84 protein-coding genes, 1 tRNA gene and 1 pseudogene (1 of these 86 running past the window's edge) are annotated in these 115,343 nt (G+C 65.3%); 43 read left to right on the top strand and 43 right to left on the bottom strand.

The window, feature by feature from the left end; all coding sequences use genetic code 11:
• The 3 genes from VM621_RS12965 to VM621_RS12975 all read left to right on the top strand — a co-directional run.
• On the top strand, window positions 1-15,679 hold a 15,679-nt coding region (locus VM621_RS12965; protein ID WP_325469385.1), incomplete at its 5' end, for a non-ribosomal peptide synthetase.
• A gap of 23 nt (window positions 15,680-15,702) precedes the next feature.
• A complete protein-coding gene (locus tag VM621_RS12970) occupies window positions 15,703-17,139 on the top strand; it encodes a cytochrome P450 (RefSeq protein WP_325469386.1) in 1,437 nt (478 codons plus the stop codon).
• Window positions 17,140-17,141: 2 nt separating this feature from the next.
• On the top strand, window positions 17,142-18,533 hold the full coding sequence (locus VM621_RS12975; protein ID WP_325469387.1) for an MATE family efflux transporter: 1,392 nt from the start codon (window positions 17,142-17,144) through the stop codon (window positions 18,531-18,533).
• 12 nt (window positions 18,534-18,545) lie between these two features.
• On the opposite strand, the gene VM621_RS12980 is transcribed toward VM621_RS12975, so the two are convergent.
• On the bottom strand, window positions 18,546-19,451 hold the full coding sequence (locus VM621_RS12980; RefSeq protein ID WP_325469388.1) for a 4'-phosphopantetheinyl transferase family protein: 906 nt from the start codon (window positions 19,449-19,451) through the stop codon (window positions 18,546-18,548).
• 61 nt (window positions 19,452-19,512) lie between these two features.
• A complete protein-coding gene (locus VM621_RS12985; protein ID WP_325469389.1) occupies window positions 19,513-21,378 on the bottom strand; it encodes a hypothetical protein in 1,866 nt (621 codons plus the stop codon).
• A 146-nt stretch (window positions 21,379-21,524) separates the two neighbouring features.
• Here VM621_RS12985 and VM621_RS12990 point away from each other — a divergent pair, with 146 nt between their 5' ends.
• A complete protein-coding gene (locus VM621_RS12990) occupies window positions 21,525-21,908 on the top strand; it encodes a nuclear transport factor 2 family protein (RefSeq protein WP_325469390.1) in 384 nt (127 codons plus the stop codon).
• Window positions 21,909-21,914: 6 nt separating this feature from the next.
• Here the strand turns inward: VM621_RS12990 and VM621_RS12995 are convergent, their stop codons facing one another.
• Window positions 21,915-22,979, bottom strand: a complete 1,065-nt coding sequence (locus tag VM621_RS12995) for a permease (RefSeq protein WP_325469391.1) — start codon at window positions 22,977-22,979, stop codon at window positions 21,915-21,917.
• An 81-nt stretch (window positions 22,980-23,060) separates the two neighbouring features.
• Between VM621_RS12995 and selD the strand changes: the two genes are divergently transcribed.
• The gene (selD, locus tag VM621_RS13000) at window positions 23,061-24,101 is read left to right on the top strand and encodes a selenide, water dikinase SelD (protein WP_325469392.1); all 1,041 of its coding nucleotides are present in this window, start codon (window positions 23,061-23,063) and stop codon (window positions 24,099-24,101) included.
• Window positions 24,102-24,103: 2 nt separating this feature from the next.
• Here the strand turns inward: selD and VM621_RS13005 are convergent.
• The 10 genes from VM621_RS13005 to VM621_RS13050 form a co-directional block, all read right to left on the bottom strand.
• A tRNA-Sec gene (locus VM621_RS13005) sits at window positions 24,104-24,199 on the bottom strand.
• A gap of 13 nt (window positions 24,200-24,212) precedes the next feature.
• Complete coding sequence (selB, locus tag VM621_RS13010; RefSeq protein WP_325469393.1) at window positions 24,213-26,144, bottom strand: selenocysteine-specific translation elongation factor; 1,932 nt, start codon at window positions 26,142-26,144, stop codon at window positions 24,213-24,215.
• Window positions 26,141-27,580 carry an L-seryl-tRNA(Sec) selenium transferase gene (gene selA, locus VM621_RS13015; RefSeq protein ID WP_325469394.1) on the bottom strand — a complete coding sequence of 480 codons (1,440 nt, stop codon included), beginning with the start codon at window positions 27,578-27,580 and terminating at the stop codon, window positions 26,141-26,143. The genes selB and selA overlap by 4 nt, the downstream gene beginning before the upstream one ends.
• A gap of 11 nt (window positions 27,581-27,591) precedes the next feature.
• Complete coding sequence (locus tag VM621_RS13020) at window positions 27,592-28,641, bottom strand: formate dehydrogenase accessory protein FdhE (protein ID WP_325469395.1); 1,050 nt, start codon at window positions 28,639-28,641, stop codon at window positions 27,592-27,594.
• Window positions 28,638-29,300, bottom strand: a complete 663-nt coding sequence (locus VM621_RS13025) for a formate dehydrogenase subunit gamma (RefSeq protein WP_325469396.1) — start codon at window positions 29,298-29,300, stop codon at window positions 28,638-28,640. The genes VM621_RS13020 and VM621_RS13025 overlap by 4 nt, the downstream gene beginning before the upstream one ends.
• Window positions 29,297-30,214, bottom strand: coding sequence for a formate dehydrogenase subunit beta (fdxH, locus tag VM621_RS13030; protein WP_325469397.1), 918 nt, complete (start codon window positions 30,212-30,214; stop codon window positions 29,297-29,299). Before fdxH ends, VM621_RS13025 begins: the two co-directional genes overlap by 4 nt.
• A 10-nt stretch (window positions 30,215-30,224) precedes the next feature.
• Window positions 30,225-33,296 carry a formate dehydrogenase-N subunit alpha gene (gene fdnG, locus VM621_RS13035; protein ID WP_325469398.1) on the bottom strand — a complete coding sequence of 1,024 codons (3,072 nt, stop codon included), beginning with the start codon at window positions 33,294-33,296 and terminating at the stop codon, window positions 30,225-30,227.
• A gap of 269 nt (window positions 33,297-33,565) precedes the next feature.
• Complete coding sequence (locus VM621_RS13040) at window positions 33,566-33,994, bottom strand: universal stress protein (protein ID WP_325469399.1); 429 nt, start codon at window positions 33,992-33,994, stop codon at window positions 33,566-33,568.
• Window positions 33,995-34,005: 11 nt separating this feature from the next.
• Window positions 34,006-34,443 (bottom strand): universal stress protein, encoded by a 438-nt coding sequence (locus VM621_RS13045; RefSeq protein WP_325469400.1) that lies wholly within the window; start codon window positions 34,441-34,443, stop codon window positions 34,006-34,008.
• A 14-nt stretch (window positions 34,444-34,457) separates the two neighbouring features.
• Window positions 34,458-34,895, bottom strand: coding sequence for a CBS domain-containing protein (locus VM621_RS13050; RefSeq protein ID WP_325469401.1), 438 nt, complete (start codon window positions 34,893-34,895; stop codon window positions 34,458-34,460).
• 52 nt (window positions 34,896-34,947) lie between these two features.
• Between VM621_RS13050 and VM621_RS13055 the strand changes: the two genes are divergently transcribed.
• Genes VM621_RS13055 through VM621_RS13065 form a run of 3 tightly spaced genes read left to right on the top strand, consistent with a single transcriptional unit; the run spans window position 34,948 to window position 37,945 of the window.
• Complete coding sequence (locus VM621_RS13055) at window positions 34,948-35,964, top strand: universal stress protein (RefSeq protein WP_325469402.1); 1,017 nt, start codon at window positions 34,948-34,950, stop codon at window positions 35,962-35,964.
• A gap of 9 nt (window positions 35,965-35,973) precedes the next feature.
• Window positions 35,974-36,543 carry a GNAT family N-acetyltransferase gene (locus VM621_RS13060; protein ID WP_325469403.1) on the top strand — a complete coding sequence of 190 codons (570 nt, stop codon included), beginning with the start codon at window positions 35,974-35,976 and terminating at the stop codon, window positions 36,541-36,543.
• 19 nt (window positions 36,544-36,562) lie between these two features.
• Window positions 36,563-37,945, top strand: a complete 1,383-nt coding sequence (locus VM621_RS13065) for an MBL fold metallo-hydrolase (RefSeq protein ID WP_325469404.1) — start codon at window positions 36,563-36,565, stop codon at window positions 37,943-37,945.
• A gap of 1 nt (window position 37,946) precedes the next feature.
• Here the strand turns inward: VM621_RS13065 and VM621_RS13070 are convergent, their stop codons facing one another.
• Complete coding sequence (locus VM621_RS13070; protein WP_325469405.1) at window positions 37,947-38,831, bottom strand: universal stress protein; 885 nt, start codon at window positions 38,829-38,831, stop codon at window positions 37,947-37,949.
• A gap of 152 nt (window positions 38,832-38,983) precedes the next feature.
• Between VM621_RS13070 and VM621_RS13075 the strand changes: the two genes are divergently transcribed.
• Both VM621_RS13075 and VM621_RS13080 read left to right on the top strand, forming a co-directional pair.
• Complete coding sequence (locus VM621_RS13075; RefSeq protein WP_325469406.1) at window positions 38,984-39,595, top strand: universal stress protein; 612 nt, start codon at window positions 38,984-38,986, stop codon at window positions 39,593-39,595.
• A gap of 42 nt (window positions 39,596-39,637) precedes the next feature.
• Window positions 39,638-40,534, top strand: a complete 897-nt coding sequence (locus tag VM621_RS13080) for a universal stress protein (RefSeq protein ID WP_325469407.1) — start codon at window positions 39,638-39,640, stop codon at window positions 40,532-40,534.
• Between the two features lie 48 nt (window positions 40,535-40,582).
• Here the strand turns inward: VM621_RS13080 and VM621_RS13085 are convergent, their stop codons facing one another.
• The gene (locus tag VM621_RS13085) at window positions 40,583-40,912 is read right to left on the bottom strand and encodes a universal stress protein (RefSeq protein ID WP_325469408.1); all 330 of its coding nucleotides are present in this window, start codon (window positions 40,910-40,912) and stop codon (window positions 40,583-40,585) included.
• A 197-nt stretch (window positions 40,913-41,109) separates the two neighbouring features.
• Here VM621_RS13085 and VM621_RS13090 point away from each other — a divergent pair, with 197 nt between their 5' ends.
• A complete protein-coding gene (locus tag VM621_RS13090; protein ID WP_325469409.1) occupies window positions 41,110-41,829 on the top strand; it encodes a Crp/Fnr family transcriptional regulator in 720 nt (239 codons plus the stop codon).
• Here VM621_RS13090 and VM621_RS13095 read toward each other — a convergent pair whose 3' ends face one another.
• The 3 genes from VM621_RS13095 to VM621_RS13105 form a co-directional block, all read right to left on the bottom strand.
• Window positions 41,830-43,821: a PAS domain S-box protein gene (locus VM621_RS13095; protein ID WP_325469410.1), complete on the bottom strand. Its 1,992-nt coding sequence runs from the start codon at window positions 43,819-43,821 to the stop codon at window positions 41,830-41,832.
• The gene (locus VM621_RS13100; RefSeq protein WP_325469411.1) at window positions 43,818-44,546 is read right to left on the bottom strand and encodes a response regulator; all 729 of its coding nucleotides are present in this window, start codon (window positions 44,544-44,546) and stop codon (window positions 43,818-43,820) included. Before VM621_RS13100 ends, VM621_RS13095 begins: the two co-directional genes overlap by 4 nt.
• 93 nt (window positions 44,547-44,639) lie before the next feature.
• Window positions 44,640-45,914 carry a divalent metal cation transporter gene (locus VM621_RS13105; protein ID WP_325469412.1) on the bottom strand — a complete coding sequence of 425 codons (1,275 nt, stop codon included), beginning with the start codon at window positions 45,912-45,914 and terminating at the stop codon, window positions 44,640-44,642.
• A 123-nt stretch (window positions 45,915-46,037) separates the two neighbouring features.
• Here VM621_RS13105 and VM621_RS13110 point away from each other — a divergent pair, with 123 nt between their 5' ends.
• The 7 genes from VM621_RS13110 (at window position 46,038) to VM621_RS13140 (ending at window position 53,397) form a co-directional block, all read left to right on the top strand.
• Entirely contained in the window at window positions 46,038-47,021 is a 984-nt protein-coding gene (locus tag VM621_RS13110) for a zinc-dependent alcohol dehydrogenase family protein (RefSeq protein ID WP_325469413.1), read from the top strand.
• A 95-nt stretch (window positions 47,022-47,116) separates the two neighbouring features.
• Window positions 47,117-48,013, top strand: a complete 897-nt coding sequence (locus VM621_RS13115; protein WP_325469414.1) for a universal stress protein — start codon at window positions 47,117-47,119, stop codon at window positions 48,011-48,013.
• Window positions 48,014-48,141: 128 nt separating this feature from the next.
• The gene (gene kaiC / locus VM621_RS13120; RefSeq protein ID WP_325469415.1) at window positions 48,142-49,845 is read left to right on the top strand and encodes a circadian clock protein KaiC; all 1,704 of its coding nucleotides are present in this window, start codon (window positions 48,142-48,144) and stop codon (window positions 49,843-49,845) included.
• Window positions 49,842-50,171: a circadian clock KaiB family protein gene (locus tag VM621_RS13125; protein ID WP_325469416.1), complete on the top strand. Its 330-nt coding sequence runs from the start codon at window positions 49,842-49,844 to the stop codon at window positions 50,169-50,171. Before kaiC ends, VM621_RS13125 begins: the two co-directional genes overlap by 4 nt.
• Window positions 50,168-50,500 (top strand): circadian clock KaiB family protein, encoded by a 333-nt coding sequence (locus VM621_RS13130; protein ID WP_325469417.1) that lies wholly within the window; start codon window positions 50,168-50,170, stop codon window positions 50,498-50,500. Before VM621_RS13125 ends, VM621_RS13130 begins: the two co-directional genes overlap by 4 nt.
• A complete protein-coding gene (locus tag VM621_RS13135; RefSeq protein ID WP_325469418.1) occupies window positions 50,500-52,596 on the top strand; it encodes an ATP-binding protein in 2,097 nt (698 codons plus the stop codon). The genes VM621_RS13130 and VM621_RS13135 overlap by 1 nt, the downstream gene beginning before the upstream one ends.
• Before the next feature lie 159 nt (window positions 52,597-52,755).
• Window positions 52,756-53,397 carry a DsbA family oxidoreductase gene (locus VM621_RS13140; RefSeq protein WP_325469419.1) on the top strand — a complete coding sequence of 214 codons (642 nt, stop codon included), beginning with the start codon at window positions 52,756-52,758 and terminating at the stop codon, window positions 53,395-53,397.
• 23 nt (window positions 53,398-53,420) lie between these two features.
• Here the strand turns inward: VM621_RS13140 and VM621_RS13145 are convergent, their stop codons facing one another.
• The gene (locus tag VM621_RS13145; RefSeq protein WP_325469420.1) at window positions 53,421-54,629 is read right to left on the bottom strand and encodes a glycoside hydrolase family 27 protein; all 1,209 of its coding nucleotides are present in this window, start codon (window positions 54,627-54,629) and stop codon (window positions 53,421-53,423) included.
• 126 nt (window positions 54,630-54,755) lie between these two features.
• Between VM621_RS13145 and VM621_RS13150 the strand changes: the two genes are divergently transcribed.
• Window positions 54,756-55,238: a GNAT family N-acetyltransferase gene (locus VM621_RS13150; RefSeq protein WP_325469421.1), complete on the top strand. Its 483-nt coding sequence runs from the start codon at window positions 54,756-54,758 to the stop codon at window positions 55,236-55,238.
• A gap of 50 nt (window positions 55,239-55,288) precedes the next feature.
• Window positions 55,289-55,672, top strand: a complete 384-nt coding sequence (locus tag VM621_RS13155; RefSeq protein WP_325469422.1) for a VOC family protein — start codon at window positions 55,289-55,291, stop codon at window positions 55,670-55,672.
• Between the two features lie 43 nt (window positions 55,673-55,715).
• Here VM621_RS13155 and VM621_RS13160 read toward each other — a convergent pair whose 3' ends face one another.
• The 4 genes from VM621_RS13160 to VM621_RS13175 all read right to left on the bottom strand — a co-directional run bounded on the left by VM621_RS13160 (window position 55,716) and on the right by VM621_RS13175 (window position 61,022).
• Window positions 55,716-57,665, bottom strand: a complete 1,950-nt coding sequence (locus VM621_RS13160; protein WP_325469423.1) for a cytochrome c/FTR1 family iron permease — start codon at window positions 57,663-57,665, stop codon at window positions 55,716-55,718.
• Window positions 57,666-57,726: 61 nt separating this feature from the next.
• A complete protein-coding gene (locus VM621_RS13165; protein ID WP_325469424.1) occupies window positions 57,727-58,677 on the bottom strand; it encodes a bifunctional enoyl-CoA hydratase/phosphate acetyltransferase in 951 nt (316 codons plus the stop codon).
• Between the two features lie 137 nt (window positions 58,678-58,814).
• Window positions 58,815-59,000, bottom strand: coding sequence for a hypothetical protein (locus VM621_RS13170; RefSeq protein WP_325469425.1), 186 nt, complete (start codon window positions 58,998-59,000; stop codon window positions 58,815-58,817).
• A gap of 105 nt (window positions 59,001-59,105) precedes the next feature.
• Window positions 59,106-61,022 carry a glycoside hydrolase family 76 protein gene (locus tag VM621_RS13175; protein ID WP_325469426.1) on the bottom strand — a complete coding sequence of 639 codons (1,917 nt, stop codon included), beginning with the start codon at window positions 61,020-61,022 and terminating at the stop codon, window positions 59,106-59,108.
• A 380-nt stretch (window positions 61,023-61,402) separates the two neighbouring features.
• Between VM621_RS13175 and VM621_RS13180 the strand changes: the two genes are divergently transcribed.
• The 3 genes from VM621_RS13180 (at window position 61,403) to VM621_RS13190 (ending at window position 65,768) form a co-directional block, all read left to right on the top strand.
• Entirely contained in the window at window positions 61,403-63,580 is a 2,178-nt protein-coding gene (locus VM621_RS13180) for an alpha-galactosidase D (protein ID WP_325469427.1), read from the top strand.
• A 158-nt stretch (window positions 63,581-63,738) separates the two neighbouring features.
• Entirely contained in the window at window positions 63,739-64,479 is a 741-nt protein-coding gene (locus VM621_RS13185) for a hypothetical protein (RefSeq protein ID WP_325469428.1), read from the top strand.
• A gap of 125 nt (window positions 64,480-64,604) precedes the next feature.
• A complete protein-coding gene (locus tag VM621_RS13190; RefSeq protein WP_325469429.1) occupies window positions 64,605-65,768 on the top strand; it encodes a YncE family protein in 1,164 nt (387 codons plus the stop codon).
• A gap of 10 nt (window positions 65,769-65,778) precedes the next feature.
• On the opposite strand, the gene VM621_RS13195 is transcribed toward VM621_RS13190, so the two are convergent.
• The 7 genes from VM621_RS13195 to VM621_RS13225 form a co-directional block, all read right to left on the bottom strand.
• The gene (locus VM621_RS13195) at window positions 65,779-66,108 is read right to left on the bottom strand and encodes a hypothetical protein (protein ID WP_325469430.1); all 330 of its coding nucleotides are present in this window, start codon (window positions 66,106-66,108) and stop codon (window positions 65,779-65,781) included.
• Window positions 66,109-66,146: 38 nt separating this feature from the next.
• Complete coding sequence (locus tag VM621_RS13200; protein ID WP_325469431.1) at window positions 66,147-66,956, bottom strand: SDR family oxidoreductase; 810 nt, start codon at window positions 66,954-66,956, stop codon at window positions 66,147-66,149.
• Window positions 66,953-67,618: an iron-containing redox enzyme family protein gene (locus VM621_RS13205; RefSeq protein WP_325469432.1), complete on the bottom strand. Its 666-nt coding sequence runs from the start codon at window positions 67,616-67,618 to the stop codon at window positions 66,953-66,955. Before VM621_RS13205 ends, VM621_RS13200 begins: the two co-directional genes overlap by 4 nt.
• Window positions 67,605-69,095 (bottom strand): AMP-binding protein, encoded by a 1,491-nt coding sequence (locus VM621_RS13210; protein ID WP_325469433.1) that lies wholly within the window; start codon window positions 69,093-69,095, stop codon window positions 67,605-67,607. The genes VM621_RS13205 and VM621_RS13210 overlap by 14 nt, the downstream gene beginning before the upstream one ends.
• Entirely contained in the window at window positions 69,095-69,835 is a 741-nt protein-coding gene (locus VM621_RS13215; RefSeq protein WP_325469434.1) for a thermostable hemolysin, read from the bottom strand. The genes VM621_RS13210 and VM621_RS13215 overlap by 1 nt, the downstream gene beginning before the upstream one ends.
• A gap of 161 nt (window positions 69,836-69,996) precedes the next feature.
• Window positions 69,997-70,488 carry a hypothetical protein gene (locus VM621_RS13220; protein ID WP_325469435.1) on the bottom strand — a complete coding sequence of 164 codons (492 nt, stop codon included), beginning with the start codon at window positions 70,486-70,488 and terminating at the stop codon, window positions 69,997-69,999.
• A 3-nt stretch (window positions 70,489-70,491) separates the two neighbouring features.
• Window positions 70,492-71,592, bottom strand: coding sequence for a porin (locus VM621_RS13225; protein ID WP_325469436.1), 1,101 nt, complete (start codon window positions 71,590-71,592; stop codon window positions 70,492-70,494).
• A 141-nt stretch (window positions 71,593-71,733) separates the two neighbouring features.
• Here VM621_RS13225 and VM621_RS13230 point away from each other — a divergent pair, with 141 nt between their 5' ends.
• Window positions 71,734-73,464 (top strand): sensor histidine kinase, encoded by a 1,731-nt coding sequence (locus tag VM621_RS13230; RefSeq protein ID WP_325469437.1) that lies wholly within the window; start codon window positions 71,734-71,736, stop codon window positions 73,462-73,464.
• A gap of 2 nt (window positions 73,465-73,466) precedes the next feature.
• On the top strand, window positions 73,467-74,840 hold the full coding sequence (locus VM621_RS13235; RefSeq protein ID WP_325469438.1) for a sigma-54 dependent transcriptional regulator: 1,374 nt from the start codon (window positions 73,467-73,469) through the stop codon (window positions 74,838-74,840).
• Window positions 74,841-74,851: 11 nt separating this feature from the next.
• On the opposite strand, the gene glgX is transcribed toward VM621_RS13235, so the two are convergent.
• Window positions 74,852-76,942, bottom strand: coding sequence for a glycogen debranching protein GlgX (gene glgX, locus VM621_RS13240; protein WP_325469439.1), 2,091 nt, complete (start codon window positions 76,940-76,942; stop codon window positions 74,852-74,854).
• A gap of 135 nt (window positions 76,943-77,077) precedes the next feature.
• On the opposite strand from glgX, the pseudogene glgP reads away from it, so the two are divergent.
• Window positions 77,078-79,558: pseudogene (gene glgP, locus VM621_RS13245) on the top strand (alpha-glucan family phosphorylase).
• A gap of 41 nt (window positions 79,559-79,599) precedes the next feature.
• A complete protein-coding gene (locus VM621_RS13250; protein WP_325469440.1) occupies window positions 79,600-80,871 on the top strand; it encodes an MgtC/SapB family protein in 1,272 nt (423 codons plus the stop codon).
• Window positions 80,872-80,918: 47 nt separating this feature from the next.
• Here VM621_RS13250 and VM621_RS13255 read toward each other — a convergent pair whose 3' ends face one another.
• On the bottom strand, window positions 80,919-83,378 hold the full coding sequence (locus VM621_RS13255) for a TonB-dependent receptor (RefSeq protein ID WP_325469441.1): 2,460 nt from the start codon (window positions 83,376-83,378) through the stop codon (window positions 80,919-80,921).
• A gap of 183 nt (window positions 83,379-83,561) precedes the next feature.
• Here VM621_RS13255 and VM621_RS13260 point away from each other — a divergent pair, with 183 nt between their 5' ends.
• Entirely contained in the window at window positions 83,562-84,353 is a 792-nt protein-coding gene (locus VM621_RS13260; protein ID WP_325469442.1) for a TOBE domain-containing protein, read from the top strand.
• A 62-nt stretch (window positions 84,354-84,415) separates the two neighbouring features.
• Window positions 84,416-86,053 carry an NAD(P)/FAD-dependent oxidoreductase gene (locus VM621_RS13265; RefSeq protein ID WP_325469443.1) on the top strand — a complete coding sequence of 546 codons (1,638 nt, stop codon included), beginning with the start codon at window positions 84,416-84,418 and terminating at the stop codon, window positions 86,051-86,053.
• A 34-nt stretch (window positions 86,054-86,087) separates the two neighbouring features.
• Here VM621_RS13265 and VM621_RS13270 read toward each other — a convergent pair whose 3' ends face one another.
• Complete coding sequence (locus VM621_RS13270; RefSeq protein ID WP_325469444.1) at window positions 86,088-86,708, bottom strand: response regulator transcription factor; 621 nt, start codon at window positions 86,706-86,708, stop codon at window positions 86,088-86,090.
• Window positions 86,705-87,013: a GNAT family N-acetyltransferase gene (locus VM621_RS13275; protein ID WP_325469445.1), complete on the bottom strand. Its 309-nt coding sequence runs from the start codon at window positions 87,011-87,013 to the stop codon at window positions 86,705-86,707. Before VM621_RS13275 ends, VM621_RS13270 begins: the two co-directional genes overlap by 4 nt.
• Window positions 87,014-87,204: 191 nt before the next feature.
• On the opposite strand from VM621_RS13275, the gene VM621_RS13280 reads away from it, so the two are divergent.
• From VM621_RS13280 to VM621_RS13290, 3 genes are read left to right on the top strand one after another with little or no spacing between them, the layout of a single operon-like run.
• Window positions 87,205-88,449: a cytochrome c gene (locus tag VM621_RS13280; RefSeq protein ID WP_325469446.1), complete on the top strand. Its 1,245-nt coding sequence runs from the start codon at window positions 87,205-87,207 to the stop codon at window positions 88,447-88,449.
• Complete coding sequence (locus VM621_RS13285; protein WP_325469447.1) at window positions 88,446-88,937, top strand: (2Fe-2S)-binding protein; 492 nt, start codon at window positions 88,446-88,448, stop codon at window positions 88,935-88,937. The genes VM621_RS13280 and VM621_RS13285 overlap by 4 nt, the downstream gene beginning before the upstream one ends.
• On the top strand, window positions 88,934-91,216 hold the full coding sequence (locus VM621_RS13290; RefSeq protein WP_325469448.1) for a xanthine dehydrogenase family protein molybdopterin-binding subunit: 2,283 nt from the start codon (window positions 88,934-88,936) through the stop codon (window positions 91,214-91,216). Before VM621_RS13285 ends, VM621_RS13290 begins: the two co-directional genes overlap by 4 nt.
• Before the next feature lie 8 nt (window positions 91,217-91,224).
• Here the strand turns inward: VM621_RS13290 and VM621_RS13295 are convergent, their stop codons facing one another.
• Window positions 91,225-91,842 carry a response regulator transcription factor gene (locus VM621_RS13295; RefSeq protein ID WP_325469449.1) on the bottom strand — a complete coding sequence of 206 codons (618 nt, stop codon included), beginning with the start codon at window positions 91,840-91,842 and terminating at the stop codon, window positions 91,225-91,227.
• 183 nt (window positions 91,843-92,025) lie between these two features.
• Between VM621_RS13295 and VM621_RS13300 the strand changes: the two genes are divergently transcribed.
• Together VM621_RS13300 and VM621_RS13305 are read left to right on the top strand one after the other, a co-directional pair.
• Window positions 92,026-95,073 (top strand): sensor histidine kinase, encoded by a 3,048-nt coding sequence (locus VM621_RS13300; protein ID WP_325469450.1) that lies wholly within the window; start codon window positions 92,026-92,028, stop codon window positions 95,071-95,073.
• Window positions 95,074-95,130: 57 nt separating this feature from the next.
• On the top strand, window positions 95,131-95,661 hold the full coding sequence (locus VM621_RS13305) for an AraC family transcriptional regulator (protein WP_325469451.1): 531 nt from the start codon (window positions 95,131-95,133) through the stop codon (window positions 95,659-95,661).
• Window positions 95,662-95,668: 7 nt separating this feature from the next.
• Here the strand turns inward: VM621_RS13305 and VM621_RS13310 are convergent, their stop codons facing one another.
• Both VM621_RS13310 and VM621_RS13315 read right to left on the bottom strand, forming a co-directional pair.
• Complete coding sequence (locus VM621_RS13310; protein ID WP_325469452.1) at window positions 95,669-98,251, bottom strand: hypothetical protein; 2,583 nt, start codon at window positions 98,249-98,251, stop codon at window positions 95,669-95,671.
• Window positions 98,252-98,442: 191 nt separating this feature from the next.
• Window positions 98,443-100,080: a cyclic peptide export ABC transporter gene (locus VM621_RS13315; protein ID WP_325469453.1), complete on the bottom strand. Its 1,638-nt coding sequence runs from the start codon at window positions 100,078-100,080 to the stop codon at window positions 98,443-98,445.
• Between the two features lie 289 nt (window positions 100,081-100,369).
• Here VM621_RS13315 and VM621_RS13320 point away from each other — a divergent pair, with 289 nt between their 5' ends.
• Together VM621_RS13320 and VM621_RS13325 are read left to right on the top strand one after the other, a co-directional pair.
• Window positions 100,370-100,558, top strand: coding sequence for a DUF6229 family protein (locus tag VM621_RS13320; RefSeq protein WP_325469454.1), 189 nt, complete (start codon window positions 100,370-100,372; stop codon window positions 100,556-100,558).
• Between the two features lie 68 nt (window positions 100,559-100,626).
• Complete coding sequence (locus VM621_RS13325; RefSeq protein ID WP_325469455.1) at window positions 100,627-103,542, top strand: type 2 lanthipeptide synthetase LanM family protein; 2,916 nt, start codon at window positions 100,627-100,629, stop codon at window positions 103,540-103,542.
• 32 nt (window positions 103,543-103,574) lie between these two features.
• Here VM621_RS13325 and VM621_RS13330 read toward each other — a convergent pair whose 3' ends face one another.
• Both VM621_RS13330 and VM621_RS13335 read right to left on the bottom strand, forming a co-directional pair.
• Window positions 103,575-104,159: a fasciclin domain-containing protein gene (locus VM621_RS13330; protein ID WP_325469456.1), complete on the bottom strand. Its 585-nt coding sequence runs from the start codon at window positions 104,157-104,159 to the stop codon at window positions 103,575-103,577.
• 87 nt (window positions 104,160-104,246) lie between these two features.
• Complete coding sequence (locus VM621_RS13335) at window positions 104,247-105,899, bottom strand: hypothetical protein (RefSeq protein ID WP_325469457.1); 1,653 nt, start codon at window positions 105,897-105,899, stop codon at window positions 104,247-104,249.
• Window positions 105,900-106,054: 155 nt separating this feature from the next.
• Between VM621_RS13335 and VM621_RS13340 the strand changes: the two genes are divergently transcribed.
• The 4 genes from VM621_RS13340 (at window position 106,055) to VM621_RS13355 (ending at window position 109,065) form a co-directional block, all read left to right on the top strand.
• Window positions 106,055-106,219, top strand: coding sequence for a hypothetical protein (locus tag VM621_RS13340; protein WP_325469458.1), 165 nt, complete (start codon window positions 106,055-106,057; stop codon window positions 106,217-106,219).
• A 564-nt stretch (window positions 106,220-106,783) separates the two neighbouring features.
• The gene (locus VM621_RS13345; RefSeq protein ID WP_325469459.1) at window positions 106,784-107,881 is read left to right on the top strand and encodes an asparagine synthase-related protein; all 1,098 of its coding nucleotides are present in this window, start codon (window positions 106,784-106,786) and stop codon (window positions 107,879-107,881) included.
• A 47-nt stretch (window positions 107,882-107,928) separates the two neighbouring features.
• The gene (locus VM621_RS13350) at window positions 107,929-108,351 is read left to right on the top strand and encodes a hypothetical protein (protein WP_325469460.1); all 423 of its coding nucleotides are present in this window, start codon (window positions 107,929-107,931) and stop codon (window positions 108,349-108,351) included.
• Between the two features lie 90 nt (window positions 108,352-108,441).
• The gene (locus tag VM621_RS13355; protein WP_325469461.1) at window positions 108,442-109,065 is read left to right on the top strand and encodes a hypothetical protein; all 624 of its coding nucleotides are present in this window, start codon (window positions 108,442-108,444) and stop codon (window positions 109,063-109,065) included.
• A gap of 358 nt (window positions 109,066-109,423) precedes the next feature.
• Here the strand turns inward: VM621_RS13355 and VM621_RS13360 are convergent, their stop codons facing one another.
• Window positions 109,424-110,218, bottom strand: coding sequence for an SDR family NAD(P)-dependent oxidoreductase (locus VM621_RS13360; RefSeq protein ID WP_325469462.1), 795 nt, complete (start codon window positions 110,216-110,218; stop codon window positions 109,424-109,426).
• A 120-nt stretch (window positions 110,219-110,338) separates the two neighbouring features.
• On the opposite strand from VM621_RS13360, the gene VM621_RS13365 reads away from it, so the two are divergent.
• Entirely contained in the window at window positions 110,339-111,211 is an 873-nt protein-coding gene (locus VM621_RS13365; RefSeq protein ID WP_325469463.1) for a LysR family transcriptional regulator, read from the top strand.
• Between the two features lie 155 nt (window positions 111,212-111,366).
• Here the strand turns inward: VM621_RS13365 and VM621_RS13370 are convergent, their stop codons facing one another.
• Both VM621_RS13370 and VM621_RS13375 read right to left on the bottom strand, forming a co-directional pair.
• On the bottom strand, window positions 111,367-112,113 hold the full coding sequence (locus VM621_RS13370; protein WP_325469464.1) for an SDR family oxidoreductase: 747 nt from the start codon (window positions 112,111-112,113) through the stop codon (window positions 111,367-111,369).
• 138 nt (window positions 112,114-112,251) lie between these two features.
• The gene (locus VM621_RS13375) at window positions 112,252-113,259 is read right to left on the bottom strand and encodes an SDR family NAD(P)-dependent oxidoreductase (protein WP_325469465.1); all 1,008 of its coding nucleotides are present in this window, start codon (window positions 113,257-113,259) and stop codon (window positions 112,252-112,254) included.
• A gap of 123 nt (window positions 113,260-113,382) precedes the next feature.
• Here VM621_RS13375 and VM621_RS13380 point away from each other — a divergent pair, with 123 nt between their 5' ends.
• Entirely contained in the window at window positions 113,383-114,015 is a 633-nt protein-coding gene (locus VM621_RS13380; RefSeq protein WP_325469466.1) for a TetR/AcrR family transcriptional regulator, read from the top strand.
• A gap of 54 nt (window positions 114,016-114,069) precedes the next feature.
• Here the strand turns inward: VM621_RS13380 and VM621_RS13385 are convergent, their stop codons facing one another.
• Window positions 114,070-114,840 (bottom strand): hypothetical protein, encoded by a 771-nt coding sequence (locus VM621_RS13385; RefSeq protein WP_325469467.1) that lies wholly within the window; start codon window positions 114,838-114,840, stop codon window positions 114,070-114,072.
• Window positions 114,841-115,085: 245 nt separating this feature from the next.
• Here VM621_RS13385 and VM621_RS13390 point away from each other — a divergent pair, with 245 nt between their 5' ends.
• Window positions 115,086-115,343: the 5' portion of a hypothetical protein gene (locus tag VM621_RS13390; protein ID WP_325469468.1), read on the top strand. 87 nt of this gene lie beyond the right edge of the window; only the first 258 of its 345 coding nucleotides appear in the window; its start codon is at window positions 115,086-115,088; the stop codon falls past the right edge of the window.

Genomic DNA, 115,343 nt, shown 5'->3' on the forward strand with positions numbered 1-115,343 from the left:
CGAGGAATTCTGGGCGAACCTCAGCCAGGGCAAGGACAGCATCACGGAGATTCCGTCCGAGCGCTGGGACCACACCCTCTACTTCGACGAAGACCGCAGCAAGGCGGGCAAGACCTACGGCAAGTGGGGCGGCTTCATCGACGGCGTGGACCTGTTCGATCCGCTGTTCTTCAATATCTCCCCGCGCGAAGCGGAGCTGATGGACCCGCAGGAGCGCTTGTTCCTCGAATGCGTGCACGCGACGCTGGAAGACGCCGGCTACACGCGCGACAACGTGGCCGACGAGGGTGACGTCGGCGTGTTCGTTGGCGTGATGTATGAGGAATATCAGCTTTATGGCGCGCAGGAGCAGGCGCGCGGTCGGTTCATCGCCATGCCCGGCAGCCCGGCGTCCATCGCCAACCGCATCTCCTATGTGTTCGATTTCAACGGCCCGAGCATGGCGCTGGACACCATGTGCTCGTCGTCGCTCACGGCGATTCACCTGGCCTGCCAGAGCCTGCAGCGCGGCGATTGCGCCGTGGCGATCGCCGGCGGCGTGAACGTGTCGGTCCATCCGAACAAGTACCTCATGCTCGCCCAGGGCAAGTTCATTTCCGGCAAGGGTCGCTGCGAGAGCTTCGGCGAGGGCGGCGAAGGCTACGTACCGGGCGAGGGCGTGGGTTCGGTGCTGTTGAAGCCGCTGGCCCAGGCGATCGACGATGGCGACCACGTCTACGGTGTGATCAAGGCCACGGCGGTGAACCACGGGGGAAAGACCAACGGCTATACCGTGCCCAATCCGAACGCGCAGGCCAGGGTGGTCGAGCGGGCGCTGCGCAAGAGTGGCATCGACGCGCGGGCGGTGAGCTACATCGAAGCCCACGGCACGGGCACCAGCCTGGGCGATCCGATCGAGATCGCCGGCCTGTCGAAGGCGTTTCGCCACTGGACCCAGGACACGAGGTTCTGCGCGATCGGTTCGGCCAAGTCGAACATCGGCCACTGCGAAAGCGCGGCCGGTATCGCCGGCGTGACCAAGGTCCTGCTGCAGATGAAGCACGGGCAACTGGTGCCGAGCCTGCATTCGCGTGTGCTCAATCCCAACATCGATTTCGACCAGACGCCTTTCGTGGTGCAGCAGGAGCTGGCCCCGTGGCCGAAGCCCGCGGTCGGGTCGCGTATAGCCGGTATTTCCTCGTTCGGTGCGGGTGGGGCGAATGCCCACGTGGTGATCGAGGAGTACCTTGCGCCGGTAGCGACGTTCGTCGCATCGGGTCCGGCGTTGATCGTGCTCTCCGCTCGCAGCGAAGAGCGCCTTCACGAGCAGGTGCGACAGCTCCTCTCGGCACTCGCCGAGGCCGGGGACATGGCACTCGCCGATCTCGCCTACACGCTACAGGTAGGACGCGACGCGATGGACGAACGTCTCGCCGTGCAGGTGGACTCGCTGGACGAACTGCGCGAGGCGCTGACAGGTTATCTGGCCGGCGGTGCAACCCGCGTCAGCCTCTACCGGGGCCAGGCGAAACGCAGCAGGGAAGCGCTGGCGGTCTTCGCCGGCGACGACGATGTCGCCGCCATCGTCGAGGCGTGGGTGACGAAGGGCAAGTTCGGCAAGTTGCTCGACGGCTGGGTGAAGGGGCTGGCGGTTGACTGGAACGGCCTGTACGGCGCCGAGCGTCCTCGCCGTATCAGCCTGCCGACCTATCCGTTTGCCCGCGAGCGCTACTGGGTACCGGTCGGCACGGAGGTCGTGATGCCTCCGGTTGCGCGAGTGGCCGAACCGACAGGGCCGATAGCGACGCTGTCATGGCAACCGGTGTGGACGTCGCAACGTCCGCCGGCGCCGACCCATGCGACGGGCGGTCCGGAGGGGCATGTCGTGCTCGTCGCCGGCGGCGAGGACATCGATTCAAAACGCATCGCGGCCATGTTCCCCGACGCGCGGTGCATCGTCATGGCATGGGGTGCCGACGTCACAACGCAGTACGCATCCATCGCTGCCACCTTGCTCGACCAGTTGCGCTCGCTGGCGGGTGCGCCTGGCAAGCATCGGGTCCAGGTGGTCGTCCCGCGTGACGGAGCGGCCGGCGTGCTGGCCGGACTGGGCGGCATGCTGCGTACCGCCGCGCAGGAGAGCTCGCGCATCGTCGGCCAGGTCCTTGCCGTCGAAACGGGGCAGGACATCGTGCAGGCGCTGCGCGAGAACCTCGCAGGCGACGACGCGCACGTCCGTTATGTCGGCGGCGAGCGGCAGGTAGCGCAGTGGGTGGAATGCGCGGACGCCGCCGCCGGGGCATTGCCGTGGAAGGCCCACGGCGTTTACCTGATCACCGGCGGTGTCGGCGGCCTGGGGATGATCGTCGCCCGCGATATCGCACGACAGGCTGAGCATCCCGTGCTCATCCTGACCGGGCGCTCGCCAATGGATGAAGCGATCAGGGCGCGCATCCGCCCGCTCGAAGCCCTGGGTGCCACGGTTCGTTACCACGCGGTCGACGTGGCCGACGAAGCCGCCATCACCGAACTGGTCCGCGGGATTCCGGAAGAATTCGAGAGCCTCGACGGCATCATCCATAGTGCGGGCGTCATCCGCGATAGCTTCCTGGTCGCGAAGACCCATGAGGAACTGCTGGAGGTACTCGCCGCCAAGGTCGACGGCACCGTTCATCTCGACGAGGCGAGCCGCGACATCCGGCTCGACTGCTTCGTCTGCTTCTCGTCCATCGCATCGGTGATGGGAAGCGTGGGGCAGGCCGACTATGCCGCTGCGAACGGCTTCATGGACGCGTTCGCCCACCATCGCGCGGAACAGGTGAAGCTGGGTCGTCGCCACGGGCGCACGCTGTCGATCAACTGGCCCTTGTGGGACGAAGGCGGCATGCAGGTGGATGCCGCGACGCGCGCCATGATGGTGCAGCAAATGGGCATGCATGCGATGGCCACCGAAGAAGGCATCCTCGCGCTGCACCAGGCGTTGGCTAACGCGTCGAACCAGGTCCTTGTGGTCGCCGGTGACGCGGTGCGACTTCGCCAGGCGATCGCGGCCGGCCCCGCGCCTGCGGCGTCGCGGCACGTCGCGGCGGCTCAGCCGTCTTCCGCGATCTCCCAGGCCACGCTCGAGGAATCGCTCAGGAACGACCTCGTGACCCTGGTGTCGTCCCTGATCAAGGTCAGGCCCGCCGACCTCGATGGCGGCACGACGTTCAGTGAGTACGGTTTCGACTCGGTCTCGCTGACCGAGTTGAGCAACGCATTGAACCAGCGATACCAGCTGCGCCTCGCACCGACGTTGTTCTTCGAGTACCCGACGCTGGACGGGCTTGCCGACCACCTGCTCCGTGACCACCGCGACGCGCTTGCCGATCGGTTTGCCGACGCGATGCAGGCGACGGCGGAAACGGCCCAGCCTCGATCCGGGGCTGCTCCCGCTCCGGCATCGCGGCCGAACGACGCCCACGAACCGATCGCCATCATCGGCATGAGCGGCCACTTTCCGCAGGCGCGCGACATCGCGGCGTTCTGGGAAAACCTGCGCGAGGGCAGGGACTGCATCGGCGAAATACCCGCGGACCGCTGGGACCGAAACCTGACCCGGATCGGCTGGGGCGGTTTCATCGACGGCATCGACGAGTTCGACCCCCTGTTCTTCGGTATTTCACCGAAAGAAGCCGAACTCATGGATCCCCAGCAGCGGCTGATGATGATCCACGTGTGGAAGGCGCTCGAAGACGCCGGCTACGCCGGCCCGGCGCTGTCGGGTAGCGACACGGCGATCTATGTCGGCACCGGCGCGACCGGCTACGGCACCCTGGTGAACCGCGCCGGTCGCGGCGGCGAAGCACATGCCTCGACCGGTGGCGTTCCGTCGGTCGGACCCAATCGGATCAGCTATCTGCTGGACTGGCACGGACCGAGCGAACCGGTGGAGACCGCATGCTCCAGCTCGCTGGTCGCCCTGCGGCGCGGCGTCATGGCGATCCGCAACGGTGACGCGACAGTCGCCGTCGTCGGCGGTGTGAACACGATCGTGACCCCGGAGCCGCACATCAGCTTCAACCAGGCCGGCATGCTCAGCGAGGACGGTCGTTGCAAGACCTTCTCCCGCACAGCGAACGGGTATGTCCGCGGCGAAGGCGTCGCGATGCTGGTCCTGAAGCGACTGGCCGATGCCGAGCGCGACGGCGACCACATCCATGGTGTCGTCCGCGGCGTCGCGGAGAACCACGGTGGCCATGCGAATTCGCTCACCGCGCCGAATCCGACGGCACAGGCTGCGGTGGTCAGGAAGGCGCATGAACAGGCCGGGATCGACCCACGCACCGTGACGTACATCGAGGCGCACGGTACGGGGACGCCACTGGGCGATCCGGTCGAGATCAACGGGTTGAAGGCGGCGTTCCAGGCGATGTACGCCAGCACGGACGGCGCTGCCGTCGCCTCGTCGCATTGTGGCCTCGGTTCGGTGAAGACCAACATCGGTCATCTGGAACTCGCCGCCGGCGTCGCGGGCGTGATCAAGGTCCTGCTGCAGATGCGCCACCGGACCCTGGTCAAGAGCCTGCACAGCGAGGAACTCAACCCGTATATCGACCTCGTCGGCAGTCCCTTCTACGTGGTTCAGCAGACACGGGACTGGACCGCCATGCACGATGACGATGGCAGGCCGCTGCCACGTCGTGCCGGCGTGAGTTCGTTCGGCTTCGGTGGTGTCAACGCGCATGTGGTCCTCGAGGAATACCTGCCCGCCACCGCCGTGGCTCCGGTGATCGATGGCCCGGCTATCGTGCTTCTGTCCGCGCGCAACGAACATCGCCTGCGCGAACAGGTGAGTTCGCTGCTCGCGTTCCTCGCGTCGCCGCAGGCAGCCGGCATCGCCTTGCACGACCTCGCGTATACGTTGCAGGTAGGGCGCGAAGCGATGGAAGCGAGGCTCGGCGTGATCGTCGGGTCGCTCGACGAACTGCGCCAGCAGCTGTCCGCGATCGTCGCGGGTGAGCCCGTAGCGGCCCGCCCCGAACCGGACGAGCGACGCCGAATGCTCGATGCCTGGCTCGCGGGCGGGACCTTCGACGGGCAGACGCTCTACGTCGGCGCACGCCCCCGTCGCATCAGCCTGCCGACGTATCCCTTCGCACGCGACCGCTACTGGGTCCATGCCGAGGCCTCGGTGCCTGGCACCGACGAGCACGCCACCTACCTCACGCCCATCTGGGACGTCGTCACCCCGTCGCTCGACGCAGCCGTCTCGCGTCCGGCGGAACGTCTCGTCATTCTCGGCGGCACGGTGCAAGAGCAAACGGCGTGGCAAGCCATCTTCCCCGCCGCCGCGTTGCTGCCGCTGCCCGCGAGTGCCGGCATCGCGGACATCGAAGCCGGTCTACGCGCGCTTGGCCCGATCGATCATGTGGTGTGGATGCCGCCGACGCCGGAAACAGGCAGCGACGATGAAGGCCTGATCTCGGGTCAGCAGGAAGGCGTGGTGCTGGGCTTCCGCCTGCTCAAGGCCTTGCTCGCGCTCGGCTACGACGAACGCCCGCTGCACTGGACCGTCCTCACCCGGCAGACCCAGGCCGTCCATCGTGGCGATGCCTTGCTGCCGACCCACGCCGCCGTACACGGCTTCCTGGGCGTGGTAGCCAAGGAATTCCCTCGCTGGTCCTGGCGAGTGCTCGACATGCCTTCGGCGGCATCCTGGCCGATGGAACAGCTGCTGCGGCTGCCTTTCGATCGACGCGCCGACGCACTCGCATGGCGCGCCGGCCAGTGGTTCCGGCAGACGTTGCTGCCGGTGGTCACGGCGATGGAGCCGCCGGCCGCACCCGTGTACCGACAGGGCGGTGTGTACGTCGTCGTCGGCGGTGCGGGCGGTATCGGCCAGGCGTGGAGCGAACACATGATCCGCACCCACCGGGCGCAGATGGTCTGGATCGGCCGACGCGAGCGCGATGAGGCGATCGAGCGTGCGCAGGCACGCCTGGGCACATTCGGCCCGATGCCGATGTACATCGTTGCCGACGCGACGGACAGGACGGCGCTGGAACGCGCGCGAGACCAGGTGCTTGCGTGTTTTCCGGCCATCCACGGTGTGGTGCACGCAGCGATCGCCTTGCTGGACAAGAGCCTTGTCCAGATGGACGAGGCGCGCCTGCGCGCCGGACTGGCCGCCAAGGTGGACGTCAGCGTGAGGTTGTCGCAGGTGTTCGGCGCGTTGCCGCTGGACTTCCTGTTGTTCTTCTCCTCCATGCTCAGCTTCACCAGGGCGGCGGGGCAGGGCAACTACGCGGCCGGCTGCGCGTTCAAGGACGCCTACGGCTTGCAGCTCGCCTCTCGGTTGCCGTATCCGGTGAAGGTCATGAACTGGGGTTACTGGGGCGATGTCGGCGCCGTCGCTTCGCCCGGATACCGCGACCGCATGGCCCGGCAAGGCATCGGCTCGATCGGGGCGGCCGACGGCATGCGCGCCATCGAGCAGCTGCTCCGCTCGCCCTTGCCGCAGCTGGGCTTCCTCAAGACGGTGACCGGCGTTGCGCAAGGCGAGTTCGGTGCATCGATCGGCACGACGCAGGTGAGCCACGCGCCGCCTGCGTACGAGTCACTGGCCAAGGCACTGGCTGCCGAGCCTTCCTCCACGACGTTGTCGCTCGATGTCGCGCGACTGGCCGACGACAAGCGGCAGATCGACCGCCTGGCGTTGGCGATCCTGCGCGGTGAACTCGAGGCATCGGGCTTCACCGATGTTAACGACACATCGGGTCTGCAGCCTGCCTATGCCCGGTGGCTCGCGCATAGCCTTCACTGGATCGCGCAGGCGGACGCCGAGGGCGCAGGTCGTGGCGGACGGGCGCTGGATGCTGCCTGGGCCGAATGGGAGCAGGGCAAGGTTGCCTGGACGACACCTGGCCACGTGCGTCGCGCACAGGTGAATCTGGTCGACAACATGTTGCATGCGTTGCCGGCCGTTCTTCGCGGCAGCGTGCCGGCGACGAGCGTGATGTTTCCGGACTCGTCGATGCATCTGGTCGAGGGGATCTACCAGGGCAATGCCGTCGCCGATCACTTCAACGATGTGCTGTGCGACCAGGTGGTGGCGTTCGTGGCCGCGCGCCTGCGACAGGATCCCGAAGCACGTGTGCGGATTCTCGAGATCGGCGCGGGCACCGGTGGGACCAGCGCACGGATCATGGCGCGGCTGGCACCGTATGCGGCGCATGTGGCCGAGTACTGCTACACCGACCTGTCGCGTGCGTTCCTGCTCCATGCCGAGCGGAAGTATGGACCGCTGTATCCCTACCTCACCTATCAGCTGCTGGATATCGCACGTGCGCCGGATGGCCAGGGCGTGGAGGCAGGCAGCTACGACCTGGTCATCGCGACCAACGTGCTGCATGCGACGCGCGATATCCGCGAAAGCCTCCGCCATGCCAAGGCGATCCTGCGCACGCACGGCCTGCTCATGCTCAACGAACTGAGCAGCTGCGAGCTTTGGGCGCACCTGACCTTCGGCCTGCTGGATGGCTGGTGGCTGTACGAGGATGAGGCGCTGCGCATACCGGGGTGCCCGAGCCTTGCACCTTCGCGCTGGGAATCCGTGTTGCGCGAGGAAGGCTACCGGCATGTGTCGTTCCCCGCGGCATCGGCCCATGCCCTGGGGCAGCAGGTGATCGTGGCGGAGAGTGATGGGGTGGTGTGGCAGGCGGTGGAGGAGGGGCTATCGCCGCTGAAGCGGCTCCCACAGGAGCGGGTGCAGGAGCTATCGCCGCTGAAGCGGCTCCCACAGGGGCAGCTGCCACAGGAGCAGCTGCCACAGGAGCGGGGGGCACAGGAGCGGGGGGCAGAGGACGATCGGGGCGCTGGCATGGCGGACTCGTCGGAGGGCGTGTTGCTGGAAAAGTGCCGTCTGCGGATCAAGGGCTTGATCGGGCGGGCACTGAAGATGCCGCTGGCGGATATCGATACTAGGGCCGGCCTCGATCGCTACGGGGTGGATTCCATCCTCGTTTTGGAGCTCACCAACCAGCTGCGCGAGGCCTTCGCGGAGATCGGGCTGGAGGACGCGGTCACCACCACCTTGTTCTTCGAGTATCCGAGCATCGATGCGCTGGCGACGCATTTCGTCGCGACCCAAGCACAGGCGATGATGCGTTGGGTAGGCATGGCGAGGGGCATCGTGGCGGCGACGGCAGATGCCCGCCATCCGCTGCTACAGCACGACAGGTCCGATGCTACGGGCGTGCGCTTCAGCAGCCGCTTCGACGGCGAAGAGTTCTTCTTCGCCGACCACCGGGTGGGAGGTATGCGCGTCCTGCCCGGCGTGGCGCAGCTGGAGATGGCGCTTGCCGCCGCGCGTGAAGCGCTGCCGCAGGTGCCGGTCCTGTCGTTGAGCGACGTGGTCTGGGCCCGACCGGTGGTGGCGGGCGCGGCCGGCGTAGAGCTTCACGTGGGTCTGCGAGCCGGGGCCGACGAGGCGATGCACTATGAGATCGCCGATGCCGCCGCCGGCCACTCGGCCGTGTGTGGCCGGGGAACGGTGGTGGTCTCGGCGCACGCGGCGCGCGAGGGCGTGCCGGTTCCCCGCCATGACCTTGCCGCCACCCGCGCGCAGTGCGCCGTGGTGCATTTGGACGCGGCGCAGTGCTACGCCGTGTTCGACAGCAAGGGCCTGGACTATGGCCCGGCTTTCCGTGGCCTGGCCGAGCTCTTCGTGGGGCAGGGCCAGGTGCTGGCAAGGATCGAACTCCCTCGCTCGGTCGCTGGCTCTCTCGAGCAGTACACCTTGCACCCCAGCCTCATGGACGCGGCCCTGCAAGCGACCTTGGGACTGCAGATCGCCACCACCGGCGCGGAAGACATCGCGCTGGCCCTGCCGTTTGCCCTGAAGACGCTTGACGTGTTGTCGCCGTGCACGGAGCACATGTGGGCGATCGTCCGGTACAGCCCTGGCTCGTCGCCTGGCGATGCCGTACAGAAACTCGATATCGACCTTTGCGACGAGACCGGTGCGGTCTGCGTTCGCTTCGGGCAATTCAGCTTGCGCGTTTTTCATCCCAAACCGACCCACGGACTGACCACTGAGCGGACGACTCCAGCTATGAGCGATCTCACGGGCATCACCTCGAACAAGCCGTTGCGTGAAAAGAGCATCCTGCAGTTCCGAAAAATGGTAAGCCGCGCGTTGTCGCTTCCGTTGGATGCCGTGCAGGCAAACATCGGCTTCGACGAGTACGGCATCGATTCCCTCCTCGTGATGGAGCTGACGAACGGCCTGCGCGAGGTATTTGGCGAGGACAAGGTCAGTACGACCGTGTTCTTCGAGCACAGGGATATCGATGGCCTGGTCGACCACTTCATCGGCAGCGATGCCGATGCCTTGATGCGCTGGACGGGCATGCTGCCCACGGTCGCCGCACTGGCAGCCACGCGCGAGGCCCCCGCGCTCGCCACGGCGCGCGGGGAAGACCCTGCCGTGGTCCGCGCGACAGCCACGGTGGCCAGCGCGCCGGCGGTCCAGGCGGGGTTCGACGTCGCGATCGTCGGCCTGTCCGGGCGCTACCCCGGTGCGGCGAACGTCGACCAGTTCTGGGCGAACCTGGTCGAAGGCCGGAACATGGTCGTCGAAGTGCCGTCGGACCGGTGGGATCACGACCGCTACTTCGACGCCGAGAAGAACCAACCCGGCAAGACGTATACGAAGTGGGCAGGGCTGCTCGACGACATCGACACCTTCGACCGGCTGTTCTTCAACATCACGCCGCGCGAGGCGCAGCTGATGAGTCCACAGGAACGCCTGTTCATGCAGGAAGTTCATGCGACCATCGAAGACGCCGGGTACACGGCGGCGAACCTGAGCGCGAGCCGCAAGGTCGGCCTGTTCGTCGGCATCACCAACGAGCACTACGCCACCGGCGCGCGGTTCTGGTCGGTCGCCAACCGCGTTTCCCATCTCTACAACTTCCAGGGGCCGAGCCTGGCGGTGGATACCGCGTGCTCGTCGTCGTTGACGGCGGTGCACCTGGCGATCGAGAGTCTGCGCAGCGGCGATAGCGACGTCGCCGTGGCGGGCGGCGTGAACCTGATCGTCGCGCCGACCCAGCTGATCGACCTGGCCTCGATGAACATGCTCGCCAGCGACGACCGCTGCAAATCCTTCGCCGCGGATGGCGACGGGTTCGTCGATGCCGAAGCGGTCGGCGCGATGCTGCTCAAGCCCTTGCACCGGGCCGTGGCGGATGGCGACCACATCTACGGCGTGATCAAGGGCAGCGCGATCAACTCGGGGGGCAAGACCAACAGCTACATGGTTCCCAGCCCGCAGCTGCAAGCCAGTCTGGTCACCGACGCGCTGCGCAAGGCAGGCGTGGACGCACGTTCGGTCAGCTACGTGGAAGCACAAGGCACGGGGAGCAGCCTGGGCGATCCGATCGAGATCGCCGGGCTGTCCCGCGCGTTCCGCCACTGGACCTCGGACAGGCAGTTCTGCGCCATCGGCTCGGCAAAATCCAATATCGGCCACAGCGAGAGCGCGAGCGGTTTCGTCGGGGTGAGCAAGGTGCTCATGCAGATGAAGCACCACACCCTGGTTGCCAGCCTGCACGCGGGTGCGACCAATCCCAACATCCGCTTTGCCGACACGCCGTTCTTCGTGCAACAGACCTCGACGCCGTGGCAGCGTCCCATGCTGGAGATCGACGGCCAACGGCGCGAGTTGCCGAGGATCGCCGGCGTCTCCTCGTTTGGTGCCGGTGGCGCGAATGCGCACGTGGTGATCGAGGAATACATTGCGCCGGCGCATGCCGGCGTGGCGGAGGGGCAGGGCAGCCAGGGGCCGGTCATGATCGTGCTGTCCGCGCGCACGCCGGATCGCCTGCAGTCGCGGGTGGAACAGCTTCTGGCCGCGATCGCCCCGGCCGGCCTCGGTGGGGACATGACGCTGGCGAACGTCGCCTATACCCTGCAGGTGGGGCGCGAAGCGATGGAGGAGAGGCTCGCGCTGGTGGTCGAGTCCCTCGATGAACTCCGGCAGAAGCTGGCCTCGCTCGCGAACGGTACGACGGACATCGAGGACGTCTACCGTGGCCAGGCAAAGCGCAATGCGTTCTCGATGCTGTCCGACGATGAAGACATGCAGGCGGCCGTGCAGGCCTGGGTCGGCAAGGGCAAGTTCGGCAAGCTGCTCGACCTGTGGGTCAAGGGCTTCGCGTTCGACTGGCAGGTGTTGTACGGCGCCGGACACCTGGCGACCTCCGGCAGGGTCCAGCCCCGGCGGGTCAGCCTGCCGACCTATCCGTTCGCCGGTGAGCGTTACTGGACGGACGTCCGCTATCCGGCGCCGACGTCGCCCGCGCTCCTGGCGGCGGCTGGGGCGGACGCTATCGCTCCGGCGCCGGCGGACGTCGCGCCCGCGGACCGGATCGCGATCGTGGCCAGGATCTGGCAGGACCTGCTCGGCCGCCCCTCGGTCGCCGCCGACGACGATTTCTTCGAGCTCGGTGGCCATTCCCTGCTGGCCACGCAACTCGTCGCCCGACTTCGCGCGACGTTCGGCGTCGACCTGCCGGTGAGTGCCGTGTTTGAAGCACCGACGGTGACGGCGCTGGTCGAACGCATGAGGTCGATCGCACCGGAGCCGAACCTTTCGCCCGAGCAGGCCCGTCCCGCAGCGGTCGACAGGCACGCACAGGACGCGGTGTATCCGCTGTCCTTCGCCCAGCAGCGTCTGTGGTTCCTGGACCAGTTGGAAGGCCACAGCCCGACCTATAACATTCCGGCCGCCGTGCGGCTGAAGGGTAAGCTCGATGTCGACGCGCTGCAGGGCGCGTTGAACGATGTCGTCGGCCGTCACGACGCCTTGCGCGCGACCTTCGAAAGCGTGGACGGCACGCCCGCACAGCGGATCGCCGAGCGTCTCGACCTGGCCCTGCTCCTGCACGACCTGCGCGCGCTGTCGCAGACGGAGCGCGATGTCAAAACGCGCTGGCTGATGCTCGACGAGGCACGCACGCCGTTCGATCTCCAGCGGGGTCCGCTTGTCCGCGGAAGCCTGCTGCAACTGGCCGAGGGAGAACACCTGCTGCTGCTCACCATGCATCACATCGTCTCCGACGGCTGGTCCATGGGCATCTTCGTGAAGGAACTGGGCACGCTCTACGCCACGCGTGCACTCGGCGCGCCACCCTCCTTGTCCGAGCTGCCGATGCGCTACGTGGACTTCGCCAGCTGGCAACGGCAGTGGCTCAGCGGCGATGTGCTCGATCGCCAGCTCGACTACTGGAAGCGGCAACTGGCCGGCAGTCCCACCCTGTTGACCCTGCCCACGGACCGCCCGCGGCCGCCGATGCAGACGCAGGATGGCGCCGCGCTGACCTACGCCATCCCCGCCGAACTCGCCGCCCGGCTCCAGCAGCTGAGCCGGAAGACCCAGGCCACCCTGTTCATGACGTTGTGCGCGGCGTTCAACATCCTGCTCGCGCGTTATTCGGGACAGAGCGACATCTGTGTCGGTACGCCCATCGCCAATCGCAATCGCAGCGACATCGAGGAGCTGATCGGCCTGTTCGTGAACACCCTGGTGCTGCGTACCCAGGTCGACCTCGGTCGCGGTTTCACCGATCTGCTCAGGCAAGTGCGGGCGAACACGCTGGATGCCTACACGCACCAGGACGTGCAGTTCGAGCAGCTGGTCGGCGCGGTGCAGCCCGAGCGCCATACCAGTTACTCGCCCCTGTTCCAGGTCATGCTGGTGCTGCAGAACGCGCCGATGAACCTCGCCTTGCCCGGTCTGCAGCTGGAGCTGGTGCCGCACGAATGCGTGTCGGCCAAGTTCGATATCACGCTGACCCTCACCGAGGACAAGCAGGGCCTGCACGGCTCGTTCGAATACAACACCGACCTGTTCGACGCCAGCACGATCAAGCGCATGGCCGGTCACTTCACCCATCTGCTGCAGTCGATCGTCGATGAGCCGGAACGTGCCGTGGGCGAGCTGTCCATGCTGGGTGTCGCCGAGCGGCGGCAGCTGCTATACGCCTTCAACGATACCGCCAGGGTCTACCCGAACGTCGGCACGGCGACGCAGACGTTGCACCAGCTCTTCGAGGTGCAGGTGGCGCGCGATCCCGGCCGCGTCGCGGTGACGTATGAAGGCACTTCGCTGACGTATGCGGAGCTGAATGCGCGGTCCAACCGCCTCGCACGCCACCTGCGTTCGCTCGGCGTGGGTCCGGACGTGCTGGTCGGGCTGTGCACCGAACGTTCGCTGGAGATGATCGTCGGCTTGTACGGCATTCTCAAGGCGGGCGGTGCGTACGTGCCGCTCGATCCGACCTATCCGTCGGACCGCCTGGCCACCATCGTTGCGGACGCACGGCCCGCCGCGATCCTGACACAGCAGCATCTTCGCGACCTGGTGCCCATGGTCGCAGGTCTGCCCGTGTTCGCGCTGGACAGCGAGGCCGGCTCCCTGGCCGGCTACGAAGCAGGCAACCCGATCAACGCGACGCAACCGTCGAACCTTGCCTACGTGATCTACACGTCGGGTTCGACCGGCAAGCCCAAGGGCGTCGGCATCGACCAGCAAGGCATCGTGAACCGGCTGCAGTGGATGCAGGAGGCCTATCCGTTGACGCCGGTCGACCGCGTCCTGCAGAAAACGCCTTTCAGCTTCGATGTATCGGTCTGGGAGTTCTTCTGGCCGTTGATCGAAGGCGCGACGCTGGTGGTCGCCAAACCCGGCGGCCACCAGGACGTCGCCTATCTGGCCGGCCTCATCGATGCCGAGCGCATCACCACCGCGCATTTCGTGCCGCCCATGCTCGAGGTCTTCCTCAACGAACTGGAAGCCGGTAGCGGCGCTTCCTTGCGCCAGGTCATGTGCAGCGGGCAGGCGCTGCCGCTCGAACTGCAACAGCGTTTCTTCGCCACCTGGGACCATGTGGCCTTGCATAACCTGTACGGACCCACCGAGGCCTCGGTCGATGTCACCTATTGGCCGTGCAGCAAGGACAGCACGCTGGGCAGCGTACCGATCGGCATGCCGATCGCGAACATCCAGATCCACATCCTGGACGAGTCGCTCAACCCCGTGCCGGTCGGCGTGGTCGGGCATCTTTACATCGCCGGTATCGGTCTGGCGCGCGGCTACATCAATCGTCCGGAGCTCACCGCGCAGACCTTCATCCCGAATCCGTTCAGCGCCACGCCAGGCGCCCGGATGTACCTGTCGGGCGACCTCGCGCGTTACCTGCCGGACGGCACCATCGAATACCTCGGACGCAGCGACCATCAGGTCAAGATCCGTGGCCTGCGCATCGAGCTGGGCGAGATCGAATCGACCCTCGCGGCCATGGACCCGGTACGTGACGTGGTGGTGCTGGCACGGCCGGACGAACGCGGCGTGGCCCGCCTGGTGGCCTATCTGGTCGCCCACGACGGCCGGGCGATTCCACAAGCGACCGCCCTGCGTATCGGCTTGTTGCAAACCCTGCCGGACTACATGGTGCCGGAGTATTTCGTCGTACTGGACGCGATGCCGTTGACGAGCAACGGCAAGGTGGATCGCAAGGCCTTGCCGGCGCCGGAGATGGCCCAGGGCGAAGCAGGCTACGTCGCCCCGCGCTCGGCCACGGAGAAGGCGCTCGCGGCGGTCTGGGCCGAGGTGCTGAAAGTCGACCGGGTCGGCGTCACCGACGACTTCTTCGAACTCGGCGGGCACTCGCTTCTGGCCACGCAACTGGTCTCGCAGCTGCGCAAGCGAAAGGTCACCGACCTGGAGCTGCGCGACCTCTTCTCCTACCCGACGCTTGGCGCGCTGGCCAGCTTCGTCGATTCGAGCAAGACCTCGGAGCTTCACCCCAACCTGGTGCCCATCCGCCGGAGCGGAACATCCAATCCACTGTTCCTCATCCACGCGATCGGCGGTGGCGTGCAGTTCGCCTTCGACCTGGCCCAGCATCTGGACGCCGACCAGCCGGTTTACGGCCTTGCCGCAAGCGGGCTCGACGTCGGCGAGACACCGCGGGCAAGCATGGACGAACTGGCGACGGCCTACCTCGACGCCATACGCCAGGTACAGCCGTCAGGGCCGTACTTCCTCGCGGGCTGGTCGCTGGGCGGCATGATCGCGTACGAGATAGCCCATCGCCTGCTGACCGCCGGCAAGGCCGTCCATTTCGTCGGCATGATCGATACCGGCAGCCCCTCGATGCGCGCGCGTCAGCTGGCCGAGCATCCCGTCAAGTCCGACGCATGCAGGGCGCTGTTGACGTGGATCATCGACGTCAATCACGTCGCCGATGCGCGCCTGCATCCCGCGTTCGACGAGCTGATGGCCATCGCAGGCCGCGGCGACCTCGAGGCGATGCTCGCCGTGTGCCAGCGCGAGGCGTTGATCCCGAACCACCTCGAGCCGGACCAGGTCAGGCGCACGCTGGCGCTCTATCGGGCCAGCGCAAAAGCGGCGGACGATTATCGGGCGCCACCGGCGAAAGCCGCGGTGACGTTCTTCGCTGCCGATCGCGCCGAGGGCGAGGACCTGACGCTGGGCTGGAACGACATACTCGGCAAGCATCTGCGCGTGGCACGCATCGGAGGAAGCCATCTGTCCATCGTGAGGCCGCCTTACATCGAGAAACTGGCCCGGGATATCGCCGGCAGGCTGCAAGGCCACGCACGGAAGATCGAATGGTCCGTCAACCAATGACCGCCCCGACCCAGGAAACGATCATGGACATGAATACGCTCGGTTACTCTCGGAGAATCGAAGATCTTCCGGGACCGGCCGGCCATGCCTTCGTCGGCAACGCGCTGCAGCTGAGCGGGCGGCAGATGCATCTGAAACTGACGGGATGGGTGCGCGAGTTCGGGCCGATGTTTCGCCTGCAGGTGTTCGGCAACCCCATGGTGATCGTCTCGGATGCGACGACGGTCAACAACGTGCTGCGTGAGCGTCCGGAGGGCTTCCGGCGTAGCGGAGGCCTGCGCACGATCATGAACGACCTTAACATCGGCGGCGTGTTCACCGCCGAAGGCGAGACGTGGCGCAAGCAGCGCAAGCTGGTCATGGCGGGCCTGAACGTCGAGGTGATCCGGAATTTCTTTCCGACCATGGTGATGATGACCGAGCGCATGCTGGAGCGGTGGAAGGCATTGCTGGCCGAAGGCAAGCCGGTCGACCTGAAGCGCGATCTCAAGGCCATGGCGCTGGACACCATTGTCGGTATCGCGATGGGCCACGACATCGATGCGGTCAACGATGACGACAACGCCCTGCAGAACCATATCGACGCCATGTTCCAGCGGCTCGGGCAGCGCACCACCGCCTCGTTCCATTACTGGAAGTACTTCAAGCTGCCGGTGGACCGGCAGGCGGAGAAGTCGTCGGCGGAGATCGAGCAGGCCGTCGCCGGCTTCATCGCCGGCACGCGCGAACGCATGCGCCAACAGGCGCAGCTCCAGGCCAAGCCGGGCAACATGCTGGAGGCGATGATCGCCGCCAGCGAGGACCCCGAATCCGGCTTCACCGACGAGGAACTGGTCAGCAACGCGATCCTCAGCGTGATCGGTGGTGAAGACACCACGGCCAACTCCATCGCCTGGATGCTGATCCTGCTTGCGCGGAATCCGGCGGCGGCCCATGCGCTCGCCGCCGAAGTCGACGCCGTGCTCGGTGAGGCCTCCCTGGCCCGGGACTGGGAGATGATGAAGCAGTTCCCCTATCTCGAGGCCGCGCACAGCGAGGCACAGCGGCTACGAGCCGTCGCGCCGTATATCGGCCTGGTGAGCAATGCCGACTGCGTCGTCGGTGACACCTTCATCCCGAAGAACACCGCGGTGGTCGTTTCGACGGCGGGCGAAGGGCTCGACGAAGCCCAGTTTCCCGAGGCCGAACAGTATCGGCCGGAGCGCTGGATCTTCGAGCATCGTCCTCCCAAGGAAGAAGACCCCGCACGCAAGCTCTTTCCGTTCGGTGGCGGCGCCCGTCTGTGCCCGGGGCGATTCCTCGCCCTCACCGAGATCAAGATCGTGGTCTCGATGATCATGCGTCACTTCGAACTCGAACCGGACCCGAAAGCGCCGCCGCCGAAGCAGTTGCTGAATTTCTTCATGGCGCCCAGCGCGGTGCCCGTGCGTCTGAAGCTGCGCACGGACGCCGGGACATGAACGTGCCATCGCAAACTCCGGCGTCCAACCTGCGTATCGCCCGGCGCGTCCTCTCCGTGTCCATCCCGCTCATGGGTTCGATGATCGGCAACCTCGTCATGATGCTGGTGGATCGCATCTGCCTGGCGAGGTATTCGAGCGATACGCTCGCCGCATCGGGACCGGCCATCTACACGGCCATGGCCATCATCGGTTTCTTCGCTGCGGTGGTCGGCTTTTCCCGGTCGTGCGTCGCCCAGGCGTACGGCCGGTCCGGGCATGGCGACGCCGCCTGGCAGGCCGCCATCGGGATACTGGTCGGCGTCGTGTTCTCGGTGGTCCTGTTGTTCATGGCGCCGGTGATCGAGCGCATTCCCTTCCTGAGCAACCGGCCGCCCACGATCACGGCCCTGGAGTCTCAGTTCCTGTACTGGTCCGCCTTCTTCGGCGCGGTCATGACGATGAACATGGCGCTTACGTCGTACTTCAACGGCATCGGCAAGACGCGTATCACCCTGATCGTCGGGCTCATCGGGCAGGCGGTGGGCATCGTCATGACGATCGGCCTGGTGTTCGGCACGTTCGGCCTGCCCGAACTCGGCATACGCGGGTCGGCGATCGGTACGCTGTTCGGCACGCTGGCGATGCTGTTGCTGTACCTGATCTACATGCCCGCCGATGTGTGGAAGGACGTCAGGAAGCTCGTGGCGACGCGTGGCGTCCACCTGGGCGACCTCCTTCCGCGCATCAGGAAGGGCTTCGCGCTCGGCGTCACGGCGGGCATCGGCAACTTCGGCAATGCCGCCTTCATCTGGATCATCGCCGGGCTCGGCGCCATTGCGCTTGCCGCCAACAACGTCAACCTGACCGTGAGCTACATGGGCGTGATTCCCCTGCTGGGGCTCGGCATCGGATGCAGCGTCCTGTGTGGCAATGCGCTTGGCGAGGGGGACTACGCCCAGATACCGCGGATCATCCTGGTCACGCTGACGATCGAGGCGATCTACATCGCGGTCATCTCGTTCTTCCAGATCGTCACGCCCGATCTGCTGCTGAATCCCTTCGGCCTCGACGGCAAGCCCGAGGAGATTCGCCGGGCCTCGTTCGCCACGTCCAAGGTACTCTGGACTTACTCCGTGGCTTTCGCCTTTTCCATGACAGGCTCGGCGGTACTGGAGGCCTTTGGCCTGACCAGGTTCCTGTTCGTCACCCGCTTCGTCCTGATGTGGGTGCTGAGCATTCCCACCGTTTATCTCATCACCGCAGGGCACGTCGGCGATCCCGAGTTCCTGCCGACCGCCTGGGTGGTCGGCTCGACCTTCGAGGGCGCCATCGGCGTGCTGTACTTCTGGCGGATATGGTTCGCGGTGCGGAACCGGCAGAACGAGATCGTGTTGACGCATGCGCGGGCCTGACGGGCCACGCATTCACCAAACGTAACTGGTCAGTACGGTGTCGGCGTCGATGGGACGATGGCGCAACATGACGCGCCGTCCCCGGGGCAGGGCGGCCGCCAGGTCTCGCGCGAGGGTGAGCTCGAGCGTACCGCCGGCGACATCCAGCGCGGTGAGCTCCACGGCGTCGAAGTCGAAGTAGCTGCCTACGGTGGCGAAACTGGCCTTGAAGAAGCTCTCCTTCGCCGAGAACGCGATGGTCAGCAAGGTCTCGTAGGACCGCTCATCGGGAAGATCGCCGGCAAGCGCGTGCAGCAAGGCTTGTTCCGCCGCGTTGAGCACGGTCCCTTCGACGGATTGGCGCGTCTGCGCGGCAATCCTCTGTTCGATATCGATACCGATGCCGCCGACGTCGGCGACACGAGCGGCGCCAGTGACACCGGTGAGGTCAGTTGCGCCAGTGACGCCACTGACGCCACGAGCGTCCGCCGCGACCGCGGCCGCGTAACGCCCCGCGTGGGTAATGCTGCCGACGATACCGTCAGGCCAGACCGGCTGCCGCGAAGCCCCGATCGGAACGTGCCGTCCCGAAGCATCCTCAGCCCCCTGTGGGAGCCGCTTCAGCGGCGAAGGCCGCTCGCGACCACCCGCCCAAAGCGCCGCGAGCGCATCCCCCGCCGCCAGCCGCCCCATGAAGAACTCGGCTTGCCGTTTCTTTACGCTGCGCGCGATGCTCGCCGGCATGTCGACGCCGTGCCGCGCGAATGCCTCTACGTCGAAGGTATCGATGTCGTAGGTGACCAGTACCGCCGGCGGTATGGCGGTGCCGCTCCAGCCCAGTTCCACGGTCCGCACGTCGACGATTCCCGACGCCTGCCGGTCCGCGGACAGCGGATGGCCGGGTGTCGAAAAGAAGGAGCCCGGCTCGATACGACTCATGGGCAACGTCCTCAACCCTCGATCATGCATGCGGCACGGTCAATCGATGATGTGTGAAATCCTAATCGAGCCCGATCCAGCGATGCTTCTCGGCCATCGCCAGGGCCAGCTTCGGCCCACGACGCGCCGCACGCTCACGCTTCTCGCGCTCGCTGCGGATGGTCGGCCACGCCGCGAGATAAGCCGCCAGCGTGTCCGCATCGCATTGATAACGGGCGAACGCGTCGGCGGTTGCCGAGCGCAGTGCCACCGCACCGTTATAGCCGCCGAAGCCCTGGGTAGCGCAGATCGCGCCGCCATCGGCATTGCCGGGCGAGGGCTCGGCTTGCAGGTGAAAGTGACTGGCGATCTCGGCAAGGTCCGGGTCGAGTCGACGCAGGGTCGGCACGCCAGGTGCCGTGCGACCGAGCACGAACTGCACGGCCTGCGACATGGCCTTCAGACCCGTCTCGCCCATGGTGTGGCCATCGCCCACCGCCTTCGGCGTACCGACCAGCAGCTTCGGCAGCTCATCGGCATGGCCTTGCCGTTGTGCGGCACCGCGCAGGCCGGCCAGTGCCGTGCCCAGGTCCGTCTTTGAATTGGTCCGCGTGCCGGTGGCATGCGCGGCCAGGTAGTGGAAATCGCCGACGCCGTAGCCGTGGCCTTCGAAGGCCATGTCCAGCGCCTGCACCAGCGCGTTCTCGCCGCCGAAGCCGACGCCGGCGAAATGCGCCTTGCCCCCGGCTTCGCCGCTCTGGCCCCAGCCGACGATGATCGACGTGATATCCAACTGGTTGCGCAGGGCGAACTCGAGTGTCGTCACCAGCAGGCCCGAGCCGCCGTGACCGACCACGGTGCCGTCGGCATCGATGTCGAATGGCGCGAGCGAGTCGTGCACGGTCCGTACATTGCCGTCGGCATGCGCGGCGTTCTTGGTGGCCAGCTTGTCGCCGGTCATCAGCGCGCCACCGCCGAAGGCTTCGAGGATGCCGTAGCGCGGCTGCAGGGCCGCATCGGCCGCGGTGAGCAGGACCATCTGCGGCTTGTGGAAGCCGGGGTAGTCGAACAGCATCTGCGGGGCGACATCGGCCAGCGCGATGAGGCTCGAGGCGCAGGCGCCCACGGCGGTCATCGGGGCCTGCGGCACGCGGGTGTAGCCGATGTCTTCCGAGCGCAGCGATTCGCGCAGTTCCGGATTCTTCAGCACGCGGCTGATGCTGTAGCTCGGCGCGAGCATCGTCGAAACCAGCGCCGGCCCATGCGAGCCCAGCGAGTGGGCGAGACGCACGGCGAAGGTGTCCTTGGGGATGCCGCCTTCGGGCAGCGGCGCGTCGGGCCGCAACCACTGACCCAGCGCATCCATGCCACCGAAGGCGGTCGCCGAGGCGACGCGGAAGTCGAACGGGTTCGGCACCAGCTCGGAGAGCGGACGCGGCAGGCCGGCGAGCGCGCCCAGCGCACCGTAGGCAAAGAGCTGCGCCTGCAACGACGGGCTCAGGAGCGGATCGTCCTGGAAGAGGCCGTGCATGTCCTTGAGCCTGGAGCCACGGATGTCTTCGTAGCGAAGTCCCGCCAGGCGGCGAAGACCGACGGTTTCCAGATCGTGCGGCAGCGGTGCGGCGATGTCGGTGACCACGCGTGGTGCCAACTCGCGCACACCGGGCACATGCCGGATGCCGCTGTTGGCGCGAAGCGAGTCGCCATGCAGGCGCTTCAGTTCGTCCAGCGATACCGGCTCGCCGGCGTGGTCGCCCGTGGCCCAGCGCATGCCATCGGCGGCGCTGGCCGCTTCGGGGTCGATGTCCACCAGGCCGGCATCGAACGCCGCGAGGGGAAGGAATTCGTCCGACCGGGCCACCAGGGCCTGGTAGGTTTCCGTCGAGCCGACCGCCGAAAGGGTGCAGGCGGTGCCGACGGTGACGAGAACTTGGTCGCTTCTCAACATGTTTTTGGGTACGTAGTGAAACAAACGAGTCACATAGTATATGCGTCGGGGGCCCCGACCGGCGCTCGGGCATACCTAGGGCTGATGTCGGCCCACAAGGCGAAGTGCTAGCGTCCCCTGGCAGGATCATCCACGGGAGGCACGCGATGGACGAGCAGAGCATTCGGTCGGCGATCGACCGGCACTGGGCCGCCTCGGCCGCAGGCGATCAGGTTGCCGAGCACCAGATCTATCACGACGATGCCCTATGCGAGTACCCGCAGTCGGGCGAGATCATCCACGGCCGGCATAACCTGCAGGCCCTGCGCAGTCACCACCCCGGCAAACCGTCCGGTTTCAAGGTGCGCCGCATCGTCGGCCAGGATCATCTGTGGGTGACCGAATACATCATCACCTACGAGGGCAAGCGCGCCTTTACGGTGAGCATCATGGAATTCAGGGACGGCAAGGTTGCGCACGAAACGCAATATTTCGCGGATCCGTTCGACGCGCCGGCGTGGCGCAGTCAGTGGGTTGAAGTACGGCCGTAACCCGCGTCAACGCATGTCCAGGCCAGAGGCGATCGCCCCGGCCAGGATGCCGAAGACAACCACGGCCGCGGCCAGCGTCAGGAGCAACCGCCAGGGCAGGGAGCGTCCCAGCATGGCCATCGAAGGCAGGCTCACCGGCGGCAACGTGAGCAACAGCGCAGCCGCCGGCCCAACACCCATGCCGAGGGCGAGCATGGCCTGCACGATCGGCACTTCGCCCGCGGTGGGGATGACGAACAGCATGCCTGCCACGGCCAGGGCGACGATCCAGAACCATTGCTCGCCGATGTCCGGGCCGATGTGCGGAAACATCCAGGCACGCGCGGCGCCGAGCAGCAGGACGATCACGATGTACTCGGGAATCAGTCGCAGGGTCATCCGCAGGAAGACCGTGAGCCACCGCCGACCGACGTCCGCCAGCGACGGGTCTTCGATGTCGGGTTCGGGCTCCGCGCGACGCCTGCCGACAGGCAACGGGCCTTGCGCCGGCGCGAACCGGTTGGCGAGATAGCCCAGCCCGAAAACCATCGGCACGCTCAATACCACGCGCAACAAGGTCCAGTTCCAGCCGAGCACGAATCCGGTAAACACCAGCGTCGCCGGATTCAGCATGGTGTTCGCAAGCCAGAAGGCGACGGACGGCCCGGCTGCAGCCTGCTGCCTGCGCAGGCCGACGACGACGGGCGCGGCGCAACAGGTACACATCATTCCCGGTATGCCCATCAGACCGCCGGCCACGGTGCCGGCGAAGCTCGCGCTGCCCATGGCCCGCCTTACCCAGCTGGCCGGTATCAGAGCCTGGACGCCCGAGCCCAGCAACAGGCCAAGCACCATGGCCTTCCATATCGCCTTGCCGTACGCCAGCGCGTAGCCGAGGGCGGCGGCCAACGAGGGATCGGGGGCGCTGGAGGCATCGCCCATCAGGATGGATTTGCCGATGGAGTGCTGCGCGGCGGCGTCGAAGGCGCGTCCGTAATACGGGAACCACTTGACGTAGAAGAGTCCGGCGACCGCCAACAGCAGGAAGACGGACCAGCGCAGGGTTCGGGCACTACGCAGAGCGGCAGGCATGGCATCCCCCCGGAATTCGACTAGGGTTATGCTGCCGCAGAATCCCTCCGTCGTGCCAGCGCGACTTTGGTGGAGCTTTCCATGACTTGTACGCGTTTGACCGAACTTGCGCACGGCGGTGGCTGTGGCTGCAAACTCGCCCCGTCGGTGCTCCAGCAGTTGCTCGCCGACAAGCCTGCGGCCATGCCGTTCGCACAGCTGCTGGTGGGCAACGAATCCAGCGACGACGCGGCGGTGTGGCAGGTGGACGAAAACACCTGCGTGATCGCCACGACGGACTTCTTCATGCCCGTGGTCGACGATCCCCACGACTTCGGTCGCATCGCCGCGGCCAACGCGCTTTCCGACGTGTACGCCATGGGTGGCAAGCCGATCATGGCACTGGCCATCCTCGGCATGCCGCTGGGCAAGATCGACATCGGCACCGTGCGGGCCATTCTCGCCGGTGGCGAGGCGATCTGCGCCCAGGCCGGTATCCCGGTGGCCGGCGGTCACTCGATCGATTCGGCCGAGCCGATCTACGGGCTTGCGGCAATCGGCCTCTGTGCGCCGTCGAACGTACGCAGGAACACCGGCGCGAAACCGGGCGACGTGCTCATCCTCACCAAGGCGATCGGTGTCGGCGTCTACTCGGCCGCCTTCAAGAAACAGGCCTTGCCGCCGGAGGCCTACGACGAACTGATCGCCTCGACCACGTTGCTCAACCACATCGGGCACGAGTTGGGCAAGGACGACGACGTGCATGCGATCACCGACGTCACCGGGTTCGGACTGCTCGGTCATGCGATGGAAATGGCTCGCGGCAGCGGCGTACGCATCGCGCTCGACGAAGCGCGTATTCCCTTCTTCGGCCAGGCGAAAGCGTTGGCCGAGGCGGGCTATATCACCGGCGCATCGAAGCGGAACTGGCACAGCTATGGCGAAGGCGTCACGCTCGCCGGGAACCTGCCTGCATGGCGCCGCGACCTGCTCACCGATCCGCAGACCTCCGGTGGCCTGCTTGTCGCCTGCAAGGCGGAGCGCGCCGCGGCCCTACGGACGATGATCGAGGAAGCCGGCTATCCGCGTGCCAGCATCGTGGGTACGGTGGTGGAGGGCAGCCCAGGCATCGAGGTCGGCTGAACTGGCGGAAGAGCATGGGAGTCGAACCCACCCGAGACAGACTGGCTGCCTCACCCGGATTTGAAGTCCGGACGCCCCACCGGGGACGATGCTCTTCCATGACGGCGAACGCTACGTGGTCGGCGCGAAAAGGTCCAGATAGCGCGGTTGAATCCGGCGAAGCGTACCGCGCTTCAACATGACGCCGTGCCGGTCGAAGAATTCCAGTACCAGGATCGCCACCTTGCGCCCGCAGTCGAGTCGGTCGCGGAACGGCGCGGCGGTCAGCCAGCCATCCTCGGCATGGCTCTGGATATCGGCGGCAATTTGCAGCATCTCGTGCACCGTGGCGCGTAGGAAGAAATGATCGTGGCTGACCTCGTCGACGAGGCCCATCCGTGCGACGAGCTTCAACAGTTGGCGGATATCCCCTTCGGGAGCGGAAAGAACACCGGCGATATCGCGTACGCGCGGTGGGCGGAAGCGCGCCTCGCCGCCGAGAAGCGGCGCAACGGCAGTCCAGCGCGACTGCTGCCCAGGACTCATCTGCATGGTGTGAGCGGCAAGGCGAACGAAGGCACCATCGCGCACGATGCGGCCGCTCAGGTCGGCGTGCTGCAGAGCCAACGCGAACGCGGCGGCTGGCAATACCGGCTTCAATGCCTTGCGCAGTTTTTCACGCGCCATGCCTTGCACGTCCGGATAGAACGCGTGGAAGTTCCCGAGGCGCTCGAGCACGGCGGCGACGAAGCGTTGCCATTCGGCAAGGCTGATCGCGACGCGTTGTTCGCCCGCATCGAAGACCAAGGGGGCGAGCGCGCCGACTAATTCGTCCAGCGCCGCCGACGACAGCGCGCGATCGCGTGCGAAGGCATCCAGATCGCGTGCCGATGGCGAGGCGTCGAGCAGGGCGGCAAGACTCCTCAGTGGATCGTCGATCCGTAGCGCGGCACGTTCGGCCTCCCGCGCCGGCGTGCGTCGGTGGCGCTCGGGTGCGCGCAGATCGATGAACTGCCCACCGCCCATGGTCCGCCGGGCCGATACATCGCGCAGGACGAAGCGGTCCCCGACGGCAGCGGCGACAGGCCGGTCCAGCACCAGCTGCACGTCGGCCGTCTTGCCTGGGCGTAGCTGCTGTCCTTCGAGCGGGATGACGCGGGCGCCGACTTCCGCCGAGCCGTGATGCAGCCGCACGGCAAGCCACGGCTCGACAGCCCGCGGTTCGGAAGGCAGCAGATGCAACCGCGCATCGATGCGATCGGCCGGCGCGTGGAGGAAAGGATCGACCAGCATGTCGCCGCGATGGATCGCTTCCCGGGTCACGCCGTCGCCAGCCAGGTTGAGGGCGCAGCGGTCGCCTGCGCGTCCGATTTCCACCGGTCGGTTCTGTGCATGGAGCGAGCGGACACGCGCCGGCAGACCCGACGGGCTGAGGCGCACGGCGTCGCGTACGCGCACCACGCCCGACAGCACGGTGCCGGTCACTACGACACCGATGCCGGCAAGGGTGAACACGCGATCGATCGCGAGGCGGAAGCGTCCTGCGTCGCTGCGCTCGTCCAGTGCGCGCGCTTCGGCGACAAGCCGCTCCCTGAGTGCGTCGATACCCTGGCCGGTCGTCGACGAAACGGCCAGGATCGCGGCATCGGCCAGGGCGGTGCCCTTCGTCGTGTCGCGAATCTGCTGCCGAACCTCGTCGAGGCGTTTCGCCGTTGCCAGGTCGGCCTTGGTCAGCGCGATCAGCGCCCGTCGGGTACCGAGCAGATCCAGAATGGCCAGGTGCTCCCGCGTCTGCGGCATGACGCCATCGTCGGCGGCGACGACAAGCAGCGCGATGTCGATGCCCGCGGCTCCGGCGACCATGGTGTGGACGAAGCGCTCATGGCCGGGCACGTCGATGAAGCCGAGTGGCGGTGCGTCCGCCAGCGGCAGGTAGGCAAAGCCGAGGTCGATGGTGATACCTCGTGCCTTTTCCTCTTTCAGGCGGTCGCCATCGACGCCGGTCAACGCCCTGACCAGGGCCGTCTTGCCGTGGTCGATATGCCCGGCGGTACCGACGATCACGGACGTTGCGCGGTCAGGCTGGCCGCGTCGAGTTCGCCCAGCGCGTCGATAAAGGCATCCTCGTCTGTTTCGTCCAGGCAGCGCAGGTCGAGCAGCAAGGCGCCTTCGGACACCCGGCCGATGACGGGAGCGGCGAGCGAGCGCAGCGCCGTCGCCAGTTGTTCCAGGGCGTCCTGACTACCTCGCGCACGGATCCGCAGCGCCGCGCTTGCGAGGGTGTTCAGCGGTAGCGCTCCGGAACCGATCTGACTCTCGCAGGGAGCGACGTCGACCGCGAAGGCTTCGCCCATGACCTGTGCCGTGGCCAGGCGCAGGCGATTCGCCTGCGCCTCGATGTCCGCAAGAGGCCGGGCGAGATAGCGCAGCGTCGGCAGGCGTTCGGCGAGTCGGTCCGGGTCCCGATACAGGGCGAGCGTGGCCTCGATCGCTGCCAGGCGAACCTTGTCGACGCGAAGCGCACGCTTGAACGGATTGCGATTGATCTCGGCGATCAGCGCGCGGTCGCCGACGATGAAGCCAGCCTGCGGGCCGCCGAGTAGCTTGTCGCCGGAGAAAGTGACCAGTCGCGCGCCGTCGTCGACGGCTTCGCGGACCGTCGGTTCCCTGGCCAGGCCATGGCGCGACAGGTCGACGAGACTGCCCGAGCCCAGATCGTTCAGGAGCGGCACGCCGGCGGCGTCCGCAATCGCTGCCAGCTCGCGCGCGGCGACTTCCGCGACAAAACCCTGGATGCGAAAGTTCGACGTATGGACCTTGAGCACGATGCCGGTTCGTTCGCCGATCGCACGGCGGTAGTCCGCGGCGTGGGTACGGTTGGTCGTGCCGACTTCGACCATATCCGCGCCGGCGCGCAGCATGATGTCCGGCATGCGGAACGCGCCGCCGATCTCGATGAGCTCGCCGCGCGAGACGATCGCTTCGCGGCGCAGCGCGAAGGTGTTGAGGCAGAGCAGCACGGCTGCCGCATTGTTGTTGACGACGGTGGCGTCTTCGGCGCCGGTGAGTTCCCGCAGCAGGTCGCGGACGTGGTCGTCGCGTTCGCCACGGGAACCGCTGTCGAGGTCGTATTCGAGCGCCACCGGATGGCGCATCGCCGCCACGGCGGCGTCCACGGCGGCCTCGGCGAGCACGGCGCGACCGAGGTTGGTATGCAGGACGGTGCCGGTCAGGTTGAACAGCGGGCGCAGTCCCGGCCTCCGGGCGTCGAGAAGCGTGCCGGCATGTCGTGCAAGCTCGTCGGCGTCGGGTACCGGCGTGATCGTTGGGGCGGCCTGGGCATCTCGAAGCGCCGCGCGAGCCGAGTCGATCGCCTGGCGGATCGCGTCGGTGGTCGCGACGCGCCCATGACGCTCCAGCAGCACGGCGGCCGTGGTGGTCGCCAACACGGTGGCGACGGCGGGAAGGCGGCGAAGGGCATTCGGTTCGGAATCGGCCATGCACCGATTATCTACCCGATATCTTCCTCGCTGTCTCCCGTCAGCAGCCACGGGTTGGGCGCGTGCCGGGCGAAACCTTCCTCGCTCACCATCAGGTCGAGGCCGAACGAGGCGAGATCGTCGGCGTAGGGATCTACCTGCGTGTCGCGCAACTGGTACAGCAGCTTGCTGTACGTGTGGCAGTCGGCGCAGGTTTCCGCCTTGACCAGGCCGGGGTCGCCTTCGATGCCCTGCAGGGAGAGATGCCGGGTGCCCCCGCAGGTGACGCATACGGCCCGCGTATGATTCCACGCGGTCGAGCACATCGAGCAATACAGGTAACGGGTGCCGGGGATGATGCCGCTCGCGGTGATGACGCCGGCGACGGACGGCGATCCACAGCAGGGGCACAGCGACCGTTCTTCGAGGAGGCGGAGGTCGTCGGCGACCAGTCGCGCGGCGGAGGCGGTGAAGTACACCTGCAAGGCGGCGACAACGAACACCGTGGCGCCGGTATCGGCCGCGGGGATGTGGCCGCGGAGGAAGTTGTCGGCGAGGGATTCGAGGGCGGCGTCGCTGCTGTGGCGGAGGTAGTCGATGGCGGCGAGGGTGGCTGGGGGGAGGTCGGCGTCGGGCGCGGTTATCGCCGATGAATCGGCTCCCACAGGTGAGGCGGGTGAAGGCGGTCGAGTCGAGTGGGGCGAATGGGGCGAGTGGGGCGGGGCATGTTGCTGCAGGTGGTCGAGGAGATGCGTCAAACCGTCACGCCACGCGGTGGCGCGACGATGGCCGTCGGCGGCGAGTGGGGGCAGGCGTGCCTGCGTGGCGCGGGCGATGTCGCCGGCTTCGAGCGATGCGGCGGGTGCGAGCGTGCTCGCCACGGCGTGCTGCGCACGAGCGAGTCGGGCGACGAAGCGCAGCCAGGGCTCCATGGGGTGGCCGGCGGCGAGCCGGTCGAGCCGGGCCGCGGTGACGGCGAACCGCCGCGCGAGATCCGGCATCACGATCGGCGCAGGCGATTTGACGCCGGCGTGGGTCGGGCCGCTCCACGCGGCGTCGGGTGGTGCCTCTGCTTGCTTCACGGATTCTTCCTGGGCGTGGTCTTGCCGACGCGACGGCTCGCCGCCAGCTGATAGAACCACTTGCGATGATGGTGCCACGCCCAGCCGGGCGTCACATATCCCTGGGTCATGCTGCGCACGGAGTCGCGGATCCAGATCGCCGCATAGACATGGACGACCCAGACGAGAATGGCGCAGATCGCCGCGCAACTGTGGATCAACACCGCCGCGCGCTGCACCGGGATGGACGTGGCCTCGCCGAAGTAGACCTCCCAGATCAGCAGCCCGGTGACGAACAGCACCGGGATCAGCAGCGTCATCGACCAGAACACCAGCTTCTGGCCGCTGTTGTTGCGGCCGATCGGCGGCACGTGCTCGTCGTCGTTGACGACGACGTGGGCGATGGCTTTCGACCAGGCGATATCGTCCTTCGATGGCAGGTTGGACCGCCAGAACTGGATGATCATTCCGATCCAGCTGAGCGTCAGGAGCACGCCGAACCAGGGATGCGCCGCACGCGCCCACTGGCCTCCGCCGAACAGTCCCGAAAGGAAGAACAGGATCGGATGGAACATCGACAGGCCGGATAACACCAGCAGCATGAACAGCCCGGCATTGATCCAGTGATTGACCCGATTCAGTGTGGTGTAGCGGGTGATCGCACGCTCCGGGCGGGTCATGTCGATTCCTCCTCTTCTTCCTCGCGCAGCACGCGGTCGGCCTCGAGTTCGTCCTTTTCCGTGACCTCGTTGGGACCGACCGTGACCCAGTGGAAGAAGGCGCCGATGGCCGCCAGTGCGATGCCGATGACAGCCAGCGGCTTGATCACGCCCTTCCACAATTCGACCACCGGACTGATGCGCGGCTTGTCCGGCAGGCCCGAATAGAGCGAGGGCTTGTCGGCATGATGCAGCACGTACATCACATGCGTGCCTCCGACTTCGGGCGGGTCGTACAGGCCGGCCTGCTCGAAGCCGCGGGACTTGAGGTCCTCGATGCGCTCGCCCGCCCAGTGGGTCATGTCGGTCTTGGAGCCGAACATGATCGCGCCGGTGGGGCAGGCTTTCACGCAGGCCGGTTCCAGCCCGACGGCGACACGGTCCGAGCACAGGGTGCACTTGTACGACTTGTGGTCCGTCTTGCTCACGCGCGGGATGTTGAACGGGCAGCCCTTGATGCAGTAGCCGCAACCGATGCACTTGTCGCTGATGAAGTCGACGATACCGTTCGCGTACTGGACGATCGCGCCGGGGGCGGGGCAGGCCTTGAGACAGCCGGGATCCTCGCAATGCATGCAGCCGTCCTTGCGGATCAGCCACTCGAGGTTGCCCTGTTCGTTCTCGTACTCGGCGAACTTCATCAGCGTCCACACGCTCGGCCCCAGGTCCATCGGGTTCTCGTACGAGCCCTCGAAGTGGCCGATCTCCGGGCGCAGGTTGTTCCACTCCATGCACGCGGACTGGCAGGCCTTGCAGCCGATGCAGCGGCTCACGTCGATGAGCTTGGCCACCTGGTCCTCATGACTGCGCGCCGCGGGCGGCGTCATCGTCGTGGCGGAGCGACGTACGTAGTCTTGCGATTGCATATCGGACATGACGTTCGCCTCAGATCGCCGGAGCGGTGGTGCGTTCGATGTTGACCAGGAACGCCTTGAACTCGGGCGTCTGCGTGTTGGCGTCGCCCACCGAAGGCGTCAGCGTGTTGGCGCCGTAGCCCTTTCTGGCCTGCCCGGTGAAGCCCCAGTGCAAGGGCACGCCGATCACGTGCGTGGCCCTGCCGTCGACGGTCATCGGCTTGATGCGCTTGGTGACATAGGCTTTGCAGATCACCTCGCCTCGTTTGGACGAGACCTTCACCCAGCCGCCCTGCGCGATGCCTTTCTCCTTCGCCAGTACCTCGCCGATCTCGATGAATTCCTCGGGCTGGAGGATCGCGTTGATCAGCGCGTGCTTGGTCCAGAAGTGGAAGTGCTCGGTGAGGCGGTAAGTAGTCGCGACATACGGGAAGTCCTTCCGATTGCCGAACGAAGCGCGATCGTCGGCGAACACGCGAGCGGCCGGGTTGTTGTTCACCTTCGGATGAAGCACGTTGTCCGACGGCGATTCGAACGGCTCGTAATGCTCGGGGAAGGGACCTTCGGCCATGAGGTTGAGCGCGAACAGGCGGCCAAGGCCCTCGGCGTTCATGATGAACGGCCCGACGTTGTCGGACGGCTTGGTGGTGGGTATGTAGTCGGGCACGTCGATGCCCGCCCAGCGCGTGCCGTTCCATTCGATGATCGGCTTCTTCGGATTCCAGGCCTTGCCTTCCAGGTCGGCGCTGGCGCGGTTGTAGAGAATCCGCCGGTTGGCCGGCCATGCCCAGGCCCAGTTCGGGGCGATGCCCTGCTCACGTGGGTCGGTGGCGTCGCGCCGGGCCATCTGGTTGCCCTTCTCGGTGAACGAGCCGGCGAAGATCCAGCAGCCCGAAGCGGTGCTGCCGTCATCGCGGAGCTGTCCGAAGCCGTCGAGCAGGGTGCCGGCCTTGGTCGTCGTGTTGGCCACGGGGTCGACCAGGTCGACCAGCGCACGCCCGTTCATCTCCTTGGCCAGTTCCTCGGGATCGGGCGCGGTCGGATTGGTGTACTTCCAGGTGACGTTGAGGATCGGGTCGGGGAAGGCGCCGCCTTCCTTGCGGTACATCTCGCGCAGGCGATGGAAGATCCCGCTCATGATCCAGATATCGGACATGGCCTTGCCCGGGGCCTCCGCCGCCTTCCAGTGCCACTGCAGCCAGCGCGCCGAATTGACCAGCGAGCCGTTCTCCTCGGCGAAGCAGGTGGTCGGCAACTGGAAGACTTCGGTCTGGATATCGGTGGACTTGGCCGGGTTTTGCGGGCCGAAGTCCTGCCAGAAGCGGGAGGTCTCGGTATCCAGCGGGTCCATCGTGACGAGGAACTTCAGCTTGCTCAGGCCGCGGCGGATCTTGCCGCGATCCGGGAAGGCCTGCAGCGGGTTGAAGCCCTGGCAGATGTAGCCGGTCATCTGGCCGTTGTTCATCATCTCGAAGGCCCGGATGATGTCGTACAACGGCACGTCGAGTTTCGGCAGCCAGTCGTAGCCCCAGTTGTTTTCCGCCGTCGCGGCGTCGCCCCACAGCGCCTTCTGCAGGCTGACCACGAACTTGCCGTAGTTCTGGTAGTAGCTGGTCTGGCCGGGACGCAAGGGTTTGAAATGCTTCGTCTTCATGTACTCGTCGAAGCTGGTGTCCTTGTCCGTCGGCAGGCTCAGGTAGCCGGGCATCTGGTTCGACAGCAGGCCGATGTCGGTCAGGCCCTGGATGTTGGAGTGACCGCGCAAGGCGTTCATGCCGCCGCCGGCCACGCCGATGTTGCCCAGCAGCAGTTGGACCATCGCCATGGCGCGGATGTTCTGCGCGCCGACCGAATGCTGCGTCCAGCCCAGCGCGAACAGGCTGGTCATCGCCTTGTCCGGCGCCGCGGTGCTGGCGATCAGTTCGCAGACGTGGAGGAACTTGTCCTGCGGCGTACCGGTGATACGCGAGACCATCTCCGGGGTGTAGCGCGACACGTGCTGCTTGAGCAGGTTGATCACGCAGCGCGGGTTCTGCCAGGTGTCGTCGGCCTTGGCGAAGCCTTGCTCGTCGAACTCATAGTCCCAGGTGGACTTGTCGTAGGTATTGGTTTCCGCGTTGAAGCCGCTGAAGTGACCGTCCTCGAACGCAAAGCCTTCCTTCACCAGCAGGCTGGCGTTCGTATAGGCACGCACGTAGGCATGCTGGATGGTGTCTTTCTCCAGCAGATAGCGCATCACGCCACTGAGGAACGCGATGTCCGTGCCCGGGCGGATCGGGGCGTAGTAGTCGGCGACCGACGCCGTGCGCGTGAAGCGCGGGTCGACGACGACGAGCTTGGCGCCGTTCTCGATCTTCGCCTCGATCACCCACTTGAACCCGCACGGATGCGCTTCGGCGGCGTTGCCACCCATGACGATAACGACGTTGGCGTTACGGATATCCTGCCAGGTGTTGGTCATCGCACCGCGACCGAATGATGGGGCCAGACTGGCCACCGTCGGTCCGTGTCAGACGCGCGCCTGGTTGTCGAACACCACCATGCCGAGTGAGCGGGCTACCTTCCAGGTGAGGAAGGCCGTTTCGCTGGACGACGCCGAGGCGGCCAGCATGCCGGTACTGATCCAGCGGTTGACGGTGGTGCCGGCCGCGTTCTGCGTGATGAAGTGCTTGTCGCGGTCCTCCTTCATCAGCCGGGCGATGCGGTCCAGGGCGAAATCCCAGGACACCTCCTCGAACTCGGTGCCGCCGGGCTTTCGGTATCGGGGCGCTTTGAGCCGGGTCGGGGCGTGGACGATGTCGAGCAGCGCCGAGCCCTTCGGGCACAGCGTGCCGCGATTCACCGGATGATCGGGATCGCCTTCGATGTGGATGATGTTGGAGAGGGCGTTCTTGGCCCGGTCACCCATGCTGTAGATGAGGATGCCGCAGGCGACCGAGCAGTACGTACACGTATTGCGTGTCTCGGTGGCGTGGGCCAGCTTGAACGGCCGGACCGCGGCGGCCTGGGCGACGCCCGAAGCACCGAAGCCGAGCATGCCGAGACTGCCGGCAGCGAGCCCCATTCCGGTGACCTTGAGAAACTCACGGCGAGTGAGTGGCATGACTTGAGCTCCCTCGAAACCTGGCTGGAACAAACCGGCCGATGGACGGACGGCGAACGTGGCTCGGAATCACTTCGGGGCGGCGATGGGATGCCTTCCTTGAGGAAAAACGTAGCACGTTCATGAGGCCGAGGTCGATGACGTTTGTGCGCTTCCTGACGCCGGGAAGCGGCAAGGCCATCGCCAGGGCTTCTGTCTCGAGTTTACGTAAGAAGTATTTCTTAAGCCTATGATATTAACAAATATATGAGCTTTGTCGTCACCAAAAATCAGGGGCAGATCAGCACCGGAGTCTCGCCGTTCAGAAGCACCTGCTGGGCGACATCCTGCAGAAACCCGCGTGCGTTGCCGCGTTCGCGTCCGGGCATGACGACCAGATCGCACTTGCGCGCGTGGGCCCGCGCGACCACGACGGTGTCCGGACGGCGGTCGAACGTGTATTCGGTCGACACCTTCACGCCGGCGGCTTCGCCCTCGCGCTTGGCTTCGTCGAGCAGGGCCTGGGCGTGCGACGTGACCCGCTTGAAGCAGACGTCGCCTTCGATGTAGTCGGCAAGCAGGTTCACCGTGGGCAGCGGGGAGATCACGCTCACCGCATAGACATGACTGCCCAGGGTCGCCGCCGCGTCCATGCACACATGCACGGCCCGGCTGGATGCCTCTGAGCCGTCGACGAGAATCAGGATACGTTCGAACATGGCGAAGCCTCCTAGGGACATACCAGAACGGGAAGGTGGCCGGTGAGCAGGACGTTCTGCGTCTGACTGCCCAGGATCAGTCGCTTCAGGCCATGCTTGCCGTGCGTGCCCATGACGATGAGATCGCAGCCGTTCCGATTTGCGAATTCGACGATCGCGTGGGACGGCACGGCATCGGTGATTTCCGCCGACGCACAGGGTACGCCGACTGCCCGGGCGAGCTCCTCGACGTGGCTGAGATACAGCGCGGTTGCTTGCTGCGTTGCCACGATCCGGTCGATCTCCGTCGCCGTGGCAACGCCACCGTGATGGGACCGCACGGGAAGCGGCTCGACGACATGCAGGGCCGAGACCTGCGCGCCGCAACGACGGGCGAACTCCACGGCGATCCGCGCGGCTTTCGACGAGGCGGCGGTGCCGTCCGTGGGAATCAGGATGTGCTTGAACATGGTGCCTCCGCTGTTTATCCGTAGGGCCGGTCGGTCAGTGCATCCGACGCGAGTGCGCGGGCCAGCTGGCCGAGCAGTTCGGTCACCGCCGCCGTCACGTCCGTCGCGGAGACGATGCCGACCAGGCGGTGGCGATCGTCGACGAGGGGAAGGTGCGCCACGGCACCGCCCGCCATGGCCTGGACGATATCGGCCAGCGTGGCGTCCGCGTGGCAGACGACCGCGGGCGTCGACATGATCGCGGCCGCCGTCAGGTGACCCAGATCCGCGCCGGCGGCCATCGCCCGCAGCACGATGTCCCTTTCGGAGATGATCCCTTCGGGACGCAGGCTGGCTTCCGCGACGACGACGCAGGACACCTCGTGCAGGCGCATGATGCGCGCCACCTCGGTCACCAGCGTGGCGCCGGTGACGACCTGCACATGCCGCCTTCCTATGTCGATGGCTTTCATGGCTCGGCACTCCTGGTCAGTGAGATCAGCGTGCTTCACCTGCCGATGCGCCGTGTTGATCTGCATCAAGGCTCGACACGTACGTCCGCCTTACAACGTGATCTCCGACAACGACAAGCGGGTGGCGATCATGAACGAGAACATGCTCCGGCAGGATCCGGCCGATGCGCTTAGCTGGCACGAGATCGACAAGGAAAAGTCCGATGCCGAACACACATCCATGGCGTCCCTTTGCGATATCGCTGCTGTCGTCACGCAGCTGTCGGGAGACAACCTCGCGGTGACCGTTGCGGGCCTGTTGGCGCGGCGTGCGGGCGCGCGGCTCACCGTGCTGCAAATGCTCGCGATGCCGGCCGAGGTCGCCGACACCTGGGCGTTGATTCCCGATCCGGCGCTCATCGAGCGTTACGCCGAAATCCGTGCGGAAGCCGCGCACCAGGCGCGCGACCTCCAGCATCGTCTGGCGGCCATGCGTGTCGAGGGCGAGGTACGCACTCTGGAAGCCTTGTACTCGGCGCCGCCTTCGCTGGCCGCGGCGGCCGCACGTCGGGCAGATCTTGTCGTGATCGCCCGGCCTGCCGGCTCGGCGTCGGATGCGGCAACGGCACATGCTTACTTTGCCGGCTTGCTACTGGAGTCCGGGCGCCCCGTGGTCATGGTGCCGGAAGGCACGAAGGCCCAGCTTCCGCCGCGACATGCCGTCGTGGCCTGGGCCGACACCGCCGAATCCGCACGTGCCATCCACGACGCCTTGCCCTTGCTCGAAGCGGCCGAGACGGTCGACGTCGTCGTGGTCGACGCGCCGTCCCACGCGCCTGAATCCGCCGCGCACTCGGTCGAAAGCGTGCTGGCGCACCTGCGCAGCCATGGCGTGCAAACCCACCTGATCCATTGTTCCTCCCGGCAATCGTCGGTCGGTCACGCCTTGCTGGACCAGGCCAGTCGCCGACATGCCCAGTTGATCGTGGCAGGCGGCTATGGGCACAGCCGGCTGCGCGAGTGGGCGATCGGGGGGACCACCCGCGAGTTGTTTCTCGATTCGCCGATTCCCGTCCTTTTCTCCCACTAGGAGCGCGTCATGGTCACTACCCCCTCTACACCGGCGACTGTCGACAGCCACGGCTTTGCCGCGATCGAAGGCGATCACTGGATCGAGTTGCTCGAAGACGGCACGCACGTGCTTATTCGCCCGTTACGGCCCGAAGACCGCGAGCGGGAGAGGGCGTTCATCCAGCGCTTGTCGCCCGAGTCGCGGCGCAACCGTTTCCTGGGTGAGGTCAGGGAGGTATCGCCCACGCTGCTCGACCAGCTCATGCAGGTGGACCATCACAACACGATGGCCTTCGTTGCCCTGGTGCACGACAACGGCGAGCTGCGCGAAGTCGGCATCAGCCGCTACGGTGCCGACGAGGACGGCCAGCGCTGCGAATGCGCGGTGACGGTCGCCGAGGACTGGCGCCACCGTGGCCTGGCCGTCGCACTGATGCGCCATCTGATCGAAGTGGCGCGGCGCGAGGGCTTCAAGGCGTTGTACTCGATCGACTCGGCCGACAACGGGCAGATGCGCGAGCTGGCCAGCTACCTGGGCTTCACCCGGTCCCCGGACGCGGACGACTCGACCCTCGTGATCCACACATTGCGGCTGTGACGCCGACCAGGGAGCTATCGTGATCGTCTACACCTGCCACGGTGCCGCGCGCGGCGTCACCGGTTCGTGCCATCTCGTGCAATGTGGCGACAGCCGCATCCTGATCGACTGCGGCATGTATCAGGGTGGCCACGAAGCCAATGCGGCGAACGCGCGCGGGTTTCTCTTCGACCCGCACGCGATCGACGCGGTCCTGCTCACGCATGCGCACCTGGATCACTGTGGTCGCCTGCCCAAGCTGGTGCGCGATGGCTTTCGCGGATCCATTCTCGCCACCGCGGCGACGCGAGACCTCGCGCGTATCGTGCTCATGGACGCCGCGTCGCTGCAGGAAGACGAAACGCGGCGTGCGGCCGCCCGCGGCGACCATCATGCGACGCCGCTATCGACGGTCTCCGATGCGTTCCGTGCCATGGACGCCTTCGATCGGGTCGTCGGCTACGGCGAAGCCTGTGACGTCGCTCCCGGCATCCGCGCCACGTTTCTCGATGCCGGCCATATTCTCGGATCGGCCAGTATCCTTCTGGAACTCGACGATGGCGCGACCCGGCGGCGCATGGTTTTCTCGGGCGACCTGGGGCATCACGGCAGCGGCATGCTGCGCGCGCTCGCCCCGGCGCCCGAGGCGGATGTCGTGGTGATGGAGACCACCTACGGCGATCGCGAACACCGCGACTTCGCCGCGACCCAGGCCGAATTCCTCACCGCGGTGTCCAGCACCTTGCGCGATCGCGGCAACGTGATCATTCCCACGTTCGCGCTCGAGCGCGCGCAGGAAATCCTGTTCTGCCTGCACCAGGGCGTGCGTGGCGGGACGATTCCAGCCGGCACTCCGGTGTTCCTGGACTCACCGATGGCGATCTCGGCGACAGATGTCTTCAGGCGACATCCGGAAGGACTGAGCGACAGCTTCCGCGAGCTTCTCCAACGTGAGGATCCCTTCGCCACGCCGCGTGTGCGCTTCACCCGCAGTGTCGACGAGTCGATGGCGATCAACACCATCGAAGGCGGTGCGATCATCCTCGCCGGCTCCGGCATGTGCACCGGCGGGCGGGTCATGCATCACCTGCTGCACAATCTCGATCGCGGCCGCGCCAGCGTGATCTTCGTCGGCTACGCGGCCGAGGGCAGCCTTGCCAGGAAGATCATCGACGGCTACAAGCGCGTGCGCATCGACCACCACGATGTGGCCGTGCGTTCGCATATCTGGACGATCAACGGCTTTTCCGCCCATGCAGGGCAGTCCGAACTGCTTGCCTGGCTGGGCACTTCGCCGCGCCGGCAGGTCCTGCTCGTGCACGGCGAAGAGCATGGCGGCATGGAAGTGATGGAGCAGGTATTGCGCGCGCGGGGCGTGGCGGTGGCTTGTCCGACCCTGGAATCGCCGTGTCGCCTCGGCTGAGCTAACGATAGAGCCAGGTCACCAGGTCGCCATGGGTCAGGATGTGGCGCGTGGCGCCACCGAACAGCCGTTCGCGCAGCGGCGAGTGACCGAAGGCTCCCATCACCAGCAGGTCGGCCTTGAGCTGGTGCGCCTTCTTCAAAATCGCTGCGCCGGCGTCCGTGGGCGTCGTATGCAGATGGCGAAGGGTCGCCCGCACGCCGTGCCGGGCGAGGAAACTCATCGGGTCGAACGCCGGCTCTTCGGCCGCGCCGTGCGAGGGACGGCCATCCAGCACGACCACATCGTGTGCCGCGACGATCAGCGGTAGCGCGGCGCGCATCGCCCGCGTGGCCGGGCGGCTGCCGTCCCAGGCCAGTACGACGCTATCGAAGACGCCGGTGGGTGCGCACTGGGTCGGCAGGACGAGGCAAGGCAGGCCCGTATTCGTCAGCAGGTGCTGAAGTCCGTCCAGCGGATCGGCATGAGGGTCGCCAGGGCGTTGAACCACGATCAAGTCGTGCCAGGCGCTCAGCTTTGCCAGGTCGTGCGAGGGATCGTTGCCGATGACCGCCCACTGTGGCTGCAAGACTCCCGCCGTCGTCGCCAGGCGCAGGAACTCATCGCCATCGTGGCCCCGACGAAGATCGTCGTGCCGCTGGATCGGCGGTGGTGTTTCCAGCAGCGAGATCACCGAGGCCTCGACCCGAAACGGGCGGCCGCCCATGAACGCGGGTGCGAGCGAACAGCCGGTGACCGAGCCGCCGTCGCGCGCGGCGAGGCGGCTGGCGACATACGCCGCGCTGCTCCTGGGCGAGTCGACGATGGCCAGCACGTCACCGATCGCCGAAAGGCAGGTGCGCATCGACGGGGCCGTGCGTGTCGGGGGTGTCGTGGTCGTGTCCATGGGCTGTCCTGGGGCGGGAGGGAGGCTTGATGACCGATGGTTCTTTTCTACGCGCGCGAATCGCGGTCGGACTTGACGTCGGTCAATTGGGACGCAGGGCAATCGCGCGATGGTCGTGTCCACTCTGCACATGCACGCCCCGGAGATGCCCGATGGCCGCCGCGCCCGCTGTTCCTTACCATTCCCTGCTGCGCCCCGGCGTTCCCGATACCGAGGTGCCCGAGGAACTCGTTCCCGCGCACGAGGCGAGCCGTCCGCTCTGTCGGATTTGCGCGCGAACGTTACCCCGCGGCGACCTGCCGATCGAGGGCAAGCCGCCGTTCTCGCGAATTCTGATCGCGACCGATGGCTCGGCGCTGGGTACCGAAGCGGTGAACCTGGGTGTGTCCCTGGCGCGCCTCGCGGTCGCTCCGGTGGTTTTCCTGCACGCCGCGATGCCGTGGAAAGGGGGCACGTGGCTGGCGCGTATCCTCGCCGCCGCGGATGTCACCGTGGATCCCGACTGCGCCGCGTTCGCCGAGCGAAGCCTCGACTACGCCCGCGCCCTGGCCATGAACGCGAGCGTCCGCTTCGAGACACGGCTGGCCTTCGATCCGCATCCGGACCGCGCGATCCGGGATGCGGTCCGGGAAACCGGTTGCGATCTCGTCGTCATGGGTTCGCGCAGCGGCCGCCTGGCCCGTCGGGTCGGTGCGCATGTCTCCGTACCGTTACTTACCTGCCGCGACGCCAAACCGGAGCGCGCCCCCACGGGCGCCGCTTGATCCGCGTTCGCGTCCGTTCGATCACCTGACCAGGAGTTCGTCATGTCCGTTATCGCCGCCATGCCATCCCTTGAAAAGACGGAAGACCTGTCATCGCCATGGCGCGACATCGCCGTCGCGCTGACCCAGACCGGCGGCGACGCCGTCGCCGTGGAGGTGGCCGGCGGCATCGCCCGTGAGTATGGGGCAAGGCTGGATGTGCTTCAGCTCGTCGTGATGCCGGCGCCGATGATCGACGCATGGGCCATGGTGCCCGATGCCGGCTTCGCCCAGGTTTACACGGATCTTTGCGACGCCGCGGAAGTGAAGGCCGAGGCGCTGCGCAAGACGATAGCGACGCTGGGCGTGCCGGGCGACGTGCGCACGCTCGAAGCGCTGTTCGTCGAACCGGGCCGACTGGCCGCGAGCGCGGCTCGCGCCTCGGACCTGATCGTCATGGCGCGTCCGTTCGACGCGCCGGCGGATACGGCGATCGTCCACGCCTACTTCGCCACACTTCTCCATGAAACAGGGCGGCCGATCCTGGTCGTTCCCTCGTCCGGCCTCCCGCTGTTTCCGCCGCACCATGCCGTGCTTGCCTGGGCGGATACCGCGGAGTCGGCGCGTGCCCTGCACGATGCCTTACCGTTCCTGCAGCGCTGCGAGAGCGTGGACGTGATCCTTGTCGATCCCGTGGCGACGGCCCTGGAGGCACGGGAGGCCAGGGGCAACGCCGTGGTCCGCCACCTCGTCGAGCACGGCGTCGCCGCACGGGTGGTGAGTTGCAAATCACGCGGCAAGCCGGTCGGTGCCGTCCTGCTCGATCACGCACGGCATAGCGGCGCTCAGCTGATCGTCGCAGGTGGGTATGGTCACAGCAAGCTGCGTGAGTGGGTCATCGGCGGAACCACCCGTGACTTGTTCCTCGATGCACCCGTGCCCGTGCTCTTCTCACACTGACACGCCGGCGTCACACGCCATCGTCCTAGCCGCCGCGCGCGCCGTCGCTCATGGCCCACCGAGCACGATCAGGTCGCAGCGGTGCGTGGCGGCGGCCTCGCTGACGAGCGTCTGCGCGTCACGTCCGAACGCATAGCGGCAGACGCAGGGAACCCCGGCGATCGCCGCCATGCGCCGCACGCGTCGGAACAGGCGCTCGCCGGCATCGACGGCGTCGTGAGACCTCGCCTGGTCGCCGGACGACATCGGTGACGGCTGAGTCACGACGAACAAGACCGTGACGCGCGCACCACAGCACCAGGCAAGGCGCAGACCAAGCGCTGCCGACCGAAAAGAGCCGGCGCGTCGATCGATGGCAAGGAGCAGGTGCTGGATCAAGGCGAGGGTCCTACGACGGGGGCGCGACTATCGAACCGCAACCGATGGCCTGCCACCTTGACGCGCGTCAAGGCCAGCTCCCCCATCGTCGATCGTTACCTTCTGTTACAGACCGTTGCCGTCGTGACCATCCCCGGTGACCGGCGAGGGCTAGGTTGAGGCCCATCGAAGCCAATACCTGGCAGGGGAACACCGCCATGATCGCGACCAGCACGCAAGGGTTCACCGGATCGCTGCCGTGGATGGCCTGGCCGTCGGGCCCGTCGGTCGGCGAGCCGCTCGACATGGAAGCACTGCAGCGGCATTTGACGGTCATCCGCCACAAGCACGCGGCCGGCCAGTTCATGTTTCGTGCCGGGCAGCCGTTTCGTGCATTGCATCTCATCCACGTCGGGTCCTACAAGACCTGCGAAGTGTCCGACGACGGGCGCGAGAAAGTGAGCGCATTCAAGATGCGTGGCGAACTGGTCGGTGCCGATTCGATCGGCCTGGGCTCGTACGCCTGCGACGCCGTCGCGCTCGAAGACAGTGAGACCTGGGAACTGCCGTATCCGGCGGTGATGAAGGCCGCGACACAGATCCCGGGCCTTCAGGAACAGATTCATGCGGCCATGGCTGCCGAGATCCGTTGCGACCGCAGTTGGATGCTGCTCCTGTCGACCCTGGCCGCAGAGCCACGGGTCGCCGCTTTCCTGATCGATATCGCCGCCCGGCAGGCGCGCATGGGCTATAGCGCCAAGCATTTCATCCTGCGGATGAGCCGCCTGGATATCGCCAGTTTCCTGGCGATCAAGCATGAAACGGTGAGCCGCGCGTTGTCTCACCTGGCCGATCTGAATTACATCAGCGTGCAGCGCCGGGAAGTCCGTGTGCTGGATGCGGACGCGCTGCGTGACATGGCGTGTGCCGCAGCCTGATCAACGCTGGTGCAGGACCCGATGCAGGGCGACGATCAGTTCTTCGCGTCGATACGGCTTGCGGAGCAACTCGAAGGCCGTGTCGTCACCGGCCCCCGCGTCCAGGGAGCCGAATTCGTAGCCGGAAGTGAGTAGTACCCTCAGCGCAGGGCGCTCCGCTTGCAGTTCGCTCGCCAGTTCGATCCCCGAATCGCCCGCGCCGAGAACGACATCGGTGAACAGCAGGGCGATCTCCGGATGCGCGGCGAAGGCGGCGCGGGCCGATTCGGCGTTCGCGGCTTCGACAGGCGTGTAACCGGCCTTGCGAAGGAAGGACGCCGCGATGCGACGGACCTCATCCTCGTCTTCGACGACCAGGACCGTGGCATTTCCCATCGCGGTGGGCGGGGGAGGGACGATCGCCACCGTGCCATGAGCTGCCGGCAAGGCCATATCGATGCGGGTGCCGAGGCCGACCTCGCTTTCCAGCGTGAGCCGCCCGCGGGACTGCTTCACGAAACCGTAGACCATGCTGAGCCCCAGGCCGCTGCCCTTGGCCGCGTCCTTGGTGGTGAAGAAGGGTTCGATGGCGCGGGCACGCACGTCGGGGGACATGCCGGTGCCGGAATCTGCCACCGAGAACACCACGTAGGTTCCGGGTGCCAGTTCGTCGTCACCGATGCTGTCGAAGGTGCGAGCGGAGATGATTAGTTTTCCGCCCTCCGGCATGGCATCGCGAGCGTTGATCGCCAGGTTGATCAGGGCCGCTTCGAGTTCGCCCGCATCGGCGAACACCGCCGGCAGATCGTCGGCGCAACCGGCTATCACTAGCACATGCTCGCCGAGCGTGCGGCCGAGCATGTCGCTCAGGTCGGCCAGCAACAGTTCCGGCCTTACGGCTCGCGGCGACAGGCGTTGGCGGCGGGAGAACCCCAGCAGTTTACGCGTGAGTGCCGATCCGCGAGCCACCGCACGCGAGGCGCTGGCGACCGTCTCCAGGGTGGCGGCATCGGCCGGACTCTCCATTTCGAGCAGTTGCAGGTTGCCCGAGATGATCGTGAGCAGGTTGTTGAAGTCGTGCGCGATGCCGCCGGTGAGCTGGCCCAGCGCGTCGAGTCGCTGAGCATGCGCCAGCTGTTCGTCCGCATGGCCGCGCTGGATCGCTCCCGATAGCACGTTGGCCACGGCACCGATGCAGTGGCGGCGGTCGCGATCGCTGCTGTTCTCCGTGGGTAGCCACGCCACCAGATAACCCGCCGGGCCACGCCGGTCGGGAAGCAGCGCCACGACGGCGTTCGCCGTGGGCGCGCCGTCCAGTGGCGGAAACGGTGTGACGCGCCCGGCATCCATGTCGCGCCGCCGCGGCGCCTCGAGCTGGTCGATCCATGTCGCGCGTGTCAGTTGTTCCTCCAGGTGCCGCTCCACCCCGGTCGATGCCGCGAGACGCAAGCTGGGCCGGTGCGCATCGGTCAGCAGGATGGCGACGGCCGACGCATCCAGGACCGAAGCGAGAAGCACGGGAATCGTGGCGAGCGCGGCATCGTGGTTCGGGGCGACGAGGATGCGGCGGCTGATATCGGCCAGGGCAGCGTCGTAACGGCTACGCGTGAGTGCCTGGCGCGCGCGCTGCGTTTCCGAGATGTCGCGGATCGAGGCGGCGAACAGCGGTGTCGGCGTCGCGGCGATGGGACTCAGGCCGATCTCGACGGGGAAGGGCGAGCCGTCCGCGCGCACGCCGGTGAGTTCGTAGCCGGCGCCCATCGGGCGGACGCGAGGGTTGTCCATGTACCGCGTGCGATGACCGACGTGCAAGGCGCGGAACGAGTCGGGCAGGAGAACTTCGATGGGGTGGCCGACAAGCGCTCCGGGCGCGTAGCCGAACAACGCTTCGGCACCCGGATTGACCAGCACGATGCTGCCGCTCCGGTCCACCACGACCATGGCGTCGGGCGCCGTTTCGAACAGGGCGCGGAAGAGCGCCGCATCGGCAATGGCATCCTCGGCGTGCGTCACGCGGGGCGTACCGTGGGAGTGAACAGGTAGCCCGTGCCGCGCACGGCCTTGATCAGTTGGGGGTCGGCCGCGTCCTCTTCGATCTTGCGACGCAGCCGGCCGATCTGCACGTCGATGGCGCGATCGAACGGCCCGGCTTCCCGACCATGCACGTGGGTCATCAACTGGTCGCGCGTGAGGACCTGGTTTGGATGCTCCACCAGCACACGGAGCAAGGCGAACTCGCCGGAGGTCACGTCGATCGGGTGACCGTCGCGCGTGAGCGTGTGCGTGCGTATGTCGAGCACGAAGCGACCGAAAGCGAAGCTCCCCGGCGGCGACACCGCGGCGAGCTCGGCCACTGCGACCCGGCTCCGCCGAAGCACACTGCGAACGCGCGCGAGCAGTTCACGCAGATCGAAGGGCTTGGTGACATAGTCGTCGGCGCCAAGCTCCAGGCCGACGATGCGATCGACGGCCTCGCCGCGGCCGGTCACGATCACTACCGGGCCTCGCCACTGCTCGCGCAGATAGCGGGTGATCGCGAAGCCGTCTTCGCCCGGGAGGCCGAGGTCGAGCAGGACGAGATCCACGTTCTGTCCCGCCAGCTCGCGACGCATCTGCACGCCATCGTTGGCGGTCGCGACCTGGAAACCCTGCGCGGTGAAATAACGCGCGAGCATGGCGACCATGTCGACTTCGTCGTCGACGATCAGCAGCCTGTCACCGGTGTCCTGAAACGCCATTGCGCCTGCCTGTCGGTGATTGGCACCGGAAATGCTTCCGGCGACCATATCCCGTCATTAGAAGGCACGCAGGCCCGAGCGGCAAGCGACGGCTTACCAGAGCATGCCGAGGGCGACCAGGCCCATGATCGCCGTGGCGCTCCAGCCCATCCCGCGCAGCCATCCGGTCAGGGCGAACTGGCCCATGAGGCGCCTGCTGCATGCCACCCACATGATCCCGGCCATCAGCGGCACGGCGATTACCCCATTGATGACCGCGGACCAGAACAGCAGGCGGAGCGGCGAGATCGGCAGGAAGGTGAGCAGCGTGCCCAGGACGGTGGCCGCCGCCAGCACGCCATAGAACGTCCTGGCCTGGCTGAGGGGACGCTCCAGGCCCCCTTCCTTGCCCAGCACTTCGGTCAGTGCATAGGCGGCCGAGCCGGCGAGCACGGGCACGGCCAGCATGCCGGTGCCGACGATGCCAAGGGTGAACAAGACCGAGGCGAAACGTCCGGCCAGCGGTTGCAACGCGCGGGCGGCGTCGGCGGAGGTGTCCACCGAGGTCACGCCTGCGCCATGCAGGACGACGGCCGCGGTCAGGATGATGAAGAAGGCGACGACATTGGAGTAGGTCATGCCCAGATCGGTGTCGATGCCGATGCGGCGGAACTCGGCCGATGCCCGTTCCGGTGCGATAAGCAGGGGAAGCGCGTTGGGATCGGCACGTTCTTCCTCGACTTCCTCGGCGGCCTGCCAGAAGAACAGATACGGACTCACCGAGGTACCGAACACGGCAACCACGGCAACGAGCATCGCGTGATCCACATGCTCGGGCATCCAATGCCGCACGATCTCCATCCACGGAATGCCGACCACGCAGGCCGTGAGCACGTAAGCGAACAGGCTCAGGGTCAGCACTTTCAGGATCGGCGCGTAGTGGCGGAAGGGTATGAAGATCTCCAGTACCAGGGACACCGAGGCGCAAAGCAGGGCGAAGTACCGCGCGTGACCGCCGGCGAGCAAGGCGACGGCGTCGCCCATGGCACCGATGTCCGCGGCGAGATTGACCACGTTGTTCACCACGAGCAGCCCGACCAGGCCGAACACCAACGCGCGCGGCAGGATGGCCGCGAGGTTCGTGGCAAGGCCGACGCCCGTCACCCTCGCCACATGGGCGCAGATCGTCTGGATGGCGATCATCAGGGGGACCGTGGCCACGGTCGTCCAGAGCATGCTGTAGCCGAACTGGGCGCCCACCTGCGAATACGTGGCGATCCCGCTCGGGTCGTCGTCCGCCGCACCGGTGATCACGCCCGCGCCGAGGCGACGCCAGGCGGGAGGGGTGGCGCGAACGGTCGGGGCGATGGCGAAAGGAGGTTCTGACATGGCCAGCGTAGTGAAGCAGGCCAACGCCGGAGCCGGTTGATCCAGGTCAACCGCGGCACCCATCGGTGGCGTACAAGGGGAAACCGTTCTGGTTACCGAACCGTTGTCGAAAGGACGAGCCGCATGCGTGCGATGGTATTGGAAGCGGTGGGCAGGCCACTGGTGCTGAAGGAGTTGCCGACCCCGGAGCCGGGTCCGGGCGAGGTGCGCTTGCGCGTCGAAGCCTGTGGCGTCTGCCGCACGGACCTGCACGTCGTCGATGGCGAATTGCCCGACGTCCGAACGCCGGTGATTCCGGGGCACGAAGTGATCGGCGTGGTCGAGCGGATCGGCGACCAGGTCGAAGGGCTGAAGATCGGGCAACGGGTCGGGGTCTGCTGGCTCGGTGGAACCTGCGGGCATTGCCGTTACTGTCTCGCCGGGGCGGAGAATCTCTGCGACGCGGCGGAATTCACCGGCTACACGCGGCCCGGCGGCTTCGCCAGTCATATCGTGGCGCGCGCCGCCTTCTGCTTCCCGATCTCCACGCAGGGCGGGCCCGTCGCCACGGCGCCGCTGATGTGCGCGGGTTTGATCGGCTGGCGCTCGCTGGCGAAAGCCGGCGACGCACACGCGCTAGGGCTGTACGGCTTCGGTGCCGCCGCGCACATCCTCGTCCAGGTCGCGGTGAGCCAGGGTCGGAGGGTGTATGCGTTCACACGCCCGGGAGACACCGAGCACCAGGCGTTCGCCATCGAGCAGGGCGCTTGTTGGGCCGGGAGCTCGGATGCCCTTCCGCCCGACCCGCTTGATGCGGCGATCCTGTTCGCACCCGCCGGCGAGCTGGTTCCGCTGGCGTTGCGAGCGGTGAGGAAGGGCGGCCGTGTCGTCTGTGGAGGTATCCATATGTCCGACATCCCTTCATTTCCCTACAGCGTCCTGTGGGAGGAACGACAGCTCTCCTCGGTCGCCAACCTGACCCGCGACGACGCGAAAACGTTCTTCGCGCACGTTCGGGGCGCGCCGGTGCACACCATCACCGCGGCCTATGCACTCGACGATGCGAACGCCGCGCTGGATGCGCTACGGCAAGGCCGCATATATGGAGCCGCCGTGCTCGTACCCTGAAACGCCGTGCGGCCTGCCGGATTGACCTGCATCAAAGCCCTTTCCCGGTCGCCGGCGTAGAACGAAGGCAGCCAAACCGTCGGGAGACCAGGCCCATGTCCGTCGTTACCAGTGATTCGTCCGCGCGCGTTACCCAGGCCGAGCGTAAGATCCTTCGCAACATCGCCCTGCTGCTGCCCGATGCCTCGCCGGATACGGTCGCGCTGGAGGTCGCCGCCGACCTTGCCCGGCAGTTCGGGGCCAGCCTCGCCGTGCTCCAGATGCTGATCATGCCGGAACCGATGATCCGGGCATTGGCGCTGGCGCCGGACGAGGCCTTTCTGGAAATCCACGCGAACATCCGGGCCGACGCGAGAGCCGCCGCCACCGCGCTGGGCAAACGCCTCACCGATGCCGGCGTCTGCGCATCGGTACAGCCGATCGAAGCGCACGGTGACGAACCCGAAGCGCTTGCGGCGCTCGCCACGCGGCCGTACGACCTCACGGTGATGGAACGTCCTCACGGAGCGCCGGCGGTCAAGTCCATCGCCCACGACTTTTTTGCCGCCATCCTGCTCGAATCGGGCCGGCCGGTCCTGGTCGTCCCTTCGATCGGCAGGACGACATGGCAGCCGATGCATGCCGTGGTCGCGTGGGCGGACACCCCCGAATGCGGCCGGGCGGTTCACGATGCATTGCCGATGCTGCGGCAGTGCCAGCGCGTCGACGTGCTGGTCGTCGACCCGATCGGAAGCTTGCTCGAGTCCGCGTCCGACAGCGCGTCCGCCATCGTGCGTCACCTCGTGCGGCACGGTGTGCACGCCGCCCTGAAGTCGCTCCGTTCCGACGGAAGGACGACCGCCGAGGCGATTCTCGCCGAGGTCGACAGGACCGGTGCGCAGCTTGTCGTCGCAGGCGGTTACGGCCATGGCAGGCGCCGTGAGTGGGTGTTCGGCGGGACCACGCGCGCGCTGTTCCTCGACGCTGGCGTGCCCGTGCTGTTCTCTCACTAACTGACCGATTCGTTCAGAAAGAGCGCGACGCTCGGTACGCGCTCACCGCTGCTTCACGCGTTCTCGATAGGCTTATTCGGTGCAGCCTGTGCTGCTTCCCCGATGATCGAGAACAGGAAACAGACCGAATGATCGACCAGGCGTCCGCCGAGGCACGACAGACCGCGCAGCCCCTCGAAAAGACGCCGACCGGCATCGAGGGTCTGGACGCGCTCACCTTCGGAGGCATTCCCCAGGGCAGGCCGACCCTGCTGTGCGGCGCCGCAGGCTGCGGCAAGACGCTGATGGCCATCACCTTCCTGGTCAAGGGGAGTCAGGAGTACGGCGAGACCGGCGTGTTCATGAGTTTCGAGGAACGCGAAAGCGAACTCGCCACCAACGTCGCTTCCCTGGGTTTCGACCTGAACCAGCTCGTCGCCGATGGACAGTTGGTGATCGACCATGTTCGCATCGAGCGGGCGGAAATCGAGCAGGCGGGTGATTACGATCTCGAAGGCCTGTTCGTGCGGCTCGGTCACGCGATCGATACTATCGGTGCCAAGCGCGTGGTGCTCGACACCGTGGAAGCGCTGTTCGCAGGGCTGGATGATTCCGCGACGTTGCGTTCGGAGCTTCGCCGCCTGTTCGCCTTCCTGAAAGACAAGGGCGTCACCGCTATCGTGACGGCGGAGCGCGGCGAAGGTCAGCTCACCCGTTACGGCATCGAAGAATACGTATCCGACTGCGTGATCCTGCTGGATAACCGTGTCATCGATCAGGTGACGACGCGGCGGTTGCGAGTGATCAAGTATCGCGGCTCCTCGCACGGCACGAACGAATACCCGTTCCTGATCGACGAGCAAGGCGTCACCGTTCTGCCGATCACCTCGGCCGGCCTGGCGCACGAGGTCTCCACGGAAGTGATCTCATCCGGCGTGCCCGGACTCGACGCGATGCTGGGGCGCCATGGCTATTACCGAGGCTCGAGCGTCCTGGTCTCGGGATCGGCCGGTACGGGCAAGTCGACGCTGGCCGCCTCGTTCGTCGATGCGGCGTGCACGCGCGGCGAACGCGCGCTGTTCTTCGCTTTCGAGGAATCCGCCGCCCAGGTCACCCGCAACATGGCGTCGGTCGGTATCGACCTGAAGCGCCATCGGGACAGCGGACTGCTGAAATTCGAAGCAGCGCGTCCGAGTCTCTATGGCTTCGAAATGCATTTGGCGCGGATGCATCGCGACATCGATACCTTCCAGCCGTCGGTCATCGTGGTCGACCCGATCTCGGCCTTCCGCGGACCGCAGGTCGAGGTCAACGCGACCCTGCTGCGCCTTGCGGATATCTGCAAGAGTCGCGGTATCACCGCGTTGTTCACCTCCCTGGCATCGGCGGGCGCGTCCATGACGGATAGCGAGCGCAACGTGTCCTCGCTGATGGACATCTGGGTCGCCCTCGACGACGTCGAATCCAATGGCGAGCGCAATCGCGTCCTGTCGCTGCTCAAGGCGCGTGGCATGAACCACTCCAAGCAGCTGCGCGAGTACCGTTTGACCGACCAGGGCATCGAGATGGTGCCCGTATACGTCGGCCCGGACGGCGTGCTGACCGGCACCGCCCGCGTGGCTCAGGAAGCCCGTGAGCGCGAGGCCGAACAGGCGCGACAGGACGCGATCGCGACCCGGCGTCGGGTCCTGGAGCGTCGCCGTATCTCCGTCGAACGTCAGATCGCCGAATTGCAGGCCGAGTTGGAGAGCGAAGAGGCCGAAGTGGGGCGTATCGCCGAGCAGGATGCCGTGCACGCGAGCAACCGGGATGCCGACCGCTCGGTCATGTCGACCCTTCGAGGTGACATGTGAGCGCCGCGCGCGAGATGCCACCGTCCGCATCTGCCGACGACGGCCAGGTGCACCTGCGCCTCTACGTCGCCGGGCAGACGCCGAAGTCGCTTGCCGCCATCGCCAACCTGAAGCGCCTTTGCGAGGAGCATCTCGCCGGCCGCTACACGATCGAAGTCGTCGATCTCCAGGTCACGCCGCAACTGGCGGCGGGCGACCAGATCGTCGCGGTGCCCACGTTGATCCGCCGGCTTCCGCCTCCGCTTCGCAGGGTCATCGGCGACCTGTCCAACGCCGAACGCGTGCTCGTCGGCCTGGACATGCTTCCACGGCCGTCCACGCCATGACCTCGATACCGACCAAAACCGATGCGAGCCCTACGGCGTTGCCTCATTACCAACTGCGGCTTTTCATCACCGGGTCCACGCCGCGATCCACGCGCGCCATCGAGAACCTGCGCCGCATCTGCGCGGAGAATCTCGACGGCCGCTACGAGCTGGAGGTGATCGACGTGTACGAGCGCCCTGAGACCACCCGCGAACTGCAGATCGTCGCCACGCCGACCCTGGTCAAGGTATTGCCCGAACCGTTGCGCCGGATCATCGGCGATCTCTCCGACGAGCTCAAAGTCCTGGCCGGACTCGACCTCGCTTCGCGGCCCGCGCAGCGGGGTTGATGGTGCGCGTGGAGGCGTTCCAGGACGACGATCGGCCCAGCCGCGAGCGGCTCGAAGAACGGCTGCGCGAGGCGGAGGAAACCCTGGATGCGATTCGCCGCGGCGAAGTGGACGCCGTCGTGGTCCATCATCCGGAAGGCGAGCGCGTCTACACCCTCGAGAGCGCCGATCGCCCGTATCGCGTGCTTGTCGAGCACATGCAGGAAGGTGCCGTCACCCTCACCGGTGAGGGCGTGATCCTGTACTGCAACCACCGCTTCGCCACCTTGTTGGGTTCCACGCGAGAATCGATGATCGGTCGCTCGGTCGTGCCCTATCTGGAGCGCGCCGACGCGGTGGTGATGGCCCAGATGCTCTCGCCCGGCGCCGATGCGGGCAGGGCGGCGGAGGTGAGTCTTCGCCGGACCGATGGCCGCGTCGTTCCGGTAACCCTCTCTGCCGTGGACCTGCCGTTCGAGCCGGGGATGCCGCGGGTGATCTGCGTGATCGCGACCGACCTGACCCATGCCCGCCAGCGCAGCCACGAGCTGGCGGCGGCGAACGCGCAGCTCGCCGGCGAGATGGCCGAACGACGCAGCGCCGAAGATCGCCTGGCCGTGGCGCTCGATGCCGCCGGCATGGGCAGTTGGGACATCGACCTCCAACAGGGGACGGTGACGATTTCCCGGCAGGCCGAAGCCATTCTCGGCCTGCCGGACATCGGTGCCGAGGCACGCACGCTGGAGTCGCTGTCGCAGCCGTTTCTGTTGCACGAGCAGGGTGAGGTGAGGGCCGCCTTCGACCAGGCGATGGTCACCGGCGTTCTCGAGTTCGAGCGACGCGTCCGTCCCACGACGGAAGCCAGTACCCATCGCTGGGTGCACCTCAAAGGTCGCACCTACCATCGCGACGGCGTGCCGGCACGACTGGTCGGCGTCGTCGGCGACATCACCGAGAGACGCCTGATGGAAGTCCAGCTGCGTCAGGCCCAGAAGATGGAGGCCGTCGGTCAGCTCACCGGTGGGATCGCCCACGACTTCAACAACCTGCTCATGGTCATCGGCGGCAGCCTGGACGTACTGGAAAGCGCGGTCCCGCAGGACAACCCCAAGGCGCAGCGCTTCTTCTCGGCGGCGAAAGCCGGCGTCGAGCGGGGCGCCAGCCTCAACCAGCAACTGCTGGCTTTTTCCCGCCGGCAGGATCTGCAAGCCCAGCCCGTATGTGTCGACGATCTGCTGCGCGGCTTCGCCACACTGCTGAGCCGCGCCCTGGGCGAAACGGTCGCGCTGGAGCTTCCGCATCCGCCACAGCGCTGGTATTGCCGAAGCGATCCGCACCAACTGGAAACCGCGATTCTCAATCTTGCGATCAACGCGCGCGACGCCATGCCACACGGCGGCCGCCTCACGATCACGACGGCGCTCACCACACTGACGCCGCGCGAGGCCCTCGCCATGGCTGCGGAACCGGGTAGCTACGTGGTCGTGCGCGTGCGCGACAGTGGCACCGGCATGACCCCCGAGACCGCGGCGCGGATCTTCGATCCGTTCTTCACCACCAAGGCGATGGGCAAGGGCACCGGCCTGGGCCTCAGCCAGGTCTACGGGTTCGTTCGCCAATCGGGTGGCTTCGTCAGCGTCACCAGCGAAGTGGGGCAGGGCACGACGATCGACCTGTGCCTGCCGTTTACCGACGAGGTAGGGACCGCGACGCCCGACGCAGCGGCCGCGCCGTCTGCCGGCGATGGCCGCGTGCTCGTCGTCGACGACGATATCAACGTACGCGAGGTCTCGGTGGCCATGCTCGGTGCGCTGGGCTACGCGACCGTGGAGGCGGGCGACGCCGTGCAGGCACTTGCCATCCTCGCCCAGCGCAGCGACATCGACATTGTGTTCAGCGACGTCATCATGCCCGGCGAGATCAACGGTCTCGATCTCGCACGTCGCGTGCGGGAGACGTACCCAACCGTCGCCGTCGTCCTTGCCTCCGGCTACACCGCGCAATTGCAAGGCGACAAGAGCGGCCCGGCCGAGGTCGAAGTCCTGCGCAAACCCTATTCGCGAGGCGCCCTTGCCGCCGCCCTCCGCCAGGCACGCGCAAGCGATGCGGCACGGTAGGCGCCGACTCTACCCGGCAAGCCCCTGGTCCCTTGTTTTTTCAGCCCAGCGGAGCCACGTGGGCTTTATCTTGGTGCGATCTGCCGTCGAGGTCACCCTGGCTTCGGCGGTATACGATCGCCCGATGAACGACAAGGTTGCTGCCCCGTGGCTCAAAAAATGAAGATCGATTTCGTCTCCGACATCGCCTGCCCCTGGTGTGTCATCGGCCTGGGTGGCCTGGATATCGCGCTCGATCGCCTGCGCGACGTGATCGAACCGGAGATCGTCTTCCATCCGTTCGAGCTCAATCCGAACATGCCGCCCGGTGGCGAGAACACCGTCGAACATATCGTTGCGAAGTACCGCATTCCCGCCGACGAGGCGCGGGTCAATCGCGAGCGCATCAAGGCGCGTGCGGCCGAGGTGGGTTTCACGATGAACACGTCCGACGCGACCCGCATCTACAACACCTTCGACGCCCACCGCCTGCTGGCCTGGGCGGCGTCGAAGGGCAAGCAACACGAACTGAAGCGCCAGTTGTTCGTGGTCAACTTCACCGAGCAGACCGATCCGGGCAACCACGACGCGCTCGTCGAGGCTGCCGGCAAGGTCGGCCTCGATCCCGCCGAAGCGCGTGAGGTGCTCGAATCCGATCGCTATGCCGACGACGTGCGTCGCGACGAGGCGCTGTGGCAGAGCCGGGGCATTACCGGGGTTCCCGCCGTTATCGTCAACGACCGTTACCTGATTTCAGGAGGCCAGCCGCCCGACGAGTTCGAACGTCAGTTGCGCAAGATTGCCGCCGAGAATGCGGCCTGATTCAGGCGCCGGGCGAGGCCGGCTCACTCGCCCCAGACGCGAAGCAGGGTCGCGCCGTGGCGGGGCAGGCTGGTTTGGAACGGCTGTTTCGTGTCGATCTCCGCGTGACGCCAGAGATCGCGCGCGCCGGCTGTCCTGGCGAAGCGGGGCCCTAGCTTCTCCCACGGCAGTCGGACCGATGCCTGCTCGCCGCGGTTGAAGAAGCCGACGACGATCGAGCCGTCGGCCATATCGCGTACGAGCACCTCGACGTCGCCCTGACGCTCGAGACGTCGGGCCGGATGCCCCGCCGGGTCCTGGTCGACCGCGATCACCTCGCGATTGAGCAGGATGTCCCGCGTCGCGGCATCCATCGTGCGCAGGTCGTTGCCGGCCAGCAGCGGTGCCGGCAGGAGCGACCACAGGCTCATCTGTGTGCGGTATTCATCCACGCTCATGCCGCCGTTACCGATCTCCAGCATGTCCGGGTCGGACCAATGCCCGGGGCCCGACCAGGCACCCAGATCGAGTTGCCGGAGTCCGCGCTGCAGCATCGAATCCCAGTTGTCGCCGATGTCCGGCGTGGTGCGCCACAGGTTGGCACCGGTCTGCGGACCCCAGCGCCAGATGTCGAAATCCCCCGATTGCGAGAGGCTGTATACGATCGGCCGGCCCGCTTGGCGCAAGGCCTGGCCCATCTTGCGGAACAGCATTTCCTGGTTCCGCTGGGTGACCGGATAAAGGTCGCGGGCGCCGCAATAGTCGTACTTGAGGTAGTCCACGCCCCAGGCGGCGAAGCGATGCGCGTCCTGGTCTTCGTGGCCATGGCTGCCGGCAAAACCCGCGCAGGTCTTGGCCCCGGGTGAGGAGTACAGGCCGAGCTTCAGGCCGCGCGCGTGAACATAGTCGGCCAGGGCTTTCATGTCGCCGAACTTGTCGTTGGGTTCGATATCGCCGGCCGCGTTCCGCTCGCCTTCCCAGGTGTCGTCGATGTTGACGTAGATGTAGCCGGCGTCTCGCATGCCGTTGGCCGCCATCGTATCGGCCATGTCGCGGACATCGGCGGCGGTGATCCGTCCGGCGAAATGATTCCAGCTGTTCCAGCCCATCGGCGGCTTGGCAGCCAGGCCATTGGAGGCTACCGGAGCCACCGCCGCCGGCGACGGCGGTGCGCTGGCGGTAGCGCCGGCGGCAGGTACGGCGAGCGTCAGCAGCACGCCGGCGAGAACACGACGAGAAGCGGGGAATGGCACGGCGTCAGCCCATGGCGCGAAACGATCGATGGTAGCCGGGTTCGCTGCGTTCCTGCGCGTCTCTGGCGCGCGCTTCGGCGCAGGCCTAGGATAGGCGTCCGCCTTGTCGATCGAACGGGAGTCGTCATGCCAGCATCCGAGTCCACGCCCGAACGGCTGGTCATCCGTAGCGCGGTCGCTGGCGACCGTCCTGCATGGAGCGCGTTGTGGGACGGTTACAACGCGTTCTACGGCCGCGAGGGGGCCACCGCCTTGCCGGCGGAAATCACGGACAGGACCTGGTCACGTTTCTTCGACGGCTACGAGCCGATGTATGCGATCGTCGCCGAACGAGCCGGCGAACTGGTCGGATTTGCGCACTTCCTGCTGCATCGGAGCACCACGCAGATCAAGCCGAACTGCTATCTGCAGGACGTCTTCACGGCGCAGCCGGCCAGGGGCAAGGGCGTCGCCCGGGCACTGATCGAAGATGTCTATGCACGCGCCACCGGGCTCGGCGCCGCGCGGGTCTACTGGCAGACGCACGAAACCAATACCACCGCCAGGTATCTCTACGACAGGATCGCGGAGAACTCCGGCTTCCTGGTTTACCGCAAATTGTTGTCTTGATACGTCAGACCAACCCCAGTCCTTTAGCGCAGGCATTCGTGGAGGTTCACATGAAGCGGGTCACAGGCATCGGTGGCATTTTCTTCCAGGCGCGGGATCCCGTTGCGCTGATCGCCTGGTACCAGGAGCACCTCGGTATCGACGTGCAACCCTGGGGCGCGGCGTTCGATTGGGTGGACGACGCGGGCAATCCGACGAAAGGCACGACGGCATGGTCGATCGGCGCCGCAGGCAGCGAACAGTTCGCGCCGAGCAAGTCGACCTTCATGATCAACTACCGTGTGGACGATCTGGACGCCTTGCTTCAGGCACTGCGCGATGAAGGCTGCGACGTGCTCGAGAAGGCGGACGATTCGGAGTACGGCAAGTTCGGCTGGGTGATGGACCCGGAAGGCAACAAGGTCGAGTTGTGGGAACCGCCCGAAGGGCAGTGATCTCGAGACAAACCTCCCATGCCGGGAGGTCTTGGCCGGGGGTTCAACCCGGCGTCCGGCGGCTGTCCTTCAGGGCCTTTCGGTGATTCACCCAGAACCCGGCAACCAGGGCCAACACCATGATGGCCTGGGCGGCGACGCTCTGGACCGTCGGGAACACGCCGATCAGTTCGACGCGCGGCAAACCGGCAAGCGGCCGGATACCGACCACGCCGGCCTCCTGCAGGGCAGCGATACCCTTGCCCGCAAGCACCACGGTGAGGATCGCCATCAGCCACGAGCTGTAGTTGAAGAACTTCCCGATCGGCAGCATGCGGCTATAGCGCAGCAACGCCCAGGCGACGATCGCCAGCGCCACGCAGGCGGTGCCGGCACCCGCCAGGAGGGCCGCGCCGCTGCCTGGCGTCCAAAGGGCGGCGTAGAACAGGATCGTCTCGAACACCTCGCGATAGACCACGACGAATGCCAGCGCGAAGAGGAACCACGCCGAACGACCCGACAGCGCCGTGGCCATGCGTTCCTTGATATAGCGCTGCCATTGTCCGGCCTGCGACTTCCCGTGCATCCAGATACCGACGGACAGCAGCACCACGGCGGCGAATACCGAGCCGAAGCCTTCGGTCAGTTCACGACTTGCGCCACTGATGCCGATAAGCCACGTGGCGGCGACCCAGGTGAGGAAGCCGGCGGCAAGGGCGCCCGTCCAGCCGGCATGGACGTACGGCATCACTTCCATGCGTTCGGCCTTGCGCAGGAAGGCGATCATCGCGACCACGATGAGCAACGCTTCGAGGCCTTCGCGAAGAAGGATGGTCGCCGCGCCGATGAAGGTGGAAAGCTTGCTGCCGGCATGCGGCGACAGCGCGGCTTCGGCGTCGTCGAGCAGGCTGTTCAACACCTGCTCGCGGTTGGCGACATCGTCGGCGCTCGCACCGTGCTCGATCGCCGCCCGGTACTCGCCCATCGAGCCTTCGATATGCGCGAGCAGCGTGCTGTCGCGCGTGCCGAGCAGCGGCTCGATCGGTTCGAAGCCATCCAGGTAAGCGGAGAGCGCCAACGTGCTCGCGCCCGGCCGGTCGCCGGCGCGGTAAGCCACCAGGCTCTGTTTGAGTTTCTCCCGCACCACCGACAACGATGACGCCGATGCCTTTGGCGCGACGACCTCCGGATGGCGGCGCAGGTAACCCATGATCTCGTCGGCTTGCTGCTGACCGATCCGCTTGCCAAGCGCCGAAGGCGTCGTGGTGACGAGCGCGGCGAGGTCCGGCACCGCGGCGTGGAGGGTCGCGTCCCGCTGCCAGCGCGCCTCGCCCGCGGCCGCGACCTGGTCGGGCACGGCGAAGTGGCTGACATAGAGGGCCAACGCCCAGCGGTCATCGTCGGAAAGGCTGGCGAAGCTCGGCATGGGCGTGCCGTCCACGCCCTGCGTCACGATCTGATACAGGGAGAAAACGCTGCGTTCGCGCGCGCGTTCCTGGCTGGTGAAAGCGATCGGTGGCGTGGCCAGGGCCTTTGCGGCGGGGCCATCGCCATCGCCGGTGGCGCCGTGGCAGGCCACGCAGTTCTGGGCAAAGAGTTTCGCGCCATGCGCGGCGTCCGGAACACGCGCCGGCGCAAGCGGAACCGGGTAGGCGGCCAGCAGGGCGGCAGCGAGGCGATGCGACGCCTCGGCGACGTCCTTCGGTTCGGCCTTGGCCGCGATGGCCTTTTGCAGCGCGTCCGCCTGGGCGATCAGCGCGGCCTTTTCAGCCTTGTCCGGCAACGCGGCGATACGGCTCGCGACGGTGGCCGCAAATTCTTGCTGTTCGGCGTACTCGGCGGGGCTAGACACGGCGCCGTGATCGACCGCGCCCGCGTAGTCGACGGCAATGTAGTCGAGCAGTCGCCAGGCGGTCTGGGCGCCAGCGGCATAGGGCTCGGCGGCGAGGCATGCCGTCGAAAGCAGAAGAAACAGGGTGAATCCGGCAAGCCACCGGGCAACGCGGGGGACCATGGTGCGGGCCAGTCGTATTGAGAATCGTTATCATACAGGAACGGATGACTGGCCCGAACACTCACTCGCGCAACGACGGCATGTCAGCGGTGAGGACAGCGAGCGCCGCCGAGGCGACGCGTGCGGCCCGGGTGTCCGCGCGGCTGGTCAGAGCGATCGGCAGCGAGGCGCCGAGCACGATGCCTGCGGCGATCCCGCGGGACATCAGGGTCAAGGTCTTGACCAGGATGTTCCCGGATTCGAGATCCGGAACGATGAGTATGTTGGCGCGTCCGCCTACGCGGTGGTCGAGGTGCTTGGCCTGGACCGAGGCAGGGCTGATCGCGTTGTCGAGTGCGAGCGGTCCGTCCACCTCGGCGCCGACGATCTGCCCACGGCGACCCATGACGCTCAATGCGGCGGCATGCACGGTCGCCGGCATGGAGGCGTGCACGGTTTCCACGGCCGCGAGCACAGCGACGCGTCGCTGCTCGATGCCGATGGCACGTGCGAGGTCGATCGCGTTCTGGCAGATCTCGCGCTTCTCCTCGAGCCCCGGCTGGATATGGATCGCACCGTCGCTGACGATAAGCGGATGCGAGTAAGCAGGGGTGTCGATGGCAAACGCGTGCGATATCCGTCTGTCCCGACGAAACCCGAGCTCCCGGTCGAGTACGCCGTGAAGAAAGTCGTCGGTATGCACATCGCCCTTCATCAAGGCGCCTATCTCGCCTCGCCGGGCGGCGGCTGCCGCCGCCACGATGGCTGCCCTGGCGTCGGGAACGTCGCGGATGACGACGCTGGAGAGATCCAATCCGAGCGTTTCCGCCAGCAGCGCGATCCGCCGGACGGGTCCGAAGAGCCAGGGCTCGATCAGACCGGCGGCGCGCGCCGCAAGGGCGCCTTCGAGCGACAGCGCGTCGCACGGATGAATGATCGCCATGGGCAGCCGCGGCATGCCCTTGCAGCGGTTGAGCAGGAAGTCGAAGCGCGGATGATCGTCGCTACGCGCGACATCGGCTGGGCTGATCACGGTGTCATGTTCCCACGTGGTGGCTTGAACGCCACTTGTAGGCTCGGCGAGACGCTGTCGTCTTGTCTCAGGTCAAGGCACCTCGCTTTTCAGACGGTAAACAGGCCTTTCCGCGAACGCGGAAAGGCCTGCATGGCTCAGGCCGGCACGCAGCGCCAGGTGGCTTTGCCGTTGATCACACCGACGAACTGAGCCACCTGCCCGTCCGGGCAGACCGGTGCGTTATTCAGGCCGTGGTTCGGATCGGTGCGGTTGCTCATGCCGGTGGCATTCGCGGATACCGCCGCCGCGATCAATACCAAACCAACGAATACGATCTTCATATCGACGTTCTCCTTGTGGTGGAAATCCACATGACTCACCGTGGATGGGAATCCCCGCATGATGGGATAGGGAGGCGCTCCGGGTGCGCCTCTTGCCGTAATTGCTCACTGTTGGACGATATTCGCCGTGACGTGATACACGCGCCCGCCCCAACCATCGTTGGGGAACGCATCCGACACTTTCAGGTAAACGGGCTTGGCCCCGTCGATGCCGGCGCCCAGGTAGGGTGTCAGGTCGATCGTGCGATCGGCCTTGTTCGAACCGTCGGTCACCGGCTGGGTCTCCTGCAGCACCGTCGTCCAGTGTTCGTTGTCGGAGCTCGCCTGCACCAGGAACTCGGCGTCGATGGTCAGGGTGACATGTGCCGAGGTGGTATCGGCAGGGAAGGGAAGCCGATACGTGAAATGCGCATTGCCATCGGCGAAGCGGTTCTGCACGCCGTTACTCTGCGAGCCGTCGGCATCGAACAGCCACGGGTTTTCGTCGACGGTGCCGGTGTCGAAATCGATCGTGTGCGCAACGAGGACATCGGCCTGGGTCGTGAAGCGCAGACCGGCCGCCGCCAGATGGGCCGTGACCATGTGATGCCCGTCGGTCGCCGCGCTCGGAACGCTCACCGTCAGGGCGATACTGTCGCTGACGGGAAGCGCATTGCCATGCGGCTGCAGACGCAGCAGCGACGCGCGTGGCGATGCGTCCCAGCCGGACGGAGCCTCCACCGACGCGAGTGCCAGTAGCGGGAGATACCCCGTCGCCGAGGCGCCGAGTTCGATCGGTATGGTGGTGACGCCCGACGCCGAAGGCATGATGACCGGTTGAGCCGGGGACAGGGTCGCGGCCAGCGAGGCGAAGGGGGTGAACGTGGGTGCCTGGCCGATGAGCGCACTCAGCGCGCTTGCCTGCGTGCGCCAGTCGAACACGTTGGGATGCGCCTCGTCGGTCGCCCCGGACCAGCGGGTGCCAAGGCGGCCCGCCGCGTCACGGTCGTCGTCCCAGATGCTTGCGGCTTGGCGGTCGAGAAAGGCGGCATAGCGACGGTCGTGGGTGGTGTCGACGAGGTCGGTCCAGTAGCGCATGAAGATGCCCTTGAACTGCTTGCCGTTGTCGTCGCACGTCTGCTCGGCGGCATCGCAGGACTCGGTCAATACGCCGTCGGTCACCAGCGCGTTCGGACCGATCGCGGCATCGGCCAGACGCTGTACGGCGGTGAGAATCCGGGGATCGCGTGTTGCGCGCCACAGTTCCAGGCCGGCGCCGATCGCCAGGCCCTGGTTGTAGCTCCATACGTTCTGCCCGTTGTTCGTGCACGCCTGGGTCAGGCCGTCGTTGACCAGGCCGTTGGCATTGATCATCCCGCTGCCCTGGAACCACGCCCAGGCTGTCGTCGACCGGCCCAGCCATAGCGTGTCGCCAGGAATTCGGTTGTGCAGTTCGGCGGTGAGCCGGATCCACAGACCATTGGTAATGGCGTTCTTGTACGTGCGCTCGCCATCCCACCAGACGCCGCCGCCACAGGTGCCGGTGTCCCAGTAGCCATTGACGTAGTTGGCGATGGTCACCGCCATGTTCAGGTATTTCGGATCGCGGGTCAGGTCGTATGCCTGCAACCAGGTGAGACCCCACCACTCGGAATCGTCGATCGCCCGGCTGGTGAAGTTACCCAGCAACGGGTCGCCGGACAGTACCCCGGCGGGAAACGCGCCCTTGTCTTTCTCGAAAGTGTTGTCGAGCTGAGCGAGATAGCGGCGGTCGCCGGTCCGCTGCATGTAGTCGCCCGCGGTCTGCAGGGCCACCGCCGAGTTCCACCAACTGGATGGGAACCATGCCTTGCCCGGCTCATAGGAACTCATCAATACATCCGCGGCGACCCGGGCCCGGGCCATGGCGGTGGGACCATCCGTGTGCCGACCCGCCTCCCGGGCCTGTTCCGCGGCGGTCGACGGGAAGGTGACGGACAGGGCCGTCATGCCGGCTACGGCCAGCAGTGTACGAACGCGTATGCGCAGTGCGCCAAGCTTCATGATCGGAAGCGCTCCTCTGTGATGCCCACGAAGACAACGACCGGACCGTGGGCCGCGATCCGGCCTGGAGGCTTCTACGCAGGCGCCATTTAGACGTCTAAATTGAGGAAACGGCTTGCGCGAATCCGCCGAGTGTCGCAGAGCTTGTCACCGGATAGTGAGAACCAGGTCAACACAAATACCGCTCGTTGCGATGCTGCGCCGCAGCTTGCGAACGTCTTGTCATTAAATACTACAATTGAGTCGCACGGGATATTCGAGCGACCGGTGATTACGGGACAGGGCAGGGCAACCTGTGCTTTGGGGGACCGTGCGTCTTATGGATTTTCGACAGGCGCCCTTCGCAGGCGCCTCCTTCGTCTGCAAGGGAGAGTCGCACCATGTACTTACGTCATCCATACCGGATTCGCGCGGCGATCGCCTGCGGATTGCTGTCGCTCTCTTCGGCCGCGTCGGCCCAGGTCAACGGGGTGGGCCAGAAACCGTATCTGGGCTGGAGCAGCTTCAGCCAGCAGACCCTCGACGCGTCGTTCCTTACCCAGGACAACATGGTCAGGCAGTCGGATGCACTGGCGGCGTCGGGCTTGCAGCCGCATGGCTACACCTATATCAATCTCGACTCGGGCTGGCAGGGAGGCTTCGACGTCAATGGCCGACCGACGCCCGACCCCAAGACGTTTCCCGACTTCAAGGCGATGGTCGACCACATCCACGCCAACGGCCAGAAGGCGGGCATCTACTGGATTCCCGGCGTCGAAGAGCCCGCCGTGCAAGCCAATGCCCCCATCCTCGGCACGCCGTATCACATCGCCGACATCCTCGCGGTGCCTTTCCGTGCCGGCAACGCGTTCGGTGGACCGGGCACCTCGCCGTATCACTACAAGATCGACTTCGCGAAGCCGGGTGCGCAGGAATATATCGACTCGGTGGTGGCCTTGTTCGCTTCGTGGGGCGTGGACTTCATCAAGCTCGACGGCGTGACGCCCGGCTCGTACAGCGACGACCTGAGCATCGACAACCGTGATGATGTCGTGGCGTGGTCGAAAGCGATCGCCAGGAGCGGGCGACCGATCTGGCTGACGGTATCCTGGGCGGTCGACAAGGATTACCAGGACGTCTGGACGACGTACGCCAATGGGCGCCGCATCGACGATGACGTGGAATGCGAAAGCCGCTGCGCCACCCTGACCAACTGGCCGCGCATCGAGAAACGCTTTCGCGACCTGCCGTCCTGGCAGGACACGTCGGGGCCGACCACAGGCTGGAACGACCTCGACTCGCTGGACATCGGCGATGGCGACCTCGATGGCCTAAGCATCGACGAGAAACGTTCGGCTATGACGATCTGGGCGATGGCGAATGCGCCGCTTTACCTCGGCGGCGACCTCACTCGCCTGGACGAGGCCGGCAAACGCCTCGCCGGCAACGACGAAGTGATCGCCGTGGACCAGTCCGGCAAGCGCACGCGGCAGGTGCTCGCGGGCGACATCAACGTATGGGTGACCGATCTTGGAGAGGGCCGATACTACGTCGCACTGTTCAACATGAATGCCACGACGGCGGTCGCCGACTTGCCCTGGCATGTGGTCGGCCTGACCGGTGCCCGCCGCGTGCGCGACCTGTGGAACCATCGGGAACTGGGTCCGACGTTCGGCGACCACCAGGTCGTGCTGCCCGCCCATGGCACCCAGTTGTTACTAGTCGAGGCGCCGCCGGGTCATGTCGCAGCCGACACGTCGACCAGCTACGAGGCCGAGCGGGGCGTGCTCAGTGGCAATGCCGCGCCGTATGCGTGCCCGGGCTGTTCGAACGGTGGCAAGGTCGGTGGGCTGGGCCTCGGCGCCAACAATACGGTGAGCATCGACGGGGTCTACGCGCCGCGCAGTGGCACCTACCTCATGCAGATCGACTCGCTCACGCTCGGCCTGCGCTCTTATCTGTATCAGGTCAACGACGGTCCGTCGCATACCTTCAATTCAGGCGGAAGCAGCTTCCAGTTGCCCTCGAGCAGCATCGTTCCGGTTTGCCTGCAGAAAGGCCTCAACCACATACGCTTTGGCAATACCGTCAGCTATCCGCCGGACCTGGACCGTATTGTGATCAGCGGTCGCGGCGACGCGCCCTTGCCCGCCAGTACGACGTACGAGGCCGAGGCGGCGGTGCTTGGCGGCACGGTCACCGCCGGTTTCAGCAACTATTTCTCCGGCCTGGCCAAGGCGGGGAACATCGGTGGCGGCAGCGCAAACAGCGTCACGTTTTCCGCTGTGACGGCGCCATACGCCGGTGTGTACCAGCTCGAGATCGACTACGCCACGAAGGGCCCGCGCTCGCTCTTTCTCGCCGTCAATGGTGCCGCTACGCAGGAACTGAAGCTCGACGGCAGCAGCTTCGACGATCCTGTGGCGAAGGTGCTCGACGTGCCGCTTCACGCCGGTCGGAACACCCTCCAACTGGGCAACCCGGGCGGCTACGCACCCGACCTGGATCGCATTGTGGTGACGCCACGGGTGTTGCCCGCCTTGCTTGGCGTTTCTACGCAGGCGTGCAAAAGGCCATGATCGGTATGCGAAATAGGAATTCGATGGATCAAACTATTGATCGATATCGAGATGGATGTGTGCATCGGATTCCATAGTCAGATGCCGCCAGCCACGTAAGTCGGTGACAATGCGACTACCGTGTAGCCAGTCACGTAGTTTATTCACAAGGAGCTGTGATGAAACGCAAGGTAAGTAGACTCTTGTTGTGGGTGCTTGGTGGTCTTTTCTCGATTTCTTCTCATGCCAGCGTGGTTGCCGACGTTCAAGACAAGACGCCCGAGTGCCTGAAGAAGGTGGATTGGGAGAAGGATGCATTTCGGATTGCCAACATTCCGAAGGAGATTCACATAAATGCAACGGCATTCGACGCGCTGGTCGCTTGTGCTTATGCGCCCATCAATTTCCGCGAGGGGTCTGTCGCTGGAGCGACCGTTGTGCTGTCGGACGGAATAGGGTTCGCGCCCTCGATTCCGGACCTGAAGGCGAAGTACCCGTCGCTTGCCAAGCTAATCGACGAGGCCGGTGGCGCGAAGGACGATGAAGGCACCGATGGATACTCCCCGTCGGACGGCGATGATCGTTCCGATGAGGCGGGTTTTCGAGGGTCTACGTCACAATCTTCGTCTTCGGCAGATTCGATAAGTAAGTATGACTTGTTGATAGGGAACAATAGTGAGCAGCAACCCACCGCTTTCTACCACGCTCGCTACTTTGTAGGGGTCGCACTGCAAAAGCCGGTCGCGAAGATCGTTCGCGGCGACGTCTCCTATGTAAGGTCGCCGGAATATCCCGGGTTTTGCGACAGTCTTAAGGGGAACGCCGAACGCTACGAATGGTGCACTGGTACCCGCAAACCAGGTTCGCAGAGTGAACAGCTTCGCGCATGCAAGGACCAGTATTGTGACGAGCGTTTGTGATAACGAGCACTTTTGACTGCCTCGGTCCACGACGGTTGCGTTCCGTCGAATCGTCGTGCGCACGCCGCGTGGCCGTTCCCATCTGGTATGGAACGACAAGCGCATGCGACGAAGGAGTTCTTTAGATGAGCCCGCGTTTCGCTTCGTCCATCGCGTCTTTCGGCGCTGTATTGTCGGGCTTGTGTGTCACCGGCATCGCGTTGGCATCGTCGCCTGTCGCCACCGTGGCTGGGATGCCGCCGGTGATCGACGCTGCGAATCTCTACGGTGAAGCTGGCGTCAATCGTCTGAGTCCTGCAGTAGCGGGCACACTGCCCCGGATCTATGTGCCGAACCGGCGCTCCAATGATGTCTATGTCATCGATCCGGCTTCCTTCAAGGTCGTCGACACATTCAAGGCTGGGCCCAGTCCCCAGCACATTGTTCCGGCATGGGATCTGCAGACACTGTGGGTGACCAACAATGCCGAAGGAGAGCCCGACGGAAGCTTGACGCCGATCGATCCGAAATCGGGAAAGCGAGGCAGGAACATCGCGGTCGACGATCCGTACAACATGTACTTCACGCCGGACGGCAAGGAGGCGATCGTAGTGGCCGAGAACCACGCGCGATTGGACTTTCGCGACGCTCACACGATGGCTCTGACATCGAGCCTCTCCGTCGCCGGATGCAAAGGTATCAATCACGCCGATTTCTCGATCGATGGTACCTACGCGCTTTTCACCTGCGAGTTTGCTGGGATGCTGGCCAAGATCGACATGGTCGATCGGAGGGTGGTTGGCTATCTGTTGTTGGAAAGGAAGGGTATGCCACAGGACATCCGAGTGTCGCCGGATGGCAAGGTGTTCTTCGTGGCCGACATGATGGCTGATGGTGTCTATCTGGTAGATGGCGTCAGCCTTGCCACGATCGGCTTTATCAAGACCGGTACGGGCACGCACGGCCTGTATCCAAGCCGGGACGGCACCAGGCTATACGTCGCCAATCGTGGCTCGCATCGTATCCATGGTCCTCGCCACGGCAGGGGGAGCGTGTCGGTGATCGATTTCTCTACCCGGAAGGTCGTAGCCACTTGGCCCATTCCGGGCGGTGGTAGCCCGGACATGGGAAATGTCAGTGCCGATGGCAAGATACTGTGGCTATCGGGACGATTCGATGATGTCGTCTACGCCATCGAGACCGCGACCGGGTCGGTCAGATCCATTCCAGTTGGCCGGGAGCCACATGGACTTACCGTCTGGCCGCTGCCGGGACGCTATTCGCTTGGTCACACTGGGAATATGCGTTGATTGAAAAAAACTATCGGATCATACCTGCGACACGCTTCTCCGAAGCAAGCAGTCGCGGCCTTGCGGGACGTTCGGCGAGCCTGTTCCGAATTTGTGCCTCGATCACGCCCGGCACGTCGGCGCAGGTGCCACGCATCTCCATCCATGCCGCGGTTCCGCGCCATACCAGCGCCTCCCACTCGATGTGGCCCCCGACCCGTTCGACCGTTACCATCGCCACGATATCCAGACCCGCCTCGGAGCCGACGTGCAGCGACAGGCTCGATCGATGATCGCGGGAGAAGCGCCGGGCGGGGGTCAATCCGAACGAAGTGTGTGCGGCGAAGCCATCGACTTGCATGTGTGAGCCTCCGATGTGAGTGGTATGGGCCGGTGCGGTCACGACACATTCCGCGCGTGGTATGCCAGGTCCGGCAGGACCTTCTTGAGTGCACCGTCGACCAGCGAAGGAAAGACGCCGTTGAGCCGCGCGAACAGGCTTTCCGGAAAGCCCAGATACGCTTCGCTGCGTTCCTTCTCGATCGCGCGCACGATGCGTGCCGCCACCCAGGCAGGTTCGTCCATGTGCATCAGCTTGCGCTCGGCCATGAGGTGCACGGCGGGAGGGTTGAACGCCGTGCGCACGGCCCTGGGCGCGACGTAAGTCACGCCGACACCCGTCCCGTACAATTCGCGCCGCAGCGCCTGCGAAAAGCCGCGCAAGGCGAACTTGCTCGCCGAGTACGCGGCGAACCCCGGGTAACCGATGCTGCCGAAGGTGGAACCGACATTGACGATCCGCCCCGATCCCCGGCCGAGCATGGCGGGGAGGACCTCGCGCGCCATTTGCATGGGCGCCTCGACATTGATCTGCATCGTCCGGGTGATGGCGCCGGCGTCCGCCTGGTCGAAGAAACGGAAATCGAGGACGCCGGCCAGATTGATCAGGATATCGACGCCACCGAAAGCCTGCGCCATCCGCGTCACCGCGGCGCGACGCGCCTGGGCATCGGTCAGGTCGGCCTGGAGCACGATCGCGTCCATGCGTTGCGTGGCGATGAGGTGCTCCAGGCTGGCGACGGAGGCATCCGTACGACCGAGCAGTCCGAGCCGCGCGCCCTTGGCGGCGAGCGCTTCGGCCAACTCGCGCCCAATACCGCCTGCCGCTCCGGTGAGGAGAATGCGTTGTTCACGTAGGTCCATGCTCATGGCGACTCCGAAGTGACAGCATCGATCTCACGGAAAATGTCTCCGTAGAGGCCGTAGAAGCGGTTGGCGGCGTGGATCAGTACCCGGCGGTCTTCGTCGCTGTCCAGCCGGTCGACGAGCTGCTCGTAGAAACCGACATGGTCCACGTCGAGGGCGCCGTGCGATGCCAGGTAGCGGAACGCGGTCTTCGGCAAGCCGAGCGCGGTCTGCAGGGCACCGGCCGCGCGGGTGGCAAGGGCCACGCTGACGCCTTCGAGCACGAACACCATGCCGAGGAACGACACCGGATTGCCCCGGGCGATGCCATCGTGGGCGTAGGCGATCATCAGTTCCGTCGAGCGCATGGGCGGCGCGAGACGGATACGCTCGGGGTCGGCGCCGCAGGCGAGCAGATCGTCGAGGATCCACTGGTCATGGCCGATTTCCTCCTCGATGTACTCCGCGACGGCGGGCAACATCCAACGCAGGCGTTCGGGCAGGTGGTAGCCCATGCCCATCATGAGCGGAACGGTCTGCCGCACGTGCTGGTAGGCCTGGCTGAGAAAGACGATGTATTCGCGAGGCGTCACCTCGCCACGGAGGGCACGCTCGATGATGGGGATCGACAGGAACGCCTGGCGACTCGTCTCTGTTTCGCGAACGAGACGATCATGGGTGGACATGGAGGTCTTCTCTCTCGTAAAGGGATTCGATAGCGGCGGCATGACGCGCTGCGATGGCTGCCCGGTTCGGCGTGCCACCGGGACGGGCCAGGCCGTTGGCGGCGCCGAACGGCATGTCGGCCGGGCACCAGGCATGCACGCGTGCGTAGTCGGGCAATCGCGCGTTGGTCGCGTCGATGGCGGCGTCGATCTGGTCGGGCGAGGCGCCAGGCATAGGTACGACCACCGCGACGTTGAAGGGACGCCCCTCGCCGAACACGGCAGCCTGCTGGATAGCCCGTGTGGCGACGAGTTCGCTCTCGACCCACTCGGGCGATACGTTGCGACCGAACGCCGTGGCGAACGCGGTCTTCTTCCGGCCGGTGACGTACAGGAAACCGTCCGCGTCGAGCCAACCCGTATCGCCGGTATGCCACGCCTCCGGCTGCGGGTCGTACAGGCCGAGGTAGCCGCCGAACAGCGCACCCGAGACGATGATTTCACCGTCGTCGGCAATACGGACGCGCGCGTGTGGCAAGGGCATGCCGACGCTTCCGGCGCGTTCGCAGCCCGGGCGGTTCATGCTGACGACCGATGTGGCCTCGGACAGGCCGTAGCCCTCGTAGACCGGGATGCCGAAGGACCTCGCACGGCCGATCAAGGGGGCCGAACACGGTGCGCCGCCCACGGCAACGAAACGCAGGGTGGAAGGCAGGGGAGCACCGGCCTGCGCGCATTCGACAACGAGCTTTAGCAGCTGCGGCACGAGGATCGTCGCGCTGGGCGAAAATCGATGAAACGCCCCAATGAACGTCATCGGATCCACCGCGCTGGAGCCGGTGAAGCCGCACTGCGCCAGCGCGGGAAGCATCGCCGTCGCGCCGCGGATGATCGGTACATAGAGGCCGCCGATGTTCGCCAGCAGGGTCGACAGTGGAAGAACCGTGAGACTGCGATCGTCCACGCTTGCCGCCACGGCATCTGCCAGTGCATCGGCAACCTCGTCGATAGCGGCACGCGTGATGCAAACGCCCTTGGGCTGTTGGGTGGTGCCCGATGTATAGGTGATCTTGCCGGTGTCCGAGGGGAGGGTGCGGCGACTTCCCGGCTGCAGGGTGTACAGATGGATGTCGTCGTTGCCGATCGCGATCGTCTCGTGATGCAAGACGCGCGACAGGCCGACACCGCGCTCGGGACGGTCGGTGATCAGCAGGTCGGGCGCCGCGTCGTTCAGCAGATGCTCGATCTGCTCATCGCTGAAGAAGGCCGGTACCGGTATCGAGACCGCACCGGATGCGGCGATCGTCAGATCGACAACCGCCCATGACATGCCGTTGTCCATCATCACGGCGACGCGCTCGGCGGCGATGCGCCTGCCGACCTCGGCGATCGCGCGTGCAAGCTCGCGATAGGTCATCGAGCCGGCAGCGTCCTCGAGCGCGACCGCCTGCGGCCGCGTCAGGGCATGATGCCCAAGGCGCTTCAGGATGCTCCGCATCACGCACCTCCACAGGGCAGGGCGTGCGGCATTTTCCAGTCCGGCGAGGCACTCTCCCGGCTGTCACGGAAGAGCGCGTGCAGTCTTGGCTGCGCGGCGCCCACATGCCGGTACAGCTTCCGTTGGCCCGAATCGATGTTGCCGACGCAGACGACCGGCTTGGTGTGGTAGTAGTCGCCCCAATGCCTTCCACCATCGGTGAGGCGCGAAGCGCGCGCGCTGGTAAGAACGATCGGACGCAAGCCCAGCCGCTGGAACGTGTTGAAGAGGACACGCGTCGCCGTAAATAGAACCCAGCGATAGCCGCGTGCGTGCAGATGCTGCGTGGCTGCCGAGATCGCCCAGCGTGTATCGCCCGGCTTCTCCAACGCGAGGTGTCCCACCTCGACCAGCTGGTCGCGTTCGATCTGGACGCCCAAGCGGTCGGCGATCATGTGCTGGGCCGGGCTGGATAGGTACTGCTCCGAGAACAGGGTGCCCTCGAGGCCACCACGAAAGCCGACCACCGCCCGGTACTGCGCGTGGTCGCGGAAAGTCAGCAGGGTGGGATGGAATGCCTTTACGTCGGCGCCGTAGCGTCGCTCGAAGATCCGATGGACGAAGGCCTCGGCTTGCGCGCGATCGGGGTGCCGTCCATCGACGACATCGACGCATACCGGACTGCGAAGTTCGGCGAGCAAGGGTGCCACCGCATCGAGTACACAAGGATCGGGCGGGAGCGGCAGCGCGGGGAGGGACATGGGGCATCGCTCGCGGGGGGGAGGGTGACCCTTACAATGCGATATCCGTGCCAATGATCTATGTGATTGAATATATTGTAATTAACTCTGTTTTTACCGAGAGACCGCACCCCTCGCTCGTTGCAGTGCGCATGAATTGTCTGCAAGAAATGTCGGATCGCTCAGGGAGCGGTGGCGCGATCCGCACACAGCCCCGTTTCACTCATGGTTGCCGGCAGCGGCAGCAACATGACGACGCGGACGCTCGCGTCGGCGTGGCACGAAGCGACATAGCCGACGGCGCCGGGCGTCGCCGCCACGAAGCGGACCACCGCCTCGTCCGAGGCCAGCACGTACGGCGGACTGACGCCCTGGAAGTACTGTTTGTCCCAGTAATCCTGCATCGGCTGTTCCGACATGTGCAGGATGGTCCGGGTGAAGGCGTCACGCAGGGGAGAATGGGCGGGAAGGTTCACCGGCGTGAGCTTGACGCCGTCGTTGTCGACGAAGATCCGCTTGAGATAGATGTTGCGCAGGATGTCCCGGTCGAACGAAAGACGGGGCTCCGCCGGTGCCGTGATCACGGCGACCTGCACCTGTGCCGCCAACGCGGACTGGGCCACGAAAAGCAGCCCGTAGAGCAGAAGCCTTGCGGCATGGCGTCGCGTTGGCATAGGTCAGAACAGCACCGAGACGGACGCCAGCCAGCCGGCGGGGACGATGTCACCGCCGCGGCCATTGCGATGCTCCAGCTTGAGGACCAGGCCGGAGATGGGACGGTAATTGATGGCCTCGGTTCGCACGACCGTCGTCGTTTCCGGCTCCGACGTGTGATACCGCTCGATGCGGCCGATCAGGTAAAGGTGCGAAACGATGGGAATACCCGCCTCGACGAAGCCACCGCGTTCGCTGGAAAGCGGGGACGCGCCGGTTCGATAGATCGCTTCGCCGGTGAGTTCAACGTACCGGGTGGTCCAGGTGAAATCGATCCCCGTGAGCTGGTAGTCGTGCTTAGGCTGTTCGAGCTGATAGGCGACGTACGAGGCACCCACGGCGAGACTGTCGCCCGCCAGGTGGTACAGGACGCGGCCGCCGAACGCGTGAAGAAAGTTGTTTCGCGGGCTCCGGTCACCGGTGTAGTCGGTGAATGCATCGTCGGCGTCCTGGCCGATACCCAGGTTCTTGCTGTCGTCGGCAAAGACCCAATAGTCGAGGTCCCGTCCCTTCACGGCGATCGTACCGAACGCCATCGCACCGGTGGCATGGCGGGCGAACGCCGTCGAGGTGGAAAGAGGCCGCGATACGGTCCAGGTCAGTGGATCGGCATGCACGAGGTTCCACTCGCCGATGGGCGTGAGGAACTTGCCAAAACGCAATGTCATTCCGGGCGTGGCATGGAAATCGGCGTAGAGCCGTTCCACGTCGACCTCCGCCGAGCCGCCGCCGTTCTGCGCGCCGGTGACATTCACGGTGCGCGACGTCGCCAGCTCGGTGAACAACTGCCAGCGGCTGCCCAGGTCCTTGGTGACGAACAGGCTCACATCGCGCAGGCTCGAATCCGCGCGCGAGCCGCGCAGATCGAAGAAGTGGACGTCGGCATAGCCTCCGATCCGCAGGCCCTGGTCGGGAAAGTAGAGCCCCTGGCCGAGCGAGTAGGGGGCCGGCTTCCAGCTGTCGCCCTGCGTGGCGTCGCCTGCGCGGGCGGGCGAGGCGGTGCAAAGGGCCGACACCAGAGCGATCACGCCAAGGCTCAGGGGACAACGCGAATGCCGGCTCATGGCGATACCTTCAGGGGTGAAACGTGGACGGAAGGAGGATGGCATAAGCTACGCCCGATTCTGCGACACTGGCGCAGGCATTCTCAAAGCTGACCCGCCTTGACGACACGATCGGCACTTTTCAGGCTCCTTTTCTGGACCATGCTCGGCACCATGACCGTGGTCGGCGCGCTGTCGTTTTTCCAGTTCCGCAGCGCCCTGCAGTCCGAAATCGCCGGAAACCTGCGCTTCGGCGCAACCGCGATGATGCAGCGCATCGATACTCTCCTGTTCGCCCACATCGAGAACATGCGTGTCTGGCGCGGCCTCGAGGTCATGCAGGATATCCGAGTGAAGGATGTGGACAAGAGGTTGTCCAACTTCCTCTCCAATCTGCGGGCCGGTCAGGACAAGGTATACGACGTGCTGCTGTGCACCGACGCGCATGGGCAGGTCGTTGCCTCCAGCAACGCGTCTTTTATCGGCGGCAATGCGCCGCACCTGTCGGGATGGACGACGGTTCCGGGAGCAGGGCTCGAGACGATCTCGGTCACGCTGGCGTCCGGAGCGGCCGGCACGACTGCCATCGTCTTGCGCAGTGCGATTCCGAATGCCTTCGGCGACGGCACGATCGGCTATCTCTACGCCTTCCTCGACTGGCGAACGGTGCAGGATCTGCTCGACGACGCAGTGAGCCACGGCTCCCGAGGGCTTCTTCTGGTCGACCACGGTGGTCGCGTTCTCGGGGCATCCGCCGTCCTGCGCGCGCAGCCGGGGCTTGGGCGCCTCCGTCTGGATCGATGGAAGCTCCCGTCGGCCGGAGCGGCGTCTTACACCCATGAAGGCGACGGTCTCGACTACGGCGAGCTGCTTGTCGGCGTGGCGACGTCCGGCGGTTCGCCGCCTTTCGAAGGGCTGGGCTGGCACACCCTCATGATCGAACCGACCACGGTGTCGTTCGGTCCTATCTGGGCCCTCCTGTGGGCCATGGTAGGCGTGTTGCTGGTGACGCTGCTGACCGGGCTATGGATATCGTCCCGCCTTGCCGATCGCATCGTGTCGCCGATCGTGGCCCTGACGGAGTTCACTCGCGGCTTTCGTCAGGGGCATGCCTCGCTGCCGACGATACCCTCCGGCGCCACTGTGGAAGTCGACGAACTGCACGCGGCTTATACCGAAATGATCCAGGCGCTCGAACACTCCCGCGAGCAGGTCGTCCGCGCCGGCAAGCTGGCCGTGGTCGGCGAGATGGCCGCGATCATGGCGCATGAGGTGCGAACGCCCATGGGCATCCTGCGCAGTTCGGCTCAGCTTCTGCAAAGGGAGCCCGACCTCGACGACAGGCAGCGCGAGCTGATCGGCTTCATCTTCAGCGAGACCGAACGGTTGAACCGGCTGGTGACCCTCCTGCTGGAATGTGCCCGCCCGAATCCGCCGGAGTTCATGCCGCACGACCTCCTCGCAATCGTCGACAGCGTTCTCGCCCTGCTCGAATCCCGCGTCGAGCGCTCCGGCGTCACGCTGTCGAGGCAGTCCGATGGTGGCGGCGTGGTACTCAACTGCGATCGCGAGCAAATGATGCAGGTATTCCTGAACCTCATTCTCAATGCGTTGTCCTTCGTCGGCGACGGAGGTCGTGTACGGGTAAGCACGCATCGTGACGAGGATGCGCTGTGGATCAGCGTCGCCGACGACGGTCCAGGCGTACCCGTGGAGTTGCGCCAGCGAATTTTCGATCCCTTCTTCAGCCGCAGGGAAGGGGGGATCGGGCTGGGCCTGACCATCGTTCAACAGATCGTGCAGGCGCATGGCGGCGTCTTGTCGGTCAGCGAAAGTGCCTGGGGTGGGGCCTCGTTCAACATCCGTTTCGACCATGAAGAGCTTGCGAAATGACAATGAAACGGATACTGGTGGTCGACAACGAAGCGAAGATGCGTCGCATCCTGGAGCTTTCGCTCAAATCGATGGGGCACGAGGTGGAGCAGGCCGGCGATGGCCAGGAAGCCCTGGCGAAGATCGAATCGGGCTCGTTCGACCTGGTCCTGACCGACCTGCGCATGCCGCGGCTGGACGGCATTGGCCTGCTCGCCGCCCTGCGCGATGCCGACAACGACATCCCGGTCATCGTGATGACCGCCTATGGGACCATCGAGACGGCGGTCGCCGCCATGAAGGTCGGCGCCGCCGACTACATCATCCGGCCATTCGAGATGGAAACCATCGAGATGGCGGTGACGCGCGCCTTGACGATGCAGGTGGTGCAACGCGAGAACCGCTTTCTGAAGGACGAGGTATCGCGCGGTTGGGGAGACTTCGTCGGCACCAGCCACGCGATGCAGTCGCTCTATGAACTGCTGCAACAGGTGGCGCCCACCCGCAGCAGCGTCTTCGTCGTTGGAGAAACAGGCACAGGCAAGGAGCTGGTGGCGCGCGCCATCCACGTCGCGTCCGGTCGCAGCGGTCTGTTCGTGCCGATCAACTGCGCCGCGATCCCGGCGGACCTGCTCGAGAGCGAGCTGTTCGGGCACGTCAAGGGCGCGTTTACCGGAGCGGTGCGTGACCGGATCGGCAAGTGTGAGCTTGCCAGTGGCGGCACTCTGTTCCTGGACGAGATAACCGAGATGCCGATCGGCTTGCAAGCGAAGCTCTTGCGCGTCCTTCAGGAGTCCGTGATCGAGAAGGTCGGCGCCAATGCTGCGACACCGGTCGACCTGCGCGTCGTCGCCGCCACCAACCGCGATCCGCTGCACTCGGTGGACGCCGGGCTTCTGCGGCGCGACCTCTACTTCCGCTTGAATGTGGTCCGCGTCGACGTGCCTCTGCTACGCGACCGGCGCGACGATATTCCCTTGCTCGTCGACTATTTCGTACAAAAGTATTCCGCCGAACTGAGCAGGTCGCCGCCGCGGTTGTCGCCCGAAGCGCTGGGCATGCTGGAAAGCTATGCGTGGCCAGGCAATGTCCGCGAACTCGAGAACCTTATCGAGCGGGCGATGGTGCTTTGCCGGGGCGACCTGATCACCGCGGCATACCTGCCAGCCGAACTGAGACCGGAACAGGTCGCGGCCGTCCGGCCGCCGGTTGCCCCCGCGACGGCGCAGCCACTGCCGCAGTCACTGGCACTGAGGCCCCAGGTGGATGAACTCGAACGTCGCCTGATCGAAGCGGCTCTCGATTCGGCAGGGAAGAACAAAGCCGCCGCCGCAAGATTGCTCGAGATCAGCGAGCGCGCGCTCTGGTACAAGATCAAGCGATACGGGCTGACTTGAACGGACCGACCTCACGGGAGGCGGTGCGGTACCCACACCAGCAAACCACCGGATGGAACGCATACGTCCGCGCCCGCGAGGTGGACACTGGCCGATTCCTGCTGGACGCTGTCCGCGTCGAGAACCGTGCACCAGCTTTGCACGCCATCCGGCGCGGGCAGGCGGAAGGAAAGGATCGCGTCGGTCGGATTGAACGCCAGAAACAGGCGCTCCGGGTCCCACGCAGCCGGGCCATGCAAAGTCATGAGTGCGCCAAGGCCGAGCTTGCCGGCGTCATCCCATCGAGTGCTTTCGACCTCCGTACCCGAGGGTTCGAACCAGCGTATGTCCTTGTCGTCGGGATGAGCGCTCGGCGCCGTGCCGGAGAAGAAAGCATCCATTCGTGGCGATCGCCATTGGCGGCGCCACGCGAACGCCTGTGTCACAAACGCGCGTAGGTCGCGAAGGGGATCGTCACGCGCGGTCCAGTCGACCCAGCTCAGCGCGTTATCTTGGCAGAATGCGTTGTTGTTACCGCGCTGCGTTCGCGATAGCTCGTCGCCCGCCAGGAGCATGGGAACACCTCGCGACAGCGCAAGCGTCGCCAGCATCGCGCAGCGCAGGCGGCGGCGTCGCACAAGCAGGTCCCTGTGGTCCGTGTCACCTTCCTCGCCCCCGTTCGCGCTCCAGTCGCAATCGGTTCCGTCCCTGTTCCCATAGGCATTGGCTTCGTTGTGCTTTGTGGCGTACGCCGTGAGGTCGGCAAGCGTGAAGCCATCGTGGCATGTGATGAAGTTGATGCCGAACGAGGGGGTGCGCCCGCCGTGCCCGAATATGTCGCTCGAACCCGCAAGACGCGTCGCCATGCCACCGCGCGTGCTCGCGTCACCGCGCCAGAACCGTCGCACATCGTCACGATAGCGACCGTTCCATTCGCGAACCGGGGCGGGGAAGGCGCCGAGGGCGCTACCGTGCCTGGAGGGATCCCATGGTTCGGCGATCAATTTGAGATCGCGAAGATCGGGATCGGCGGCGATGGTTCGCCACAACGGCGCATCCGCGTCGAAGCTTCCCGTCTCAGTACGGCTCAGGAGTGTTGCCAGGTCGAATCGGAAGCCGTCGACACCGATCTCGCACGCCCAGTAGCGAAGGGCGGCATGGAACAGGGCGATGACGGCCGGCTCGTTGGGGTCCAGCGTGTTGCCGCAGCCGGAGTCGTCCACATATTCCTGGGCATTGCCCGTCTGGAGCTGGTAGTACGTGGCATTGTCCAGGCCGCGCAGCGAGAGGGTGGGGCCATCGGCGCCGCCCTCGGCCGTATGGTTGAGCACGATGTCCACGATGACCTCAATTTCCGCCTCATGGAGCCGATCGACAGTATCCGCCATCTCGCGCGCCTGCCCGCTCGACAGGTAGGGCGCGTGGATGGCGAGCGGCGCGATCGGGTTGTAGCCCCAGTAATCGGAAAGTCCATGCCGTACGAGGTCGGTTTCGTCGAGGAAGCTGGCCATCGGCATCAGTTCGATGGTCGTCACCCCAAGCGCCTTCCAATGGTCGATGAGGCAGTGTTCGCCTAACGCCGCCACGGTGCCGCGAAGGGACTCGGGGATGTCCGGGTGGCTGTGGCTATAGCCTTTGACGTGCAGCTCGTAGAGAACGGTGTCCCGCCATGGCGTGCCCGGTCGCGGGGGGCGTTGGGAAAGCGGTGGCAAAGACGCCACCACGATGCACTTGGGAACGAACGCGGCGCTGTCCTGATCGTTCGCACAAGCGAATACCGCGGCGTTCCAGGTGACATGCCCGAGGAGTGCCCGGGCGTGGGGATCGATCAGAAGCTTGTGCGGATTGAAGCGGTGGCCCTCGTGAGGCGCATAGGGACCGAAGGCTCGTAAGCCGTAGACGCATCCGGGCGAAGCCCCTTCGAGGTAGCCATGCCAGATGTCACCGTCACGGGCGGGAAGGACGAGACGGGCGAGTTCGTGCTCTCCCGTCTCGTCGAACAGGCACCACTCCACGCGCGTCGCATGTCGCGAGAAGACCGCCATGTTGACGCCGCGGCCGTCCCAATGCGCCCCGAGGGGCTGCGCCTCCCCGGTCGTGAGAGTGAATGGGGGTCCTATCATGCGCTTACCGTTGCTCTGCGAGGGCCACGCCACTGTGGCTGCCGGCACGACCGGGCACTTGATCGTCGTCAAGACACCCGGGATTTTTTTCGGCGACCTTGGCATGACGCCCGATTGCCAGAGGTTGTGTGACGCATGTACCGGATACTGCCACGCCCCTTGCCGTCCGTACTCGACCCACTGACGGAGCTGGCTCTCGACCTTCGTTGGACCTGGCACCACGGAGTGGACGAGCTTTGGCGTGAGGTCGACGCCGACATCTGGGGCCACACACACAACCCATGGCTGGTCCTACAGAACACGCCGCAGGTACAGCTCGAGCGCCTGAGCGGGGATCCCGGATTCCTGCAGAAACTGAATTCGGCCACGGACGCGCGCCGCCATTACCTCGACACGCCGGGTGTGTGTGCGGCCCGCTGGGGCGGCGAGGCGCCTCGGCACGTGGCGTACTTCAGCATGGAGTTCGGTTTGAGCGAGGCGTTGCCGCTCTATGCCGGTGGCCTGGGCGTGCTGGCCGGCGACTATCTGAAAACCGCCAGCGACCTGGACTTGCCCATGGTGGGTGTGGGTTTGTTGTTTCAGGAGGGCTATTTCCGTCAGATCATCGACGCAGATGGAAAGCAGTCCGAGGCGTACCCGTTCAACGATCCGACAAACCTTCCTATCCAGCCAGCGCTCGGCGCGGACAATGCGTGGTTGGAACTGGCGTTGCCGATACTAGGCAGGACACTTCGCCTTCGCGTTTGGCAAGCGCAGGTCGGGCGATCGCGGCTCTATCTGCTGGACAGCAACCACATGCTCAACGGCGCGGCCGACCGCGGCATCACCTCGAAGCTCTACGGTGGTGGCTCCGAGATGCGCCTCATGCAAGACGTGGTACTGGGAATCGGGGGATGGGCGCTGCTGGATGCCTTGAACTGCGAGGTCGAGGTGTGCCATCTCAACGAAGGTCACGCGGCGCTCGCCGTACTCGAGCGCGCCCGTCGTTACATGCATCGCACAGGTGGTACCTTCCACGATGCCTAGTGGGCCACGCGCGCCGGCAACGTGTTCACGACGCATACGCCAGTCGCGGCTGGGTTCGATGCCTTCGCGCCCTCGCTCGTCGAAAAATATGCCCGCGACCTGCTCGCCGATTGCGAGATAGGGCTGCACGATTTCCTGGCGCTGGGCAGGGTCGATCCGAGCAATGACCGTGAGGACTTCAACATGGCATACCTCGCCATGCGAGGGTGTGCGCAAACGAGCGCGGTGAGCCGCCTGCACGGCGCGACCAGCCGACAGCTCTTCGCCGGGCTATACAGGCGCTGGCCTCTCCACGAAGTGCCTGTACGCCATGTCACCAACGGCGTCCACGTGCCGTCATGGGACTCGAGCTGGGCGGACGCACTGTGGACGCGCACCTGTGGCAAGGGTCGATGGCTGGGCGACCTCTCATGTCTCGAAGCGGCAGTGGCGGCTTCCGACGACCTCACCCTGTGGACGCTCGCGGCCAACCAACGGAGCGAACTCGTCCGCTATGCCCGGGACCGCGGGGCCCAGCAGTTGCTGCTGCGAGGGGAGTCACCCGAACAGGTGGAACAGGCTCTGCGCATGCTCGATCCGAATGTCCTGACGGTGGGCATGGCGCGACGTTTTACCGAGTACAAGCGCATGGACCTGTTGCTTCATGACGTCCAACGACTGGTGCACCTGCTCACGAACGCCGATCGCCCCGTGCAACTGATCATCGCGGGTAAGGCGCATCCGGACGATGCGTTGGGCAAGCAGCAGATACACGCCTGGGTGGCGTTCACCCAACGACCGGAACTGGGCGGACGGGCGGTATTTCTCGAGGACTACGACCTCGCGCTCGCCCAGCACCTGGTCGAGGGCGTGGATGTCTGGATCAATACGCCGCGGCGTCCATGGGAGGCTTGCGGCACGAGTGGCATGAAGATCCTGGTCAATGGCGGCCTCAACGTCTCGACGCTCGATGGCTGGTGGGCGGAAGCATACGACGCGAGCTGCGGATGGGCGATCGACGGCCGCGGTGGCGACGCCGAGGATGCCGAGTCCCTATACCGGATACTCGAGGACGAAGTCGTGCCGTGCTTCTACGATCGTGACGCACGGGGCATTCCTCTGCAGTGGGTCCAACGGATGCGCAGCAGCATGTCGCGGCTCACACCGACATTCAGCAGCAACCGGATGTTGCTCGATTACACCGAGCGCTTCTACTTGCCTGCGGTCAGCGCTTTCAGGCAGCGTCGCTCGGCGTGTGACCTGGCGACCTGGAGCAGCCAGGTGACGTCACACTGGCACGAGGTGCGGTTCGGCGATGTGGACGTGCGACTGGAGGCTGACCGCTGGCGATTCCGCGCCCATGTCTACCTGGGTAGCGTGCATCCGGAATGGGTGCGGGTGGAGGTATACGCCGACGGGCATGATGGATCGCCGGTTACGTGCATACGCATGGACGCAGGTCCGGCGGTCGCAGGCACGACGGGCGGTCTGGAATTCTCGACGCTTATTCCCGCCCTTCGTCCGGCGAATCACTACACCCTACGAGTACGCCCGTGGCGCGAGGATGTGTTCCTGCCCGCCGAACTGCCACTGATTACGTGGCAGCGCTAGTCGGTTGAGACTTCTGGCTCGACTCACTTCGGAGAACTTCCATGCCTGGATCGGCGATACCCCCTCAAGTCATCGATGTGTCCAGTCACATCGTCGGGCTGGGCGTTGCCTTGGCAGTGGGGCTGCTGGTGGGGCTGGAGCGCGAACGGTCCAAGCGTCACGAGCATCTCGGTGCGCTCGCCGGTATTCGCACCTTTGCGCTTCTTGGCCTGACGGGGGCGACCGCCCAGCTGATCGGCGAGACGGGCGTCTATGTCGCGGCCTTCTTCCTGACTCTCGTCGCCGCGGCCGCACTCGTGCGCGGGCGCGGCGAGGAACTGGGTATGACGGCCCCATTGGCGATGCTCATGACCTTCCTGATCGGCGTTCTGGCGATCTCGTCACCACCTTTGGCCGCGGGGCTGGGCGTGGCCCTGGCACTGATCCTCACGCATCGTGGCCAGCTTCACCGCTTCTCGCGCCAATGGCTGTCGCAGCAGGAACTGCACGATCTGCTGATCCTGGCGGGCGCAGCCTTCGTGATTCTGCCACTGGTACCCGATCGAACCATCGATCCCTGGGCCAGCCTGAATCCGCGCAGGCTCTGGGCACTGGTTGTCGCGGTGATGGCGGTGGCCTCCGCAGGCCATGTGGCCGTACGTGCGTTCGGCACTCGCTATGGTCTCTCCGTGGCTGGCCTGGCGGGAGGCTTCGCTTCCAGCACCGCCACGGTGGTCGTGATGGGTGGTCGTGTCCGGGACGCTCCTGCCACGGCGCCGGCCGCCGCCGGGGCTGCGGTCATGTCCAACGTCGGAACGATCGTTCAGCTGGCTATCGTGATCGGCTCGTTGTCACCTGCGTTCCTGGTGCGGATGTCCATACCGCTCATTGTGGCCGGCGGAACGGCGATCGTCTCGGCGGTTCTGGTGAGTTGGCGGTCGTGGCGTACCATTGGCGATGTGCGCTCGCTGGGAAGCGCGCGGCCTTTCGATCCCTGGGAGGTCATCCGCTTTGTTGGCATGCTGGGCGGCATGGTCATGCTCACGGCGATCATCGGCCAGTACGCAGGCGCCAGAAGCGTGCCGTGGCTGATGATTCCCGCCGGCCTGGCGGACGTCCACGCCGCCGCCGCCTCGGTGGCTCAGTCGGTCGCGGGCGGCCAGTTGGACGTACCGCTCGCCTCGTGGTGTGTGCTCCTTGCCTTTACGGTGAGTACGGTCTTCAAGAGCATACTGGCTGCCCTCAAAGGCGGGCGTGCTTACGCCATGAGAGTCGTCCCATGTTTCACGGTCGTCGTCGGTGCATTCGCGCTCGCCCTGCTGTTGACGCCGTGAGCGCCACCGGAGAAAGCGAAAGATCATCGATCCATACGGTTGCTCGCTTAAAAACGGGCACGCACCGTCACGCCGACCATTCTCGGATCGCTAGGTTGACCAAGGATCAAGCCGGAGTTGCCCGTCTGAACCGTGAGGGCGGTGATGTAGTTCCTGTCGAACAGGTTACGCGCGAAGACATCGATCTCCCAGTTGTCATTGAAGCGGTAACCCACGCTTGCGTTGACGACGGCATAGCCGGCGATCTTCGTGTAGATGGAGTTGGCCGTATCGGAGTTGTAACCGCTGCGGGAACTCGAGTCGGCATGGGCGAGGAAAGTGCCATCACCGACGGGGAGTTCGTAATCGAAGCCCAGTGATCCCGCCCATTTGGAAAGGCCAGCCAAGGGCAGACCTGTCAAGACATAAGCGCCCGGCACGTCGGGATTTCCTCGCGGGTTCGACGTCTTGTTGGCGAGGCTGGCAGGTGGGTTGAGTGGCTGACACCCTCCGACGGCGTTCGGATTCTGCCATTCAAGGGGGCAGGGCCCTTTGGGGTAGTCGGTGTATTTGCCGTCGGCATAAGCCAACGAGGCACGCAACGTGAATCCCTTGAAGAGGAGGATGGCGAAGTCTCCCTCGAAACCTTGTACGCGTACCTCGGGGATGTTCGCCGGGTACGTGCGCAAGGCCGCGGTCTCGGTGCTTGAGGTGACATTCGCCTGGTAGTTCTTGACCACGGTCCGATACGCGGCGAGGTTCAACGTGGCGCGATCGTCCCACCACGCGGTCTTCAGGCCAGCCTCTCGCGTGGTGTTTGTTTCGTCCCTGATTACGGCCGTCGCCAGGGCCGGATTGTTCGCGGCGTCCAACGGCAGGCCGGACATGTTGAGGCCACCGGATTTGTAACCGTAGGCGTAACTCACGTACCCCAACGCGTTATCGGTGAACTGATAGGCCAGGTTGACGCGTCCCGAGGGGTTGCCGCCGCTATCGGACGCGCTATAACTCTGCGGACGGAACAACGAGAGTTTTGCGTTGTCCTGCGCCGAGCCAGGCGTGGTCGGCAGTCCACCGGACACCGTCGTCGAATAGCTGCCGTTCTTGTCCTCATAGGTGTAACGCAGGCCAAGCGTTGCGGTCAGGCGATCGGTGACCTTGTAGTTCGCCTCGCCGAACGCCGCGTAGCTCTTCATCCTGTAATGCGAGTCGCCGTACTGGCCATAGCCGTCCGCGAGGTTGTCGGGCATGTTCGGAAGACTCGTGGTGCTGACCAACCAGTAGGTGGCGGCAGGACCATAAATGCTGATCGGCTTGCCGTTGATCTCCTGGGTGTAGAAGTAAAGGCCGCCGACATAGCTGAAGGGGCCGTCGCCGTTTGAGGCGACGCGGAATTCCTGGCTGTACTGGTCCTGGCGTGAGGGGATGCGCTGTACGGTTTGAATGGGCACGCCTATGTAGTCACGGTCGTTGGCGACATCCCATTTCCAATACCGCCAGGCGGAGATCGAGGTCAGCGTCACGGCCCCCACGTTCCAGTCGGCATTGAGGGATACACCGCCATCCTGCGTATCGATGTGCAGCGGGGCATCGATGTCGGTCAGTCGGTCGTAGATATTACGGCTCGGTGGCGCATATGCAGGCAGGCCATGGGCGGGAAGGTTCGCGGCAAGGCCGTTGAACTGCCGCGCGGCCCCGCGCAGGCTGCTTCCGACGCGCAGGTAGTTCTGCGTGCAGCAATCCGAATCGAGATTGGAGACATCGCCGATCAGCCGCACATTCAGGCTGTCGTCCGGCTTGAACAGCAACTGGCCGCGCAAGGCGTAGTTGTCGATCGCGTTCTCGTCCTTGCCGGTGGCGACGTTGTGCAGCGATCCGTCTTTCTCGGTGAACTGGGCGGAGAAGCGGCCGGCCACGGTCGGGCTCAACGGGCCGGATACCGTGCCCTTCGCCTGGAGGAACCCCTGGTTGCCGTATGAAATCTCACCGCTCCCCTCCGGCTGGAAGGTGGGTGCTCGGCTGGTGATATTGATCGCCCCTGCCGTCGTGTTCTTGCCGAACAGGGTCCCCTGTGGTCCCCGCAGTACTTCGATGCGGTCGATATCGGTGAAGTCGAAGGCGGCGGTCGCCGGACGGCCGTGGTACACCCCATCCACGTAGAAGCCGACACCGGGCTCGATGCCGTCGTTCGCCGCGCTGACCGACAGCGTGTTCGAGCCCAGGCCGCGAATCGTGTATGCCGTGTTACGCGGGTTGGCGGAGTTGTAGTACAGCGACGGGACCAACTGGCCGAGCTGCTGCGTGTTGACCGTGTATGAGCGGTCGAGCCAGTAGCCGTCCACCACGGAGACCGCGAGAGGGACCTTTTGCAGGTTCTCCTCGCGTTGGCGGGAGGTGACCGTCACGCTGTCGAGCGTCGTGACGTCCTTGCCGTCGTCGACGGTCGTGGAGACCTCCGCCACCGTCGTTGCGGCTGCGGAAAACACGGGACACAGCAGCGCCAAGGCGCCGAGGACGAGCCGATGCATGATTTCTCCCCTTGCCCGGTCCGGCCGATGCGTCCGGACGCAATATAAAGTGGACTATATAGCGAGAAATCGAGGCTACAAGATCCTGCCGGCAGGTGGCATGTAGATTTCGCCCATCCGTTTGGAAGCATCGCCCCCCGAGGGGACGCTAGACTGCTGCCGTCCTACGAATCCGGTACCCGCATGCTCCAATACGAAGGCTCCCTGTGGCTCTCCGACGGCGTACGGCGCTGGGGTGGGCTGGACCGCGTCGAACTGCTGTCCCAGATCGGACAGACCGGGTCGATCACGGCTGCCGCGAAAGCGGTGGGCCTGAGCTACAAAGGCGCCTGGGACGCGGTCGAGGCCATGAACAACCTGGCCGGCGAGCCGCTGGTCTTGCGCGTGACGGGCGGCAAGGGCGGTGGTGGGGCGACACTGACCCCGCGGGCCGAACGCCTCATCGCGTCGTTTCGCAGCATCGAATCGGCTCACCGGCTGTTCGTCGAGCGCCTTGCCTTGCTCGGCGAAGACGTGACCGACGACATCCATCTTCTGAGGCACCTGACCATGCGAACCAGTGCGAGAAACCAGCTTGCCGGCGTCGTCGATCGCGTCGCGAAAGGCGCGGTCAACGACAGCATCGCCATCCGCACGACGGGCGGTGCCACGCTCATTGCGACGGTGACCGCCGAGAGCACCGCCGCCCTGGCGTTGACGCCCGGACGCCCGGTCATCGCCCTCGTCAAGGCGAGCTGGATCATGCTCGGGCTGCCAGGGGGAGGGCGCCTGTCCGCCTCCAATCAGCTGGAAGGCAAGGTGGTCAGGGTCCATCCCGGGGCGGTCAACACGGAAGTGACGGTGGCCATCGAGGGAGGTGGAACGATGACCTCGATCGTTACCAGGGACAGTGCCCAGAGCCTGGGCCTTGTCGAGGGGATGGCTGTGCTGGCTATCTTCGACGCCGCCTCGGTGATCGTGGGCGTCACCGACTGAAGCGCCCGCGCCCGCCCAGACATGCGAAAATGCGCGGCCACGCTGCCTGACTCCCCGCCCGCATGATCCGACTCACCGACATCAAGCTCCCGCTCGACCACGCCGAAGGCGCCGTCGAGGCGGCCATCCGCGCCAAGCTGGGGCTGGGCAAGAGCGGATTGCTCGGTTTCACGGTGTTCCGTCGTGGCCACGACGCGCGCAAGCGCGGCAACATCCAGCTGATCTACACGCTCGACGTGGACGTGGCGGACGAGGCCAGCCTGCTCAGGCGGCACGCCGACGACAAGCACGTGCAGCCGGCTCCGGACACCAGCTACCGGTTCGTGGCCCAGGCGCCGACCGATCTGCAGCAACGCCCTATCGTGATCGGCCTCGGGCCGTGCGGCCTGTTCGCCGGCCTGCTGCTCGCGCAGATGGGCTACAAGCCGATCATCCTCGACCGTGGCAAGGCGGTGCGCGAGCGCACCGTCGATACCTGGGGCCTGTGGCGCAAGCGCAAGCTGGAACCGGAATCGAACGTACAGTTCGGCGAAGGCGGGGCAGGGACGTTCTCCGATGGCAAGCTATACAGCCAGATTTCCGATCCGCTCCACCACGGCCGCAAGGTGCTGACCGAGTTCGTGAAGGCCGGCGCGCCCGAGGAAATCCTCTACGTCAGCAAGCCGCACATCGGCACCTTTCGATTGGTCACCATGGTCGAATCCATGCGCGAGACCATCGAAGCGCTGGGCGGCGAGATTCGCTTCACGCAACGTGTCGACGACGTGCTCGTCGACACCGCCAGCGACGGGACACGCCAGCTGCGCGGCGTGGTCTTGGCCAGCGGCGAACAACTGCTGAGCGATCATGTCGTGCTGGCCGTGGGCCACAGCGCGCGCGATACCTTCTTCATGCTGCACGACCGCGGCGTGTACATGGAGGCCAAGCCATTCTCCATCGGCTTTCGCGTGGAGCACCCGCAGTCGATCATCGACCAGGCACGCTTCGGGCCGCAGGCGGGCCATCCTCTTCTTGGCGCGGCCGACTACAAGCTCGTGCACCACTGCAAGAATGGTCGCTCGGTCTACAGCTTCTGTATGTGTCCCGGCGGCACCGTGGTCGCGGCAGCGTCCGAGCCGGAGCGCGTGGTGACCAACGGCATGAGCCAGTACTCGCGCAACGAGCGCAACGCAAACGCCGCGATCGTGGTGGGGATCGAGCCGGAGGATTTCGCCGCTTTCGACGACAGCGGCAGTCCGCTGGCCGGCATCGCCTTGCAGCGCGCGCTCGAGTCGCGTGCGTATGAACTGGGCGGACGCGATTACAGTGCCCCGGCCCAGTTGGTGGGAGATTTCATCAAGGGCAGGGCTTCCGCCGAATTCGGCAGCGTGCAGCCTTCGTACAAGCCCGGTGTGCAATTGACCGATCTCGCATCGGCACTGCCCGATTACGCCATCGACGCCATCCGCGAAGCACTCCCGGCGTTCGATCGGAAGATCAAGGGCTTCGGCATGCACGATGCCTTGCTCACCGGCGTCGAAACCCGCACGTCGTCGCCGGTGCGAATCCGTCGCGGCGACGACTACCAGAGCCTCAACACGCGCGGCCTGTATCCCGCTGGCGAGGGTGCCGGTTATGCGGGCGGGATTCTTTCCGCCGCGGTCGACGGCATTCGCGTCGCGGAGGCCGTGGCGCGGAGTATCAACCTCATCGCTGGCTAGCTCCTGGCCGGCGTCCCTGCCTGGACAACGGGTTTCAGCGAAGGAAGCCGCGGTCGAGCGCGATGGCCACCGCGTGGGTCCGGTTGTTCGCCCGCAGCTTGCCCAAGGCATGCGACACGTGTTCCTTGACGGTTTCGGCCGAGATGCCCAGGCGCAGCGCGATCTGCTTGTTCTCCAGCCCGGCGGCCACGCCCCGAAGCACGGACAGCTCCCGGTCCGAGAGCGATTCCTCGCCTGGGTGGTCGGCCAGTTGTCGGGCGACGGCGGCGGCGATCTGATGTTTGCCGCCGTGGACGCTCCGGATCGCCCCGATCAGGTCCGTCGCCACGGATGTCTTTAGAAGGTAGCCCTGCACGCCGGCGCGGAGGGCCAGGCGTGCAGGGCCATCGCCGCCGACGTTGGTAAGGACGACGATGCGCGACGTTGGCGCCTTTCTCCGGATGGCCTTGATGAGCTCGACGCCATCCATATCCGGCAGTTCCAGGTCGACGACCGTGACATCGGGGCGGAGTGCGTCGAAGCTGTCGATAGCGTTGCGCCCGTCGGCCGCCTCGCCGACGACCGACATGCCTGCGGTGCCGTCGATCATCGCGACGATGCCCGCGCGATAGATCGGGTGGTCGTCGATGACGAGAACGCGCAGGTTCCGGGTCATAGGCGGACGAGGCGCCAACCGTCGCTGGTAAGGAGGTCCTGAGTCTCCGGATTTCGACGCATGTAGTCGACGAACAGGTCGCACGCCGGTTCGACCAGCAGGCCATTCTCGCGTGCCCTGGCGAGCGCCACGCGTACCAGTTGAGTCCCCACGCCACAGGCCTGCAACTCGTGCGAGATATCCACTCGCTCAAAACGTAACGCCCGCTCGCTGCGTGTGTACCAGGCGCTTGCCGCCTGGTTGCCCAGTTGCGCTACAAAGCGACCTTCCGCAGGCTCGTCCCTGATGACGACGTCTGCTGCCATTCCGGCTCCGTCCCAGAAAACCGGTTTCCCGGCGACCCGACCAACGTACACGGTGCCCGGGTACCGGGCTTGCACTAATGTCGAATGACGTTCTTTCAATCCCGCACTCGCGGGTTGCCGGAACATGGGCGCGAAGCGACAGGGGCGCATGTCTCGCGGGGCGGTCGATGACAAGAAGAAAAAAGTGGTTAGTGGCGATCGGCTCCATCGCAGTCGTTGGCATCGCGGCCTTTGCGGCAGTGGCATGGCAGCCGGCGATCGCTCCGGTCGCGAGGCCCGATGTCGACCTTACTCGTTCACTGATCGAGCGGGGCCGCGCCGTCGTGGCCCTAGGCGATTGCGCCGTCTGCCATTCGCCGGCGGGCCACAGGGCATTCACCGGGGGGCTGGGGCTGCATACGCCGTTCGGCGTCATCTATACCACCAACATTTCGCCCGACCCGGCGACAGGTATCGGGCAATGGTCCTTGGCGGCCTTCGTCAGAGCCATGCGCAAGGGCGTCTCCCGGGACGGTCATCTGCTGTATCCGGCATTTCCCTACATTCACTACACCAAGGTCACCGACGACGATCTGCGGGCGGCGTATGCCTTCCTGATGTCGCAGCCGGCTGTGCAAGCGACGGCACCGGACAACGAACTGCCCCTGCCGTTGAGGTTTCGTCCCGCGCTTGCGGTATGGAACCTTCTCTACCTTGACGAGGGTGCCGTTCCCGCTGCCGACGGGTCGGCAAAGGCGCGAGGCCGGTACCTGGTCGACGGGCTCGGCCACTGCTCCTCGTGCCACACCCCGTTGGGCATCATCGGTGGCGAGAAACAGGCGGAGCACCTGGGCGGTGGCGATATCGAGGGCTGGCACGCGCCGGCGCTGACCGAACTGGCCTGGGCACCTCGTCCGTGGACCCGGCAGCAACTGTCCGACTACCTTTCGGGGAGCCTTGCCTCGGACCATGGCGCCGCCGCCGGCCCCATGCGGCCGGTTACCGAAAGTCTGGCGTCGGTGGCGCCCGCCGATGTCGCCGCCATGGCCGAGTACATCCTGACCCTGCAAAGGTCCGTGCCGGTCCCGACCACGGCAGCGATCGTGCCCGCGTCGACGGCGCAGGTGAATCGCGGACGAGCGTTGTTCGACGGTGCCTGTGCGATCTGCCATGGGCCGGGCAGCCCGATGATCACGCACGTTGGCCGACCGCCGCTAGGCTTGAGTTCCGCCCTGTATGGCCCGTCGCCACGCAATGCCATCATGACGATCATGCAAGGGATTCCGTGGCCCGACGGTCCCGCGAACACACAATACATGCCTGCCTTCGCCGATGTACTGACCGATGAGCAAGTGACCGATGTGGTGGCCTATCTTCGGTCCACGGTGCCTGGCAAGCCGGCGTGGGACGATGTCGAGAAACGTGTGGCCGAAGCTCGCGAGGAGCTGCCGAAATGATCGAGCTGAGCGTAAACGGGACGATACATAAGGTAGACGTCGATCCGGCGACGCCGTTGCTGTATGTCCTGCGCAACCAGCTGGCGCTCAATGGCGCCAAGTTCGGCTGCGGCATGGGGCAGTGCGGTGCGTGCACGGTACTGGTCGGCGACCGCCCCGTGTTTTCGTGCCTCTATCCCGCTGCATCCGCCGAAGGCCGTGCGATTCGTACGATCGAAGGGCTCGGCACGGCAGAGGCGCCAGGGCCACTGCAACAGGCGTTCATCGATAAACAGGCGGTCCAGTGTGGCTACTGCATCGCCGGCATGATCATGCGGGCGCAGGCACTGCTCGAGCGCGTCAGGAATCCGAGCGAGGCACAGATTCGCGCCCACATGAGCCCGAACCTCTGCCGCTGCGGGACGCACATGCGCATCCTCGAGGCGATCCGCGCCGTGGCGGAGAAAGGGCTGTCGCGATCGTCCGATCCGACCAGGGGAGAGACATGAGCGATCATCCGCTCGAATCGTTCAACGCCGGTCGCCGTGCCTTTCTGGCGGGAAGCGGCCTGATGGTCAGCTTTGCCTTGTTTGGCTCGTTACGCGTGAGCGCAGGCCAGGAAAACACGTTGGGCGCGACGATCCTGAATCCGAAGCTCCCGGGCGATCTCAAGATCGAGCCGATGTTGGACGCCTGGATCAAGATCGACGCAAGCGGGGTCACGGTCTGCAGCGGCAAGGTCGAGTTGGGCACCGGCGTCAAGACGGCACTCTGGCAGGTGGCGGCCGACCAGCTCTGCATGCCGCTACACAAGTTCAGGTTCATCACGGCGGACACCGCGCTGACGCCCGACGAAGGCTACACCGCAGGAAGCCACACCATGGCCGACGGCGGCACCGCCATCTTCCACGCCGCTACGCAGGTGCGCCAGATGCTGGTCGATGCAGCCGCGTCGAAGATGGGCGTCGGCGCCGAGACACTGACCTTGCGCGACGGGGTCATTTCGGCAGTGGATGGCCGGCAGCTGTCGTACGAGCAAGCGGCCATGGGTGTGAACCTGCACCGGTTCGCCCAGGAGACGTCGCCCGCTGCCGACCCCGCGAAATTCAAGTACATCGGCAAGCCCGTGCCGCGCGTCGACATTCTGGCGAAAGTCACCGGCGGCGCGGCCTATGTACAGGACATGCGACCGGAGGGACTCCTGCATGCGCGTGTGGTTCGGCCGCCGAACCACGGCGCGACGCTGGTCAGTGCCGATGTCGATACCGTGGCGAGGCTGCCCGGCGTGGTCAAGGTCGTGCGGGACGGGGACTATCTTGCCGTCATCGCCCGCGATGAATGGCAGGCGATCGTCGCGATGCGAACCCTCCAGTCCACAGCCAACTGGAAGCAGACCGAACGCTTTCCCACCAACGCGACGATCCACGACCTGCTCAGGCGGCTCCCGCGGCTGGATTATGTGACGACACAGACCGATGGAGGCGCAGTGCATCAGGCGCCTCCGGTGCCGGAGGCGCCCTTGCCACCCCCCATGACCGGGCGGTCTGCGGATCGCCTCGACGTCACGAAACAGTACGTCATGCATGGGTCGATCGGTCCCTCCTGCGCACTGGCCGTGTGGCGCGATGGCATGTTGACGGTCTGGACGCATAGCCAGGGCGTTTTTCCGTTGCGCGCCGGTATCGCGGGCTTGCTCGGGCTACCCAAGGAGCAGGTGCGATGCATCCACGTCGAAGGATCCGGATGCTATGGCCACAACGGCGCCGACGACGTAGCGGCCGATGCGGCCCTGCTCGCTTACCGCGTGCCCGGGCATCCCATTCGCGTGCAGTGGATGCGCGACCAGGAGGCGGGCTGGGAACCACTCGGTCCTGCCATGGCGACCTCGTTGGACGTATCGACGGACGGGCAGGGCGCGCTGCTGGACTGGCGGCACGCGCTATGGAGCACGCCGCACAACTCGCGTATCACCGATCCCGGTCGCTTGTTGCCGGCATGGCTGATCGGGGCTTCCATCGCACCGTCACCGCCGTCGCCGATCCCCCAGCCTGAAGGCGATGCCGACCGGAACGCGGTGCCGCTTTACCGCGCAGCGTCCGTTCGCGTCGACATGCATTTTGTCACGCAGATGCCTTTTCGCACCTCGGCGATGCGATCGCTCGGCGCACACATCAACGTCGTGACCATCGAGAGCATGATGGACACGCTGGCCGCCAGGCATGGGCAGGATCCCGTCGACTACCGGTTGGCGCAGCTGGACGATCCCCGCGCCAGGGAAGTCATCCAGCGAGCGGCCGACGAGTTCGGGTGGCGCGATCGGAAGCGACTTCCGCGCGGGCACGGGGCAGGGTTCGCGTTCGCTCGGTACAAGAACCTCATGGGCTACTGCGCCCTGGCGCTCGAAATCGCTGTCGACGACGAGAAGCGCGCGATCGAGATCGTTCGCGTGGTCACCGCGGTGGATTGTGGCCAGATCGTCAACCCCGACGGTCTGACGAATCAGATCGAAGGGGGCATCGTGCAATCGTCGAGTTGGACGCTTTACGAACAGGTGCTGATCGGCGACGAGGGGGTGAAGAGCGTCGACTGGCAGAGTTATCCCATACTCCGCTTTCCCCAGGTCCCTGGCCGCATCGATGTTCATATGCTCGACCGGCCGGGGATGCCGTTTCTGGGCGCCGCCGAAATCGCCCAGGGACCGACGGCGGCAGCCATCGTCAGCGCCGTGGAGCAGGCCGTGGGGCACCGTCCTCTGCAGCTGCCTGTCGTGCACGGCCTTTGGACATAGAGGGTGAGTCAGGCCAGGAATCCACGCGACAGTGCGATGGCGAGCGCGTGGGATCGATTGGAGGCGTGGAGTTTTGCCATGGCGCGCGAAAGATGCTCCTTGACGGTATCCGCTGAAATGCCCAGCCACTGAGCGATCTGCTTGTTCTCCATGCCTGCGGCGACACCTCGCAGCACGGCGATCTCGCGTTCCGTGAGGCATTCGTCACTGCGGTGTTCGGACAGTTCCTTCGCCACAGCCGCCGACACGTGATGTTGGCCGGCGTGCACCGCGCGAACGGTTGCGACCAGCTCGTTCACCAGCGAGGTCTTCAGAAGGTAACCCTGAGCCCCGGCCGAAAGGGCGCGACGCGCTGCCGCGTCGCCTCCATAGGTCGTCAGGACCACGAACTTTGCGGCGGGCGTGGCCTTGCGTACGGTCGTAATGACCTGGTCGCCGTCCATGTCCGGCAACTTCAGGTCGACCAGCGTGATGTCGGGACGTAACGTCTGGAACGCCTCGATGCCTTCGGTCCCGGTGCTTGCCTCGCCCACCACGGAGAGATCCGCCTCGGACGTGAGAATGGCCGTCACGCCGACGCGAAACAGCGGATGGTCGTCGACGACGAGGATGCGAAGCGCGGGCATAGGCTTGGAAGCTCGGTGGAGCGGTGCGAGGTCAGGATACCGTGGACACGCATCCGGCGGGTGGCGCTGCCCGGATCGCCTATTGACTGGCCGGCTGAAAGCCCGTCGTATATGCCCTCTATACCCAGGCCACGGGGGCCGAAGTCAACGACCTGGGACAGTTGCCATTGTACGGGTGAACACATGAAACATGCGCTGCGCAGGTGGTTCCTGCGGGGTCGGACCGCGCTCGTTTCTGTCGCGCTCTTCTTGCCGGGCTTGAGCGGTGCCGCGGCGGAAGAGATCAAGGTGCCGGGATACGTCGTCACGTTCTGGGGTGCCTCCGAGGGCGCTCCCCAGAACGTCTTGAATCTGGCCCAGACGGCCGATGGCTGGATCTGGCTCGCAACGAACAACGGACTGTTTCGCTTCGACGGCCATCGTTTCAGCGAGTTCGACATGGCGCTTGCGCCATACCATGCGTCTGGCCAGGTCACGGATGTGGTTCCGGATACGGCGGGCGGCCTCTGGGTGTTGTACGCGGATACGCTCGAGGCCCATCTCGGGCCGGGCGGACGGACCGTCACGGTGCCGCCGGGGCTGCCTGCCAAGGGAATCGACGGGGTATTCGTCCACGGCGACGGACGCAGCTTCGCCTTCACCGACGACGGTCTCTACTTGCTCGAGGGGCAACGCTGGGTCCGCTGCGACAAAGCTGGCTGGACGCTGCCAGACGCCCCGATCAAGACCGCCAGGACCGACGTCGACGGCGACATGATCGTGACGGCGGGCGAAGCGACCTACCGGTTGGCGAAGCACTCGCAGCGCTTCGTCCAGGTCATGAGGTTCGACGAGCCGATTGTCTATTCGGGCCTGCTGGTGCCCGACCCCGTGGGCCGACTTTGGACGACCTATCGAAAATATGCCCAGGTGGCCGGCGTTCGCATGCCGACGGTTCCGGCCGCGGTGAACACGAACGACATCGCCGCCTTTGACGGCAGCGGCACGTTCTGGACCATACAGCAGGGTTGCGATGGCCTGTGCCGGGCGAGCGGCGAATCCGCCATGGCCGATATGCAGGCCGGTCGCCGTCCGACCCGCGAGTCGGTCATCCCGGCAGGAACGATCACGGCGGTTACGCTGATGATCGACGCGACCGGCGATGTATGGGTCGGTGCTCGCCAGGGCCTCGTCCGTTTGCACCGGGCAGCGGTTACGCCGGTGACCGTGTTCGAGAAGCGGCTTGGGTGGTTCGGCGTCCTGCCATCGGCCGACGGCAGCACCCTGGTGACGACGTATACGCGCGGTGCCAACAACCAGATCGGTGTGATTTCCGGAGATCGCGTTGAACCCGTGACGGGCGGGGGTCCCATCTCGGCGCTCACCCGTCTTGCCGACGGCAGCGCCGTCCTGGGCGGCGACGATGCCATCTACCGTCTGGTGGGTAAACAGCTCGAAACCCTCTTCGCGCGCCCCGACGCCGGACCGTCCATCCCGGTCACCCCGGTCCAGCTCGTTCTTCCCGCCACGGCAGGACGTCTGTGGCTGAGTATCCGAAGCAGTGGGCTGTTCCTGTTGGACGGCAAGGCATGGCGTCATGTGGGCCCAGCCGTGGGCTTCCCCGCCTCGTATCCGACGGCGGGGGCGATCGAGGAAGACGGGACGACCTGGTTCGGTTTCCCAGAGGGATCGCTCGCGCAGCTCCCCGTGGGTTCGACGTCATCGCCAATGCTGCGCCAGGTCCCTGCCATCGGCGGCATCACCGCGATCAGCCCTGGCAAGCCGTTGCTGCTGGGCGGCGAGCTGGGGATGGTCCTGCTGGAGGGTAACCAGTTCAAGCCGATCGAACTGCGGCGCCACGGTCTGCTCAGAGGCGTAACCGGGATCGTTCGAACGAAGGAAGGCGATGTCTGGGTCAACGCCCTGGGCGGGCTGATCGAGATCGAGGCCCATGACCTTGCCCGCTTGCGAACGGGACCGCCGCAGGACCTGCCTTTCCGCATCGTCACCACCGCCGACGGCATGCCGGGTGGGGCTCAGCAAGTACGTCCGGTGCCGACCCTGAATGTGGACGCGAATGGGCTGCTCTGGGCGGCAGGCGTATCGGGATTGGTGACCCTGGATCCAAAGGCCCTTCGCCCCGATCGTGGCGTGGCGCCGACCATCACGCTCATGCGCAGTGGCAAAGGCGTATCCCTGCTCGCTGCGGGAGGCGAACTCGCGGCAGACGATCGCTCGCTGGACGCCGAGATGACCGGCTTGTCGCTGACCAACCCGGGCTTCGTCGATCTGCGCTACAGACTGCTTGGCCTCGATAAGGACTGGCGTTATGCGCAGGACAACGCCAAGGTGAGTTACCCAGCGTTGCCGCCGGGCGACTTTCAGCTCGAGGTGCAGGCAAGAGGACCGAGCGGCGACTGGTCACCCAGCGTTTTCTCGGCGCACGTCCGCGGCAGGCCTGCCTTCGTCGAGACGGTGTGGTTCGCCATGCTGCTGGCTCTGCTCGCCCTCGGTCTGGGCGTCGCCGGGCACTTCTATCGGATGTCGGTCGTGCGCCGGCGTCATGAAGAACGTGCCATGGCCAAGCTTCGCGAGCGCGACCGTATCGCGCGCGAACTGCACGACTCCATGCTGCAGGGCATGGCGGGGGTCATGCTGAGGGTGACGGCATGGGGGCGCGATGCCCGCGCGCCGGAGGACATGCGATCGGGCTTCAGGAATGTCGCCGCGCAGATGTCGTCCCTGGTTCTGGAGGCACGGGCCCGGGTCATCGCTTTGCGTAGCGTCGCTTCCGAGCGGATGCCGTTTCCCGAGGCGCTCCGCCTTATCGGCGACGACCACGCGACGGCCAGCTCGGCCGCGTTCGACATCACCGTGGAAGGGCCGGAATCGCCTCTGGAAGATGTGTCGCATCTGGCTGTCCTGGACATCATGCGCGAGGCCATCCACAACGCCTTCGCTCACTCCGAAGCAAGCCATGTCCAGGCGAGCATTCGCTACACCGATGCGCTACTCATCGCCGAGGTGCAAGACAATGGTCGAGGCATTCCCGATGCCGTCCTGGCGGATGGCCGCCGTGCCGGGCACTGGGGACTGGTGACCATGCGCGAACGCGCCGCGGAGATCGGTGCCACCCTCTCGATCGAGTCTCGGGCGGGCAGCACGAAGATCATCCTCACGGCGCCGATTCACCCGCTCTCCAGAACTCAGTCCCCCCGTATGGGGGGTCATTTCCGAGCCGCTCGCGGATAGGATCTAAACCGTCTTCGACAGTGAAGATGGTGAGCCCAAATGCGACTCGATACTCCCATGCCCTCGCCGGGAGACGGCGATGGCGACGCGCCAGCGCGTGCGGTTCTTCAGCTTCTGAATCATGCGCTTTCTCAGCTGGCCGATATCGAGCGAGTCGATCGTGCCGCTTGTGCGCGTTACATCGCGCAGGCGCTGCACATTCACCGACAAACCCTCGACCCGGTGAGTTATCGCCGTGCCGCAAGCGGCCTGGCCGCCTGGCAGGTACGCATCGTGCACGAGATAGCACTGGCGCATCTGGATGCGCCACTGGCGATTACCGAGCTGGCCACGGCGTGCCGGCTTTCACGAGGCTATTTCACGCGGGCCTTCAAGGTGACCTTCGGTGACAGCCCGCATCGTTGGCGGCACCGCAAGCGCATCGAGTACGCCTGTTCCCGACTGAAGGAAACCAGCGAGGTCATTGCCGGCATAGCGATCGTTTGCGGCTTCAACGATCAGGCTCACTTCACGCGAGCCTTCAAGACGGCCATGGGAATGACGCCGAACGCCTACCGAAGGAATGCCACGTCGACAGGTGACAGGTAGGCCGTCGTTACCGCGTTGCGTTGCCGCTCGCAGGCCACACCCGATTCAACCATGCGGACCATGTGGCAAGGCGCTTGGGCTCCGCACCCATGCGTGTGGCTTCCCATACGCCAAACTGATCGGTCTGTTCCGTGCTCGAGCGGTAGTACGGGTCCTGGATCATGTACTTCCGGCCGTTGCCGTCCACGCCCAGAGGCGTGCTTCCGGCATCCATGCAGTAGCGGAAGCCCGAATAGGTCTCGGTGTCACCCAGCATCGTGTTCGACGGGTCGCAGCGGCGCCACGCGGAGGGAGCGGTAGTGGCGTACAGCCCGTTGAACTGTGCGATCGAGCCGTTTACCACTTCCAGGAACAGGCCGGGCTGCAGCTCGTCGAGGAAGCGGTACTTGGAGGGCCAGATGCCCAGCGCCACGCCGTTGTCCATAAAGTTGGTCGGCGTAAGGTGCTTTTCGGTCTGCGCGCGACCATAGCGCCCTGCGTTCGCGACGAGATCGGGCTGGTTGGGATCGTACAGGACGATGTCGTTGTTCACGTACTGCGCCGACTTGATGCGCGCCTGCAGGAGGCGCACGAAGTGCGTGCTCTGTTGCGCCTTGGCGACGGGATCGGCATCGCCCACGAGGTTGCCCAGGTTCTCGTCGAAGCCGGTGAGGTAGGGCCAGTCCATGGGGTAATTGACCCAGCCGCTCTGGCCGCCGGCGTTGATGGTCATCTGCAGCTGGTACCACTGGTTGGTACGGTAATAGGACGCGACGACGTTGTCGGTCTCCCAGCCGAGTATCCACTGGCGATGATTGCCGTTGGCGTCGTAGGCGTCCTGGTAGAGCATGTGCGGGGCCAGGTAGAACGCACTGGGCGCGTTGAAGACCCATCCGTGCGCCTCGCCGCGTCCGTTCCACGCGCCCGAGACGGCATCCTTCTCGCCAATGAACCATTGCTGGTTACCTTCCAGCGCATAGTCCTGGGTGATTTCCCATTGTTTGACCGTGCTCCAGTGCAGGACACTGCTGACGGCACGCTCGACAAACGCCTCGCGGGTGAACGCACTCGGTGAGCCACTGGACATCGTCGTCGGCGATGCGAGGGCGCGGAGGGCATCGCCGCCGACTTGCGCACCGAACACGCCGTTCGTCGAAATATGATCGCCGCGTCCGCCGCCGATGAAGTTGTAGGCTTCCCATCCGAAGTCGGTGAACATCGTTTGCGCCTGACTGCGGTCGTCCGGGCTCAGGTGACTCCAGTCGCCGCGAACGCCATTCGGGTTCAGATGCGCCGCCAGCCACGACACCACGCCGTGATACTGCCCATTGGGGTCGAGCTTGCGATTGGCGGTGGCGCTGAACACGGCACCGTCCTCGAACGAACCGGTGGCACCGCCGTCGGCCCAGATGTCGTCGGGATGGATGGTCGGCAGCCATGCATCCCAGTCCGGGAACTGCATGGGAATCCGCGTTTCGCGTACGTTGAGGGTGGTATGGGGATCCATGACCCGATCGATGTCGTCCTGGGTCAGCGAAAGCGAGCCGCCGATGGGCTTCTGAAACAGGGCCTGCATCGCTTCGCTAGCGGTATCGAGCACGGCGTCGATGCCGGCTCCTGCGGCCCAGTCGATCTCGCAGGCGGGTCCGGTGCAGTCCATGCCGGGTCCGGGTTGGTAGGGCGGGTTCCATGGACGTGCCAGCGCCGCGAACGGCACGTCGCGCAACGAATACCTCAGATAGGCCACGATCTGCCGGGCCTGGGTGTCGCTCAGGCCATGGAACCGGCCTCGGGCGACAATGGCGTTGTTGGAGTAATTGAAGTACTCCAGGTCACGACCATTGTCCGCATGACACTGCGCGCATGCGGCGTGAATCGTGCGATCGACGATCGACGACTTTTTGTTGCTGTCGCGGCCATACCATAGGGCGCGTCCGGTATCGACGTCGGCCGTATATACCGCACCCGCGGTCCGCTCGAGCTTGGGATCGACACGCACGACACCCTGGCTGTCGCGTTGCTTGCCGCCTTCGTCGCGCAATTGGAGGTCGACGATCCGGAAACCGTTGGACTCGCCGTCGGTGCCGTTGAAGCGGAACTGTATCCGGTTGCTCGCGGGAAGGGCGACCAGACGTGCCCGCGTCGCCGCATCGAGCGGCACGGTGATGTGCGTGGTGTAAAACCCACCGTTGATGCCGCCGTGGATGCGCTCGGCGTCTGGCAGGGTCACGTTCGCGTCGGTGATGTCGGTCCAGGCTACCGAGCCGTCGTTACCCGGTGCCAGGCCGCCAAGGATGCGAAAGCTCGCCTTGACCGTCGTCGGTGCATGCGTGGTGGCTTCGAACTCGGGGGCACCGTAGAAGCCACACCGGTGACAGACGAACCACAGGCGCGTCGTTGCGGACAGATCGGCGGAGGACAGTGCCAGCCCTGCCTCGACAACGAGCGGTGCGTCGGGATTGCCGTCGCCGAGCACTTCGAGGGGCAGCTGCACAGGGGAGGGGGCCGTGACCTGCGAGAAGTGGACGCGCGTGTCGGCTGCGAAGGCGGGCCCGAGAACGAAGGCAAGCAACGCGACGGTGGCGACGCGGGGAAGTGATGTGCGATTCATGGGATCCCGATACGCAGCGGCGGAGGCATCCTGGCGGACGCGGATGCAGACCGTAGGGGGCCGCTGCATTGGCCGATTGCACGATTGGTACCCGGCTTGCCGATCCTGCAGACCGCTCCGCCGAACTGTGATAGATCGCACGGCGGCGATGCACGGCCACCTGATGGAAGGCAGGACTGGGACGACGGGATCTACCCAGCGACAGCTATGTCCTTCCATGAATCTTCGACGATCGTTCCGCCCTCGAGCTTGACGACGCGGTCGGCGACGTGGAAGTAGCGATCGTCGTGGCTGATCGCAATGACGGTCTTGCCGCGCGCCTTCAGCTCGGGCAACAACGTGCGGTAGAAATAATCGCGAAAATGGGCATCCTGGTCCGCCGCCCATTCGTCGAAGAAGAAGATCTCGCGATCCTCCGCATAGCACTGCAACAGCGCCAGGCGCTTTCGTTGCCCTGTCGACAAGGTCAGCTTCGACAACTCGCCCTGGCTGACTTGCACATGGGCGCCCAGGCCGAGCGCGGTCAACAACTGCCCGATACGTTCGTCCGAGAGGTGCCGACCCTTCGCGTCGATGACATGGGGGAAGAGGAAGAAATCACCGAAGACACCCGTGAAGCGCTCACGGTAGCGATGAACACCCTTGTCCAGCGGCACGCCGTCGACGGTGACGCGGCCCGACCGGGGTGTCAGCAGCGAACTGAGCACGAGCAGAAGTGTCGACTTGCCGCTCCCGTTGCCGCCGACGATGAACACCATCTCACCGCGCCGGACCTCGAGGTTCACGGGCCCTAGGGCCACTCGCGGTTCGGCATCACCGGGATAGGTGTAGGAGATGTCCTCCAGCCGGATACAGTTCCATGCCTCCCGTGGTACGGAGGCGATATCCGGCGTCCGTTCGTCGCTTTCGCGCGCGAGGTCCAGTCCCACGCGCTGAAGATGCCGGAGACTCGCCGTGCCTACGCCCACCTGCCGTGCCGCGCTCACGATGAACGCGACGGGCCCACTAAGGAACAGCGCACCGATGACGAACGAGACGATCGTGGCCTGCGGCAACGCCAACACCGTGTAGCCCAGATAGACGATCAGGAACACCGATCCGTAGACCACGGCCGATGACCAGGCCTCGTTGAAGCCCAGCCCGGTGTTGACTTGCACCGAAAGGGCACGCGCTCGCTGGATCGCAGGCCCCAGGAGTTCGTCGGCCACGTAGGTGGCCCGGGAGACATTCAGCGTCATCTCCTTCTTGCCGTCGCTGAGATAACGGAAGTATTCGAAGACTTTATCGCTCGCGTCGCGCAAACGATCGAAGCGCCTGCGAAGGAACCTCTCCAGGGTGAGCGAGACGAGCAGGGTCGAGCCGAGGAAAGCAAGCAGGATGCCCAACAGCGGCAGCGATACGCTCGCGAGGTAACCGGCGTACAGGGCGGCCAGGAGTATGTTGTAGGCGAGCAGGGGAGCGACCAGAACGAGCGGTGCGATGCTCGCCACGTCCTCGATCAGGGAGCCCACGATCGAGTGCTTCCTGTCCGCGATCTTTTCGTATTCGAGGTCGATGAACTTGTTCGATAGATCCACGCGCAACTGGGCCACGAGCGATGCGCCCAGTCGCGCCAGGATGAACTGCGACGCGCCACTGGATGCCAGGAGCGCGAGAAGCCATCCGATCCCGGTCGCCAGCGGCCTGGCACCGAGCGCGACCAAGCCTCCCGCAGCCATCCGATTGATATGCGACAGCAAGGCCATGGTCGATAGCGCGCTCGCCGCGGAGAGAACGACGGCGGCAAGCAACGGGCTGCGATGTCGGCGAAGGAAACGCTTGAGAATCATCGACTGATCCGGTTGATGGAGGCTGTGCCGAACCTGGCTCACCTGCGCACTGTCACATCCGCCCGCGCTCGCGTGTCATCGCGTTGTGTGCAAATTCGGCATCGTCAGACAAGCGCGGCTTTCTTTCATAGCAAGATGCCACGTCCGACGCACCTTGAGTGGACCGTCGAGACGAACCTGCGTCCGCTTTCCTTGGCAACGCAGGAGACACCACCGCGGAAGCGCTCGCTGCGGTGGCGTCGCGCCACCTTCGGGCGCCTACCTGTAACACATCGTGGAGTATCTCAATATGCAGACCGACAAGATCCTGGCTGGCTGGTTGAGTGGTGCCGATAGCGTCGATGGGTATGACAATCCGGCGGGATCGCTTTACACCGAGGGACACGCGACCACCATCGCGGCGTTCACCAATACCGATATCGCCCTGGCTTCGAACTGTAGCTCCTGTACGGCCTCGCGGCCGGGTTTCTGCTGCTGACCAACGGCAGTAACGATAGCCGTGGCTAACCCCCACGGCTATTTCTCGCCAACGCGTGGAATCCGTCCATGGCCGACTCGCAGCCGCACGATACGTTCGCCCCGATCATCGCGTTCCTGACGACCGGCGTCAGGCGGCAACTCGCCGAGGACCTCGCCGCGCAAGCGGGCCTGAGCGAGGATGAAAAAGACATCCTCATCCGCAGCGCCGACCGCGCATTGCTGGACAACGCGGCGCGAAAGCTCAATCGCGTGCTCCTTCTCGAACTGCATGCGGCAAAACTGTCCGGTGAACTGACGGCCGCCGATGAAGCAGCGAAGTTCGCGCAGTTCGTTGCCAAGGCCACGCGGTCCGACTTTCCGCTCGCGCTGGAACGACGCTATCCCGTCCTCGCGCCACGCCTGGAGCGGGCGCTGAGGCAGCAGGGCCGGGGCATTGTCACCCTCGCGTCCCGCCTCGTGGCCGACCGGGAGCGGATCGCGTCATTCCTTGGCCAGCCCATGGGTCGATTGTGCGCGGTCGACCTCGGCCAGGGCGATGTCCATGACGGCGGGCAAACGGTGGCACGCGTGGTCTTCGCGACCGGCACGGTGATGTATAAGCCCCGCTCGCTGCGAGTGGATGCCACACTGGAATCCTTCCTCGAGTGGCTGCTCGCCGATGTATCGCCACGCATCCGCGTTCCCGCCGTCCTGGATCGCGGCGCTTATGGTTGGACGCGCTACGTCGACCACGTCTTCTGCGCGGACGATACGGAGCTCGTCGCGTTCTACCGGAACATCGGTCACTGGCTCGCGGTGATGCGCCTGCTCGGCGGTACCGATATCCACCATGAGAACCTGATTGCCTGCGGCCCGGTGCCCTACGTCGTCGATGTGGAAAGCCTGTTCGTCACGGACGAGCCGGTGACGCCGTCTGGCAAAGGCGAAGCCGTCGACCTGGCGCAAGCCCTCATACGCTCGTCGGTCCTGCGCACCGGACTGGTGCCCTTCCGGGCTCCGGCGCTCGGCCTGGACGGCGTGGACATCTCCGCTATCGGGGCCTTGCAGGGCGAGCAACCCACCATCCGCGGCCCGGAGATCGTCAACGCCGGCACCAGCGACGCGCGCGTCGGTCTGGTCGACGTGCAGATCGACGAGGCCAAGAACCATCCGTGCATGCATCCGGACATATCGCGGTTCTGGGAAGACATCGTCGCGGGCTTCCAGGAACTCACCTCACGCCTGGTCGATCTGCATCGCGCTGGCACCCTCGCCCCGCGAATCGCCGCGTTCAGCGGCAGCCGTATCCGCCGCATCCGTCGTCCGACCCAGTCGTACGTCGAAGTGATGCGCATGCTCTGGCACCCGGCCTCGCTACACGACGAGCCCTCGGCCATTGCGCGGGCGACCGACCTTCTCGAACGCAACGCGGCGGTGTCGCCGGTGGCACCCGGGGACGCCGAGTCCATCGCAGCCGAAATCGAGGACATGCGCCACGGCGATATTCCCGTGTTCGCCAACCTGCTGGCACAGCCGCAGATCGACGAGGTGTTCATGGCCTGGCTCGACATGCGCGTGGAAATGGAAGAGCTGACCATTCGAGGCGCGCTGGTGACCGCGCACCTCAACGTGCGCCTCAACGACGACAAACGCTCGCCCTACGACCTCTCGGCCCGCCGCCCGCACGCGGAGCATATCGATCGCCGTCGCCGCGCCATGGCGAAGGAAACCGTCGAACAGATGCTTCGACTGTCCGTACGCGGCCGCGACGGCACGATGACGTGGATCAGCCCGATCCTCGGACGCAGCGGCTGGACCATGCGTACCCTGCAACCGAACCTCTACGTCGGCCTGTCGGGAATCGCGCTGGCACTGGCCGGTTACGCGCGCGAGGTGACGCTCGGGCGCGCCGACGATGTCGAAGGCGTGACCGCGGCGCTCGACGGCGTATTGCGTGTGCTCGGCAAGGCCGAAGTCGCCGACGAACCGGAAGCCATCGGTGGCTTCATCGGCCTGGGATCGCAGGTGCTTACGTGGCTCACTCTCGACGCGCTCTGCCCGGGCGGCGGATGGCTGGCCAACGCCATCAAGCAGGCGACCGTGATGGAACGCTGGGATATCGAGAACGAACGCGTCCTCGATATCCTCGAAGGCGTGAGCGGCGCCATCGTCCCCCTGTTGCAGCTGGCCGACGCCACGGGCGACGCGCGCTGGCACGCCGTGGCGGCACGCGCGGGCCATCGACTGGAAGCCACGGCCATCGTCGATGCCCGCGGCGCACGCTGGCCCGCCTCGATCTTCAGCGAACCCATCGGCGGTTTCGCCCATGGCGCCACTGGGACCGGCTGGGCATTGGTTCGTCTCGGCCTCAGCCCGTCGGGTACGCCTGCCGACCGGCAGCGCTGGCTCGCTCTTGCAGAACGCGCCTTCGATTTCGAGGAATCGCTCTACGACGTCGAAAACCGCAATTGGATCGACGTCCGCAAACCCGACAGTCGCGACTTCGCCAATACGTGGTGCCACGGCAGCGTCGGCATCGGATTGGCTGCGTGCGATCTTTATGAGCGTACCGGGCAAGCCCGTCACCTGAGCACGCTCGAACGGGCGACGCGTGCCGCCGTCAAAGGCGGTTGGGGCTACAGCCACACGCTGTGCCACGGCGACCTGAGTACGTGGGAACTGTTGATGCGTGCCCGCAAGATCGATCCCGGCCTTGTGCCGCCGGAGGACCTGCCGGGCATCGCGATCATCCTGTCGAGTATCGAGGAGCACGGCATCGTCGGCGGACTAGCGCGCGACGCGTTCACACCGGGCCTCATGAGTGGCATCTCCGGCTCGATCCATCAATTGAATCGCATGCATGCGGAGTGCGACATGCCCTCGCCGTTGTTGATGGAGTGCAGGCTCGGCGAGTATGTGCGCAGTCCCAGGGCAACTGGACGGGCCACGCCTGGGCCCGTTCCCGAGACGAGCGACCTGCTGGAGCCGGCGGACCGCGCCTGAGCATCGCGTCTGCCCGCCAGCTCCCCCCATCTTCAGGGCATGAGTACTTTATCGACCACATGGATGACGCCGTTGGACTGCATCACGTCCCCGATCGTGACATGGGCGACACCGCCCTTGGCATCGGTCACGGTCAGCGTATTGCCCGACTGCATGACCGTCAGAGGCTCGCCCTGCACGGACGTCAACGAGGCCTTGCCGCCACCCTTAGCGACCAGGTCCATCAGGTCCTTGGCGGTGTAGCGTCCAGAGACCACATGGTAGGTGAGGATCTTGGTCAGCGTGTCCTTGTTTTCCGGCTTCACCAGGTTGTCCACGGTGCCCTTGGGTAGTGCGTCGAAGGCCTCGTTGGTCGGCGCAAAGACGGTGAATGGACCGGTACCGGACAGCGTGTCGACCAAGCCGGCTGCCTTCACCGCAGCCACCAAGGTGGTGTGGTCCTTTGAGTTGGCCGCGTTCTGCACGATGTTCTTCGTCGGATACATCGCTGCGCCGCCAACCATGACGGTGTGCTCGGCACTCATCGCGTGCTGGGCGATGCCCGGCGCCGTAACAGCCAAACCGAGTGCGAGCGTCAGTGCGGCGAGCAACACCCGGTTCATGGAATTCGTCTTCATAGCAGATCCTCCGTTGGCCCTTTAGTGGGCGTGTAGTGATACGGAAGAAAGGAAAGCGCGGATGCGCGGCGGTCCGTGAAGGCGCCTTCACTCATCAGGCGGAGTGTCCGGGGCTGCCGGAACACCCGGCGTGACGGTGGGACGCCAGCCACAGTTCCATGCACGGCTCCATATCGATACGAGCCGTCGATCGGACGAGCTTTCAAGCGAGTGCGTGCCGGCCGATAGGTACCACCGCGATGCGGAGGGGCCGCCGTCGATGGATACGGGGACTTCAACCGTGCCATCGGCCACGGTGTAGTTTCCTGGCAGAGCGATTTCAAAGGCGCGCCTGTGACCGCGCCCGGGAAGCATCTTCCCAGCCATCGAAACGTTCCCCGTGCCGGGCAGGTAGTTCTGGGCGACGAACGCCTTGGTCGCGGGCGGCAGTCCGCCCACGATCACCGTCATCGTGCGACGTTCGACCAGCGACATCGCAATGTCGTCGGTCGCGAGTTCATGGGCGAAGCGCCGCCGTGCGAGGGCCTCAAGCACCGTGGGATACGGCCGTTGGCGAAAGATGGCACCGCTCTTGGCATCCATGACGGTGTCATCGTGAGTGGTACAGGCGAGCACGGTGCGCAACTGCGCTTCCTGGGGCGCCACGGTATCGTGCCAGGGCGGCGCCTTCGTCACCAGGAAGACAAGTTCCACGGCGACGACGAGCGCGACGGTCGTGACCGCCCGTGGGCCTCTCAGTACTCCCGATCGACTGAGGGTTCCGGTGAGCCACACGAACAGCGTGGGAATCACCGGAAGATAGTCCTGCGCGGTGCGCAGGGGCCATGCGAACCAGATGAGCGATCCGAAGAGCGTTCCCTGAAGGACGAGGAAAAGGCGCCATCGCGTCCATGGTTCGGTGTACCTGGCGCGGCGCAGCCAGCTGGCCGTCGCCGCGGCGATCGCCACGGCGAGGATCGCGTAGAGGATCTTCGGCCCGGCACGGGCCGGGTCTCCCGTGGGCGCCAGGTTGTAAGTGACCAGGTCGTACCATGCCGGGCCGAAATCATGCTGCATCGCCAGCCACACGGCGAACACGCCGGGCACGACGACAGCGCCCATCGCCACGGCAAGGCCGCCTCTTAGCAGACGCCTGGCATCGCTGCGCCAGGGGGTCGCCCAGACACAGCCGGCGGCGAGCAGGGCAGTGGACCAGAGAAGCAGCGTCTTCTGCGACACGGCCAACGCTGCGCCCAGCAGGAACCCGACCACGACCCAACGCCAGATCCGTCCTCCTGCATGGACGGCCACTGCCAGGGCGCATAACCACAGCGCCGCCCAGAGATCGTCGGTGCGGAATTCTCCCATCTTGACGAAGAAGAAGTGCGCCAGGCCCACCATCGCGACGGAGGCATCGGCCACGCCGCGGGAATAGAGCCGGCGCGCCAGGAACCACGTCCCAAGCAGCGCCAGGAGGTACCAGGGCACGACGGCGAGTCGTAGCCACACGAGGATGTCGGATCGCTCACCCAGCGCGTGCATCAACGGCGCATAGATCGTGCTGAAGAGGGGGCCGTGGTTATCGAAGACATCGCGATAAGGCAGTTCGCCCTGGCCGACGCTCCAGGCTATGTGCGCATGCTGCGCCTCGTCGGAATTGACCGGGTAGGCCCTGAGCCAGACTATGCGCAGGGCGAGCAGGGCCATCAGCCCCAGACAACGGCGAATCGTCGTGTTCGATAGCAGGGCGTGAAAGCGCATGGGGACATGATGGTCGCGGAACCTTTGTGCACCCTGTCGGCCGCGGTAAGGCGAGGCGTACCGAAATTGCGTAGTGCTTGGCGGTCGCCCCTTGGAAAGGCTGTGCTAGGTTCGACGAGCCGCATAGGGCGGCCTACAAACTTCGGAGCGTTCTCATGGATAAGCGCGACCAGCTGATGCACGACGCCAATCCCTTCGGTGTACAGATCGAAGGTCCGTTGCAGCTTGGCACCACGGCAGCGAAGTGGGCACCGAAGATCGATGATGTCGGTGATATCGGCCGCATCGGTTCCACGCACGGTGGTGGCGACTGGGGCTGAGTCCCTGGGCATTGTCGCGGTCTACCATAAAACACCGAAGCCGCCTCGTTAACGAGGCGGCTTTTTCTTGAGGGGAGTTCGCCGGTGATCAAGGCCGATATCGCGTTAGCTGATCTGTCATTGGAACCCGCGTGGCATGACGATCACCTGGCGATAGGGTCCAGCCGTGTGGTCCCGTATTCCCATCCGATGCTCGAGACACGGTGGGTAAAGGCGCCGGGCCGATGGTTCATCATGGTCAGGGAGCGCGTTGCCGATTCCGCTGGCGGCGCGCATGGGCCTTTTTCTGTCGTCGATGCCCCGGATGAAACGACGTATCGCTCGCTCCATCAGGAATGCCTGCTCTGGCCACTCGATTATGTGATGATCGAGGTCGCCCAGGCAGGGCATCGGTTGCGCATGTGTGCCGGCATGCTTGGCACGGCGCCTGTCTATTGCAGGGCCACGGATGATCGGCTCAAGGTATCCTGGGACTCGGCGGATTTCGCCGATCGGCCGGCCATGCTGGACATGGAGGTCGCGAGCCATCAGCTGGCCTTGCACACGACCTATGCAGCCCGGCAGTTGTACACCGGCGTGGTGTTGCTCACCGAGCGCGCGTCGCTACACCTGGAGCCAGGCAGGGCACGTTTTCGCTATCCCGAGGCGATGGAGGAGGGCAGCCCCGAGGCGGACGACGGTGAGGACATGCTGCCGCGGTTTTCCGAAGCCTTGCAGCGCGCCGTGTCGTCGCGGCCGTGGCTCGACGGTAGCGTATCGCTCGAACTCAGCGGCGGCATGGATTCGGCGACGGTCGCCGTGGCGCTTGCCCGCCTTCACAACGACATCGACAGCAAGGGCATCCTGCTCGACGGCGAGGTGCGCGCCCCACAGGTGCGGCGCCGGCAGATCATGGCCGAGCGGCTCCGCCTTTCCGATCATGCCATCGATATCACGGCGTTTCCGCCCAGCCTCGACCTGAGCGCACCGAAAGAACCCTACGGCTTTTGCCGCGAGTTCTACCTGGAAGCGTGCTCGGCGCTATGGGCGTCGGCGCGCGACAAAGGGCGCCATACGCTCTTCACCGGCGTTGGAGGGGATGAGCTGTTCCCTGCCTACCTCGATGAGATTTCCGTCGGTGCCGCCAAGGGGCCGATGTGGGCACGCGATGCCCGCAGCTATGCGGAGGACCTGCTTACGCCACGCGCGCTGGCCGCGGCACACACCCGGCCACTCTTCGATGCACCGGCAAGTCCTGTGCCCGTGACATCGCTGCTGGCAAACGCATGCCGCGCGCCGGATCTGCTAAAGCATGGACAGTGGCCAGTTCATCCCCTGAGTGATCCACGCCTTGCCTACGTATGCCACCGGCTGCCACGGAGCAGTCGTGAGGGGAGGGAGGTCATGCGGCGCTATCTCGAGAGCCATCTTGGCGGGGATGTCTTTCCCAAAGGCTATCTGAAGGAAACATTCGCCGATGTCTTACCGCCTTTGGTGGCACGTCACGCAGGCGTGCTGGCCACACAATTGAAGGAGTGCGCGCTGGCCGATCTTGGGCTGATCGATCGGAGCGCGGTGATCGCCCTGCTGAAGACCATTGCCGAAAGCCGCTCGCATCCGGCCACGTCGGCGTTTGCGTCGTTTCTCTGGTTGGAACGGTGCGCGCGTCAGGCGGGCTCGTGAGGCTGAAAGTGATACATCTGGGTACGTTTCATTAGGAGCTTGACCTCATGACGAAATCACTTCTTATATCGATATTCATTGCATCGACTGTCCTCGTTTCCAGTGCAGTGTGCAGTAGCGATCTTCCCGGCCAGTGGGCCCTGTCCGTCGAGAATCCTCGACACCGGGTCGTTGCGACCCTCGATGTGGAGTTCACGGACGAACAAGCGCCATCCTGCTTGGGTGGCGAGTGGAAGGTCGTAAAGGTCGTTTCGGCGACGACTCGAGACGATAGTTTCTTCCCGACCTCTGACCCACTCTCATATCGAATAGAAGATAAGCAGCTGACGATTGGTCGCAACGAGTGGTGCGATGCGTACCTCTTGCTGAAGGGCCCGCTAGAAGGACCTTCGGTCAGCGGCGACTACTTCGCCTTTGGAATGGGGGGAAGTACTCCACTTGGCTACTTCAAGTTGACTCAAGCAAGGTGAATACTTCGATAGAGGATCACGACCTCATCGAGGATGACAATGCAGCCTTTCACGGTAAGTCCTATATCGGGGAATCGACGTGCCGGCCGGATGGCGATCGTCAGTGGCGTCTTCGGAATCGCGGCGTTTGCATGCCTTATCGTGTTCCTGGTGATGAGACCTTCGGACCCGCAAACCTCTCACATCCTTCTTAGAAGCCATGATGCCGCGATCATTCTTCAATCTCTCTGCCTGATTCCGTTCACCCTTGCGCTGGACGCAATGGCTCGCCAGCATTCGCCGGGATCGAGCCGGGGAACGGTCGTCGCAGCCGTTGCGTTTCTCGCCCTGATCGTTGTCCTGCTGTCGTTGAGCTTCGTCAAAGTCGTTGCGGATGTGCTCTACATGATTCCCCAGGGTGCGTTTGGGGGGTGGCTCATCGTCGTCTGCCGGCAGAATGCCACGGGTTTACCACCAGGTCTGCGGAGACTGGGCATCGTGGCAGGGGGCGGTCTGCTATTGATCAGTGTTTTCCCCATCGGCTACGCCCTGTTCGTCGATCCGGCGATCCTGCACGGTCCGATTGCCGACGATGATCCGACTCCTCCCGGGACGGAGCGGGCGAACGGGATCGTCCACCTTGCGCTTGCCATAGGCACGTTGATCGGTTGTTCGATGTATCCGCTCTGGAGCGCTTTGGCCGGTCGCTGGCTCCTTTTACGTGGCGATCGGTGACGCGTTTGCGCGTCAGTCGAAGATGAAGGATCCTCGACCAGCTTCATGCATGGCGCCTTCGCCATCGACTACACCCTTTGGTCTATGCCAGAGAGTCTATTTGCTCGCTCGCTGCATCTTTCAGCGTGGGCGCTACGTAAATAGATGGCTGCCAAAGGAACGGTAAGCCTGACCGGGGGGCGATGTCATGTGGTGGCGCACTCGGGAGTGGCGGGTGTGAGATCGGGAACCGCAGGCAACGTCGAGTGATTTTGGGAGTGGGATCCGTGTGAGGGAACCGGAGGCGTCCCAGAGGGGCCCGCCGGCAGGGCGGTCTGCAAGCGGGTGACGGTGGGCTTTCGCACACCGAACGGGTCGTCTACGCAATGGTCCGAACGACACCACCGTCCACACGCAAGGAAGTGCCCGTCGTTCCCGACGCCTGCTCCGAGCAGACATAGACGACCAGGTTTGCCACTTCTTCGGTCGTCGCGAAGCGGTGGAGGAGGGATGTCGGGCGCAGCGTCTTCAAGAACTGCTGCTCGGCTTCGTGTTGCGTGATGCCTTGCTCTTCCGCGGCCGCCTTCATCCAACCGCTCATGATCTCCGAATTCGTCGGACCAGGGAGCACCGAATTGACGGTGACGCCCGTTCCGCCGACTTCCTCTGCCAAGCCCCTCGCAATGGCGAGCTGGGCGGTTTTGGTCATGGCGTAGTCGATCATATCCTTGGGGATCGCGAGCGCGGACTCGCTACTGATGAAGACGACACGCCCCCAGCCGCGCTTCGTCATGTTCGGCACATAGTGGCGGGCGGCGCGAACGCCACTCATGACGTTCAGCTCGAAGAGATCGATCCACTCGCTGTCGCCAATGTCGAAGAAAGGCTTCGGGCGCCCCGTGCCCACGTTGTTGACGAGAATGTCCGCGTCCGGCGCCTGCGCGAACAAGTCCGCCGCACCTTCCGGGGTCGCCAGATCGGCGGAGACACCGGTGAACTCGACCTTTGGGAAAAGCTCGCGCAAATCGCGAAGCGCTGCAGCGACTCTTTCCTGGGTGCGGCCGTTGATCACCACCGCAGCGCCAGCGCGCGCCAGCCCTTCGGCAATGGCTCGGCCGATACCTGCCGTAGAGCCGGTGACGACCGCCTTGCGGCCAGTAAGATCGATATTCATCACACCATTCCTTCAACTGTTGAGAGAGTCGAATTGTGAGTGATGTCGGAATCGATGATTATGGCGTAAATTGCCATAACATTAATTCCAAGGGGGAATGGGGTGGATCGATTCCACGAGTTGAACGCCTTCATCGCTGTGGTTGAAGCAGGTGGTTTTACCGCCGCCGCTCGTAGAACCGGCGATTCCCAGTCCGCCATCAGTAAGGCCATCGGTTCGCTCGAGAGGCGCCTCGGCGTGGTCTTATTCAACCGAAGCACGCGCAGCGTAACCCTGACGGATCAGGGGCAGAGATATTACGATCGGGCAAAACCGCTTCTCGACGAGATGGATGACGCCGACAACGAACTGGCCAGCAGCACGCAAAGCGTCTCGGGTCTCATCAGGATCGCTGCGTCGGCTACGTTCGGCCGTCTTCATGTTTTGCCGCTCATCCCCGACCTCCTGTTACGCCATCCTGGTCTTCAGGTGGATCTCATCCTCTCGGACCTGGTGCGAGATATGGTCGACGATGGGATTGATCTGGCGATCCGGGTAGGCCCCGTCAACGAGCCTGATGCGATCGCCAGGCGCGTAGCCAGCACTCCCCTCGTATGTGTCGGATCTCGTCGCTACTTCGAGCAACACGGCATGCCAAGGACTCCCGCCGAACTCGCCGATCACAACTGCCTTTTATATCGCGGTTTGTCGGAGTCGACGCATTGGCCTTTCGTAGGACCGGAAGGTCGATTCAGCGTGTCCGTGCGCGGAAATCTCTCCTCCAACAGTGTCGAGACGATCCGGGCTGGTGTTCTGGCCGGTGTGGGAATCGGCCTGTTTACCAAGCTCTCTCTTACCGACGATCTGCGACATCCGGACGTCATCACGATTCTCGACGAATTCATGGGCGACGCCAGAGACATAAGCGTCGTCTGGCCGAGACGCCGGTTTGTCCCGGCGCGCGTGCGTCGAGTCACCGATTTCTTCGCAGAAGCCATACCGCTGCGTATTTAGGTACGAGGCGTCGAGTCGCCCAAACATCTGGGCACCCAATCTTCAAACGGGGCAGGGAAGGTAAGACGAATCCGCGCGTCACCAAACTCGAGGTCCGTGCGCGACTAAGCAGGTGGCGAACTCGTCTCAGCCTCCAAATCGGCGGCGCGCGACGCTCAGAGTTGCGACCAACCCCCGTCGACCGGAAATTCGGCGCCGGTGGTAAAGGTCGCATCGAACGCAAGGAAGAGGACGGCCTTTGCGATTTCCTCCGACGTGCCGAAGCGCTTCATCGGATTGGCCTCGCGCATCTGCCCGGTAAGATGGTCGGCAGTGTCCTTATCGGGGAAAGCCTTGCCGATGATCGGTGTTTCGATGGGACCGGGCGACACCGCGTTGACGCGAATCCCCCGAGGAAGAAACTCAGCGGCGAACATCCGAGTAAACGACCGCATCGCGGCTTTGGCGCCACCATAAGCGGCGATCATGGGCATTCCCTTGATGTTTGCGGTTGAGGTGGTAAAGACGACGGAACCGCCGCGAGTGATCATCGGCGCGAGTTTCTGCACCGCGAAAAACGGTCCTTTGGCGTTCAGGCTGAACATATCGTCGTAGACAGCCTCAGTCATGCTCTCCAGCGGCGCGAAGGCGCTGAACCCCGCGTTGACGAAAAGCAGGTCGACCGTGTCGAACTCGGCCTTCACCCGAGAGGCGAGGGCGTCGATGTCCGTCAAGGACCGCGCGTCGCTCGACACGACGAGGGCACCATTCCCGAGCTCTTTCTGCGCCGAGTCCAGGCCGGCCTGGGACCGCCCCGTCACAAGGACGCGAGCACCCCCATCGAGGAGCATTTTCGCCGTCGCGAGACCTATGCCGCTCGTGCCGCCGATGATGACCACTTTTTTACCTTGATACCGTTCCATGCATATGCTCCTCACGACGCTCGGGTCGCTTTGTTGTTTTCGAACTAGTTGGTTAGATAATGGGGTGCCACGTCCCTGGCCAGATGCCGAAGAGCCCACGAACGCGTATGGGGCTCCGCAATTGCCTGCCGACTCGGTTTACCGGAAGTGGTCAGCCGCAATCGGGGCTCCTTCCGACACCTCCGTCAGCCATTCCGGGTGAGGCAAGTCGGCGCCGGAGACATTGACGACGGCCTGCCAGGCGGCTTCCTGGTTGGCGCCATCGAGAAGGTGGGGTTGGAGCTGCACTTCCATCGGGCCCGAGAACTTCCCTTGGGCCGAGGCGAAGAATTTCCCAGAGACGTCGGTTCCGAACGCCGATGCCTGGAGGTAGCGGCGAGCCGCAGTCTCCGGTGTCTGATTCATGCCGGGGATGAGGTTCACGATCGGAATCATCAGATACTTCAACAACGGGCCAGCGTTTCGCGCCACGTTGGTGGCGTTCGACGCACCGGGCGAGACCGCGTATACGGCCATGCCGGAGGGTAGCCGGCGCGCCAGCGCCGCGGCCCACCAAGCGACATTGAGCTTCGCGTCGGCATACGCATTGTTGGGCGCGTACTTCACGTGCGGGCCGTTGCGAATCAGGGCTTCAACAGCGGCGGTTTGGTCACCCCGGAAGTATTTGGCCGCGAAGGCAGGCGCATCGGTGTAGGTGAACATGGGCACGCCGCCTCGGGCAGGCTCTGCGCTTGCGATAACAATCCGCGCGTCGGGACTCAGCAGCTTGGCGCGGAGTAACCCGATAGTCAGTTGATGATGTCCGATCAGCGGGGCCTGAGCCGCCTCGACGCCCGCCGCCGTAAGCACGCGCGCCTTGCCAGGGACCATCCCGGCATTGAGCAGCAGGAAATCGATCGGCCGATCTTGCTTGACGAGCGAGTCGAGGGCGGACTGAACGCTGGCTGGCACGTCCAGATCCAGCGCCAGTGGCGTGAAGATCACTGTTTTGTTCTCAGCCGCTAGATGAGCGGCCGCTTGCTGTGCCGCGGCCAAGCTCCGCCCGGCGACGACGATCTCGTGCCAGCCCTCTCCAGCGAGCAGGCGGGCCGCCGCATGGCCGAGCCCCGAGGTGGCGCCGGTGACGAGAGCGATCGAGTGGTCCATGGGTGGTTCCGTGGTGAGGGGAAGGGGCGACGGACCCGTCGGGTGGGAAGTCGCCTTGTCATTTTCGAACTATTTAGTTAAATTATATTGGCCCAAGATCGTGGTCAAGGACTTTCGAACTAAATGTTTCAAAATGCCGCCAAACCGCGGGGACGTCCGCGAAGCTTCGACGAGAGGGACGCTCTGGAAAAGGCCACCCGGGTGTTTCGATCGAAGGGTTACGACGGCGTCACGATCGAGGATCTCGTCGAAGGCATGGGTGTGGGTCGGCCGAGCCTGTATGCCGTCTTCGGAGACAAGCGGACGCTGTTCTTGCGTGTCCTCCGGGCTTACGCAGAGGCAAAGGGCGCTCGCGCTGCGAAGGCGCTCTTCTCGCCGCCGACGCTTCGCGAGTCGCTGGTCGGCTTTCTGAGGCACGCCGTGGAATCTGCGACCGAGGAAGGATCCGCCCCCGGATGTCTCTTGGTGTGCGTCGCGCCACTCGTGGACGATGCTGAAGTCAGGCAGTTCCTGAAAGACGCCGTAGGTGCCGGCGCGGCCCTTGTAGAACGTCGTTTCTGCGACGGGATAAGCACGGGAGAAATTCCGCCTGACTTTCCGGTAGCCACGCGCGCGAGCCAGGTGCTCGACCTTGGCCGAGGCCTGACAATGCGTGCACAGATGGGCACGCCCCGCGCGGTGCTACTCACGGACGCCGCGGAGGCGGCGGACTTAGTCCTCTTGCCGCGGCGTGGCATGGAAACGCCAGCAGGTTGATGCCGGCGACGAGGACGCGGGAACACGGCCGCCTCGCGCTGGAAGTGCCATGGCTTACATGGCGTGGGGACCTGCCGGAGTGCCGTCCGAGAACGTGCTTGTCGCGACCAGAAAAACCGAGATGGGCGGAAGTGTCGCGATGTCGGCGTCATGGCCCGGAAGCAGATACCAGTAGTTGCCGCCGATCACGGGTGAACCTGGCAGGTTCGCACCCCAGGTCGTGCCGTCCCCGGTGGGCACGTAGAACATGACATGCGCCATGTTGTGTTCGCCCTGTGCGGACAGGTACGCGTTCTTCGACATCATGTAGCACATGGCCCCGGCTGCGAGCGGCGGAATCTCCCCAGTCCGAAGGGCCGCCTTGATGCGATCCATGATCTGCACGTCGGTCTTACCTGCAAGCGTAAGGGCGGTGCGCAGCTTGAGGAGGGCCGTCATCGTGGGCACCGCTGGCGGATTATCGCAGGCGGCGGCGAGGATCCTGGTGTCCCAGCGCTCGGGCCAATCGGGAGCGCCGCCGAAGCCGCGGCCCACGTAGCAAACGAAGCCGTTGGTTCCCTTGACCGCCGTTTCGTAGCCCGTACGCGTCAGCATCAGGACGGTCGCATCTTTGGAAATCGCCGCCGGGGCGGCGCTCCTGGCCAAGCTGATTTCTGTCGCCCGGTCCAACAGGTAGGCGTCGATCGGCGCCATCCCTCGACTGTCTTTCGCGTTCAGCGACCCGCTGGCCAGGCCGAGCAGCAGAGACGCCGCAAACACAGCTGCGTGACCGACGCGACGTGTCGGGAGACTGCCGATGATACGGTTTCGAGTATAGGTCGCCATTTTGGTTTCTCCTGGATGGCGGAGGTCGCCATATTCAGACGTCGATTGAGCTGGACCGAAATCGACATGCTCAAGAAGGCGGGGGCGAGCCCGGGCAGGGAAGTGCTGAACGCCTTTGTCAGTCCAGTCTTGCCGTCTGACTGCGAGATGAACCACGCTCCCCGACCTGAGTGGTACGCGTCAACGGCCATGCCAGCGTCTCGTTCACGGATATCCCATCCACGCAAACAAACGGGGCTCAGTTCATGACCATCAAATCGGTGCTTGCAGCGACTGCCATGCTCGTCGGTACTGCTCTGGCCGCCGGCCCGACGCTGGCTCAGGATGCTGCGCCAGTGCCTGGCCATCCGCGCGTCAACGAAGTCAACCAGCGCCTGGACAACCAACAGAATCGTATTGCCAACGGTGAAGCCAATGGCACGATGAATGGCAAGCAGGCGGCCCGCGACGAAAAGCGCGACGCGAACATCGCGCAGCGTGAAAGCCGCGACGAAGCCACCCAT

The sequence above is a fragment of the Luteibacter sp. genome, assembly GCF_035539195.1.
Taxonomy (GTDB): Bacteria; Pseudomonadota; Gammaproteobacteria; order Xanthomonadales; family Rhodanobacteraceae; genus Luteibacter.

Coding starts and splice junctions, on each gene's coding strand:
- VM621_RS13225 (WP_325469436.1), bottom strand. CDS start 71,592: ATGAGCCGGCATTCGCGTTGTCCCCTGAGCCTTGGCGTGATCGCTCTG.
- fdxH (WP_325469397.1), bottom strand. CDS start 30,214: ATGTCCGATATGCAATCGCAAGACTACGTACGTCGCTCCGCCACGACG.
- VM621_RS13325 (WP_325469455.1), top strand. CDS start 100,627: ATGGCCGACTCGCAGCCGCACGATACGTTCGCCCCGATCATCGCGTTC.
- VM621_RS13340 (WP_325469458.1), top strand. CDS start 106,055: ATGGATAAGCGCGACCAGCTGATGCACGACGCCAATCCCTTCGGTGTA.
- VM621_RS13045 (WP_325469400.1), bottom strand. CDS start 34,443: ATGTTCAAGCACATCCTGATTCCCACGGACGGCACCGCCGCCTCGTCG.
- VM621_RS13080 (WP_325469407.1), top strand. CDS start 39,638: ATGTCCGTTATCGCCGCCATGCCATCCCTTGAAAAGACGGAAGACCTG.
- VM621_RS13200 (WP_325469431.1), bottom strand. CDS start 66,956: ATGAGCATGGACCTACGTGAACAACGCATTCTCCTCACCGGAGCGGCA.
- VM621_RS13115 (WP_325469414.1), top strand. CDS start 47,117: ATGTCCGTCGTTACCAGTGATTCGTCCGCGCGCGTTACCCAGGCCGAG.
- VM621_RS12980 (WP_325469388.1), bottom strand. CDS start 19,451: ATGAGTCGTATCGAGCCGGGCTCCTTCTTTTCGACACCCGGCCATCCG.
- VM621_RS13360 (WP_325469462.1), bottom strand. CDS start 110,218: ATGAATATCGATCTTACTGGCCGCAAGGCGGTCGTCACCGGCTCTACG.
- VM621_RS13040 (WP_325469399.1), bottom strand. CDS start 33,994: ATGTTCGAACGTATCCTGATTCTCGTCGACGGCTCAGAGGCATCCAGC.
- VM621_RS13150 (WP_325469421.1), top strand. CDS start 54,756: ATGCCAGCATCCGAGTCCACGCCCGAACGGCTGGTCATCCGTAGCGCG.
- VM621_RS13170 (WP_325469425.1), bottom strand. CDS start 59,000: ATGAAGATCGTATTCGTTGGTTTGGTATTGATCGCGGCGGCGGTATCC.
- VM621_RS13350 (WP_325469460.1), top strand. CDS start 107,929: ATGACGAAATCACTTCTTATATCGATATTCATTGCATCGACTGTCCTC.
- VM621_RS13210 (WP_325469433.1), bottom strand. CDS start 69,095: ATGCGGAGCATCCTGAAGCGCCTTGGGCATCATGCCCTGACGCGGCCG.
- VM621_RS13050 (WP_325469401.1), bottom strand. CDS start 34,895: ATGAAAGCCATCGACATAGGAAGGCGGCATGTGCAGGTCGTCACCGGC.
- VM621_RS13290 (WP_325469448.1), top strand. CDS start 88,934: ATGAGCGATCATCCGCTCGAATCGTTCAACGCCGGTCGCCGTGCCTTT.
- VM621_RS13215 (WP_325469434.1), bottom strand. CDS start 69,835: ATGTCCCTCCCCGCGCTGCCGCTCCCGCCCGATCCTTGTGTACTCGAT.
- selD (WP_325469392.1), top strand. CDS start 23,061: ATGACTTGTACGCGTTTGACCGAACTTGCGCACGGCGGTGGCTGTGGC.
- VM621_RS13070 (WP_325469405.1), bottom strand. CDS start 38,831: ATGGACACGACCACGACACCCCCGACACGCACGGCCCCGTCGATGCGC.
- VM621_RS13385 (WP_325469467.1), bottom strand. CDS start 114,840: ATGGCGACCTATACTCGAAACCGTATCATCGGCAGTCTCCCGACACGT.
- VM621_RS13270 (WP_325469444.1), bottom strand. CDS start 86,708: ATGACCCGGAACCTGCGCGTTCTCGTCATCGACGACCACCCGATCTAT.
- VM621_RS12995 (WP_325469391.1), bottom strand. CDS start 22,979: ATGCCTGCCGCTCTGCGTAGTGCCCGAACCCTGCGCTGGTCCGTCTTC.
- VM621_RS13285 (WP_325469447.1), top strand. CDS start 88,446: ATGATCGAGCTGAGCGTAAACGGGACGATACATAAGGTAGACGTCGAT.
- VM621_RS13255 (WP_325469441.1), bottom strand. CDS start 83,378: ATGCATCGGCTCGTCCTCGGCGCCTTGGCGCTGCTGTGTCCCGTGTTT.
- VM621_RS12970 (WP_325469386.1), top strand. CDS start 15,703: ATGGACATGAATACGCTCGGTTACTCTCGGAGAATCGAAGATCTTCCG.
- VM621_RS13230 (WP_325469437.1), top strand. CDS start 71,734: ATGCTCGGCACCATGACCGTGGTCGGCGCGCTGTCGTTTTTCCAGTTC.
- VM621_RS13160 (WP_325469423.1), bottom strand. CDS start 57,665: ATGGTCCCCCGCGTTGCCCGGTGGCTTGCCGGATTCACCCTGTTTCTT.
- glgX (WP_325469439.1), bottom strand. CDS start 76,942: ATGATAGGACCCCCATTCACTCTCACGACCGGGGAGGCGCAGCCCCTC.
- VM621_RS13185 (WP_325469428.1), top strand. CDS start 63,739: ATGAAACGCAAGGTAAGTAGACTCTTGTTGTGGGTGCTTGGTGGTCTT.
- VM621_RS13380 (WP_325469466.1), top strand. CDS start 113,383: ATGTTTCAAAATGCCGCCAAACCGCGGGGACGTCCGCGAAGCTTCGAC.
- VM621_RS13090 (WP_325469409.1), top strand. CDS start 41,110: ATGATCGCGACCAGCACGCAAGGGTTCACCGGATCGCTGCCGTGGATG.
- VM621_RS13260 (WP_325469442.1), top strand. CDS start 83,562: ATGCTCCAATACGAAGGCTCCCTGTGGCTCTCCGACGGCGTACGGCGC.
- VM621_RS13110 (WP_325469413.1), top strand. CDS start 46,038: ATGCGTGCGATGGTATTGGAAGCGGTGGGCAGGCCACTGGTGCTGAAG.
- VM621_RS13330 (WP_325469456.1), bottom strand. CDS start 104,159: ATGAAGACGAATTCCATGAACCGGGTGTTGCTCGCCGCACTGACGCTC.
- VM621_RS13195 (WP_325469430.1), bottom strand. CDS start 66,108: ATGCAAGTCGATGGCTTCGCCGCACACACTTCGTTCGGATTGACCCCC.
- VM621_RS13295 (WP_325469449.1), bottom strand. CDS start 91,842: ATGCCCGCGCTTCGCATCCTCGTCGTCGACGACCATCCGCTGTTTCGC.
- VM621_RS13355 (WP_325469461.1), top strand. CDS start 108,442: ATGGCGATCGTCAGTGGCGTCTTCGGAATCGCGGCGTTTGCATGCCTT.
- VM621_RS13370 (WP_325469464.1), bottom strand. CDS start 112,113: ATGGAACGGTATCAAGGTAAAAAAGTGGTCATCATCGGCGGCACGAGC.
- VM621_RS13140 (WP_325469419.1), top strand. CDS start 52,756: ATGAAGATCGATTTCGTCTCCGACATCGCCTGCCCCTGGTGTGTCATC.
- VM621_RS13265 (WP_325469443.1), top strand. CDS start 84,416: ATGATCCGACTCACCGACATCAAGCTCCCGCTCGACCACGCCGAAGGC.
- VM621_RS13135 (WP_325469418.1), top strand. CDS start 50,500: ATGGTGCGCGTGGAGGCGTTCCAGGACGACGATCGGCCCAGCCGCGAG.
- VM621_RS13235 (WP_325469438.1), top strand. CDS start 73,467: ATGAAACGGATACTGGTGGTCGACAACGAAGCGAAGATGCGTCGCATC.
- selA (WP_325469394.1), bottom strand. CDS start 27,580: ATGGCCGATTCCGAACCGAATGCCCTTCGCCGCCTTCCCGCCGTCGCC.
- VM621_RS13155 (WP_325469422.1), top strand. CDS start 55,289: ATGAAGCGGGTCACAGGCATCGGTGGCATTTTCTTCCAGGCGCGGGAT.
- VM621_RS13310 (WP_325469452.1), bottom strand. CDS start 98,251: ATGAATCGCACATCACTTCCCCGCGTCGCCACCGTCGCGTTGCTTGCC.
- VM621_RS12990 (WP_325469390.1), top strand. CDS start 21,525: ATGGACGAGCAGAGCATTCGGTCGGCGATCGACCGGCACTGGGCCGCC.
- VM621_RS13375 (WP_325469465.1), bottom strand. CDS start 113,259: ATGGACCACTCGATCGCTCTCGTCACCGGCGCCACCTCGGGGCTCGGC.
- VM621_RS13250 (WP_325469440.1), top strand. CDS start 79,600: ATGCCTGGATCGGCGATACCCCCTCAAGTCATCGATGTGTCCAGTCAC.
- VM621_RS13205 (WP_325469432.1), bottom strand. CDS start 67,618: ATGTCCACCCATGATCGTCTCGTTCGCGAAACAGAGACGAGTCGCCAG.
- VM621_RS13335 (WP_325469457.1), bottom strand. CDS start 105,899: ATGCGCTTTCACGCCCTGCTATCGAACACGACGATTCGCCGTTGTCTG.
- VM621_RS13220 (WP_325469435.1), bottom strand. CDS start 70,488: ATGCCAACGCGACGCCATGCCGCAAGGCTTCTGCTCTACGGGCTGCTT.
- kaiC (WP_325469415.1), top strand. CDS start 48,142: ATGATCGACCAGGCGTCCGCCGAGGCACGACAGACCGCGCAGCCCCTC.
- VM621_RS13105 (WP_325469412.1), bottom strand. CDS start 45,914: ATGTCAGAACCTCCTTTCGCCATCGCCCCGACCGTTCGCGCCACCCCT.
- VM621_RS12985 (WP_325469389.1), bottom strand. CDS start 21,378: ATGTTGAGAAGCGACCAAGTTCTCGTCACCGTCGGCACCGCCTGCACC.
- VM621_RS13305 (WP_325469451.1), top strand. CDS start 95,131: ATGCCCTCGCCGGGAGACGGCGATGGCGACGCGCCAGCGCGTGCGGTT.
- VM621_RS13175 (WP_325469426.1), bottom strand. CDS start 61,022: ATGAAGCTTGGCGCACTGCGCATACGCGTTCGTACACTGCTGGCCGTA.
- VM621_RS13025 (WP_325469396.1), bottom strand. CDS start 29,300: ATGACCCGCCCGGAGCGTGCGATCACCCGCTACACCACACTGAATCGG.
- VM621_RS13275 (WP_325469445.1), bottom strand. CDS start 87,013: ATGGCAGCAGACGTCGTCATCAGGGACGAGCCTGCGGAAGGTCGCTTT.
- VM621_RS13300 (WP_325469450.1), top strand. CDS start 92,026: ATGAAACATGCGCTGCGCAGGTGGTTCCTGCGGGGTCGGACCGCGCTC.
- VM621_RS13130 (WP_325469417.1), top strand. CDS start 50,168: ATGACCTCGATACCGACCAAAACCGATGCGAGCCCTACGGCGTTGCCT.
- VM621_RS13100 (WP_325469411.1), bottom strand. CDS start 44,546: ATGGCGTTTCAGGACACCGGTGACAGGCTGCTGATCGTCGACGACGAA.
- VM621_RS13180 (WP_325469427.1), top strand. CDS start 61,403: ATGTACTTACGTCATCCATACCGGATTCGCGCGGCGATCGCCTGCGGA.
- VM621_RS13315 (WP_325469453.1), bottom strand. CDS start 100,080: ATGATTCTCAAGCGTTTCCTTCGCCGACATCGCAGCCCGTTGCTTGCC.
- VM621_RS13075 (WP_325469406.1), top strand. CDS start 38,984: ATGGCCGCCGCGCCCGCTGTTCCTTACCATTCCCTGCTGCGCCCCGGC.
- VM621_RS13320 (WP_325469454.1), top strand. CDS start 100,370: ATGCAGACCGACAAGATCCTGGCTGGCTGGTTGAGTGGTGCCGATAGC.
- VM621_RS13060 (WP_325469403.1), top strand. CDS start 35,974: ATGGTCACTACCCCCTCTACACCGGCGACTGTCGACAGCCACGGCTTT.
- VM621_RS13190 (WP_325469429.1), top strand. CDS start 64,605: ATGAGCCCGCGTTTCGCTTCGTCCATCGCGTCTTTCGGCGCTGTATTG.